The sequence below is a fragment of the Paracoccus mutanolyticus genome, from assembly GCF_003285265.1.
Classification (GTDB): Bacteria; Pseudomonadota; Alphaproteobacteria; order Rhodobacterales; family Rhodobacteraceae; genus Paracoccus; species Paracoccus yeei.
The window spans coordinates 2,018,233-2,130,146 of the sequence record NZ_CP030239.1; the positions used below are offsets into that span (position 1 = coordinate 2,018,233).

Here is a 111,914-nt window from a genome sequence, read left to right on the forward strand (position 1 = left end):
CGCGACGATGTGGTCGAAGCTGCGGAAGTCGTCGGGCCTGACCTGGCGCGCGCGCAGGCGCGAAATGTTGATGCCGTGGCGCGCCGCCACCGCTTGGGCGCGCCGGTCGGGTTCGGACCCGACATGCCAGTCGCCGGTCCCGGCCGAATCGATTCGCACCTCGATCCCGCGAAGCTCGGCGGCTTCGCGCATGACCCCTTCGGCAAGCGGAGAGCGGCAGATATTGCCCAGACAGACGAAGAGCACCGACGGACGGTCCATGATTAACCTCTTACCACGGGCAAGACCTGCCCCAACCGGCGCAAGCTAGCCCAGACCGCCCCCAAGGCAAAGAGAGGGCGACGTTCGACGCGGCGGCCGTTCCGGCCCCGAAGGCGGACTGCCGCCGACCGCGCGATCAGGCGTCTGGCGCCGGCGCGGCAAGCGGCTGTGCGCCATGCCTCGGGCCTGGGTTTGGCGCATGAAAATTAACATCATGTTACGATCTCGTGAAACATGATATTTGACGTAAGGGCCTGTTTGACGGATTTCTGACGCCAGTGATCCGGCGCGCGGGGGACCAGGCGGCGCCACATCAGGGAGGTTTCACATGAGCGCTTCGTCGATGGGCGAAACCAGGGACACAAGCCAGTCCAGCAAGGCCGCGGCCAGCGGCTGGATCGGATCGGCCCTGGAATATTACGACTTCTTCATCTACGCGACGGCCGCTTCGCTGGTCTTCCCGCAGATCTTCTTTCCGTCCGAAAACCCGCGCGTGGCGATCATCGCCTCGCTGGCCACCTATGGCGTGGGCTATGTCGCCCGCCCCATCGGCGCCTTCGTGCTGGGCCACTGGGGCGACACCCATGGCCGCAAGAACGTGCTGATCCTGTGCATGTTCCTGATGGGCATCTCGACCCTGCTGGTCGGCCTGCTGCCGACCTATCAGCAGGTGGGCATCCTGGCGCCGATCCTGCTGGTGATCCTGCGCCTGGTGCAGGGCTTTGCCGTCGCGGGCGAGATCTCGGGCGCAAGCTCGATGGTGCTGGAACACGCGCCCTTCGGCCGGCGGGGCTTTTTCGCCAGCTTCACGCTGCAGGGCGTGCAGGCCGGCCAGATCCTGGCCGCCGCCGTCTTCCTGCCGCTGGCCCATTTCATGCCCGACGACGCCTTCAACAGCTGGGGCTGGCGCATCCCGTTCCTGCTGAGCTTCGTCGTCATCATCGCCGGCTGGATCATCCGCCGCGAGGTCCAGGAGACGCCTGCCTTCCAGAAGGAAGAGGCAAGCCACACCAAGCCGAAATCCCCGGTGATCGAGGCGATCCAGACCGGCTGGCCCGACATGATCCGGGTGATCTGCATGGCGCTGATGAACACGATCCCGGTCGTCGCCACCGTCTTCGGCGCGGCCTATGCGGTGCAGGCGGCCTATGGCGTCGGCTTCCACAAGGACGTCTACCTGTGGATCCCGGTCATGGGCAACATCCTGGCCTGCCTGGTGATCCCGCTGGTCGGCAACCTGTCGGACAAGATCGGCCGCCGCCCGCCCATCATCGTCGGCGCGCTGGGCTCGGGCCTGCTGGCCTTCGGCTATCTCTATGCCATCTCGATCCATTCGGTGCCGCTGGCGATCCTGATGTCGCTGCTGATGTGGGGCGTCGTCTATCAGGGCTACAACGCGGTCTTCCCCAGCTTCTATCCCGAACTGTTCCCGACCCGGACCCGGGTGTCGTCGATGGCGATCTCGCAGAACATCGGCACCACGATCACGGCCCTGCTGCCGGCGCTGTTCGCGACCGTGGCGCCGCCCGGTTCGACCAACGTGTGGCTGGTGGTGGGCTCGATCGCCTTCGCCATCACCTGCATCGCGGCCGCCGCGGCCTTTTCGGCCCGGGAAACCTATCGGGTGCGGATGGAGGACCTGGGCAAGCCGAACGCGGTTCCCGTCCCCAAGGCGGAATACGACCGCCTGCGCGCCGAGGCCCTGGCCAACCGCTAAGGGCGCGGCCACCTACAAGACCAGGAAGGCCCCGGGATGCCGGGGCCTTTTCCTATTCCGCCGCGGGGCTGTCGCTCCAGCTTTCGCGCGCCACGGCGGCGGCCATCTCGCGGCGAAAGCGGTCGATGGCCAGTTCGGCATAGCTCGACAGCGGCCGGCCCTTGCGCGTCACCGCATAGGCGGTGATGCCGGCGCGCTCGGCCAAGGGGCGGCGCACGATGCCGGGCATATAGACCTCGGCCACGGAAAACTCGTCGATCAGCGACACGCCCAGGCCGTGGCGCACCAGGCTGACCAGGGTCTGGGCAAAGCGGCCGCGCATGGCGTATCGCGGCGCGATCCCCGCCTCGACGAAGGGGCGGGCGATGATCGCGCCGTAAGGGTCCTCGGGGTCGATGCCGATGAAATCCTCCTCGGCCAGATCCCGGACCGAGATCTCGGACCGCTCGGCCAGAGGGTGGCCTTCGGGCACGATGACGACCAGCCGTCCCGTCGCCAGGGGCTCGCTGCTGAGCGCGGGGTTGGCGACCGCCGAACTCATGATGACGAACTCGCCCCGGTCCAGCAGCAGGTAGTCGACGGTTTCCTCGATCTTGAGGATGTTGAGGTCGATATAAAGGTCGGGAAACCGCGCCCGCACGCCCCGGATCGCCCGCGCGGCGATGAACTGCGCGATCGAGGGCGCCGAGGCGAAGCTCGGCCGCACGTCCTGGCTCCTGGCGCAGCGACCGCACCGCGCCTTCGATTGTCCATCTGGCGATGCACCTGGTGGATCATCTCGAAGATCGACGCCGCCTCGGCCGCCGGCACGAACAGCCCGCCCCTGCGGTCGAACAGGCGGATGCCCAGCGATTCCTCGGAATATTTCACCAGCCGCGACACGCCGGGGGCCGAGACGTTCAACAGTTCCGCCGCCCCCTGGATGGTGCCCGCCATCATGACGGCGCGGATCACCTCGACCTGGCGGATGGTCAGCTGGCTCATGATTCCCTCCCCTGCCGTGGCAGGTTAACATGATGTTACGATCAGACGAATTTGGATATTTGACGGCAGGAAGCCGGCCTGCGATCCATGGGCCGAAGTCGCGCGGCAGGGGGCTCGCGCACCAAGCCTCAGGAGGGCACGGCATGATCCGCGGAACCACGAAACTGATCGCGCATCTGGGTTATCCCACGACGACCTTCAAGGCGCCGATGATCTATAACCCTTGGTTCGCGCATCGCGGCATCGACGCCGTGGTGGTGCCGATGGGCGTCCGCCCCGAGGATTACGCCGCCTTCCTGCCGCTGGTGTTCCGGCTGTCGAACATCCACGGCGCGCAGGGCACCATGCCGCCAGGTGGCGACCTGGCCCTGGCCGACCGGGTGTCGGTCACGGCGCGGATCGCGGGTTCGGCCAATGCGCTGCGGCTGGGCGACGATGGCTAGCTCGAGGCCGACATGTTCGACGGCGAAGGCTTTGTCGGCGGCGTGCTGGGCAAGGGCCAGCAGATCGCGGGCGCCTCGGTCCTGGTGGTCGGCGCGGGCGGCGTGGGGTCTGCCATCGCGGCCTCGCTGGCCAAGGCCGGGGCGGCCCGGCTGGCGCTTTACGACCCGAATGCCGCCGGTGCCGAGGCGCTGGCCGGGCGGCTGAGCGCCGCCTATCCCGAGCTGACGGTCCAGACCGGATCGAAGGACCCGGCCGGGTTCGACATCGTGGTCAACGCCTCGCCCCTGGGAATGAACGCGGACGACCCGCTGCCAATGGACGTGGACCGCATCGACCCCGCGACCTTCGTGGGCGAAGTGGTGATGAAATCCGAGATGACGCCCTTTCTGGCCGCCGCCGCCGCCAAGGGCTGCCGCTATCAGGTCGGGACCGACATGCTGTTCGAACAGATCCCGGCCTATCTGGACTTCTTCGGCTTCGGCAAGCCGCCGGTCCAGGAACTGCGCGACCACGCGACGATCCGCTACTGATCGCGGCGCTACGGGTCCCGGGCGGACGCCTCGGTTCCGGCCGTGGCCATCCGCAGCCGGCGCGACGGCGGCTCGGCCTCGGGGACGCCTTCCTGCGACAGCATGACGGCCACGGGCCGCAGCCAGGGGATGCGGGCGCAGACGATCATGACCGCGACCATGATCGGCACCGCCAGGAAGGTGCCGGCGATGCCCCAGACCGCGCCCCAGAAGGCCAGCGCCAGCACGATTCCAAAGGATGACAGCCGCAGCGTCTGGCCCAGCAGCATCGGGTCGAAGATGTTGCCGATGACGAAATGCACCACCGTCGTCAGGCTGCCCAGCGCCAGCGTGGTCGCCGGGTCGCCGGTCTGCGCCAGCACCATCGCCACGGTAACGACCGTCGCGATGATCGAGCCGAGCGTGGGGATGAAGTTCAGGATGAAGGTCAGCGTGGCGATGGCGCCCGCAAGCTCAAGCCCGGCGCCGCGAAAGATCAGCCAGATCAGCCCGGCGGTGACGGCGCTGATCCCGGTCTTGACCACCAGATAGCGGTTCACCCGCCGCATAATGGTGTGGACCGTGTCCAGCCAAAGCTGGGCGCGGGCCGGGTCGCCGGTCAGCCGCTCGACCTTGACAGGGAACCAGATCCGTTCGCTGAACATGAAGCCCACGAAGGTCAGGATCAGGACCGAGCCGGAAATCAGGTTCGACGCCTGCGACGCGGCCGAGCGGATCCAGCCCGCCACGTCGATGTTGCCCAGGAAGGTCGCGATGTTTTCCTGCGCCTTGGGGCCCCAGCGTTCGCTAAGCGTGGCCAGCACCCGTTGCGCGCGGTCGGTATAGGCGATCGAGGTCGTCACCACCTCGTTGACCTGGCCCACCACCGTGGTCGCGGCCCAAAGGACGCCCACGGTGATGGCGATCAGCGCCAGCGTCGTTGCCAGCCAGTTGGGCACCTTCAGCCGCGCAAAGGCCGATATCGCATCCGATGTCAGCGAAAAGATGATGATGGCAAAGGCCAGGCAGACCAGGATGAAGCGCGCCTGCACCAGCAGCGCCAGAATCAGCCCAAAGGCGATGACCCCCAGAAAGCCGGTCTGCAACCGTTCGCTCAGCTGCGAGTCGCGTGCCTTCAATCCTGTCCCTCACGATGCTGGCGGGACCGGGGCCGTCTGCCCCGGCGGTCCTTATGCCTCGGCCTCATCCTCGCCATTTTCGGCGATGCGGGCAACGGAAACCACCGTCTCGCCCTCTCCGGTATTGAAGACGCGCACGCCGCCGGCAGAGCGCGAACGGAAGCTGATCCCGTCGACAGGCACCCGGATCGACTGCCCGGTCGAGGTCGCCAGCATGATCTGGTCGTCGCCTTCGACCGGGAAGCTTGCGACCAGTTCACCGCCACGCATGGCCTTGTCCATCGCCATCACGCCCTGGCCGCCGCGCCCGCGCACCGGATAGTCGTGGCTGGAGCTGATCTTGCCCGAGCCCTTGGCGGTGATGGTCAGGATCAGGTCCTCGGCCGCCGACATCTCGGCATAGCGTTCCTGGGTCACGCTGCCCTCGGCCACGGCTTCCTCGTCCTCGTCCGCCTCGGCGCCGTCGTCCAGCGCACCGGCCACGGCGCGGCGCATCTTCAGATAGGCGGCGCGTTCCGCCGGGTCGGCCTCGAAATGTCGGATGACGGACATGCTGACCACGCGGTCGCCCTTGGCCAGCCGGATGCCCCGGACGCCGGTCGAATCGCGGCCCTTGAAGACCCGCACGTCGGTCGTCGGGAAGCGGATCGCGCGGCCCGCCGCCGTCACCAGCATCACGTCGTCGCCCGCCGTCGCCATGCGCACGCCGATCAGCTCGACCCCTTCGGGCAGCTTCATGGCGATCTTGCCGTTGCGCATGACATTGGCGAAGTCCGACAGCGCATTGCGCCGCACGTCGCCGTCCGAGGTGGCGAACACGACCTGATAGTCCTCCCAGTCCTTTTCGGGCGCATCGACCGGCATCAGTGCCGCGATGGAAACGCCCGGGTCGATCGGCAGGATGTTGACGATGGCCTTGCCCTTGGCGGTGCGCCCGCCCAGCGGCAGGCGCCAGGTCTTGAGCCGATAGACCATGCCGTCGGTGGTGAAGAACAGCAGTTCCGTATGCGTGTTGGCGACGAACAGCGTGGTCACCACGTCGTCTTCCTTGGTGGCCATGCCCGACAGGCCCTTGCCGCCGCGCCGCTGGCTGCGGAACTCGGCCAACGCGGTGCGCTTGATGTAGCCGCCCGAGGTGATGGTGACGACCATGTCCTCGCGCTCGATCAGGTCCTCGTCGTCCAGATCGCCCGCCCAGTCGGTGATCTCGGTCCGGCGCGGCACGGCGAACTGGCTGCGCACCTCGCGCAATTCGTCGCTGATGATCGCCATGATGCGGTCGCGCGACGCCAGGATCACCAGATAGTCGCGGATCGACTCGGCCAGGGATTTCAGCTCGTCCGTGACCTCCTGCACACCCAGTTGCGTCAGGCGCTGCAGGCGCAGTTCCAGGATGGCGCGGGCCTGGGTCTCGGACAGGTTGTAGGTGCCATCCTCGTTCACGGGGTGCAGCGGGTCGTCGATCAGCCGCAGGTATTCGACGATCTCATGCGCCGGCCAGCGCCGCTCCATCAGGCGTGCCCGCGCCTCGGCCGCGTCGGCCGAGGACCGGATGGTGGCCACCACCTCGTCGACGTTCGACACCGCGACCGCCAGGCCGCACAGCACATGCGCCCGTTCGCGGGCGCGGCGCAGCTCATAGGCGGTGCGCCGCGCCACGACCTCTTCGCGGAAGGCGATGAAATGGGTCAGGAAGTCGCGCAGCGCCAGCTGTTCCGGCCGGCCGCCGTTCAGCGCCAGCATGTTGCAGCCAAAGCTGGTCTGCATGGCAGTAAAGCGGAACAGCTGGTTCAGCACCACCTCGGCCGTGGCGTCGCGCTTGAGTTCGATGACGACCCGCACGCCAAAGGGGTGGGGTTAATTCACGATCTGATGTCCTATCCTGTTCAGAATCGGAAGTGCTATCATCTTCCCGCGCTTTCTGGTCTCGGAGGCGCTGTTGCGCAAATCATCTGGCGGCCGCAGCTCCCCTTTCGCCGGGTCTTGGCGCGGATGACGACCGACCCGCGCCCTTCCAGATAGGCCTTGCGCGCGCCCGAGCGGCCCAGGATGATGCCGCCGGTCGGAAAGTCCGGGCCCGGGATGATGTCCAGCAGGCGTTCGGTCGGCAGATCGGGGTTGGCGATCAGTTCCAGCGTGGCGTCGATCACCTCGCCCAGGTTGTGAGGCGGGATGTTCGTCGCCATGCCCACGGCGATGCCGCCCGCGCCGTTGACCAGCATGTTCGGAAAGCGCGCCGGCAGCACCGTCGGCTCGCGGTCCTTGCCGTCGTAGTTGTCCTGGAACTCGACCGTGTCCTTGTCGATGTCCATCAGCAGGTAGGCCGAGGGCTTGTCCATCCGCACCTCGGTATAGCGCATGGCCGCCGCGGAATCGCCGTCCATCGAGCCGAAGTTGCCCTGCCCGTCCAGCAGGGGCAGGGACATGGAAAAGTCCTGCGCCATCCGCACCAGCGCGTCATAGATCGCCGCGTCGCCGTGCGGGTGATACTTACCCATGACGTCGCCGACCGGGCGGGCCGACTTGCGATAGGGCTTGTCGTGGGTGTTGCCGGTTTCGTGCATGGCGAACAGGATGCGCCGGTGCACCGGCTTCAGCCCGTCGCGCAGGTCGGGAATGGCCCGGCTGACGATGACCGACATGGCGTAATCGAGATAGGACGAGCGCATTTCGCGCGCGATGTCGATGACCGGCCCGTCATGGGGCATGACGGCACGCTCGGGCGTCCCGTTCTCTGCGGAATCGTCGTCGTTTTCGGGGGTATCAGCCAAAGGATCGCCTCAACATCTTGTTGAAACGCGGTCTATCCCATACCAGCGGGCGGCGCAATCTTTCCGGGCCGGGAAAGCCCGTTCAGGCCAGCCCGCGCTGTCTGTCGCGCCCGCGCAGGCAGGCCAGCCACAGCGCGGCGAGCCCGGCCGAGCAGATCGCGTTCCAGCCCGCCATCGAAATGCCGAACAGGCTCCAGGCGACCTGGTCACAGCGCACGACGGGCGCGGCGTTGATCGCGGCCAGCAGGTCCTGCGTGGACATGGCGGCCAGGTTCGACACGCCCCCCGAACAGTGCTGCGGCCCGGCCCAAAGCTGCATCTCGACCCCGGCGTGATAGACGGCCAGACCGAAGGCCGCCAGCGCCGCGACCAGCCCCAGTGCCGCCAGCCAGCGCCGCCAGCCCAGCACCGCGACCAGCGCGCCGGCCACCGCGGCGGCCAGATGCGGCCAGCGCTGCAGGATGCACAGCTCGCAGGGCGCATAGCCCGCCGCCTGGAACCCCAGAGCCGCCGCCAGCAGCAGCGCCGAGCCGGCGCCCGCGGCCATTCCCATCTGTCTTGGTGTCATCGCAGCCCTCAATGCGGTTTCCAGCGGATCACCCGCCACAGATAGATCGCGACCACCGCCACGATCACCAGCTTGGACAGCGGATCGACGTAATCGGCGACCAGCGCATAGTTTTCGTGCAGCACCAGCCCCGCGACGGTCAGCACCCCCGTCCACAGCGCCGAGCCCAGGACGGTATAAAGCAGGAAGCGCCAGAACGGCATGTTCGACAGCCCCGCCGGGACCGAGATCAGCGTGCGGATCGCCGGGATCATGCGGCCGAAGAACACCGCCGCCGCGCCGTGGCGCTGGAACCAGTCCCGCGCATTGTCGATGTCCGAGGGCGCCAGCGTCAGCAGCCGGCCGTGGCGAGCGGCGAAACGCTTCAGCCGCGCCTCGCCGATGGCGCGGCCCAGATAGTACCAGGCCAGCGTTCCCAGGACCGAACCCAGCGTGCCGACCAGGATGGTCAGGGCCAAAGACAGGTCGCCCCGACCGGCCAGGAACCCGGCCAGCGGCATGATGACCTCGGAAGGGATCGGCGGAAAGATGTTCTCGGCCACCATCAGCAGGAAGACCCCCAGATAGCCCCAGCCCTCGATCGTCGAGACCACCCAGTCGAACATTGCTTCCCCTCGCTTGGCCGCAGGCGCTTGCTGGACGCCGGGGTCGGAACTGTCAAGGCCGCGAAACGGTTGCGGGATGGCGCAATCGCGTTATCACATCGTGACAGGCCGTTACGTGGGAGGGCGGATCATGGAATGGCGGGGCAGGCGGGGCAGCCGGAACGTCGAGGACCGGCGCGGCATGGGACGCGCGGGGGCCGCGGGCGGCGTCGGCATCGTGGGCATGCTGGCGATCCTGGCGGTGGGCTATTTCTTCGGCATCGACATCTCGCCCATGGTGGGCGGGCTGGACGACGGCGGCCAGCCTGGCCAGCCGCGCGAGCTGACCCCCGAGGAACAGGAGGTCGGCCAGTTCGTCAGCGTCGTGCTGGCCGATACCGAGGAGGTCTGGGCCAGCATCCTGCCGGCGCAGGCCGGCGTCGATTACGTCGCGCCGCAGCTGGTGATGTTCTCGGGGATCGACAGTTCGGCCTGCGGCACGGCGCAATCGGCGATGGGACCGTTCTATTGCCCGAACGACCGGACGGTCTATCTGGACACCGATTTCTTCCGGACGATGCAGACCCGGATGGACGCGGGCGGCGATTTCGCCTTTGCCTATGTCATCGCGCACGAGGTCGGCCACCATGTCCAGAACCAGCTGGGCATCCTGGGCCAGACCATGCAGGCCCGCCAGCAATCCAGCCAGGCGGACGCGAACCGCATCTCGGTCATGACCGAGTTGCAGGCCGACTGCTTCGCCGGCATCTGGGCGCGCCAGGCTAACGAGATGTTCGGCACCCTCCAGCCCGGTGACATCGAGGAGGCGATGAACGCCGCCGCCGCCGTGGGCGACGACCGGCTGATGGAAAAGGCGGGCCGCGCGCCCATGCGCGACAGCTTTACCCACGGCTCGTCGGCCGAGCGGCAGGAATGGTTCGACCGCGGCTTCAACTCGGGCGAACTGGCGCAGTGCAACACCTTCAAGGCGGCGGGGCTGTAGCGGCCCCCACATTACGCGCCATCGTCACGGCCGTTGCAGATGCATCCCGCGCGGCCGGTCCATGGTGGCCCAGTCGGGCCACAGGTCGAAATGCTGCATTCCCGCGATGGCGACGCAGGCCGCGACCACCGCAAGCACCAGCTTGACCCGTTTGGCGCTGGGCGGGTTCCGCGCCCAGCGGGAGGCCCGCAGCAGCCAGATGAGGTTGTTCATATGGTCCATACCCTATAGTGCTGCCCGAAACGGAAATCGCCCCGGGACCACGTCTTGCCTCAGCACAGCGACAGCCGCATCCTGCCCTATACCGCCGACCAGATGTATGCGCTGGTCGCCGACATCGAAAGATACCCCGAGTTCCTGCCCTGGAACAGCGCCGCCCGCATCCGCGCCCGCACCTCCGGGCCCGAGGGCAGCGAGGTGGTCGAGGCCGACCTGGTCATCAGCTTCAAGGTGTTTCGCGAACGCTTCGGGTCGCGCGTCACCCTGTGGCCGGACCGGAAGCGCATCGACACCGAATATCTGGACGGCCCGTTCCGCTATCTGAAAAGCGGCTGGAGCTTTGCCGACCTGCCTGCGCCGGAAACGGGCTGCAAGGTCGATTTCTTCGTCGACTTCGAGTTTCGCAACGCCATCCTCGGCAAGGTGATCGGCGTCGTCTTCGGCGAGGCGATGACGCGCATCGTCCGCGCCTTCGAGGACCGCGCCCGCGCGCTTTACGGCGCCGGCTGAGGGCAGGCTAGATGTGCCGGGCGGCCTGCCAGACCTCGTATTCCCGGGCCAGCGCCTTGCGGGCCAGGGCCTCGGTCTCGGGGGAAAGCTCGGTCGTTGCCGGGGGGGAGGCATTGGCGCGTTCCAGCGTGACGGGTGTGCCCAGCCGGTCCGACAGGAAGTCGAGCGCGAGGTCCATCGCCTCGTAGCGATAGACGTGGCGGACTGCGATCCGGTCATCGTGGTCGGTCAGGAAGGCCGACTGCCGGCCCAGACGCGCATAGGCCGGGCGGCGTCCTTCGGACAGGTAGTCGCGCACGAAGCGGTCGAAGCTGACTGTGGCGGTGCTGTTTTCATGCCCGATCAGGTCGTCGCGCAGGCGAAAGCGATACCAGCTGCGCAGCCAGTCCAGCGGTTCGCGCACCACGGCCATGCTTTCGAATTCCGGCCCCCGCAGGGGGGCGAGCAGCGGCTTGATCCGGTTCAGATACTGGCGGTGGGTCAGGTGCTTGATCTCGGGCCGGGCGCGAAAGGCGATCTCGGCCCGCGGCGCAAGCGCCTGTTCCAGCGCGGTCGTCCCGGTCTTGGGGATCGACAGCAGCACGAGCCGCGGTTGGATGAAGATCAGCATGATGCGCCCGGTGTCCGTGGTTCACCCGCGCGGCTTAGCGCGGGAGGGCGGCGCGCTTCAACCTGAAACGGCAACCGTCGCGGTGGTCGGCGGCATCGGCATGGGTATTGGGAAAACGGTGAAGACCGCAGACCGGGTGCAACTTTTCCCCGCCCTGCGCGTAGGGATGCGTCATCATGGAGGAAGCCATGATCGAGCTGTTCTTCGTCGCCTGCCTGATCGCCGAGCCGCGCGTCTGCCACGACCACAGCCTGCTTTTCGTCGAACAGAACGGGCTGTTCACCTGCATGTTGCAGGGCCAGAACGAACTGGCCCGCTGGGTGGCCGCGCATCCGCGCGAGCGCGTGCGGGAATGGAAATGCCGCTATGCGCGCGAGGGCGGTGAGGAGGCCTGACAGGGCGCCGCCCGTTCTGCGCCCATGGCGGGGGGCGGGCAGCCGGCGGGATGGCTGGTGCCCGCCGGCCCGGAGGGCTTAGCGCCGTCCCGCCTCCAGCGCGTCCTCGAAGGTGCGCAGGCCCGTCACCGGGGACTGGACCAGCACCGCCATGTTGCCGGGTTTGTGCTGGTTCTTGTACATCTTCATGTGCGCGGCGGGAATTTCGGCCCAGGGGAACACCTCGGACATGCAGGGATCGAGCCGGCGTTCCAGCATCAGCTTGTTCGCGGCGCTGGCCTGCTTCAGGTGGGCGAAGTGGCTGCCTTGCAGGCGCTTCTGGTGCATCCACATGTAGCGCACGTCGAAGGTGCAGTTGAACCCGGTGGTGCCGGCGCAGATCACCACCATGCCGCCCTTCTTGCAGACGAAGGTCGAAACCGGGAAGGTCGCCTCGCCCGGGTGTTCAAAGACGATGTCGACGTTGTTGCCCTTGCCGGTGATGTCCCAGATCGCCTTGCCGAAACGGCGCACCTCGTTGAACCAGTCCTTGTATTCGGGCGTGTTCACCTTGGGCAGCTGGCCCCAGCAGTTGAACTCCTTGCGGTTGATGACGCCTTTCGCGCCCAGGCCCATGACGAAGTCGCGCTTGTCCTCTTCGCTGATGACGCCGATGGCATTGCCGCCGGCGGCGTTCACCAGCTGGATCGCATAGGACCCGAGGCCCCCCGAGGCGCCCCAGACCAGCACGTTCATGCCCGGTTTCAGTTCGTGCGGCTCGTGCCCGAAGAGCATCCGGTAGGCGGTGGCCAGCGTCAGCGTATAGCAGGCCGATTCCTCCCAGGTCAGGTGGCGGGGACGGCGCATCAGCTGCTGGGCCTGGACGCGGGTGAACTGGGCGAAGCTGCCGTCCGGCGTCTCATAGCCCCAGATGCGCTGGCTGGGCGAATACATCGGGTCGCCGCCGTTGCATTCCTCGTCGTTGCCGTCGTCCTGGTTGCAATGGACGACGACCTCGTCCCCGACCTTCCAGTTCTTGACCTTGTCGCCCACCGCCCAGACGATCCCCGAGGCGTCCGAGCCCGCGATGTGATAGGGCGCGCCATGGCCGTCGAAGGGGCTGATCGGCACGCCGAGCCCGGCCCAGATGCCGTTGTAGTTGACGCCCGCCGCCATCACCAGGACCAGCACCTCGTTGCTGTCGATCGAGGGCGTTTCCACCACTTCGATCTGCATGGCCTTGTCGGGTTCGCCATGGCGTTCGCGCCGGATCGCCCAAGCGTACATCTGCTTGGGGACGTAGCCCAGGGGGGGCATCTCGCCGATCTCGTAGAGATCCTTTTGCGGCGCATCGTAGGGTGCAATGCTGGTCGGTGCGTCGAGGGCCATCCGCTTCTCCTGTCTTGCCGCGATGCAGAATCGGGCTTGCAATGAGGGTATGGTTAGCTGGTGCAGCGCAACATTGCAACAGTTTGACGACGATTGTGCGCAATAATATGACCCATCGGCGCTTTTGTAGCCGCGACGCAGAAACGTCGAGAGGCGGCGCGGGCAGGCGCGGCCGCCGTCCGGAGCGTCCTAGCCGTCCGCCCGGCGCAGGTGCCGCGTCAGGAAGCCCGCCAGATCGCCCAGCACCCGGTCGCCGCCAAAGGCGCCGGTGCCGGACCCTCGCCCTCCAGCAGGGCAAAGTCGATCTCGGCGTGCGGATCGACCTGGCGCCAGGCGTTGCGCAGATGCTCGGCCTGATGGACCGAGACGATCGAATCCCGCATCCCGTGCCGGATCATCAGCGGCGGCAGGCGCAGCCCGTCCGCCAGCGCGGCCAGGCGGCCGACCGGGCCCATCGCGGTCGCCTCCTGCCGGCGCTCGCCCACCGCATAGCCGACCAGCAGCGATTCCACGCTTTCGGGCGAATCGGCCGGGGCGCGCTGACCGGCCTGCCCAGCCGGGCCATGTCGGCGTCCATGCTGCCGAAGTCCATCGGTCCGTAGAAATCGACCACGGCGGCGGGGGCGTTCCCCTCTTGCACCATGCTCAGCGCGGCCGAGACCGCCAGGAAGGCGCCGGCCGAACGGCCGCCCAGCGCCAGCCGGTCCGGCACCAGCCCCAGTTCCCCCGCGCGCGATTGCAGGAAATGCGCCGCCGCCAGCACGTCCTCGTGCTGGGCGGGCCAGCGCGCCTGGTTCGACAGGCGGTAATTCATCCGCGCCACGGCGATGCCTGCCTGCAGCACCTGCCGGGGCACCGCCAACTGGCGCTTTCCCCGGAAAGCCGCCGCCATGACCAGCCGCACCGGGAACGGCCCCCGCCCGTCGGGCCGGTGGATGTCCAGCCGGTTGCGGGGCGAGGCCTGGGCATAGGCCAGATCCGCAAGGCCCGGGGCCTTCTGCGCCTGGCCCAGGGCCGGGGTGGCCAGGGCGCTTGTCAGCACCGCAAGCGCGCTGCGGCGGGTCATCATGCCGGTCTCCTGCCTGTCGTTCGTCGCTTGCGGCAAGGCTAGCATCAGGGCCCGCGCCGCAACAGCGCCGCAGCCGCACCATGCCGTGAAACCTTGGGCTTTTGCTTGATAAGGCTGGGAAACAAGGCCGGGGCGATTCGTGGCGTTCTGGCGACCCCGACGCGGGCCGGCGCCCGCGGCGACACGAACCGCGCGGGGGAATCGGTGCCCCGGCTCAGGACCGCAGCCGCAGATGCTCGGGGTCGTAGAGCGTGCCGCCACCTCGACCGGATAGCGGGCGACGCCCTGGGCGTCGATGTTGTCGGTCATGCAGCATGCGGCAGCTAGGCCGTCTGATGTTCACCCCATGCTGGGGCCATAGGCGATCCAGGTGGGCAGGCCGCCGGCTCCAGGCTGTCGATCAGCGTCTCGCCCGTTTCGGGTCGACGATCGTCAGGACGCCGACGGGATAGCGGGCGCGCCCCGGCCGTCGATGTTGACGGTCATGACCAGCGTGCACAGCTGGGCCGGCTGATGCGGGCGGGCCTTGTATTCCAGGTGCTTGGCCTTGCCGCGGAAATCGGCCTCCTTGACCTCGGGGCGCGCTAGGCCGGCTTCGTGCAGGTTGTATCCGGTGCTCAGCTCCGAATCCTGCACCCGCATCGACTTTTGCAGCCGCCGGCTCGCCGACATAGGAGATGCGGAAGGCGATGACATCCTTGCCGGCGATGCAGACAGGCCGGAAGGCGGCGAAGGGCAGGGCCCTGCCGTCCAGATCGGCGGGATTTCCACCAACTCCTGCAAGCGGGCGCGGGCGTTCGGGCCCCAGGTGGTACGGCCCGGCAATCTCGTAGATCGAGAAATGCGACAGGTTGACGATGCCGCAATCCTCGCTCAGCGCCAGATGCTCGGCGTTCGAGACGCGCCAGAAATGCCGCGCGTCCCATTAGCCGCGGCCATGGATGAAATCCTCGGTCAGCTGATGCGGATGGAAGCGGGCATAGTCGATCCGGTTCACATCCGATGCCCGGCCGTCGGTGATCCAGTCCGCCAGGATCTTGCCGAAGCACGGCGCGTCGCGCACCCGGATCGCCACCGCATACCACAGGCCCCGCACCTTCTGGCTTTCGCCGACCGAGGGCATGCCGCCGTCCGCCGTCACCTGCAACAGCCCGTTGAAGGAACGCGGCTCGTTATAGCCCAGTTCGGCCAGGATCGGTGTCAACTCCATCGCGCGCTCCAGGGGCGCCATGATCTGGTCCATCTCCAGGTCGCGCTGCGCCGGCGACAGGCGGGCCTGGGGCCTCTCCAGAAGGTCGCGGGGGTGGACCAGGCGCGGCGCGTGCTCCTCGTAATAGCCCCATTCGATCATGCCGCCCTCGGCGGTAGTCGGATCGCCCGTGTCGCGCATATAGGCCGAGTTGCCCTGGTCGCGCAGCAGGGGCCAGCCGATGTCCTTGCCGGTGCCGGCGAACTCGGTATGGGGGGCGAAAAAGACCAACGGGTGGTCGATGGGCATCACCGGCAGATCCTCGCCCGCCATCGCCGCCGTCTGGCCCCCCAGATGCCGGTGCAGACGATGACGATATCGGCGCGGATCGTGCCGCGCGGTGTGACGACGCCGCGGATGTGGCCATCCTTGATGATCAGCTCCAGCGCCGGGGTATTGGCGAAAGCGCGCAGCCGGCCGGTCTTTTCGGTGTTTTCCACCAGTAGCCCGGCCACGGTCTGCGACCGCGGCACCACCAGCCCCGCGTCGGGGTCCCACAGCCCGCCCTGGACCATGCTTTCCTCGATCAGCGGGAATTTCTCCTTGATCTCGGCCGGCGTCACCAGGTGCCAAAGGCCTTGCCCGAGGAGATGCGGCGCTTGATCTCCTCCATCCGGGCGTCGTCGCCCACGCGCGCGACTTCAAGCCCGCCGACGCGGGCGTAGTGGCCGAGTCTTTCGTAGAAGTCGATGGAATAAAGCGGTGATGGGCGACCGAGGCGCCAACGATGCCGCCCAGGCCGGCGATGACGATGTTTGCTTTTTCGGGAAACTGCGCATGGATGATCCTCGGGGAACGATGCCGGTCAGGCCAGGGCGCGGGCCGCCGTCTTGAAGCTCGCCGAGCGACATCGACCATACACCCGGCGACGGCGGCGCGCGGACCGACCGGGGGACCACGAAAGCTGCGTCAGCTGGATCTGCCACGACGCCTTTCGCCAGCGTTTCCCGGACCACAGGCTGCGTTCGGACCACCTCTTCGCCCTTGAGGGGCGGCGCGGGTCCTGCGCGGGCGGCAGCGGCGCGGCCGACATGGCGGCCGAGATCGTGCGCCGCCACATCAGCCATCACGCCGAACGCAAGGCCCGGACATCCTGCAGATCGACAAGGCGCGCCGCGCTTCGGGCACGCAGGTGCGCAAACCCCTGTCCATCGCCTGCGATGACCCCCGGCTGCAGGCGGCTCTGATCGCGATGGAGAACAGCAGCGACGGCAGCCTGCAGATGGCCGAACCGGCCCGCCGCGTCGGCCTGTCCCGGCGACAGCTGGAACGGCTGTTCGTGGCGCAGCTGCACGACACGCCGGCCGCCATCTACAAGCGGCTCAGGCTGGACCGCGCGCGCCAGCTGCTGGCGCTGTCGCGATCCCCGCTGACGGAAATCGCCTTTGATCTGGGCTTCGACAACGTCTCGCATTTTGCCCGTCTGTTCAAAAGGACCTACGGCGTACCGCCCGGCCAGTTCAGGTCCGAGGCGCAAGGCGCGCGTGCCGATCCGGGGCTGTCGTCCTGAAGGATCGGCTTGACGGTTCTGTTGGCGGCGCGGAACGGGGGCGTTTGCGCGCGGGCGCCGACGCCGCCGCGACACAAAATCCCGCCCGATGCGCCTTATCCGCTCAAAACTGCTGGAGGTGCCGCATCTTCGGAACCTAAATCCACCCGCGCGGTGGCATGACTTGCCGCATACCAGAATCACGACGACATCAGGAGACCCGATGACCGCCCACAAGATTGCGCTGATCCCTGGCGACGGTATCGGCGTCGATGTGACCGAGGCCACGATGCAGGTGCTGGCGGCCGCAGGCACCCGCTTCGGCTTCACGCTGGAGCCCACCCGCTTCGGCTGGTCCTGCGAGACCTATCTGGCGACCGGCCGGATGATGCCCGAGGACGGGATCGAGCAGTTGCGGCCCTTTGACGCGATCTTTCTGGGTGCGGTCGGCTGGCCGGCCACGGTGCCGGATTCGGTGTCGCTGCACGGTCTGCTGCTGCCGATCCGCAAGGCCTTCGACCAATATGCCAACATCCGCCCGCACCGGCTGCTGCCGGGGGTCGAGGGGCCGCTGAAGGCGGAAGGCTTCGACATCCTCTGCATCCGCGAGAACACCGAGGGCGAATATTCCGGCGCCGGCGGCCGCGTCCACCAGGGCCGCGACAACGAGGTCGCCGTGGAAACCGCGATCTTCACCCGCAAGGGGGTCGAGCGCATCCTGCGCTTCGGGTTCGAGCAGGCGCGGGCGCGCAGGAAGCACCTGACCTCGGTCACGAAATCGAATGCGCAGAAATATTCGATGGTGTTCTGGGACGAGGTGACGCGCGAACTGGCCGCCGAATATCCCGACGTGACCGTCAGCCCCATGCATATCGACGCGATGGCCGCCAAGATGGTGATGGCGCCGCAGGACCTGGACGTGATCGTCGCCTCGAACCTGTTCGGCGACATCCTGACCGACCTGGGCGCGGCGATCCAGGGGGCTTGGGCTTTGCGGCCTCGGCCAATATCTGTCCCGACCGCAGCGGTCCCTCGATGTTCGAGCCGGTGCACGGCTCGGCCCCGGACATCGCAGGCCAGAACATCGCCAACCCCATCGCCGCGATCTGGTCGGGCGCGATGATGCTGGAGCACCTGGGCGAGAAGGCCGCCGCCGAGGCGGTGCTGGCCGCCGTGCAATCCGCGACCGCCAGGGGCATCGGCATCCGCCCCGGCACGCACGGCACCGATCAAATCACGGCGGCAGTCCTGGCCGCGCTGGAGGAGCAAGCATGAACCAGATGAGCCCGAACGCACGCGACATCCGGGCCGCGCTGAAGGACCCGGACCTGTTCCGCGAAGCGGCGCTGATCGACGGCGAATGGCTGGCGCGGGCCGACATGGAGGTGCTCGACCCCGCCACCGGCGCCGTGCTGGGCCGGATGCCGGACTGCACCGCGGCCGAGACGCAGCGGCCATCGCCGCCGCCGAAACGGCGATGAAGGTCTGGAAGGCGCGCACCCATGCCGACCGCGCCGACCTGCTGATGGCCTGGCACCAGCAGATCCTGGACCATGCCGACGACCTGGCGCTGATCCTGACCCGCGAACAGGGCAAGCCCTTGGCCGAGGCGCGGGGAGAGATCGCGTATGGCGCCAGCTTCCTCGCTGGTTCGCCGAGGAAGCGCGGCGGATCAACGGCAAGATCATCCCCTCGCCCGTGCCGGGCAAGAAGATCTTTGCGATGAAGGAGCCGGTGGGCGTCTGCGCCATCGTCACGCCGTGGAACTTTCCCCTGCGATGATCACCCGCAAGGTCGCGCCGGCGCTGGCCGCGGGCTGCACGATGGTCATCAAGCCCTCGGACTTCACCCCCTATTCGGCGCTGGCGCTTGGCGAGCTGGCGGAACGCGCCGGCATCCCGGCGGGCGTCCTGAACATCGTGACCGGCCGGCCCGAGGCGATCGGCGGCGCGCTGACCGCAAGCCCCGTCGTGCGCAAGCTGTCCTTCACCGGCTCGACCCGCGTGGGCGCCCTGCTGGCCGAGCAATGCGCGCCGACGCTGAAGAAGATGTCGCTGGAACTGGGCGGCAACGCGCCCTTCATCGTCTTCGACGACGCCGATCTGGACGCCGCGGTCGAAGGCGCGATGGTCAGCAAGTTCCGCAATGGCGGGCAGACCTGCGTCTGCGCGAACCGCATCCTGGTGCAGTCGGGCATCCACGACGCCTTCGTCGCGGCGCTGGCCGCCCGCGTCGACGCGCTGAAGGTCGGCCCCGGCACCGAACCGGGGGTCCAGATCGGCCCGATGATCAACCCCGCCGCCATCGCCAAGATCGAGGCCCATATCGACGACGCGCTGTCGCAAGGGCGCAACCCGCGCCACCGCCAAGCGCGACCTAGGGGCAATTCGCCGACCGACGGTGCTGTGGGCGCGACCCCGCGATGCGGCTGGCCTCCGAGGAGACCTTCGGCCCGATCGCGACTGTATTACAACTCGTCCCGGAAGAATCGCGGCGGTCGCCAACGGCATCGGTTGCGGCTTGGCGGCCTATCTCGTATCGCGACTTGGCGTGCCTTCCGTTCGGCGAGGCGCTGGAGGCCGGGCTGGTCGGCCTGAACACCGGCGCGGTCTGCCACGCCGAGGCGCCCTTCGGCGGCGTCAAGGCCTCGGGCCTCGGCCGCGAGGGCGCGCAGGAGGGGATCGAGGAATACCTGGAAACCAAGGCGTTCCATTTCGGCGGGCTGTAAGCCATCCTGCCCCGCCACCTGCCGGGTTGCGGGGCCGGACCAAAGCCGGGTCGTTCCATGACCGAGATCCGGCCAACACGGCCATCGTCATCGCCCTCTACGAGGCCTTCGCCCGTGCCGATCTGGATGCCTTCGACAGCATCCTTGCGCCGGACTGAATCAATCCTCCCGCCGATCCCGGACGAGCGTCTTCAGAGCGATTGAGCCAAGGCCCTTGGCCCGGCGCCTTTTCCGCGCGGATCGACCGGCGGCGCGCAGGCGATTTTCGCGGCTGACCGAAGCCGAAAATCAGGACCACGACTGGATACAACAGCGGCTCGTCCCAGCATGGACAGAGCCCGCTTTTTCACAGGTATCGCGAAGCGGCCGGGGGATCGAAATTCCCGATGGTTTCGATGACCAATTGTCATTCGCCGGGGCCTTCCCGGAATGATAGGGCTTGCGCATCGCGTGGGACAGCGCGCCCGGAACGCTCCGGCGCAGCATCCTTCGAAAGATACGCAGCAGGTTGCACACCTTCGCCCTCACGTCCGCGATGAGGTTGCCCGGCAACGACGGCTGCTTCCAGCCATGGGCTGCATTCCTGTCAATCTCTGGGAGGAGATTCATGATTCTGACTGAAAGCCAGAACGGCGCGGATCCATCTGCATTGGATCTGGCGCCGCTGAAGAAGATCCATGTCATGGCCGCGGCCGCCATCATGGGCGGCGCGGTTCTGGACGGATATGTTCTGGGCATCATCGGCCCCTCGCTGACGCTTGCCAGCGCGGAATTGCATCTGTCGGGGCTGAACCAGGGGCTGATCGCCGCCAGCGCCCTGATCGGCGTCTTTATCGGCGGGATGATCTTCGGCAATCTCGCCGACCGCTATGGACGCCGCCCGGTCTTTGCCTGGAACCTGGCCGCATTCGTCATCCTGTCGGTGCTGCAGTATTTCGTGCAGGAGATGTGGCAGCTGGTGGCGCTGCGCCTGGCGCTGGGTCTGGCGATCGGTGTCGAATATGCCGTGGGCACGGCGGTGCTGGCGGAATTCTCGCGCCGGCGTGGGCGCGGTGTGCTGCTGGGCAGCTTCGCGCTGGCCTGGCAGGCCGGGTTCAGCGTCGCCTTTATCGTGGGGATTCTGTACGATGGCAGCGATTGGCGGATGCTTCTGGCCAGCAGCGCCATTCCGGCCGGCATCACCTTCCTGTTGCGGCTGGGCCTGCCCGAAAGCCCGATGTGGCTGAAGGCGCGCGGCCGCGAGGCCGAGGCCGAAGCGATCGTGCGCCGCCATTTCGGCCCCGGCCATACCATCCCGGCGCTGACGCTCGAACAATCCCATCCCTCGCCTGCGGAACTGTTCCGGCACAAGAACTGGCGCGCGCATCTTTATGCCGGCCTGTTCTGGTTCTGCCAGATCGGTCCGTTCTTTGCGATCTTCACCTTCGCCATGCCGGTTTTCCGGTCGCTGGGCATCGACAGCGGCGTGACCGTCGACATCCTCCTGAACGGCTTGCAGATAGTGGGCGCGGTATTCGGGCTTTGGCTGCTGCATTGGCTGACGCGCCGGCATTTCGTGATCTGGACCTTCGCCATCATGTTTGCCGTGCTGCTTTTGCTGGGCCTGCTGCCCGATGCGCCGACCTGGCTGATCGTGACGCTGTTTGCCGGCTACATGTTCATCGCCCCGGCCGCGAACAACATGCAGTTCGTCTATCCCTCCGAGATTTTCGAGACCCGCATTCGGTCCACCGGCGTCGGCTTTGCCGCGGCATTCTCGCGCATTTCGGCAGCGGCCGCGACCTATCTTCTGCCGGTGACGATGCAGGCCTATGGCGTTTCCGCCACGCTGCTTATCATGGCGGCCTTCCCGCTGCTGGGGCTGGTGGTGTCTCTGGTCTGGGCGCCGGAAACCAAGCGCGCGCAACTGCAATAAAAACCGGCCGCGCCGCGCCATCATGGCGCGGCCGAACCATCCTAATTGCCGATGTCCTGCTTCATTTCCAGAAGCACGGCATCGGCGAAATTGCGTTCCAGCCGCGAGGGCAGCGCCGCCCGACTGCGCAGCACATGCGAGACCGAGGGCATCGCCGGCAGGTCGGAATGCAGTTCGGTCAGCCCCTCCTCAAGGTTGCTGCGCCCCAGCAGGCCGATGCCGAAGCCGCTTTTGATGCCGGCGCGCACGCCCTCCTTGCCCGGACATTCCAGCACCACCCGCAACGTGCGCCCGACCGCCGACAGGTGCCGCATCGCCGCCAGCTTGTAGAAGGAATTGCTGTCGAAGGACACGAAGGGAATGATTTCTCCCAGCTGCGGCGGGTGATCGACGCTGCGCACCCAGATCAGGTCCTCGCGCCACAGCTCGATGTCGTCCGGCTCCATGTCCTCGGTGAAGGTCTGCAGGATCGCCATGTCGATCTCGCCCGTGCTCAGCCAGAAGTTCTGCATCAGGCTTTGCGCCACCCGCGCATACAGCGAGACGTTGGGATGCACGCGGCCGAACCGGCCCAGCACCTTGGCCAGTTCCGCGCTGGTGGCGTCCTCGGTCGCGCCCAGCCGGATCTGCCCGGTCAGGTCCGAAGACTGGAAATGCGCCGCCGCCTCGTCATGCAGCGAGATCAGGCGTTCGGCGTAATGCAAAAGCCCCTGGCCGTCCGAGGTCGGCACCATGCCGTGTTCGCCCTTCATCAGGATCGGCCGGCCGAGCCGGCTTTCCAGCCGGGTGATCGTGTGGCTGACCGCCGATTGCGTCAGGTTCAGCCGGTCGGCCGCGCGCGGTCACGCCGCCATGGTCCAGCACCGCCTTGAAGGCGCGCAGGGATTCGATGTCCAACCGCATCATTCGGCCTCCTGTGACAGGAATGCGTGGTCGCCGGGACGCTCGGCACCTTCGTCATGTCGGGACGGCCGCATATAACCCGCCTACGTTGCAAAGTGCCATGCCAAATTGTCATGCGCCCGATGAAATCATGTCAGTTCGGAGATCGGGCGATCCGGGCTAAACCGACGCTATCCAGTTGCCCTAGGGGGAGAGACACCATGGCCCTGACCGACCGCAAAATCCTGACCTTCGACGTTGTCGGCACGCTTGTCGACTTCGAAGCCGGCGTCATCAACTTTTTCCGCCCGATCTTTGACAAGGCCGGCGTCGAGATCGAGGACGCCAGGATCCTGACCGAATTCGCCGATGCCGAGGACGAACAGCACCACCTGACCCCCGGCATCCCCTTCACCTGGATGCTGCCCGAGGTCTATCGCACCATCGCCACCAAATACGGCCTGCCGATCGACGACGACCACCTGGACGGTCTGCGCCGCTCGATGACCGACTGGCCGGCCTTCCCGGATGCGGTCGAGGGCATGAAGGCGCTGCGCAAGCGCTTCCGTCTTGTCGCGCTGACCAATGCCGACAACTGGGCCTATGAGCAGTTCTCGGCCACGCTGGATCACCCCTTCGACGACAAGGTGACAGCCGAGGATGTCGAGGTCTGCAAGCCCGATCCGCAGGTGTTCTCCTATGTCCGCGGCCGCAACAGCCATCTGGGCTTCCGCCTCAAGGACTATCTGCACGTCGCGCAAAGCCAGTTCCACGACATCCGCGTGGCCAAGAAACTGGGCATCCAGGTCGCCTGGATCGAGCGGCGCAAGGGTCTGGAAGGCTATGGCGGCTCGCCCGCGGTCGCTGACGCGGCGGTGCCGGACTATCACTTCGCCTCGATCGCCGAACTGGTCGAAGCCGTCGAAGCCGGCAAGTAAGGGGCCCTCGCCATGTCGCAGATGATCGTGTTCGACCTGGAAAACCTCGGCACGCCCGAACTGTCGCAAGCCGCGCCCGACCGGCTGGTCGACGGCAATCCCCGCTACAAGACCTGGGAACAGGACGTGGTCGACGGCGGCCGCATCCGCAGCGGCGTCTGGGAAGCGAGCCCCGGCGCCACCCGCTCGATCAAGGGCGAGACCTGGGAGTTCTGCCACGTCCTGTCGGGCGTGGTCGAACTGACCGAGGACGGCGGCGAGACGCGGCGCCTGACGGCGGGCGACACCTTCATCATGCGCCCCGGCTTCGTCGGCACCTGGCGCACCATCGAGACGGTGCGCAAGCTGTGGGTCATCGTGTCCTAGGGCCTTGGGTCCGGCCCGGACAAGTCCAGCCGCGCGGGCAGGGGCATCTGCCCTTTGCCCGCGCAGGTCATTTCCACCCTAGAAACGGAAGACAGATCATGTCACCCACCCTGCCGATTGCCGATGTCCGCTCGTTCTGGCAGGCCACGGCCGTCAACCGGCCCCAAGCGCCCGAACTGCGCGGGTCCAAGCAGTATGATGTCGCCATCATCGGCGGCGGCTTCACGGGCCTCTCCACCGCCCGCTACCTGGCGAAACGCGGGCTGTCCTGCGCCATCCTGGAGGCCAATGCCATCGGCTGGGGATGCAGCGGCCGCAACGGCGGCGTGGTTTCCGCCAAATACCGCATCACCTATCCCGAGATCGCCCGCATCCACGGGCTGGAAGCCGCGCGCCGGATGCACACCCTGGGCCGCGAGACGGTCGAGCATCTGAACGAGCTGGTCGAGGATTACGGCATCGAGGCCGCCGATTACCGCCAGGGCGGCTGGCTTTTGTGCGCGCATACGCACAGCTACATGCGCAAGATCGAAAAAGAGATCGAGTGGATGCGCGTCAACCTGGGCGACACCACCAACCGCCTGGTCAGTGCCGAGGAGGTCCATGCCGAAACCAGCTCGCGCGATTTCGTGGGCGGGATGCTGACCTCGTTCGGGGGCACGCTGCACCCGCTGAACCTGGTCTTCGGCATGGCGAACGGGGTGATGCGGGACGGGGTCTCGATCTATCAGAACTCGCCGGTGCTCAAGACGCATCAGTCGGGCGGGCGCGTGATCCTGGAAACGCCGAACGGCACCGTCAGCGCCCGGCAGATGGTCATCGGGACGGACGGCTATAACGAACTGACCCCGGCGACCGGGGGGGTACGCAAGGCCATCGTGCCGTTCCGGTCGGCCATGATCGTCAGCGAGCCGCTGGAGCAGTCTGTGGCCGACAGCCTGTTCACCGAAGGCCGCAGCTATGCCGAGACGCGCCGCATGATGCGCTGGTTCCGCAAGGTCGACAACCGGCTGATGTATGGCGGCCGCGGCGCCTTCGGCAAGGAGGATTCGGAATCCGCCTTCGAGGCGCTGCGCCGCGCGATGTTCCGGCAGTTCCCGCAGCTTGAGGGCAAGCAGATCACGCATCGCTGGTCGGGGCTGGTGGCGCTGACGCTGGACAGCATCCCGCATCTGGGCCGGCTGGACGACAAGACGGTCTACGCCATGGGCTACAACGGCACCGGCGTCGCCATGTCCTCGGCCATCGGGAAATATGTGGCGGCGGTGGTTGTCGGGGAAAAGCCGGACCTGGGCCTGATTACCGCGACCCCGCTGAAGCAGGTGCCGATGTACGGGGTCCGCGAACCCGCCGTGCGCATGGTCGCCGGATGGTATCAGTTCCTGGACGCGATCGGCCGGTAAGCCGCGCCGCACAGCAGAAATCCGCACAGCAAAAAAGGGCGCCGCCGCAAGCGCCGCCTTTCTTGTTGCAGACGGAAGACACCGCCGGGGACGAACCCCCTGCGCTGCTTCACTCTGCGCCGTAGATTGCTTCGGCCGATCCGACCTGCACGTCGTCTTTGGCCAGCACGCAGGCGCGGCCGGGCGAGATCGCGTCTTCGGTGATCCCCAGGGCGGCGATGTCGGCGGGGATGCCGGCGCCCACCGCCAGCGCGGCCGCAAGCCGCGCCGCGGCGGCGCTGGCCATGACCCCGTTGCCGCCCTGGCCGGCCAGCCAGACGAAGCCCGCGTCCTGCGGATCGGGGCCGATCACCGGCTCGTGGTCGGGGGCGAAGGTGCGCAGGCCGCCCCATTTGTGCGAAAGGCGCGGCACGGTCATGGTGGTGAAGGTCTCGATCCGGTCGATGGCGATGGCGACCTCCATCTCGTCGGCCTGTGCGTCGCAGGGCTCGGACCGGGCCATGTCCACGGGCGAGACCATGACCTTGCCCGCCTCGGGCTTGAAATAGAAGGTCTCGGCCACGTCGAAGGTCATCGGCCAATGGTGCAGGTTGCTGCCCGCCGGCGCGTCGAAGGTGACGGCGGTGCGGCGGAACGGCACCACGTTGCGATAGCCCAGGCCCGCCATCTCGGCCACCTGCTGCACCCAGCCGCCGGCGGCGTTCACCACCACGCCGCCCTGGAAGGCGCCGGCGGTCGTCTCGACCTGCCAGCCCCCCGCGTCGCGGCGGATCGCGGTCACCCGCGCGCCGGTCACGACCGCGCCGCCCGCCGCGCGGATGCCGCGCTGATAGCCCATCATCAGCTCGTTCGTGTCCACGTCCTTGCAGTCGGGCTCGTACATGGCGGTGGCGTATTTCTCGGTCCGCAGCACCTCGCACCAGCGCAGCGCCTCGTCGGCCGCGACCAGCTCGACCCTGGCGCCGCGCGCGATCAGGTCGTCGTATTGCGCCTGAAGCTGCTCCGTCTCATGCGCCTGGGCCAGGAACAGCGCGCCCCGGTCGGTGACCAGCGGCGGCGCGGTGGCAAAGCCTTCGGGCGGGTTTTCCAGAAAGCCGCGGGTGGCGCTGACCAGGCGGCTCCACAGCCGGGGGCCGTAGTTCTCGGACATGACGGCGGCGGAACGGCCGGTCGAGTGATAGCCGAGCGCGCTTTCCTGCTCCAGCACGATCACTGCTGCCATGCGGCAGCAGCTCATAGGCCACCGAAGCGCCGGCGATCCCGCCGCCGATCACGATGAAATCCGCAGTATTGGGCATGTCGTTCCCCTGTCCGTTGCCAGCCTGGTTTACGCCGAAGGCGGCGGGTTTTTGTAGCAAACATTCCCGCACTTGCGACGCATGCTGTCGCGCGCGGGGATCAGGTCGACGGAATCTGTCGCAGGACTGGCCTAGTCTGGACGGACAAGGGAAAACGGCCTGGGAGATCACGCATGAAGGCCTGGTTCATCGACTGCACCCCGGAACTGGCCGCGCTGTTCGACGCGGGCGCGGCCCCTGTCCCGCCGGGCGTGCGCATCCATCGCGGCGACCCGGACGCGGCCGCGATCCTGGCCATGGCGCAGGACGCCCAGGTGCTGATGGTCGAACATACGGTGATCCCGGATGCGGTCTTTGCCCGGGCGCCGGGCCTGCGGGCCATCGTCTTCATGGGCACCGGGGCCGGGACCTATGTCGATGCCGCGCTGGCCGCCCGGCACGGGGTCGCGGTGCTGACCACGCCGGGCTACGGCTCGGTCGCGGTGGCGGAACATGCCTTCGCCCTGATGATGGCGGGCGCGCGCCGCATCGCGCGGATGGACCGCGAGATCCGCGCCGGCCTCTGGCAGCCGCGCGGCGGGCTGCAGCTGGCGGGACGCAAGGTGGCGGTGCTGGGTCTGGGCGGCATCGGGCGGGCCTTCGCCGAACGCTGCGCCGCCTTCGGCATGACGGTCGCGGGCTGGAACCGCAGCGCGCTGGACCATCCGCATTATTGCCCGGATCCCGAGGAGGCGCTGCGCGGCGCCGATGTCGTGTCCCTGCACCTGACCCTGAACCAGGCGACGCGCGGCTTTCTGGACGCGGCCCGGCTGGCCCTGCCTGCGCCAGGCTTTCTGCTGGTCAACACCGCCCGGTCGCAGCTGATCGACCCCGCCGCGCTGACCGCCGCCCTGGACAGCGGCCAGGTCGGCCATCTGGCGACCGACGTGTTCGACGCCGAGCCGGTGGCCCCGGACGACCCGCTGCTGGCCCGCGACGACGTGACCCTGACCGCCCATGCCGCCTACATGACCCGCGACGCCTATCTGGAACTCTGGAAACGCAGCTGCGCTCAGGTCCAGGCGGCGCGGGACGGTTCAGCGCAGGGCAGGGCGGCGCCCGCCTGTTCCGGCGAGTCGGTCCCGCAGGACGCAAGTCCACGGCTGCCCTGACATTTCCTGCCGCATTGCGGGCGTAATTGTCATGCGATGTCGGGACTTGGGGCGATTAAGGGAAAAATATCCCCGGCGTCCCGCTATTTCTCGTGACATCCGCAGCGCAAGAAGGGACATCCGATGCTCGCCAATTCGCTCCAGGCCCTCGACAAGGCCCATCTGATCCACCCCGTCGTTTCGCTGCGAGAGCACGAGCGGAAAGGCGTCACCGTCCTTCAATCCGCGAAGGGCTGCTACCTGACCGACAGCGAGGGGCGGCAACTGCTTGACGGGTTCGCCGGGCTGTGGTGCGTCAATGCGGGCTACGGCCATGCCAGCATCGTCAATGCGGCCGCCGAACAGATGATGCGCCTGCCCTATGCCACGGGCTATTTCCATTTCGGCAGCGAACCGGCGATCCGGCTGGCCGCCGAACTGGCCGAACTGGCGCCAGAAGGAGTGGACCATGTGTTCTTCACGCTGGGCGGCTCGGACGCGGTCGATTCGGTGATCCGGCTGGTGCGCTATTTCTGGAACGCGCGCGGCCGCCAGACGAAGAAGCATCATCTCGCGCTGGCGCGGCTATCACGGCTCGGGCTGATCACGGGCTCGCTGACCGCGCTGCCGCTGTTCCACACGGGCTTCGACGTGCCCGGCCCCTGGCAGCACCATATCCCGTCCCCCAACCCCTATCGCCACCCGGCCGGCCCCGATGGCGATGCGATCATCCGGGCCTGCGTGCAGTCGCTTCGGGACAAGGTCGCCCGACGGGCGCAGACACCGTCGCCGCCTTCATCGGCGAGCCGGTGCAGGGCTCGGGGGGCGGATCGTGCCGCCCGCCGGCTTCGCCCGCGCCATGCAGGAGGCCTGCCGCGAACTGGACATCCTGTTCATCGTCGACGAGGTCATCACCGGCTTTGGCCGCACCGGCCCGATGCTGGCCTGCGAACACGAGGGGCTGACCCCGGATTTCATCACCATCGCCAAGGGCCTGACCTCGGGCTATGCGCCGATGGGCGCGGTGCTGATGGCGGATCGCGTCTATCAGGTCATCGCCGACGCGGCGCCCGAGGGCACGGCGCTTGGCCACGGGCTGACCTATTCCGGCCACCCGGTCAGCGCCGCCGTCGCGCTCGAGGTGCTGAAGCTCTATCGCGGCGGCATGATCGACAACGCCCACCGCGCCGGGGCCTATTTCGGCCAGCGGCTGCGCGAATTCCGGGATCACCCGCTGGTCGGGGATGTCCGCAGCCAGGGCCTGCTGGGCGCGATCGAACTGGTCAGCGACAAGGCGACCAAGGCGAAATTCCCTGCCGAGGCCCGCATCGGCCCCCGCCTGGCCGAGGCCGGCTATCGCCACGGCATCATCTTCCGCGCCTTCAACGACGGCACCCTGGGCTTTGCCCCGCCGATCTGCATCTCGCAGGACGAGATCGACCTGCTGATCGCCCGTGTCGGCGCCACCCTTGCCGAAGTCACCAACCTGTAAGGAAACCTCATGAAACTGACCGATTTCAAGGCCCTGACCTTCGACGTCTACGGCACGCTGATCGACTGGGAAAGCGGCATGGTCGAGGCGCTGCAGGGCCTGCCGCCCGCGTCGACCGCGCCCTTCGCGCGACGAGATCCTGGAGGCGCATGCCCGCCACGAATCCAGCCAGCAGGCCTACACGCCCGCCAAGAAATACAGCGAGCTTCTGCAGATCGTCTACAAGCGCCTGGCCGAGGAATGGGGTGTTCCCTTCACCCGCGAGGAATGCGTCGAATACGGCGAGTCGGTCAAGAAATGGCCGGCCTTCCCCGACAGCGAAGGCGCGCTGCAATACCTGAAAAAGCACTACAAGCTGATCGTGCTGACCAACACCGACAACGACAGCTTCGCCGCCTCGAACAGGAAGCTCGGCGTCGATTTCGACGGCAGCTATACGGCCGAGGACGTGGGCAGCTACAAGCCCGCCCCGCGCAACTTCGACTATATGCTGGAAAAGCTGAAGACAATCGGCATCGACAAGTCGGAGGTCCTTCACACCGCCGAGAGCATGTTCCATGATCACGGCCCGGCGAATCGGCTGGGGCTGGCGAATTGCTGGATCTATCGCCGCTACGACCAGGAAGGCTTCGGCGCGACGATGAACCCAGGCGACATGCCCCGCTACGATTTCCGGTTCAACTCGATGGCCGATCTGGTGAAGGCGCATCAGGCAGAGCTGCGCGCTTGAAGGGGCGTTCGCGCAAGAGGACACATATCGGTGGCGGAAAATCCAAGACTCGACCGGATCGACATCAACATTCTTGCGCAGCTCCAGGCCGACAGCGGCATGACCAACGTCAGGCTGGCCGAAGCGGTCGGCCTGTCGCCATCCCCCTGCCTGCAACGGGTGAAGCGGCTCGAGAAGGCCGGCTTCATCGAATGCTATCGCGCGCGGATCAACATCGGCAAGCTGACGGAAAGCGTGATGATCTTTACCGAGGTCACGCTGTCCGATCACCGCAAGGACGACTTCCAGAAGTTCGAGCGGGAAATCCGCAAGATCGACAATCTGCAGGAAATGCACCTCATTTCCGGCGGGTACGATTATCTGCTCAAGTTCACGGTGCGCAACATGCTGCACTATCAGGAGATCATTTCCGACGTTCTTGAAAAGAACATCGGCGTCTCGAAATACTTCAGCTATATCGTCATCCAGACCCTGCTGGACCGCGGATATGTCCCGATCAAGGCATTGACGCGCAAGGATATCTGATGTGACTTCGGGCCTGGAAACGGAACAGGGGCGCAGGGCGCCCGGACGGAGGACGACAGTGTTGAAACCGGAAATTGCGTATGATGACTTTTCCAAGGTCGAGATGCGCGTGGGAAAGATCGTCGAGGTCCAGCCCTTCCCCCGTGCCCGCAATCCCTCCTACAAGGTCAGGGTCGATTTCGGGGATGGCGGGGAACGCTGGTCAAGCGCGCAGATCACGAATTATTCCGAAGCCGAGCTTCTGGGCCGGCTGGTCGTCTGCGTGGTCAACATGCCGCCAAGAAACATCGCCGGCTTCAAGTCGGAAATCCTGGTCATGGGCGCCCCCGATGCGCAGGGCCGGACCATGCTGTTGCAGCCCGACGCGGGCGCGGTCGTGGGCTCGGAAATATTCTAGCCCGGAGCGGCAGGCCGACTGGCATCGAAGGTCCATGACATCCCGTCATGGAAGCGATGAAAACATGTCGGTTTGATCGGTCCGAAATAGGCCTATGCTTTCTCCGACCCTTGCCGGATCCCTGGGCGACCAGCCGCGGGGACAGGTTCAAGCATTGGAAAACCCGCACGCATGGCCGCGACGCCGAAACTCGACAGGATCGACATCAACATTCTGGCGCAGCTGCAACGGAATGGCCGGCTGACGAACCTTCGCCTTGCGGAGGCGGTCGGCCTTTCCCCCAGCCCCTGCCTGTCCCGCGTCAAGCGGCTGGAAAAGGCGGGTTACATCGCCGGCTATAACGCCCGGCTCCAGCTTTCCAGGCTGGTCGAACACATCACCGTCTTTACCGAAGTCACCCTGCTCGACCACCGGCGCGAGGATTTCCTGAAATTCGAATCCAGCATCCGCCGATGCAGCGCGCTGAAGGAATGTCACCTGGTCAGCGGCGGCTATGATTACCTTCTGAAATTCGTGGTGCGCAATATCGACCGCTATCAGGCGATGATGGAGGCCATGCTCGAGAGCGATATCGGCGTCGAGAAATACTTCAGCTATGTGGTCCTGAAAACGGTGATCGACCTGGAATCGGTGCCGCTCGCATCGCTGATCGAGGATGGCTGACCCAAGGCGAAGGCGCTGCGAACCCTTCCCCCAGCGGCGGCCCTTCGCGGTCGTGGCAAGACACGTCGAGGAAACCAGATCGTGCAACCCATTGAACAGGTGCTGGCCCAGCTCCCGGCCGAGATCGTCACCCGCGATCCCGACATCATCGCCGGCTATGCCACCGATTTCCGCCGCCAGCATACCGGACGGACGCCCGCGCTGCTGCGCCCCCGCGACACGGCCGAGGTCCAGCGCATCGTCCGCGCCTGCGCGGCTGCGGGCGTGGCCCTGGTCCCGCAGGGCGGCAACACCGGCTATTGCGCGGCGGCCACCCCCTCGGACAGCGGCCAGGACCTGCTCGTCAGCCTCGAGCGGATGAACCGCCTGCGCGACCTGGATCCGGGCAACCTGTCGCTGACCGCCGAGGCCGGCATGATCCTGGCCGAGATCCAGCACGCCGCGGACGACGCCGGGCTGCTGATGCCGCTGGGGCTCGGCTCGCAGCAATCCTGCCGCATCGGCGGCAATCTCTCGACCAATGCGGGCGGGCTGTCGGTGCTGCGATACGGCATGGCGCGCGACCTGGTGCTGGGGCTCGAGGTGGTCCTGCCCGACGGCAGCCTGTTCACGACCTGTTCGCCCCTGCGCAAGAACAACGCGGGCTATGACCTGAAGCAGCTGTTCATGGGGTCCGAGGGCACGCTGGGCATCATCACCGCGGCGTCGCTGCAACTGTGCCCGCAAGCCGCGCCAGACGGTGACGGCCTTCCTGGCCATCCAGGACATCGCCAGCCTGGCGACCATCCTGGGCATGGCGCAGGAACAGACGGGCGAGATGGTGACCTCGTTCGAATATCTCTCGGACAGATCCCTGCAACTGCTGCTCTCGGCCCGGCCGGAACTGCGCCACCCGCTGTCGGCGCCAGGCCCGCATTACGTCCTGCTCGAGGCGGCGACCGCCTCTCCGGTCCTGAATCTCGAAGATACGGCAAGCGCACTCCTTGAACAACTGTTCGAGGAAGGGCTGGTCAGCGACGGCGCCATCGCCGCCAGCGGCCAGCAGCGCGCCGCGTTCTGGACCCTGCGCGAAAGCATCCCCGAGGCCGAGGTGCATCACGGCGGCTCGGTCAAGCACGATGTCGCCGTGCGAAGCTCGCGCCTGGCCGAATTCATCCAGGCGGCCTCGGCCATCGTCGCGCGCGAGGCGCCGGACGCGATTCTCTCGGTCTATGGCCATGTCGGCGACGGCAATGTCCACTTCAACATCCTCGCGCCGGCAGGGTCGGACCAGCCTGGCTTCAAGCGGTCCCTCGAGGCAAGCGTCTCGCCGCTGATCTACGACCTGGCCGCGCTGATGGAGGGCACGTTCAGCGCCGAATACGGCATCGGCCAGGTCAAGCGCGACCTGCTGGCCCGCCATGCCCCTGCCGGCAAGCTCGCCCTGATGCGCGCGCTGAAGCAGGCCCTGGACCCCAGGGACCTGATGAACCCGGGCAAGGTCATTCCCCACGGATGACGCGGGCCCCCGGAGGGAGAGCGGCGCCGACAGCCAGGGCGCCCCCTTCGCCTCCGCCGCATGAGCAGCGCGTCCTGCAAGAGCCGAGGTCACCGCCCATTTTCTGCGTTGCGGCGAATTGACGCCGCAGCAATGTTACGCTACCCATTCCTCTGTGGTAATAAAGTTGCGAGGCAATGTCGTGGCGCAGAAGGACAAACCCTGGCTGTTCCGCACCTATGCGGGGCACTCGACGGCCGAGAAATCGAACGCGCTCTACCGCACCAACCTGGCCAAGGGGCAGACGGGCCTGTCGGTGGCCTTCGACCTGCCGACCCAGACCGGCTATGACAGCGACCACGTCCTGGCGCGGGGCGAGGTCGGCAAGGTCGGCGTGCCGGTCTGCCACCTGGGCGACATGCGGGCGCTGTTCGATCAGATCCCGCTTGAGCAGATGAACACCTCGATGACGATCAACGCCACCGCGCCCTGGCTCCTGTCGCTTTACATCGCGGTGGCCGAAGAGCAGGGCGCCGATGTGACCAAGCTGCAGGGCACGGTGCAGAACGACATCATCAAGGAATACCTGTCGCGCGGCACCTATATCTGCCCGCCGAAGCCCTCGCTGAAGATGATTACCGACGTCGCGGCCTATACGGCACGGAACCTGCCCAAATGGAACCCGATGAACGTCTGCTCCTATCACCTGCAGGAAGCCGGCGCGACGCCGGAACAGGAACTGGCCTATGCGCTGGCGACCGGCATCGCCGTGCTGGACGATCTGAAAACCAAGGTCGAACCCGCCGATTTTCCCGCCATGGTCGGCCGCATCAGCTTCTTCGTGAACGCCGGCATCCGCTTCGTGACCGAACTGTGCAAGATGCGCGCCTTTACCGAGCCTGGGACGCCATCGCCGCGACCGAAGTCTATGCCATCGAGGATGATAATCCCTATGCCAAGCGGCTGTTCGGTGAACCGCTGCCTGACCGAGCAGCAGCCGGAAAACAACGTCTATCGCATCCTCTTGGAAATGCTGGCCGTGGTGCTGTCCAAGAACGCCCGTGCCCGCGCCGTGCAGCTGCCGGCCTGGAACGAGGCGCTGGGCCTGCCGCGGCCCTGGGACCAGCAATGGTCGCTGCGGATGCAGCAGATCGTCGCCTATGAGACCGACCTGCTGGAATACGGCGATCTCTTCGACGGCAACCCGGCCATCGCCGCCAAGGTCGAGGAGCTGAAGGAGGGTGCGCGGTCAGAGCTGGCGACGCTGGACCAGATGGGCGGCGCCATCGCCGCCATCGAATACATGAAGTCGCGGCTGGTCGAATCGAACGCCGCGCGGCTGAACCGGATCGAGGCGAACGAGACGGTGGTCGTGGGCGTCAACCGCTGGCAGCAGGGCGAGCCCTCGCCGCTGACCGCGGGCGACGGCGGCATCATGGTCGTCGATCCGGCGGTGGAACAGGACCAGATCGCCCGGCTGCAGGCCTGGCGGCAAGCCCGCGACGAGACGGCCGCCCGTGCCGCCCTCGCCGCGCTGCGCGATGCCGCGCAGAAGGGCCAGAACGTGATGCCCTTTTCCATCGCCGCCGCCAAGGCTGGGGCCACGACCGGCGAATGGGCCCAGGTCATGCGCGAGGTCCACGGCGAATACCGCGGGCCCACGGGCGTGTCGCAATCGCCCTCGAACCGCACCGAGGGGCTCGAGCCGATCCGCGAGGCGGTGGATGCGGTCAGCCACCGCCTGGGCCGGCGGCTCAAGTTCCTGGTCGGCAAGCCGGGCCTCGACGGCCATTCGAACGGCGCCGAGCAGATCGCCTTCCGCGCCCGCGATTGCGGCATGGACATCACCTATGAAGGCATCCGCCTGACGCCCGAGCAGATCGTCGCCCGCGCGGCCGAGGAGGACGCCCATATCGTCGGCCTCTCCATTCTCTCGGGCAGCCACCTGCCGCTGATCGAGGATCTGATGGAGCGGATGCGCGCGGCGGGGCTGGCGCAGGTGCCGGTGGTCGTCGGCGGCATCATCCCCGACGACGACGCTGCCCGGCTGCGCGCCATGGGCGTGGCCCGCGTTTATACCCCCAAGGACTTCGAACTGAACCGCATCATGATGGACATCGTGGCCCTGGTCGCGCCCAAGGAGGCCGCCGCCTGAGCCCGTGGCGGGCGCCGCATGGGTATTTGGGCAACAAGGAAGACCCTGGCGTTTCCTTGTTGCTGAAATACCCGGTCGCGACCGCTGGCCAGGCGGGACGTCGGGGCGGGGCGCGTCCGGTTGACTCGTGCCCCCATCTGGACTATGCATCCCCGGATTCCCGGAAGGTCTGCCCTTCCGGTCCCTGGCTCGGCCGGGGATCGCCCCCCGTCAGCGCGTTGCGCCCACGGGGGCGTCTCTTCTTATCGCGTCCCGCTTCCGGGGCAAACGGCAAACCACTGGAGGGCCGCCGATGTTTGAAAACCTGTCCGACCGCCTTGGAGGCGTCTTCGACCGGCTGACCAAGCAGGGCGCGCTGTCCGAGGACGACGTCGCCGCCGCCATGCGCGAGGTGCGCGTGGCCCTGCTGGAGGCCGACGTGTCCCTGCCCGTGGCGCGCAGCTTCGTGAAGTCGGTCACCGCCAAGGCCACCGGCGCGGCCGTCACGAAATCGGTGACGCCGGGCCAGCAGGTCGTCAAGATCGTCCATGACGAGCTGATCAAGGTCCTGCAGGGCGAGGGCGCGCCCGACGCGCTGCGCATCGACAGCCCGCCGGCGCCGATCCTGATGGTCGGGCTGCAGGGCTCGGGCAAGACCACCACCACGGCAAAGCTCGCCAAGCGCCTGAAGGACCGCGAGAAGAAGCGCGTGCTGATGGCGTCCCTGGACACCAACCGCCCGGCCGCGATGGAGCAGCTGGCGATCCTGGGCAGCCAGATCGGCGTCGACACCCTGCCGATCGTGCCGGGCGAGAATGCGGTCCAGATCGCGAAACGCGCCAAGCAGCAGGCGTCCCTGGGCGGCTATGACGTCTACATGCTCGACACCGCCGGGCGGCTGCACATCGACGAAGTCCTGATGGACGAGGTCCAGGCGGTCCGCGACGTGGCCAGCCCGCGCGAGACGCTGCTGGTCGTCGACGGTCTGACCGGCCAGGACGCGGTCAATGTCGCCAGCGAATTCGACGCCAAGGTCGGCGTCACAGGCGTCGTGCTGACGCGGATGGACGGCGACGGGCGCGGGGGCGCGGCGCTCTCGATGCGGGCCGTCACCGGCAAGCCGATCCGCTTTGTCGGCCTGGGCGAAAAGATGGACGCCCTCGAGGTCTTCGATGCGCAGCGCATCGCTGGCCGCATCCTCGGCATGGGCGACATCGTCGCCCTGGTCGAGAAGGCGCAGGAGGTGCTGGAGGTCGAGCAGGCCGAGCGCATGATGAAGCGCTTCCAGAAGGGTCTGTTCAACATGAACGACCTGAAGAACCAGCTTGAGCAGATGATCAAGATGGGCGGCATGCAGTCGATCATGGGCATGATGCCCGGCATGGGCAAGATGGCCAAGCAGGCCGAATCGGCCGGGCTCGACGACAAGGCGCTGAAGCGCCAGATCGCGCTGATCAACTCGATGACGAAAAAGGAACGCGCCAACCCGGACATGCTGCAGGCCAGCCGCAAGAAGCGGATCGCCGCCGGCGCCGGCATGGACGTGGCCGAGCTGAACAAGCTTCTGAAGATGCAGAAGCAGATGGCCGACACGATGAAGAAGCTGGGCAAGATGGGCAAGGGCGGCATGCTGAAGCAGGCCATGTCGTCACGCCGAATGTTGGAGACGCGCAAGCAGCAGCGTCGATGCCTGCGGGGTTGTGTTGCGTAAATCGGGATAGGATTCATCTTTTGAGTCCGACGTGGTAGCTGGGCGGCATGAGCAGACCGACGGGCTTTCCGGGCTGTTCGGGAAGAAATAGGTGATCACGCTTTCCGACACGCCTGTGCTGACGACCGAGCGTCTGGTCCTGCGCGCGCCGCAGGCCGGCGACTGGCCGGTCTGGCGTGACTTTGCCGCATCCGAACGCTCGGTCTGGGTCGGCGGGCCGCTCTTGGCGCCGGGCCTGGCCTGGCGCGCCTTCGGCCATATCATCGGCCATTGGGTGCTGCGCGGCTATGGGCTGTTCACCGTGACCGACCGCGCGAGCGGTGCCGCGCTGGGCGGGATCGGGCCCTGGTTTCCCGACGGCTGGCCCGAGCCCGAGATCGGCTGGACGCTGTGGGACGCCGCCGCCGAGGGCAGGGGCATCGCGCATGAGGCGGCGCTGGCCGCCCGCGACTTCGCGGCGCGCCAGCTCGGCTGGACCACCGCCGTCAGCTATATCCTGCCCGCCAACGACCGCTCGGCCGCGCTGGCCCGCCGGCTGGGGGCCGAGCGCGATGCCGCCGCCGCGCATCCCGGTGCCAAGCCCTGCGACGTCTGGCGCCACCCGGCGGAGGCCTTCGCATGAGCGACGCGCGCTGCATGGCCGGTGTACGCCCGGTGTACGGGCGGTGCACAGCCGCTTTCTTGAAAATCAATTGCTTGGAGTTTTCCGCGTGAAGGATGACGCCGCCCGCGCCGCGCAGCTTCTGAAAGAGCACCGCGCCAGCATCGACCGTCTGGACGCGATCCTGGTCTATACGCTGGCCGAGCGCTTCAAGCACACCCAGAACGTCGGCCGCCTCAAGGCCGAACACGACCTTCCTCCGTCCGATCCCGCCCGCGAGGCGAGCCAGATCGAGCGGCTGGAACGCCTCGCGCGCGAGGCCGATCTCGACCCGGAATTCGCGCGCAAATTCCTGAATTTCGTGATTGCCGAAGTGATCCGGCATCACGAGACCTTCCAAGCCTGACAGCCGGGCCAAGCCCGGCTAACACCGCCATTTCAAAGGAGAAAACCCAATGGCAATGAAAATCCGTCTGGCCCGCGGCGGCAGCAAGAAGCGCCCGCATTACGCCATCGTCGCGACCGATTCGCGCATGCCGCGCGACGGCCGCTTCCTGGAAAAGCTGGGCACCTACAACCCGCTGCTGGCCAAGGATTCCGAAGACCGCATCAAGATGGACGTGGAACGCGTCCAGTACTGGCTGGGCCAGGGCGCGCAGCCCACGGACCGCGTCGCCCGCTTCCTGGAAGCCGCTGGCGTAAAAGAGAAAACCGAGCGCAAGAACCTCAAGAAAGGCGAGCCGGGCAAGGCCGCCAAGGAACGTGCCGAAAAGCGCGCCGCGCGTGAGGCCGCCGGCACCGAGGCCGTGTCGGAATAATCCATGCCCGAGCGGATCTGTGTCGGCGCGATCGCGGGCGCCTTTGGCGTCCGGGGCGAGGTGCGGCTGAAAAGCTTTACCTCGCAACCCAATGATATTGCTGCCTATGGTCCGCTCTGGTCCGAGGACGGGTCGCGTTCGTTCACCGTGCGGCTGACGCGGCCGGTGACGGGCGGGCTGGGCGCCCGGCTGTCGGGCGTCGACACGCGCGAGGCGGCCGACGCGCTCAAGGGCTTGACCCTGTGGGCGGATCGCGACCGGCTGCCGTCGCTGCCGGATGATGAGTTCTATCATACGGATCTGATTGGCCTTTCCGTCTATGACACCGGCGGCGCGCCGATCGGCAAGGTCCATGCGATCTATGACCACGGGGCCGGCGACATCCTGGAAATCCTGGGTCCCGGCCGCCGGCAGCCGCTGCTGCTGCCCTTTACCCGGGCCTTCGTGCCGACGGTGGACCTGTCCGCCGGACGCATCGTCGCCGACCCGCCCGAGGAGGAAGGCGATGCGTAATGCCCTGTTCGCGCTTGGCTTTCTGCTGATGCTGGCCGGTCCCCTGTTGCAGGGACTGGCCGGCAGCGACAATCCGAACGCCTATGTCTTTGCCCCGGTCATGTTGGCAGGGCTGATCCCGCTGCTGGCCGGCCGCAACCTGTCGCCCGAACCCCGGCTGATGGTCGGGGCGCTGCTGGTCTGCGGCGCGCTTTGCCTGGGTGCGTGGTACCTGGGCGGGCTGCTGCCGCCGCGTCCGCTACACGCGGCGCTGCCGGTGGGCTGCGCGATCCTGGGGGCGCTGGTCTCGACCGGCGCGAACCTGCTGGGGCGCCGGGCATGACCGATCAGCCGAACGCCGGCGGCGGCAAGTCGCATGGCCGGCTGTCGATCCGCGCCAGTCTGCAACCGCGCGACCTGATGGCCGAGCCGCAGGTGCGCGGCGCCTGGACGGCCCAGGTCATCACCTTGTTTCCCGAGGCTTTTCCGGGCGCCCTGGGCCTGTCGCTGACCGGCCGGGCGCTGGCCGAGGGGCTGTGGAACCTGCGCACCACCGACCTGCGCCCCTTCGGCATCGGCAGGCACCGCAACGTCGACGACACCCCCGCCGGCGGCGGCGCGGGCATGGTGATCCGCCCCGACGTGATGGACGCCGCCCTGCGCGAGGCGGGGCCCGGCCTGCCGGTGATCTACCTGCGCCGCGCGGCAAGCCCTTGACCCAGGCGCGCGCCCGCGCCCTGGCGAACGGCCCGGGCATGACGCTGATCTGCGGCCGGTTCGAGGGTGTGGACCAGCGCGTGCTGGACGCCCATGCGGTCGAGGAGATCAGCATCGGCGATTATGTCCTGACCGGGGGCGAACTCGCCGCTCAGGTCTTGATCGACGCGACGGTTCGCCTTATACCGCGCGTGCTGGGGAATCAGGAATCGCTGGCCGAGGAATCCTTTTCCGACGGCCTGCTTGAACATCCCCAGTATACGAAGCCCGCCCTTTGGGAAGGCCGCGCGATCCCGGAAGTGCTTCTCTCGGGCAATCACGCGGCTATTGCCACATGGCGGCGCGACATGGCCGAAAGGCTGACCAAGGAACGCCGCCCCGACCTGTGGCGGGCATACGGGGAAACCCGCATGGACCCGGCAAAGGACCGACAGCTCTCGGGCGCATCAGACCAATCGCGGGACTACCGCGAGCAACCGAAGGAACCAAAGCGATGAACCTGATCGCCCAACTGGAAGCCGAGCAGATCGCCTCGCTCGGCAAGGAAATCCCGGATTTCAAGGCCGGCGACACCGTGCGCGTCGGCTATAAAGTGACCGAAGGCACCCGCACCCGCGTGCAGAACTACGAAGGCGTGGTCATCTCGCGCAAGGGCGGCGGCATCGGCGCCTCGTTCACCGTGCGCAAGATCTCGTTCGGCGAGGGTGTCGAGCGCGTCTTCCCGCTGTACTCGACCAACATCGACTCGATCACCGTGGTGCGCCGCGGCCGTGTCCGCCGCGCCAAGCTGTACTACCTGCGCGACCGCCGCGGCAAATCGGCCCGTATCGCCGAAGTCACCAACTACAAGCCCAAAGCCGAAGCCAAGGCCTGAGGAGACGCGCCATGAAAGCAGATACCCATCCCGACTATCACTTCATTACCGTGAAGATGACCGACGGCACGACCTATCAGGTGCGTTCGACCTGGGGCAAGGAAGGCGACACCATGACGCTGGACATCGACCCGACCGTGCACCCCGCCTGGACCGGCGGCTCGGCCAAGCTGATGGACACCGGCGGCCGCGTGTCGAAGTTCAAGAACAAATACGCGGGCCTGGGCTTCTAAGCACCGCCCCCGCGAAAATGCGAACGCCGCCCCGATCCGGGCGGCGTTTTTCGTTGGCGGCTCCGCAGGGTGGGCGCTGCGGGCGGGGCAGGGGTGCAGGCCCCCGGCTGGCCTAGGATCAGACCATGCCGACGAACAGAAGGGGCGTCCAGACCGGAAGCTCGGGCGCTTCACTGGCCAGGGGCCTGCCGGTCAGGTGGCCCCGACCGGTGTCGATCACGACGCGACCGTCGCGATAGCTGCGCAGGACCGGCCCCTGGGCGCTGCGGTGGGCCGACAGCGCGATGGTGGCATAGACGGGCGCGGCGGGCTGGCTGCGGGGGATCAGGGGAAAGCGGATCACTGGATGGCTCCGTTGCGGTCCATGCGTTCGATGAAGATGTCCCACACCCCCGGGTCGCGGTTGCGCATCAATTCGTGGGACGCGGTGACGGGCTCGGCGGTCATCACCACCAGCGGAATGCCCGAGATGGTATGGGGCCTGCCCGTGCGTCGGTCGATCAGCGCCACGCTGTAGCGCGGCGAAAAGGGCGTCGTGGCCCGGATGGCGCGGTCGGCCAAGGCCGACAGATGGTTCAGCATGGACATCCTTGGCTCCTTTCCAGCGATGACCGTGGGACGGTCCTGACAGCTATATAACGACATGGTCGATCGTCTTTTTCAAGAGAAAAATCTATTGCGATTGTCGTGATATAATCACTTTGAAAATCATTAGCTTGAAATCAGAAGGCCGCTTGCTGGCGGGAAGCGCGCGGGTCATGCAGCGGCGAATCCCGCGCTTTCCAAGCGCGGTGCCCGGCCCTATGGTCCTGCCCGGGCAAACCGCAGGACACGGGGGGATTCATGGCGCATATCATCGTCGTCGGGAACGAAAAGGGCGGCTCGGGCAAGTCCACCACCTCGATGCATGTGGCGACGGCGCTGGCGCGGATGGGGCATCGGGTGGGTGCCTTGGACCTGGACGTGCGCCAGCGCAGCTTTGCCCGCTATCTGGAAAACCGCCTGCATTTCCTGAAGGACGCGGGGCTGGACCTGCCGACGCCGCGGCTGGGCGCGCTGGAGCCCGAGGGCCCGGACCCGCTGTCCCACGCCGTCGCCGCGCTTGAGCCCGATTGCGATTTCATCCTGCTGGACTGCCCCGGTTCGCACACGCGGCTTAGCCAGATGGCGCACAGCCTGGCCGATACGCTGATCACGCCGATGAACGACAGCTTCATCGACTTCGACCTGCTGGCGCGCATGTCGCCCGAAGGCAAGGTGCTGGGCCCCTCGATCTATGCCGAGATGGTCTGGGGCGCGCGGCAGCTGCGCGGACAGGCCGGGGCGGGGCCGATCGACTGGCTGGTGCTGAGGAACCGGCTGGGCACCCAGGCATGCACCGCGCAAGGTCGGCGGCGCGCTGGAGACGCTGTCGAAACGCTCGGCTTTCGTGTGGCGCCGGGCTTTTCGGAGCGGGTGATCTTTCGCGAACTGTTCCCGCGCGGCCTGACCCTGCTGGACCTGCGCGACATCGGGACCGAGCAGCTTTCCATGTCCAATATCGCCGCCCGGCAGGAATTGCGCGAACTGATCGCGGAATTGCGTTTGCCGGGGGTCAGCGTGGCCTTCTAGCCGGGATTGTTGCTGCCGCCCTGCCAGCCTATCTAAGGGCAGTCGCAGAAGGGGAGAGCGGGATGGCCGGGTTCGGCAGGATTGGAATGCTGCTGGCCCTGATGCTGGCCGCCCCGCCGGGTCCGGTTCGGGCGCAAGAGGCCGATGCCGCCGTCCTGCGGCAGGAGGCGCCGGTCGTCTCCCTCGCCCCGGTCGCGCGAAGCACCATCGAGGCCCGGGTGCCGGTCACGGGCTCGCTTGTCGCGCGCGACCCGGTGCAGGTCCATGCCAATGTCGCGGGCTACGAGATCCGGGAACTGCGGGCCGAGGTCGGGGACCGCGTCAAGGCGGGCGATGTGCTGGCGCGTCTGGACGATGCGGCGCTGAGCGCGCAGCTTGCCCAGGCCGATGCCGAACATGCCCGCGCCACCGCGGCCGAGCGCCGGCCGAAAGCCAGATCGCCAGCGCCGAGGCGGCGCTGACCGAAGCCGCCGCCATCCTGCAGCGCACCCGCAGCCTGCGCGAAAGCGGCAGCGCCAGCCAGGCGGTGCTGGACCAGGCCATTGCGACCGAAGCCTCGGCCGCCGCGGCGCTGGCCTCGGCCCGCGAAGGGCTGGGGGTGGCGCGCGCCGCCGTGGCCCAGGCCAGGGCGGCCCAAAGGATCGCGGCGTTGAACCTGGGCCACGCCCGGATCACCGCCCCGGTGGATGGCATCGTCGTCGCCCGCAATGCCGAGATCGGCGCGCTGTCCGGCTCGGCTGGCGAACCCATGTTCCAGCTGGTCGCGCGAGGCGAGATCGAGCTGGCGGCCGATGTGATCGAAACCGCGCTGGGGCAGGTCAAGCCCGGCGATCCGGCCGAGATCCGGGTCTCGGGCCTGGGCGATGTCGCGGGCCGGGTGCGGCTGGTGCCGGCGCGGGTCGATCCCGCGACGCGGCTGGGGCAGGCGCGCATTGCGCTCGACCCTGCGCCGGGCCTGCGGCCGGGCCTGTTCGCCAGCGGCTGGATCGTCACCGACCGGCGCGAGGCGCTGACCGTGCCGCTGTCGGCGGTGCTCGCCGACGAGCGGGGCGAGCGGGTGCAGGTCGTGCGGAACGGCGTCGTGGAAACCCGCCCGGTCCGCGCGGGCCTTGTCTGGCAGGACCGGCGCGAGATCCTGGAGGGGCTGGAGGCGGGCGAGCAGGTCATCGCCCGCGCCGGCGCGTTCTTTCGCACGGGCGATCCGGTCCGCGCGGCGCCGGGGTCGCAGCCATGAACTTTTCCGCCCTGTCGATCCGCCACCCGGTGCCGCCCATCGCGATCTTTCTGGTGCTGCTGCTGGTGGGGCTTTACAGCTTCAACAGGCTGGCGGTCACGGCGATGCCGAACATCGACCTGCCGCTGGTGCAGGTCACGGTCAGCCAGCCCGGTGCGGCGCCTTCGGAGCTGGTGCGGCAGGTCATCCAGCCGATCGAGGATTCGCTGGCCTCGATCACCGGGGTGCGGCACATCACCTCGGCCGCGACCGACAGCGCGGCGCATCTCTATGTCGAGTTCGAGCTTGAGACGAACACCGACCGCGCGGTGAACGACGTCAAGGACGCGGTGGCCAATGTCCGCGCCGACCTGCCCGAATCCATCGTGGAGCCGCTGGTCAAGCGCATTGACGTCAGCGGCATGGCGATCCTGACCTATGCCGTCAGCAACCCCGGCCAGTCGATGGAGCAGCTGTCGCAATTCGTCGACGACGTGGTGGCGCGCGACCTGACCACCGTACCGGGGGTCGCCAGCATCACCCGGATCGGCGGCGCCGACCGGCAGGTCAATGTCGAACTGGACCCCGGCCGGGTGCAGGCCATGGGGCTGACCGCGGCCGAGGTCTCGGACCAGTTGCGAGCCAAGAACATCGACATGGGCGGCGGGCGCGGCGACCTGGCCGGCACCGAATACTCCATCCGCGCGCTTGGCGGGGCAGAGGACGTGGCGCGGCTTGCCGCCACGCCCATCCTGATCGGCGGCGGCCGCACGGTGCGGCTGGACCAGCTGGGCCAGGTCAGCGAAGGCCCCAGCGAAGAGCGCAGCTTTGCCCTGCTGGACGGGCGTCCGGTCGTGGCCTTCGGCGTCTATCGCGGCACGGGCGAATCCGACCTGGTGACCGTCACAGTCAACATGTCTTCCTATGGCGTCGCGACGCCACATCCCGGCACCCGGGCAAAAGACGCGCATTGCTATGACACGGCAGCGGCCAACACTGTCTGCGGCGAGTTGCGCCGCTATGTCGATCATGGCGGGCGCCGGCCGTGACGCGGATCGATGTTCCGCGGAACTGGCGCGCGACCGTCATCGCGGCGGTGGCGCTGCCCCTGTCGATCATCCCGACCTTCTTTGTCATGCCTGGCTGGGCTTCACGCTGAACGGCATCAGCCTGCTGGCGATCACCCTGGTCACCGGCATCCTGGTCGACGACGCCATCGTCGAGATCGGAACATCGTGCGCCACATCACCATGGGCACACCCCCCTACGAGGCCAGCATGGAGGCCGCGAACGAGATCGGCCTGACCGTCATCGCGATCAGCTTTTCCATCGTCGCGGTCTTTGCGCCGGTCAGCTTCATGGGCGGGATCCCGGGGCAGTATTTCAAGCAGTTCGGGTTGACGGTCGCGGTGTCGGTCCTGTTCTCGCTGCTGGTGGCGCGGCTGGTCACGCCGATGATGGCGGCCTATCTGCTGCGCCGCACCGGCCATCACGCGGCGGAGGAGCGCGACGGCCTGCTTCTGCGCGCCCTGATGCGGGTGCTGGACTGGACCCTGGCGCATCGCGGGGTGACGCTGGTCCTGGGCCTGGGGGTCTTTGCCGGCTCGATCTGGTCGGCGACCCTGCTGCCGACCGAATTCATCCCGGCCCAGGACGTGGGCCGCAGCCAGATCACGGTGGAGACGCCGCCCGGTTCCACCATCGCCGAGACCGAGGATGCCGCGCGCCGCGTCTCGGCGCGGATCGCCCAGGAGCCCGAGGTGCGGGCGGTCTTCGTGAACGGCGGCGACGGCGACGTGACCGACGCCAAGATCATGGTGAACTATGGCCCCAAGGACAGCCGCGAACGCTCGAGCTTCCAGATCGAGGATGCGCTGAAGCACGACCTGGCCGAGATGCCCGACCTGCGGATCAACTTCCAGAACGAGGCCGGGGCGAGCGACCTGGAAATCTCGGTCCTGGGCGAGACCGAGGCGGCGGCGACGGAGGCCGCCGAGCGGCTGATGGCCGCGATGAAGACCCTGCCGAGCCTGGAGGGGGTCACATCCTCGGCCGCGCTGCAGCGCCCCGAGATCCGCATCCATCCGCGCGACGGCGTGGCGGCGGAACTGGGCGTGACGGCCAGCGCGCTTGCGACCACGCTGCGCGTGGCGACCCTGGGCGATACGGAATCGAACCTGGCCAAGTTCAATACGGGCACCGAGCAGATCCCCATCATGGTCCGCCTGAACCATGCGGCGCGGCGCGACCTGATGAGCCTGCGCGACCTGCGGGTGCCCAGCTCCGCCGGGCCGGTCCCGCTGGAGGCGGTGGCCGACGTGTCCCTGTCGGCCGGGGCCACCCAGATCGAACGCTATGACCGGCGTTACCAGACCAAGGTGTCGGCGAACCTGGTGGACGGCGCCCTGCTGGGGCCGGTGAACGCCCAGGTGGCCGAGTTGCAGAAGACGGTGAACCTGCCGCCCGGCACCCGCATCCAGCCCTCGGGCGACGCCGAGATCATGGCCGAGGTGTTCGAGGCCTTTGCCGTCGCCATGATATCGGGGGTGATGCTGACCTATGTGGTGCTGGTGCTGCTGTTCCACAGCTTTGTCGTTCCGGTCTCGATCCTGATGTCGCTGCCGCTGGCGATCGGGGGGGCGATCCTGGCGCTGTTTCTGACCGGCAATTCGATCAGCATGGCGGTGGTGATCGGGTTCCTGATGCTGATGGGAATCGTGACTAAGAACGCGATCATGCTGGTCGAATTCGCACTGAGCGGCATCGACCGGGGCGTCGAGAAGCGCGCCGCGATCCTGGACGCGGTCCACAAGCGGGCGCGTCCCATCGTCATGACGACCATCGCCATGACGGCGGGCATGGTGCCCTCGGCGCTGGGGCGGGGCGAGGGGGCCGAGTTCAGCGCCCCCATGGCCATCGCGGTGATCGGGGGGCTTTTGCTGTCGACGCTGCTGTCGCTGCTATTCGTGCCCTCGCTGTTCTCGCTGATCCATGGGGGACAGGTGCGGGCCGGGCGCTGGCTGGCGCGCCGCATCGGCCTGAACGCCGCGTCCGACCCGGCGGAATAGCGGAACCCGCGCGCGGGGCGGAACATTGGTAGGCCATCCCTATCACCTGAACGGAGATGCCCCATGGCAGATGTTCTTATCATGGCGTCGGACGGGTTCGAGCAGTCGGAACTGTTCGTGCCCCTGGAAAAGCTGCGCGAGGCCGGCCACCGCGTCGATATCGCCGCGCCCGAGGCGGGACCGATCAAGGCCTGGGACAAGAAGGACTGGGGCAAGACGGTCGAGGCCGGGCTTGCCATCGCGGACGCGCGCGCGGGGGATTACGACGTGCTGGTCCTGCCGGGCGGCGTCATCAACCCCGATACGCTGCGCCAGGACGACAAGGCCATCGCGCTGATCCGCGACTTTGCCGCGGCCGGCAAGCCCGTGGCCGCAATCTGCCACGCCCCCTGGCTGCTGGCCGAGGCCGGGCTTGCCAAGGGCCGACGGTTGACCAGCTATGGCTCGATCCGCACCGACATGAAGAACGCCGGCGCCGAGGTGGTCGACGAGAAGGTCGTGGTGGACGGCGGCATCATCACCAGCCGCAACCCGGACGACCTGGACGCCTTTGTCGGCGCCATCGAGGAGGCCCTGGGCTGAATTGCGTCCCGCGGCCCCGGGGGACTTCGCGTCCCCCGGACCCCCTGCGGGGTATTTCGACAACAAGGAAACCAAAAAGGGGCGCCGCGGCGCCCCTTTCGATTGGTCCGGGTTTCCGCCCGTTCAGGCCAGCATGCCCATCGGGTTTTCCAGGTGGTTCACGATGGCTTGCAGGAGTTGCGCCCCGAGCGCGCCGTCGATCACGCGGTGATCGACCGAAAGCGTCATCGACATGACGTTGCGGATCACCACCTCGCCATTCTCGACCACCGGCGTCTGGATGCCGGCGCCGACGGCAAGGATCGCGCCATGCGGCGGGTTGATCACCGCGTCGAAATTCTCGATCCCGAACATGCCGAGGTTCGAGATCGCGAAGCTGCCGCCCTGGTATTCGTGGGGGGCGAGCTTTTTCGTCTTGGCGCGGTTGGCCAGGTCCTTCATCTCGGTCGAGAGGGCGGACAGCGTCTTTTGCTGCGCGTCCTTGAGGACCGGGGTGAAGAGGCCGCCTTCGATCGCGACGGCCACGGCCACGTCAGAGGGCTTCAGCTTCAGGATGCGGTCGCCGGCCCAGACGGCATTGGCATCGGGCACCTCTTGCAAGGCGAGCGCGCAGGCCTTGATGATGAAGTCGTTGACCGACAGCTTCACGCCGCGCGATTCCAGCTGCTTGTTCAGCATGGCGCGGAACTTCATCAGCTCGTCGAGCTTGGCGGACCGGCGCAGGTAGAAATGCGGGATGGTCTGCTTGGCTTCCGACAGGCGCGCGGCGATGGTGCGGCGCATGCCGTCGAGCGCAACCTCGGTCGTTTCGCGGTCGGCATACATCTTGAGGATGGTTTCTGCCGAAGGACCCGCCGGGGCCGCTGCCGCTGCCGCCGGGGCGGGCTTCGCGGCTTCGGGCGTAGCCGCGGCCGTGGCGGGTTTCGCCGCGCCGGGCTGGGCGCCTTCGACATCGGCCTTGACGATGCGGCCATGCGGGCCCGAGCCCGTCACCGCCGCAAGGTCGATGCCCTTTTCGGCCGCGATCCGGCGCGCCAGGGGCGAGGCGAAGACGCGCCCGCCATCGGCCTTTTTCGGAGCGGCCTGGGACGGGGCGGCGGCGGGCGCCGCAGCAGCGGCGGATTCAGCCTTGGGCGCCTCGGCCTTGGCCTCGGGCTTGGCGGAAGGGCTGCTGCCGATGTCGTCGGCCGACTCGCCTTCGTCCAAAAGGACCGCGATGGGGGTGTTCACCTTGACCCCGGCCGAGCCTTCGGTGACCAGCAGCTTGCCGATCCTGCCCTCGTCGACGGCCTCGAACTCCATCGTGGCCTTGTCGGTTTCGATCTCGGCCAGGATGTCGCCGGACTTGACCTCGTCCCCTTCCTTGACCAGCCATTTGGCCAGCGTGCCCTCCTCCATCGTGGGGGACAGGGCGGGCATCAGGATTTCTGTCGGCATCTTGATAACCCCTTACTTGTAGGTGACTTTTTTGACCGCCTGCACCACCTCGTCGGCGGTGACCAGCGCAAGCTTTTCCAGGTTCGCGGCATAGGGCATGGGCACGTCCTTGCCGGTGCAGTTGATGACCGGCGCGTCGAGATAATCGAAGGCGTTTTCCATGATATAGGCCGACAGGTGGTTGCCGATGGCGCCCACCGGGAAGCCTTCCTCGACCGTGACGCAGCGGTTGGTCTTCTTGACCGATTCAAGGATGGTGCCATAGTCCAGCGGGCGCAGGGTCCGCAGGTCGATCACCTCGGCCTCGATCCCTTCCTCGGCCAGCTTGTCGGCGGCTTCCAGCGCATGGGCCATGCCGATGCCGAAGCTGACGATGGTCACGTCCTTGCCGGTCCGCGCGATGCGCGCCTTGCCGAAGGGGATGGTGAAGTCCGGCAGGTCCGGCACCTCGAACGAGCGGCCGTAGAGGATCTCGTTTTCCAGGAAGATCACCGGGTTCGGGTCGCGGATCGCCTGTTTCAGCAGGCCTTTGGCATCGGCCGCCGAATAGGGCATCACCACCTTGAGGCCGGGGATCTGGGCATACCAGGCGGCGTAATCCTGGCTGTGCTGGGCGCCCACGCGGGCGGCGGCGCCGTTCGGGCCGCGGAACACGATGGGACAGCCCATCTGGCCGCCGGACATGTACAGCGTCTTGGCGGCCGAGTTGATGATGTGGTCGATGGCCTGCATCGCGAAGTTGAAGGTCATGAACTCGACGATGGGGCGCAGCCCGGCCAGCGCGGCGCCGGTGCCGATGCCGGCAAAGCCGATCTCGCTGATCGGGGTGTCGACGACCCGGCGCGGGCCGAACTTGTCCAGCAGGCCCTGGCTGATCTTGTAGGCGCCCTGGTATTCGCCGACCTCCTCGCCCATCAGGAACACGGTGTCGTCGCGTTCCATTTCCTCGGCCATGGCCTCGCGCAGCGCCTCGCGCACGGTCATGGATTTCATCTTGGTGCCTTCGGGCCAGTCGGGGCTGTGGTCGGGCTCGGGCGTCTTGACGGTTTCGACGGCGGATTGGGCGGGGGCTTCGGATTTCGCCTCGGCGGGGACGGCTTCGGCTTTCGGCGCCTCGGCCTTCACGTCGTCGGCGGATTCGCCTTCCTCGACCAGGACGGCGATGGGGGTGTTCACCTTGACCCCCTGGCTGCCTTCGCCGATCAGGATCTTGCCCAGGATGCCTTCATCCACGGCCTCGAATTCCATCGTGGCCTTGTCGGTCTCGATCTCGGCGATGATGTCGCCGGCCTTGACCGCGTCGCCTTCCTTTTTCAGCCATTTCGCCAGCGTGCCTTCCTCCATGGTCGGCGACAGGGCGGGCATCAGGATTTCGGTTGCCATTGTTGTTCCCCTCCCTCAGGCGTTCTCGGTGGCCGAGCCTTGCGGCAGGTCTTCGGCATAGATGTCGGTCCACAGCTGATCCAGCGCGGGTTCCGGGCTTTCCTTGGCGAACTCGGCGGATTCGTTGACGATATCCTTGATTTCCTTGTCGATCGCCTTCAGGTCGTCCTCGGAGGCGTGGCTGCCGGTCAGCAGCAGGTCGCGCACGTGTTCGATGGCGTCGCGTTCGTCGCGCATCTTCTGGACTTCCTCGCGGGTGCGGTATTTCGCCGGGTCCGACATCGAATGCCCGCGATAGCGATAGGTCATCACTTCCAGGATATAGGGGCCCTTGCCCGCGCGGCAGTGGGCCACGGCCTTTTCGCCGGCGGCCTTGACGGCCAGCACGTCCATGCCGTCCACCCGTTCGCCCGCGATGCCGAAGGCTTCGCCCCGGCCGTAAAGCGTCGTCGACTTGGTCGAGCGCGACATCGAGGTGCCCATGGCGTACTGGTTGTTCTCGATCACGAAAACCACCGGCAGGGACCACAGCTCGGCCATGTTGTAGGTCTCATAGACCTGGCCCTGGTTGGCCGCGCCGTCGCCGAAATAGGTGAAGGTGACGTTGTCATTGCCAAGGTACTTGTCGGCGAAGGCCAGGCCCGCGCCCAGCGGCACCTGCGCCGCGACGATGCCGTGACCGCCGTAGAAATGCTTTTCGCGGCTGAACATGTGCATGCTGCCGCCCTTGCCCTTGGAATATCCGCCCTCGCGGCCGGTCAGTTCGCCATGACGCCCTTGGCGTCCATGCCGCAGGCCAGCATGTGGCCTTCGCGATAGCTGTGATGGCTTGTCGCCGTCCTTGGCGCAGGCCTCCAGGCCCACGACCACGGCCTCCTGGCCGATGTACAGGTGGCAGAAGCCGCCGATCAGACCCATGCCGTAAAGCTGGCCGGCCTTTTCCTCGAATCGACGGATCAGAAGCATGTCGCGGTAGTATTTCAAAAGCTCGTCGCGCGAGACGTTGGACGTGCTTTCCTTGGCTGCTGGCTTTCTGACCATGCGGGCCCCCTCCTTGGCACAGGAATAGTTCAGCGTTAAACTACTTCTAGGACGGAGTTCGCGGAAATGTAAACCTGCGATCTGCGGGCGCGCGGAAATTGGGCAGGGCGCCGCCCGGGGCCCCTAGCGGACGATGATTTCGTCGGGCCGGATATAGCCCAGCACGTCGCGGGCGCGTTCGTCCAGCAGGTCCAGGTCCAGGTATTCGTCCGACAGCCGGCGCGTCAGGTTGCGCATGCGGTCCACCTCGGCCTGCAACTTGTCGCGTTGGGCGACCAGTTCGCGGGTGTCGGCGCGCAGCTGTTCGCGCCGCAGCACCCCCGAGGGCCCCTGCACGGCCGCAAAGGCGAAATAGGCGCCCAGCAGCGCCATGATGACGAAAAACACCAGGGCGCTGATGGAAAGGCGTTCGGACATGGGGCGGCTCGCTTGGTTTCGGGCGATCATGCCACAGCCGCCGGGCCGGGAAAATCCCCGACGGCAGCGATTGACAGCGGCGCGCGTCCGGCCTTCCATGCGCCAGAACCACCGGGGAGCACCGCGGAAATGTTGGCCTTTTTGCGCCTGATCGGCATGGTGCTGGTCATCGAGCTGATCTTCTATGCGCTGCTGACGGCCTATCTGCGCAGCACGCGGCGCGAGGCGCTGGAAGACGAATGGGACCGCCGCCACCCGGATCGCGCGGGCGATTCCCCGGAACGGCGCGAATTCGTGCGGCGTTCCATGATCGGCTTTCGCCGAACGCTGCGCGCCCGGCTTGCGCTTCTGGTGCTGGTGTTGCCGGTGGTCGCGATTGCGGCGATCATCGTCCTTGTGAACTACAACTGAGGGGGCGCCGATGCGCTGGTTCCTGACCGTCCTGGGGGTGCTGTTCGGCATCGCCGTATTCCTGTTTCTGGATTATGCCCTGCCGTCGCGGCAGACGGTGCGCATCACCAACACCTACAACCGGCTGACCGACATCGGCGCGAACCGCATCTTCTATGCCTCGCCCGACACCGGCACCGTGCAGAACGCCCAAGGCCAGCGCGACGTGCGCTTCATCGACACGGTGCGCCCCAGCGGACGGCCCTATGTCTATCGCAACGAGGACACTGGCTGGATCTGGCCGCCCTATTTCAAATACGACAGTTCGAACCTGCATGCGCGGGCGACGGACCTGCGATCGACCTCGGCCGATCCGCAATGGGTCAGCGTCACCTCGTACGGCTGGCGGGTGTCGTGGCTGTCGATCTATCCCAATGCGATCTCGATCCGGCCGGTCGCGGGGCCCGACGTGCGGCCCTTCAACTGGCCCGCGGTGCTGATCCTGCTGGTGCTGGGGGCGCTGCTGGCGCTGATCTGGCGGATGTGGAACCAGTTCCGCGAACGCAGCATCGATCCGGCGCTGGCCTCGGCCGACGCGGCGGGGGACAGGGCGCGGGGGCGGCTGTCGCGCTGGTGGAACAGGCGCTAGGCATGGCCGAAGGACGCAACCCCGGCACCCCGTTCCGCCCCGAGGCCTTTGCCCGGATCGCCGTCAACACCCCGGCGGCCGAGCGTCGTGCCGCGACCCTGACCGCGCGGCGCAGTCTCAAGGGCGACTGGCAGGCGGCCTGGCTGTTGAATGCGGTGCGCTGCATCGACCTGACGACGCTGTCGGGCGACGACACCCCCGACCGCGTGGCGCGGCTTTGCGCCAAGGCGCGCCAGCCCGTCGACGCGGGGCAGCTTCAGGCGCTTGGCGTCGCCAGCCTGACGACCGGCGCGGTCTGCGTCTATCCCACCATGGTCGCGGCGGCAAAGCGCGCGCTGCAGGGCTCGGCCATCCCGGTGGCGTCGGTCGCGACCGGCTTTCCGGCCGGGCTGATGCCTCTGGACCTGCGCCTGGCCGAGATCCGCTATGCGCTGGACATGGGCGCCGACGAAATCGACATCGTCATTTCGCGCGGCCTTGCCCTGCGCGGCGAATGGTCGGCGCTTTACGACGAGCTTTGCGCCATGCGCGAAGCCTGCGGGCCCGCGCTGATGAAGGCGATCCTGGCGACCGGGGAACTCAAGTCCCTGACCACGGTGGCCCGCGCCAGCCATGTCGCCATGCAGGCGGGCGCCGATTTCATCAAGACCTCGACCGGCAAGGAGCCCGTGAACGCCACGCTGCCGGTCAGCCTGGTCATGCTGCGCGCGATCGCGACTATCGCGACGCGACCGGCGTTGCCGTGGGTTCAAGCCCGCCGGCGGGTTGCGGACGGCCAGGGACGCGCTGAACTGGCAGGTGCTGATGGCCGAGGAACTGGGCCGCGACTGGTTGCGTCCCGGTCTGTTCCGCATCGGCGCATCCTCGCTTCTGGCCGATATCGAGCGCCAGATTTCCCATCACGTCACCGGGCGCTATGCCGCGTCCCATCGCCTGGCCGCAGGATAAGATGCCGAAAGTCTCTGACATCATGGAAAGCATGGAATACGGCCCCGCCCCCGAGGATGCCTCGGCCGTCCGCGACTGGCTGCGCGAGCGCGGCACCTTTGGCCATTTCATCGCCGGCCGCTTCACCCTCCCGGGCGAGACCTTCGTCACAAGCGATCCCGCGACGGGAGAAGAACTGGCCCGCGTCACGCAGGGAACGGGCCGCGACGTCGCCAAGGCCGTGCGCGCCGCGCGCCGGGCGCAGCGGGGCTGGGGAGCCATGCCGGGCCATGACCGGGCGCGGTTCCTGTATGCCATCGCCCGCACCATCCAGAAGCGCGAGCGGTTTCTGGCGGTGCTGGAAACGCTGGACAACGGCAAGCCGATCCGGGAAAGCCGCGACATCGACCTGCCCTTGGTCGTGCGCCATTTTTATCATCACGCCGGCTGGGCCGAGATCGCCGAGACCGAGTTTCCCGGCCACCGCGCGCTCGGCGTCTGCGGCCAGATCATCCCGTGGAACTTTCCGCTGCTGATGCTTGCCTGGAAGGTCGCGCCCGCGCTGGCCGCCGGCAATACCGTGGTCTTGAAGCCCGCCGAATATACGCCCCTGACCGCGCTGGCCTTTGCCGAGATTTGCGCCCATGTCGGCCTGCCCGCCGGCGTCGTGAACATCGTCACCGGCGACGGCGGCACCGGCCAGGCGCTGGTCGGCGCGGCGGTGGACAAGATCGCCTTCACCGGCTCGACCGAGGTCGGCCGCGCCATCGCCGCAGACGTCGCCGGCTCGGGCAAGCGGCTGACGCTGGAACTGGGCGGCAAATCGCCCTTCGTGGTGCTGGAGGACGCCGACCTGGATGCGGCGGTCGAGGGCGTCGTGGACGGGGTCTGGTTCAACCAGGGCCAGGTCTGCTGCGCCGGTTCGCGCATCCTGGTCGCCGAAAGCGTGGCCGAACGGTTCGAGGCGCTGCTTCGCGCCCGCATGGACAGGCTGCGGGTCGGCCCGCCGCTGGACAAGTCCACCGATGTCGGTGCCATCGTCCATCCGGTGCAGCGGGACCGCATCCTTGCCATCCTGGCCCGCGCCCGGGCCGAGGGCGCGGAACTGGTCGGCGGCGCGGCGGGGCAGGGCTGCGTCATCGCGCCGGGCTATCTGCGCAACATCGCCCCCGCCAATCCCGGCATGGTCGAGGAAATCTTTGGCCCCATCGCTACGCTTTCGACCTTTCGCACGCCGGACGAGGCGGTCGATCTGGCCAACAACACGCGTTATGGCCTGGCCGCCTCGGTCTGGTCGGAAAGCGCGACGGTCGCGACCGACATCGCCGCGCGGATCAAGGCCGGCGTGGTCTGGGTGAACTGCGCCAACGTCTTTGACGCCGCCGCGCCCTTTGGCGGCATCCGCGACAGCGGCTATGGCCGCGAAGGCGGACGCGAAGGGCTGCTGGACTATCTGGCCGCCCCTCCGGTTCGCCCCGCCCGGGAACCCGCGCCCGCCCCGGTGTCGGCCCTGCCCGATGGGCTGGCGCATGACGAAAGGGGCATCGACCGCACCGTGAAGCTGTATATCGGCGGCGCGCAACAGCGACCCGACGGCGGCGCGAGCTATCTGGCGCAGGACGAGCTGGTCCCGCTGGGCGGGCGCAAGGACATCCGCAACGCCGTCGAGGCGGCGCAGGGCGCATTGGGCAAATGGCAGGGCCTGGGCGGGCACGGCCGGGCGCAGGTGCTGTATTTCCTGGCCGAGAACCTGGCCCTGCGGCGGTCCGAATTCGCGGGCTTCGCCACGCTCGAGGAAACCGAAGCCGCGATCCGGCGCTGCTTTTTCTATGCCGGGTTCGCCGACAAGTTCGACGGCGCTACGGTTTCGGCCAGGCCCGGCCATCTGTGCCACGTCCAGCACGATCCGCATGGCGTGATGGGCGTGATCGCGCCCAATGCCGCGCCGCTGGCGGGCTTTCTGTCGCTGGTCCTGCCTGCCATCGCGATGGGCAATGCGGTGGTTGCCGTGCCCTCGCAGGACCGGCCGATGGCGGCGCTGACGCTGGCGCAGGTGCTGGCCTGTTCGGACGTGCCGGGGGGTGTCGTCAACATCGTCACCGGCCCGCGCGAGGATCTGTCCCGGACGCTGGCCGGCCATGACGGTGTCGGCGCGATCTGGCATGTGGGGCAGGGCGAGGGGCTGGCCGCGACCGAGCGCGCCGCCGCGCAAACCCTGATCCCCGTCTGGGCGCCCGAGCCGCGCGACTGGGCCGCGCCCGAGGCGCAGGGCCGCGAATTCCTGCGCCGCGCCACCCGAAGCAGGACCATCTGGCTGCCCCATGGCGCGCTTCCCGCGGGCACCGGCAGCGCCGCCTATTAGGCCGAGCGCAGCCAGCGCAGCCCGGCCTCGGTCGAGGTCAGGGGCGTGTATTCGGCGCCGATCCAGCCGTCGTAACCGGCCTCGTCCAGCGCCCGATAGAATCGGGCAAAGTCGATGTCGCCGGTGCGCGGCTCGTGCCGGCCGGGAAAGCCCGCGACCTGCACATGGCGCGTGATCGGCGCCAGCCGGCGCCAAAGGTCCAGCACATCGCCATGGATCATCTGGGCCTGATAGGCGTCGAATTGCAGCCCGAGGTTCGGCGCGCCGACCTCGGCGATGATCTCGGCGGCAAGGTCGAAGTCGTTCAGGAAATAGCCGGGCATGTCCTGGGTGTTGGTCGGCTCGATCGTCAGGCTGGCGCGGGGGGCGCGGCGGGCGGCCCATTTCAGGTTCTCGATCATGGTGCGGCGCGCCTGCGGGCCCTCGGCGCGTCCGGCCATGATGTGGACGTGCTGCACGTCCAGCGCCTGGGCATAGCGGATCGCGCGGTCGAAGTCGCTGCGAAAGCGCGCCTCGTTGCCCGGCTCGGCCGCAAAGCCGCGCGGGCCCCCCGCCCAGTTCGGCGGCGGCGAGTTCAGCAGCACGAACTCCAGCCCCGTGGCTTCGGCGCACCGCACCAGTTCCTTGACGGCCAGGTCATAGGGAAACAGGATCTCGACCCCCTGGAACCCGGCGCGGCGGGCAGCGGCGAAACGCTGCTGCATCGGCAGTTCGGTGAACAGATAGGTCAGGTTTGCGGCAAAATGCGCCATGTCAGGGCTCCAGCGGAAAGGTTTCCCCACCCGAGTGCAGAATCATGCGCCCATGGGAATCGGGCGCGGCCACATCGGCCAGTCGATAAAATGTCTTTCGATCAATCAGCGCCCACAGCCCGCGCCGGACGTGGACATAGGGACGCGGCTCTTCGGGGGTGCCACGCATCTGGATGGCGTTGTCGGGACCCGCGGTCACCTGGTCGCCCACATTGGTGGTGAATGTGATCGTCGGGCCGATCTCGGCATCCACCGCGACGAAGGGCGCGTCCACCACGCGGATGCGCACCTTTTCGACGGGCGTCACCAGGAAATACTCGTCCCCCTCGCGTTTCAGGATCGAGGCGAACAGCCGCACCATCGCCGGCCGCCCGATGGGGCTGCCCTGATAGAACCAGGTCCCGTCGGCGCGGATCTCCATGTCCAGATCCCCGCAGAACGGCGGGTTCCACAGGTGCACCGGCGGCGGGCCCTTTTTCGAGGCACGGCCGGCCGCCGCGGCGATCCCTGCCGCATCGCTCACAGGATTGTCAGTCTTGCGAACCATTATCAGTGGAGCCCCGTTGCCGCCCATCCTATGCTGTCCTAGATCAGAAAAGAGGCGTTGTCATGGCCGAGGATGATAAACTCGTCGTTGAAATCCAGTCGCTGACCAACCGGCTTGGCGATGCAAGGGCCAGCGTCGAGCGGCGCTTCGTCGGGCAGCATGCCGTCGTCGAACAGGTTCTGTCGGCGATCCTGTCGGGGGGGCACGCGCTGCTGGTGGGCCAGCCGGGCCTGGGCAAGACCATGCTGGTCGATACGCTTTCGACGGTACTGGGGCTCGACAGCGCGCGGGTGCAGTTCACCCCCGACCTGATGCCGGCCGACATCCTGGGGTCCGAGGTGCTGGACGTGCGCCCCGACGGCAGCCGCGCCTTTCGCTTCATCCAGGGGCCGGTCTTTACCCAGCTTCTGATGGCCGACGAGATCAACCGCGCCAGCCCCCGCACCCAGTCTGCGCTGCTGCAGGCGATGCAGGAGGCCGAGGTAACGATCGGGGGCGAGCATCGCCCGCTCGGCCGCCCGTTCCATGTGCTGGCGACCCAGAACCCCATCGAGCAGGAAGGCACCTATCCCCTGCCCGAGGCGCAGCTTGACCGCTTCCTGCTGCAGATCGACGTGGATTATCCCGACCGCGACACGGAACGCGCGATCCTGCTGGCGACCACCGGGACGGAACAGGGCGCGGCCCATGCCGTCTTCGACGCGGCGGGGCTGATCCAGGCGCAGGCGCTGATCCGGCGGATGCCGGTGGGCGAATCGGTCCTGAACGCCATCCTCGATCTGGTGCGCGCCGCGCGCCCCGGCGCGCCCGAGGCCCCCGCATGGGTTGCCGAGACGCTGGTCTGGGGGCCGGGTCCGCGGGCCGCGCAGGCACTGACGCTAGTCGCCCGCGCGCACGCCGCGCTGAACGGCCGCTTTGCCCCGACGCTCGACGATGTCGAGGCGATGGCCGCCCCGGTCCTGCGCCACCGCATGGCGCTGAGCTTTGCCGCCCGCGCCCGGGGCGAGACGGTCGAGGGCGTCATCGCCCGGCTGCTGGGCGACCGGATGCAGGCCGCAGCGTGAGCCCCTCGGCCGATCAGCTGCGCGCGGGGGCGGAGGCCGCCTCGGCCGCCCTGCCGGCGCTGATGCTGTCGGCCGAACGGCTGGCGGCCAGCCTGACCGCGGGCGCGCATGGCCAGCGCCGCGCCGGCGCGGGCGAGGATTTCTGGCAGTACCGGCCCGCGACCCAGGGCGACACCGCGCGCAGCATCGACTGGCGCCGCTCGGCGCGCTCGGACGGCCAGTTCGTCCGCGACCGCGAGGCGCAGGCGGCGCAATCGGCGGTGCTGTGGGTTTCGGCCGCTGCCGGCATGGATTTCTCGGGCGGCGCCGACCGGCCGGCCAAGCGCGACCGCGCCGCCCTGCTGGCGCTTGCCTTGGCCTTGGGGCTGCTGGCGGGGGGCGAGCGCGTGGCCCTGGCCGGCCAGCCGCCGCGCCCGGGCCGGATGCAGGCCGACCGGATCGCCGAGGCGCTGGTCGCCCGCGCGCCCCTGCCCGCGGACGAGGACACGCCCCCGGCCGAGGCGCTGCGCCCCGGCCAGCGCTCGGCTGATCGACGATCTCGGGCAACCCGACGCAGGGCCTGCCGATCTCGACCGGGCCGCCGGTCTTGGCGTCCGGGGCGCGCTGCTGCAGGTGCTGGACCCCGACGAGGAGGCCTTTCCCTATGGCGGGGCGGTGCTGTTCCGCTCGGCCTCGGGGGCGCTCAGGCACGACACCCGCGACGCGGGCGGCCTGCGCGCCGCCTATCTGGCCCGGCTGGCCGAGCGGCGCGCCGCGCTGACCCGCGCCGCCGGGACCGCCGGCTGGCATTTCGGCACCCATGACACCGCCGCGCCGCCCGCGCAGGCGCTTCTGTGGCTCTGGTCGGTGCTGGAGGGCTGATGCTGGTCCTGGGTCCTCTTGGCTTCGCAACGCCCTGGCTGCTGGCGGCGCTGGCCGCGCTGCCGGTGCTGTGGCTGATCCTGCGCGCGATGCCGCCCTCGCCCCGGCTGGTGCGCTTTCCCGGCACGCGGCTGCTGCTGGGCCTGCGCGATGCCCGCCCGGTGGCACGGCATACCCCCTGGTGGCTGCTCTTGATCCGCATGCTGGCGATCGCGGCGCTGATCCTGGGCTTTGCCGGCCCGGTCTGGAAACCGGCGCCCGATCCGGCGGGGCAGGGCCCTTTGCTGATCGTCCTGGACGCGGGCTGGGCCGCCGCGCCCGACTGGCCGCAGCGCCAGGCACGCGCCTTGCAGGCGGTGGACCGGGCCGCGCGCGACGGCCAGCCGGCCGCGCTGCTGGTCGCGGATGGCCGGGCCAGCGCCACGCTGCCGTTCCTGCCGGCATCCGAGCTGGCCGCGCACCTGCGCGCCGTCCAGCCCGCCCCATGGGAGACGCGCTATCCCTCGGACCTTGACGCGCTGCTGTCGCAGGCGCCGTCGGGCCTGTCGGTGCTGTGGCTGTCGGACGGTCTGGACCATCCCGGCCGCGCCGCCCTGCTGTCGGCCCTGGCGGCGCGGGGCGCGGTCACCGTAGCCCCGCCCGACGGCCCCCGCCTGTCCCTGCAATCGGTGCCGGGGGACCGGCCCGCGCTGCGGCTGCGCACGACCGGAACCGCGGCCCCCGATGTCATCGCCTATGGCGTCGACCCGCAGGGGGCGCCGCGTGAGTTGGCGCGGCTGAAGCCGCTGGCCGCCCCGGTCGCGGCGGCGGCGGGGGAGCGGCTGGTGCCCATCGACCTGCCCTCCGAACTGCGCAACCGCATCACCCGCTTTCAGATCGACGCGGCCCGGCACCGGGGCGGTGGTGCACCTGCATTCGACCCATGCGACGGCGCTGTCCGCTGGTCGGCGACGGCGCCGCGCGCGAGGGCCAGCAGTTGCTGTCGCCCATGCATTACCTGCGCCGGGCTCTGGCCCCCTCGACCGACCTGCTCGAAGGGGGCGCGGCGGATGTGCTGCAGGCCGCGCCCGACGTGATCGTGCTGGCCGACCAGATCGGCCTGCCCGAGGCCGAGGCCCTGCAGGGCTGGGTGGACCAGGGCGGGCTGCTGATCCGCTTTGCCGGACCGCGCATGGCCGCGTCCGACCGGCTGGCCGAGGAGCCGCTGCTGCCCGTCCGGCTGCGGGCGGGCGGGCGCGACATCGGCGGCGCGCTGAGCTGGGGCGATCCGCGCGGCCTTGCCCCCTTCGCCCCCGAAGGGCCGTTCGCGGGTCTTGCGATTCCGGCCGACGCGCTGGTCCGCGCGCAGCTTCTGCCCGAACCCTCGCCCGACCTGGCCCCGCGCACGCTGGCCGCGCTGACCGACGGCACGCCCCTGGTCACGCGCGCCCCCCTGGGCGACGGGCAGGTGGTGCTGTTTCACACCACGGCCAACGCGGAATGGTCGAACCTCGCCCTGTCGGGCCTGTTCGTCGAGATGCTGCAGCGCCTGGTCCAAAGCGCCCGCGCCGGGTCGGGGGCGGCTGCCGCGCCCGATCCCTCGGCGGACACCTATTGGACGCCGGTGCAGGTGCTGGATGGCTTCGGCCAGGTGCGGGACCCGCAGGATCCGGTCCCGGTGGCGGGCGCCGATTTCGCGCGCGGCCCGGCGCCCGGCGCGCCCGCCGGCCTGTACCGGGCGGGCGAACGGGTGGCCGCACTGAACGCGGGCGGGCCGCTGGTCGCAGCCCAGGGCCCGGCCGACTGGCCCGGCGCCACGGTCGAGGCGCAGGCCCAGGCCCCCGGCGTCGATCTGCGCGGCTGGCTGATCGCGCTGGCGATGCTGCTGCTGGCTCTGGATGCGCTGGGCAGCGCCTGGCTTGCGCGGGGCCGCGGCCCAGGAAAGGCTGTGACATGAAACGCCTGATCCCGATCCTTGTGGCCTTGCTGGCCTGGTCCTGGCCCGCCCTTGCGCAGGACGACCCGGACCCGCGCCGATCCGCGCCGCGGACGAGGTCGCGCTGGCCTATGTCGTGACGGGCGATGCCGATGTGGACCGTGCCTCCGACGCCGGGCTGCGCGGCGTCTCGCAGGTGCTGACCCAGCGCACCACGGTCGAACCGGGCGAGCCCATCGGCATCGACCTGGACCGCGACGACCTGTCGCTGCTGACCTTCCTGTATTGGCCGGTGACGGACAGCCAGCCCTCGCCCACGCCGCAGGCCTATGTGCGGTTGAACCATTTTCTGAAATCGGGCGGCGTGATCCTGTTCGACACCCGCGACGGGGATATCGCCGGCCTGGGCGGGCCCGACGGTTCGGCCGCGCTGCAGCGGCTGGCGGCGCCCCTGGACATCCCGCCGCTGGCGCCGATCCCGGCCGACCATGTGCTGACCCGCAGCTTCTATCTGCTGCAGGACTTCCCGGGCCGCTACAGCGGGCGCGACGTCTGGGCCGAGGCCCCACCCCCCGGCGCCGAGGCGGCCGAGGGCGTGCCGTTCCGCAACCTCAACGACGGAGTCTCTCCGGTCATCATCGGCGGCAATGCCTGGGCCGAGGCCTGGGCCGTCGACCAGAACGGCCTGCCCCTGTTCAGCATGGGCTCGGGGTTCGAGGGCGAGGAGAACCGCGAGATGGCAAACCGCTTCGGCGTCAACCTGATCATGTATGTGCTGACCGGGAACTACAAATCCGACCAGGTGCATGTGCCAGCCCTGCTTGACCGGCTGCGCGCCGAGGAAGTGACCCAATGACGGGCCTGAGCTTTGACCCGCTGCTGCCCTGGGCGCTGGTTGCGTCGGTGGCTGCGCTGGGACTGCTGGTGGCGCTGTGGTCGCTGTGGCGCGGCTTGCGCGGCTGGTTCTGGCGCGGGCTCGCGGGGCTGGCTGCGGCGCTTGCGCTGGCCGGGCCCGCGCTGGAATCGGGGGTGCGCCAGGCGCTTTCGGACATCGTCATCCTGCTGGACGACCGCAGCGCCAGCCAGTCGCTGCCGGGCCGGGCCGAGCAGTCCGACCAGGCGGTGCAGGCGCTTTCGCGCCAGATCGAGGCCCTGCCGAACACCGAGATCCGCCGCGTCACCCTGGGCGACGACGATGACGGCACCCTGTTGGGCGCGGCGCTGGCCAAGGCCTTGGCGGCCGAACCCCAGACCCGCGTGGCGGGCGTCGTCGCGGTGACGGACGGGCTGGCCCATGACGCGGCGCAGATACCCGGCGCGGCGCCCGCGCCGGTCCATGTCCTGCTGACCGGCCAGCCCGCCGACTGGGACCGCCGCCTGGTGATCGAGGAAGCCCCGGCCTTTGGCCTGATCGGCCAGCCCGTCACCATCCGCCTGCGCGTCGAGGACCAGGGCGCCGTCCCGCCCGAGGTCGCCGCCAGCCCCGCCCGTCTGCGCATCCAGCTGGACGGCGCGGACAGCCGCAGCCTGGAGCTGCCGCCCGGCGTGACGCTGGACCTGCCGGTGGTGCCCGAGCACGCGGGGCAGAACGTCGTCTCGATCGGCTTCGACGCGCCCGGGGGCGCCGTGCCGGAACTGACCGACCGCAACAATGCCGCCGCCGTCCAGATCCAGGGGGTGCACGACCGGCTGCGCGTGCTGCTGGTCTCGGGCGAGCCGCACGCGGGCGAACGGACCTGGCGCAACCTGCTGAAGTCGGACGCGAACGTGGATCTGATCCACTTCACCATCCTGCGGCCGCCGGACAAGATGGACGGCGTGCCGGTCGACGAGCTGTCGCTGATCGCCTTCCCCACGCAGGAACTGTTCATGGAGCGGATCCGCGATTTCGACCTGATCATCTTCGACCGGGACCGGGTGCGGGGCATCCTGACGCCGCAATATTACGACAACATCCGCCGCTATGTCGAAGAGGGCGGCGCCATCCTGGTCTCGGCCGGGCCCGAGATGTCCTCGGTCGAAAGCCTGAACCTGTCGCCGATGGGGGCGATCATCCCGGGCCGGCCGACCGGGCGGGTCTATGATCAGCCGTTCCTGCCGCAACTGACCGACGAAGGCCGGCGCCATCCGGTCACGGCGGGCCTGACCGGCGCGCCGGCCGAGGGCAGCGACAGCCATTGGGGCCGCTGGCTGCGCATGTCCCAGGTGATCCCCGACCCGCGCGCCCAGGTGGTGATGACCGGGGCCGAGGACCAGCCGCTGCTGATCCTGAACCGGGTGGGCAAGGGCCGGGTGGCGCTGCTGACTTCGGACCAGGTCTGGCTGTGGGGGCGCGGCTTCGAAGGGGGCGGGCCGCAGCTGGAACTGCTGCGCCGCATCGCCCATTGGTCGATGAAGGAACCCGAGCTTGAGGAAGAGGCGCTGCTGGCCGATGTCTCGGCCGGCCTTGGCGTGACGATCACCCGCCGCACCATGGCCGAGGCGGTCGGGCCGGTCCGCATCACCCATCCCGACGGCCGGACCGAGGAGATCGCCCTGGCCCAGACCGGCCCCGGCCGTTTCGCCGCGCGCTGGACCGCGCCCGGCCCCGGGCTTTACCGCCTGGCCGAGGGCGAGATCACCCGCATCCTGGCGCTTGGTCCCGCCGCGCCCCGCGAGTTCGAGGAAACCGTCGCTTCGGACCGGGTGGTGGCGCCCCTGGTCCAGGCGACGCAGGGCGCCGTCCTGCGCCTGTCGGATGGGATTCCGACCCTGCGCACCGTCCGCGAGGGGCGGTCCGCGCATGGCCAGGGCGTGGGCGGCGACTGGATCGGCATCACGCCGCGTGGCGCCGCCTCGGTGTCGGGGGTGACGCATCGGCCCCTGCTGCCCGGCTGGGCCTGGCTTTGCATCGTGGCGGGGCTGGCGCTGGTCGGTTGGCTGGCCGAGGGGCGGGCGGACAGGGGCCGGGCGGCAGGCAAATTGCCAAGCCCGCGCCCCGTTGCTAGGCAAATGGAAACCATTTCACGAGGGACCGCATGGCCGCCGCCCAGAACGACGCCGAGACCGCCTACATCCCGCCGACCGAAGTCGATCTGGCCGCGATCAAGCGGATCCTGCCGCATCGCTATCCCTTCCTGCTGGTGGATCGGGTCCGCGACATCGTGCCCATGAAAAGCTGCGTGGGCGTCAAGAACGTCACCTCGAACGAGCCGCATTTCGAGGGGCATTTCCCGCAGGAACCCGTCATGCCCGGCGTGCTGATCATCGAGGCCATGGCCCAGGCCGCCGCCGTCCTGGTCGGCGTCAGCCTGGATCTGGCCGGCAAGGGCATGGGCACCTATTTCATGTCCATCGACAAGTGCCGCTTCCGCCAGAAGGTCGTGCCCGGCGACGTGCTGGAACTGCACATGACCACGCTGCGCGGCGGCGGCAAGATCTGGAAGTTCGAGGGGCGCGCCATGGTCAATGGCCAGCTTGCCGCCGAGGCCGAGGTCATGGCCATGCTGAACCGTGGCGACAATGGCTGACCCCCGGGTCCACCCCTCGGCCGTGGTCGACCCCGCCGCCGTGATCGGCGAGGATTGCGAGATCGGCCCGTTCTGCGTCGTCGGTCCCGAGGTGAAGCTCGGCCGCGGCGTGGTGTTGAAATCGCACGTCGTGATCGCCGGCGACACCAGCATCGGCGACGAGACGGTGGTGTTTCCCTTTGCCTCGGTCGGCGAGGTGCCGCAGGACCTGAAGTTCCGCGGTGAAAAGGTCCGGCTGGAGATCGGCGCCCGCAACCGCATCCGCGAATATGTCACCATGAACCCCGGAACCGAGGGCGGCGGCGGCGTCACCCGGATCGGGAATGACGGCCTTTTCATGGCAGGTAGCCATGTGGCCCATGACTGCCAGATCGGCGACCGCGTGATCCTGGTCAACAACGCCTCGGTCGCCGGGCATTGCCACCTCGAGGATGACGTGATCGTGGGCGGGCTTTCGGGCGTGCACCAATGGGTGCGCATCGGGCGCGGCGCGATGATCGGCGCGGTCTGCATGGTGACGGCGGACGTGATTCCCTTTGGCCTGGTGCAGGGCCCGCGCGGCCACCTGGACGGGCTGAACCTGGTGGGCCTCAAGCGCCGCGGCGCCTCGCGCGAGGAAATCCACGCGCTGCGCGACATGCTGGGCAAGCTGGGCTCTGGCAGCTTCCGCGACACGGCCCGCCACATGGCCGAGGGGCCGAACGGGCCGATGGTGCAGGAGGTGCTGGACTTCATCCTCGGTCCCTCGGACCGCAGCTTCCTGGCGCCCCATCCATGAGAGCCCGTCCATGAGCCGCACCGCCCTGATCGCGGGCGAGGGCAGCCTTGCCCCCGCCATCGCCGCTGCGCTGGACCGGCCGCTGGTCTATGCGCTGGACCACCTCCACCCCCAGGTCGAAGCCAAGCCGTTCCGGCTGGAGCGGCTGGTGCCCTTTCTGGACGAACTGGCCGAACAGGGCGTGACCCGGGCGGTCTTTGCCGGGGCCATCCGCCGCCCCAGGATCGAGCCCGACCTGTTCGACCCGCGCACCTGGCCATCGTCCCCGCATCCTGATGGGCATGCGTCGGGCGACGATGCCGCCCTGCGCGCGGTGCTTGATGTCTTCGAAGAGGCCGGGATCGCCATCGCCTCGGTCGACCAGATCCTGCCTGGGCTGGTTCCCGGTGCCGGCGTTCTGGCAGGCGAACCGACGCCCCGCGACCAGAAGGATGCCGCCCGCGCCGCCGAGATCGTCCAGGGCCTTGGCTCGCTTGACATCGGGCAGGGCGCGGTGGTGGCGCAAGGCTTGTGCCTGGCGGTCGAGGCGCTGCCGGGCACCCAGGCGATGCTGGACTTCGTGAGGCTCCACGCCGGTCTCAAGCCCGATCCGAAGGGACCGCGCGGGGTGCTCTACAAGGCGCCGAAGCCCGGTCAGGACCGCCGCATCGACTTGCCGACCATCGGTCCCGACACCGTGCGCCAAGCCGCCGAGGCGGGCCTGGGCGGCATCGCCTGGCAGGCCGGCAGCGTCATCCTGCTGGATCGGGAAGACGCCATCGCCCGCGCTGAACAGGCGGGCCTGTTCCTGTGGTCGCGGCCGTGAGCGGGTATTTGGAAAACAGTGAAAACCCTATGGTCTCACCGTTTTTCAAATACCCATCTCCGGGCCGCGCGTCCGGAGCCATGTCATGAAGTTCTTCCTGATCGCGGGCGAGCCTTCGGGCGACAATCTGGGCGGTCCCTTGATGGCGGGGCTGAAAAGCCTTGATCCAATGGCAGAGTTTCTGGGCGTGGGCGGCCCGGCGATGGCGGCCCAGGGGCTCGCCAGCCTGTTCCCGATGGAGGAACTGTCGGTCATGGGCATCGTCGAGGTGCTGCCGAAATACCGCCAGCTCAAGGCCCGCATCCGGCAGACCGCGCGGGCCGTGGCCGATGCACGGCCCGACGCGCTGATCACCATCGACAGCCCCGATTTCTGCCTGCGGGTCGTCGCCGAGGCGCGGGCCCTGTGCCCGGATCTGCGCACGATCCATTACGTCGCGCCCTCGGTCTGGGCCTGGCGGGCCGGGCGGGCGAAGAAGATGGCCCGCGTCATCGACCATGTGCTGGCCATCCTGCCCTTCGAGCCACCTTACATGCAGGCGGCTGGGATGAGCTGCGATTTCGTCGGTCATCCCATCGCGGTCGAACCCGTGGCCGGCCCCGCCGAGGCGGCGGCCTTTCGCGACGCCCATGGCATCGCCCCCGATGCGCCCTTGCTGCTGTGCCTGCCCGGGTCGCGCCGGGGCGAGGTGGGCCGGCTGGGCCCCCGGTTCGACGAGGCGCTGATTCGACTGCGCGACCGCGTGCCCGAGGTGCGGGTCGTTCTGCCGACCGTCAGGGGCGTTTCGCAACTGGTGCGGGACATGGCCCGGCGCTGGCCCTCGGCCCCCGTGGTGGTCGAGGGCGCGGCGCGGCGCGCGGCCTTTGCCGCGGCCGACCTGGCGCTGGCGGCCTCGGGCACGGTCAGCCTGGATCTTGCGGCGAACGACGTGCCGATGGTGATCGGCTATGACGTGGCGCCGCTGAGCCGCCTGCTGATCGGGCTGTTGCTGAAGACCGATCCGGTGACGCTGGTGAACCTGGTCAGCAAACCCGCGCCGTGCCGGAGTATCTGGGCCGCCGCTGCCAGCCCGGCCTGCTGTCGCAGGCGCTGTTCGACCTGCTTGAAAACACCGACGCCCGCGCCGCGCAGCGAGCGCATCCTGCTGACACGCGGAGAGCAGGGCCTGAACAGAAACTAAGGACGGAACGCGCCGCGCGATCGGCGTGAGCGAATTCAAGTGGCTCGCGCGAACGATTCGGCCGGAAGGCGGTTAGCGGCTAAACTACTTCTCGCGCGCTGTCGTATTGGGATGGCTCCGTGGCTCTTCGTCACAGACGGCATTCATTTCCGCAAAGGTGGACATGTCGGCCAGCCAGATCTGGGTCGACAGGATGCGCGTCTTGTCCGAACCGCATTCGGCCAGCAGCCGGTCGACTTCGGCTAGGGCGCCGCGGGTCTGTTCCGTCACCGAGGCGCCCGGATTGGCGATCTGGCCGGCCAGATAGATGGTGCCGTTGTGGATGACGGCCTCGCTCATGCGGGGGCCGGTGCCGATGCGTTCGATCTGGGACATGGGAATCCTTTCGGGGTTTGGCCGGCGGATGCCGGGGCAGGGCCGTCATGCCAAAGCCGGCCGCCGCGTTCAATGGCCTGCCCGACATGCGAAACGCCCGGCGACAGGTCGCCGGGCGCAGTCGCATTCCGATGGGGGACATCGTAGATCAGAAAATACCCGTCAGATAAAACAGAATGATGACGACGATCGGCACGCCGAGCAGCCAGGCAACGATGCCTTTCATGGGTTCGCCCTTTCCTGATCCATGTGTTGTCGGCCAAACGCCCGGCAGCAGGGCGAAGTTCCTGACGGACGGTGCGCATTAATCCTTAACGCTGGAACTTTATATAATATTTCATTTAATTCAAAATCTTAAATAGTTTTCCTCGGCTGGGGCCGGTGCCATAACGGCTGCATTCAGGAGGTGATTAAGATGATCTTTCGTTTTTCGGTCGTGATGGCGGCCCTTTCATTGGCTGGCTGCGCCACCATTACCCGCGGCACGAATGACGTGCTCGTGGTGGAATCCACGCCCCAGGCGGCTCAGGTCAAGCTGAGCAACGGGCAAAGCTGCGACGGCACGCCCTGCAGCTTCAAGCTGCCGCGAAAGTCCGAGCTGAATCTCGTGGTCAGCAAGGAAGGTTGCAAGCCTGTCAATGTGCATGTGACGAACCGCGTGTCGGGCGGCGGCGGGGCAGCGATGGCGGGCAACGTCCTAGTCGGCGGCATCATCGGCGCCGGGGTGGATGCCGGTACGGGCGCCATGCTGGAGCTGGTCCCCAATCCGGTAAAAGTCCAGTTGGAGTGCCGACGCTAGCTGTTCAGTCCCGGCATTGGTCCCCTGTGTGTAAGTAGGGTCGAGCCGTCTCATACAGCGTATCTTCTTGAGATGTGACAAGAAAAAATGGTGCTGTGAGAGAGGATTGAACTCTCGACCTCACCCTTACCAAGGGTGTGCTCTACCACTGAGCTACCACAGCATCGTGCCGGGGGCTTTAGACCGAGCGCGCCGGCCACGCAAGGGGGCTGGCGCAAAAAATTGCCTTTTGCATGCCCGACCCCGCGGCGGCATGGACGCGAAACCCGATGACGGCCAAGATCGCTTGGGCATTCATCCTGATCAGCGGATCCCCGCGAGCCGGATGCATCGAACGATCGCGAAGCGCGCCTCAAGGCGGCTCTGCGCGCGAATCTGGCGCGGCGCAAGGCGCAGGGCCGTGCCCGCGCGGCCGGCGGGGATCCATCAGAGGATGAGCAGCAGCATGGGCCAAAGACGCCGCATCAGGGCGCGCCCGGGAACGAGGACTAGATGGATCAGATCATCGTAAGGGGGAACGGGCCGCTCAAGGGCGAGATCCCGATCGCCGGAGCCAAGAACGCCTGCCTGACCCTGATGCCGGCGACGCTGCTGACCGACCAGCCGCTGACGCTGACCAACGCGCCGCGGCTCTCGGACATCCGTACCATGACGGCGCTGCTGCAATCGCTCGGGGCCGAGGTGGCCAGCCTGCAGGACGGGCGGTGCCTGGCGCTGTCCAGCCCGATTCTGGACATGAACCGCCGTTAGGACAGCGTGCGCAAGATGCGCGCCATCGATCCTGGTGCTGGGGCCGATGCTGGCGCGCGACGGCCATGCGGTGGTCTCGCTGCCGGGGGGCTGCGCCATCGGCGCGCGCCCTGTGGACCTGCACCTGAAGGCGCTCGAGGCGATGGGGGCCGAGCTCGACCTGCGCGAGGGCTACGTCCACGCCAAGGCGCCGGCCGGGGGGCTGAAGGGCGCCCTGATCGACTTTCCCATCGTCTCGGTCGGGGCCACGGAAAACGCGCTGATGGCGGCGACGCTGGCGCGCGGCACGACCGTGATCAACAATGCCGCGCGCGAACCCGAGATCGTGGATCTCGCGCAATGCCTGCGCCGCATGGGCGCGCAGATCGAGGGCGAGGGCACCGCGACCATCACCGTCGAGGGCGTCCGCAGCCTGGGCGGTGCCACCCATCCGGTCGTCACCGACCGGATCGAGCTTGGAACCTACATGCTGGCCCCCGCCATCTGCGGTGGCGAGGTCGAGTGCCTGGGCGGCCGCATCGACCTGGTTGCCGCCTTCTGCGAAAAGCTGGACGCCGCCGGCATCGACGTGACCGAAACCGAACGCGGGCTCAAGGTCTCGCGCAAGAACGGCCGGGTGCGGGCGGTGGACGTGGTGACGGAGCCCTTCCCGGGTTTCCCGACCGATTTGCAGGCGCAGATGATGGCGCTGCTTTGCACCGCCGAAGGCACCTCGGTGCTGGAGGAGAGGATCTTCGAGAACCGCTTCATGCACGCGCCCGAACTGACCCGCATGGGCGCCAGGATCGAGGTCCATGGCGGCCATGCCACCGTCACGGGCGTTGCCAACCTGCGCGGCGCGCCTGTGATGGCGACCGACCTGCGCGCCTCGGTCAGCCTGATCCTGGCGGGGCTGGCCGCCGAGGGCGAAACCATCGTCAGCCGGGTCTATCACCTGGATCGCGGCTACGAAAAGGTCGTGCGCAAGCTGCGCGGCGTCGGTGCCCAGATCGAACGCATCAAGGAGAGCGAGCCCCATGAATGATGCCCGTTTCGCGGATGCAGACCCTGCGCCGCTTGCCCTCGTCGCCCAGGATGTCGAGGATCTGACCGTCATCTCGGCCCTGGTCCAGGACGCCGTCCTGCCGGTGACCGAGATCACCTATGACATGCGCCACCGCCAGCTGGCGCTGCTGCTGAACCGCTTCCGTTGGGAGGATGCCGAAAGCGCCCGGCGCGAGGAACGGCCCTATGAACGGGTGCGCGCCGTTCTGCTCGTCTCGGACGTGCAGAAGGTGCAAAGCGACGGAATAGACCGGGCCGACAACGATCTGGTGCTCGAGCTTCTCGCCCTGCGCTGGGAGGCGGGCGAAGACGGGACGGGACGGCTGCTGCTGGATTTCGCGGGCGACGGCACGGTGGCCGTGGATGCGGAATGCCTGAACGTGGAACTCCGCGACGTGACCCGGCCCTATATCGCCCCCTCGCGCCGCGCGCCCGAACACCCCGAACGCTGATCCTCTCATGCGGCCGCCGTGCTGGCGGCACTGTCGCATGGGTATTTGAAAAACGGTGAAAGCCGGGTGGGGCCTCTCCTGCTTTCACCGTTTCCCAAATACCCAAAGCCGGCAGGGCGGGCCGGGAGCGACCGCTTGCCTGCCGTCCCGCATCGCCGCTTGAGCCCCCTGCGTGCAGCCGCTAACAAGGTTGCGACATTGTGAGCGTGACCATGCCGATCCATCTTTCGACCGCCCAGCCCGATTTCGAGCAGCGCTTCGCCGATCTTTTATCGATGAAGCGCGAGGATGCGGCGGATGTGAACGAGGCGGTGGCCGCGATCATCGCCGATGTCCGGGCACGGGGGGATGCCGCCCTGGTCGAGTTGACGGGGCGTTTCGACCGGCTGGACTTGACGGCGGCGGGCCTGGCCTTCACCGCCGGGGAAATCGCGGACCAGACGGCCCGTGTCATCGGCCAGGACCGCGCGGCGCTGGTCACGGCGAGCCAGCCGCATCCGTGCCTATCACGCCCGCCAGATGCCCGAGGACATGCTCTGGACCGACCCCGAAGGCGCGAGCCTGGGGTGGCGCTGGACGCCGGTTTCGGCGGCGGGGCTTTACGTTCCGGGGGGGCAGGCGAGCTATCCATCCTCGGTCCTGATGAACGCGATTCCGGCGCGGGTGGCCGGGGTCGAGCGGCTGGTGATCTGCGTTCCGACGCCCGATGGCGCGGTCAATCCGCTGGTGCTGCTGGCCGCCGAACTGGCGGGCGTCGATGAGATCTATCGCATCGGCGGCGCGCAGGCCATTGCGGCCTTGGCCTATGGCACCGAAACGATCCGGCCCGTGGACAAGATCACCGGGCCTGGCAACGCCTATGTCGCCGCGGCCAAGCGCCAGGTCTTTGGCCGCGTGGGCATCGACATGATCGCCGGTCCCTCCGAGGTGCTGATCATCGCGGCCGGCGCGCAGGACCCCGAATGGCTGGCGCTCGACCTGCTGGCCCAGGCCGAGCATGACGCCGATGCGCAGTCGATCCTGATCACCCCCGACAAGGCTCTGGCCCAGGCCGTGGTGGCCGAGGTCGAGCGGCTGCTGCCCAGCCTGCCGCGTGCGGCCGTGGCGGGGGCCAGCTGGCGCGACTATGGCACGGTCATCCTGACCCGCGACCTGGACGAGGCGGCGGCGCTGTCGGACCGGCTTGCGCCCGAGCACCTGGAGCTTTGCGTGGACGATCCCGATGCGCTGGCCCGCAAGACGCGGCACGCGGGGGCGATCTTTCTGGGCGGTTGGACGCCCGAGGCTGTGGGCGATTACGTCAGCGGCCCGAACCACGTCCTGCCGACGGCGCGCTCGGCGCGGTTTTCCTCGGGCCTGTCGGTGATGGATTTTCTCAAGCGCACGACGCTGGCGAAGCTTTCGCCGGCGGCGCTGGGGACCATCGGGCCGGCAGCGGTGCGGCTGGCCGCCTCCGAGGGGCTTTCGGCCCATGGCCTGTCCGTCTCGGCCCGGCTCAGGACGCTGAACGGAGACGAGCGATGACCCAGGCGACCGACCGGCTGTGCCGGATCGACATCGACGACAGCGCCATGCCGCCACCCACGCCCGAGATGGAGCAGGACCGCCGCGTCGCCGTCTTCGACCTGCTCGAGGACAACAGCTTTCGCCTGCCGGGCCGCGAGGGCCAGCCTGTGCCGCCCGGGCCCTATGCCCTGTCGCTGGCCATGCGCGACAAGCGGCTGGTGTTTTCCATCGCCACCGAAGGCAATGAGGCGGTGGCGGAATTCCATCTGTCGATGGGTCCCTTTCGGCAAACGGTCAAGGACTATTTCCAGATCTGCGCCAGCTACTTCGATGCCGTGAAGCGCCTGCCGCCCGCCCAGATCGAAGCGATCGACATGGCCCGGCGCGGCATCCACAACGAAGGCGCCCGCACCCTGCAAGAGCGGCTCGAGGGCAAGGCCGCCATAGACATCGACACCGCCCGCCGCCTGTTCACCCTGATCTGTGCCCTGATCCCGGAGTGATTCGTGGCCGGACCGATTCCCCCTTCGGTGCTGTTCTGCTGCGATCACAACGCCATCCGCTCGCCCATGGCCGAAGGGATGATGAAGAAGTTCTACGGCCGCGCCGCCTATGTGCAATCGGCCGGCGTCAGGAACGACATGGAGGTGGACGGCTTCGCCATCGCCGTCTGCAAGGAGATCGGGGTCGAGATCTCGACCCACCGCTCGCGCTCCTTCGAAGAGATGAAGGAATGGGGGGACGACCTGGGCAGCTTCGATCTGGTGGTGGCCCTGTCCCCGGCCAGCCAGCGCCAGGCGCTTGAACTGACGCGGGTTTCGCATCTGGACGTGGAATACTGGCCGATCATGGACCCGACCGGTCTGGCCGAGGGGCGCGAGGCGCGGCTGGCGCTTTACCGCCAGATCCGCGACCAGATCCGCGACCGGCTGATCGACCGTTTCGGCCCGCCGACCGAGGCCGGGTCGGAAAAACCCCCCGTGCTAACGAAATCTTAGGGGATGGGCGGGTAAGGCTTGGGAAATCCAAGCGGAGTTTGCCCATGTCTGATTTCCTGAACCTGGCCCGGGGACTTGATCGCGCGATGCAGTCCCTGCGGACGCACCGGGCCGTCCTGGCGCTGGATTCGGTCGGCCGGATCGTGGCGATCAACGAATTCTATCGGCGCCTGACCGGATTTTCCCGCGACGCGCTGATCGGGCGCCCGGTCTGGGTGCTGCTGGACTTGGGCGAACGCTGCGCCGGCCGGCTCGGCGCGCTTCTGGACCTGGCCGACGGCGGCGAGGCGCATATTCCGGAACTGGCGCACATGACGCGCTCGGGGCGGCGGTATCGGGTGGATGCCAAGGTCTTCGCGGTCTGCGATCCGCAAGGGGCAAGGACGCTCAGCATGGTCTTTGCCCGGCCCGAGGACAGCGGCGGCCTGATCGACATGCGCCATGTCTTCGGCGGCTCGGTGCTGCCCGAGCCAACGGCCATGCCCGCGCCCGAGGAGGCGATCTTTCGGCCCCGCCTGGTGCGACGGGACCATTAGGCCGGCGGCGGCCCGTTCCCGCCGGAACCGACCGAGATACCCGGCGGAGTGGGGTCCCGGGGGTCAGACCACGACCGCCGCGCCTTCGGTTGCCGGGCCGACATGGGCACGGAAGGCGCGGAACAACTCCCGTCCCATGCCTTCGGACGAGGGCGCTGGGTCATGGGACGCCGGCGTGCGATCCGCGAAATCCGCAGCCAGGCATTCCAGCGTGCCCGCCACCGCATCCAGCCGCACCAGGTCGCCGTCGCGCAGCCGCGCCAAAGGTCCCCCATCCGCCGCCTCGGGCGAGATGTGGACGCCGCCGGCACCTTGCCCGAGGCGCCCGACATGCGCCCGTCCGTCACCAGCGCCACCCGCAGCCCGCGATCCTGCAGGACCGACAGGGTGGGGGTCAGCGAATGCAACTCGGGCATGCCGTTGGCGCGCGGGCCCTGGAAGCGGACGACGACCACCGTGTCGCCGGTGAACTCGCCCCGCTTGAAGGCGGCCTTGACCTCTTCCTGGTCGGCGAAGACGCGGGCCGGCGCCTCGATCACATGGCGTTCGGGCGCGACGGCCGAGACCTTGATGACGCCGCGACCCAGGTTTCCGGCCAGCTGCTTCAGGCCGCCGATCGGGGCAAAGGGGTTGGCCACGGGGCGCAGGATCTTGTCGTTCAGCGTCTCGCGTGCGCCATCGACCCAGCGGATGCCGCCTTCGGCCAGTTGCGGCTCGCGCGCATAGGCGTCCAGCCCGGCCCCCGCGATGGTCTTGACGTCGGGATGCAGCAAGCCGGCCTGCAGCAACTGCCCGATCATGAAACCCAGGCCCCCGGCTGCGTGGAAATGGTTCACGTCCGCCAGCCCGTTGGGATAGACCCGCGCCATCAGCGGCACCGCCTCGGACAGGTCGTGGAAATCCTCGAGGTCCAGGATCACCCCCGCCGCCCGCGCCATCGCCGGCAGGTGCAGCACCAGATTCGTGGACCCGCCCGTCGCCATCAGCCCGACGATGCCGTTGACGAAGGCGCGCTCGTCCAGCACCTCGCCCGCCGGCAGGTAGTCGTTGCCCAGCCGGGTGATCGCGGCCGCGCGTTCGACCGCGGCCACGGTCAAGGCGTCGCGCAGGGGCGTGTTCGGGTTCACGAAGCTCGAGCCCGGCAGGTGCAGGCCCATGAACTCCATCAGCATCTGGTTGGTGTTCGCCGTGCCGTAGAAGGTGCAGGTGCCCGGCGCGTGATAGCTGGCCATCTCGGCCGCCATCAGCGCGTCGCGCCCGACCTCGCCCGTGGCGAACAGGTTGCGGATGCGCGACTTTTCGTCATTGGGCAGGCCCGAGGGCATGGGGCCAGCCGGCACGAACACCGCCGGGATATGGCCGAAGGTCGCGGCGGCGATGATCAGCCCCGGCACGATCTTGTCGCAGACGCCCAGATACAGCGCCGCGTCGAAGGTGTCATGCGACAGCGCGACGCCGGACGCGAGCGCAATCACGTCGCGCGAAAACAGCGACAGCTCCATTCCCGCGCGACCCTGCGTCACGCCATCGCACATCGCCGGCACGCCCCCCGCGACCTGCGCCGTGGCCCCCGCCGCATGGGCCGCCTGCCGGATCAGGTCCGGGTAACGCTCATAGGGCTGATGCGCCGACAGCATGTCGTTGTAGGCGGTGACGATGCCGATGTTGGGCTTGCGCGTGGTCGCCATCACCTCCTTGTCGGGCATCGCGGCATAGGCATGGGCCTGGTTGCCGCAGGACAGGTGGGCGCGGCGCGGCCCGTCCTCGGCGGCGCGGGCGATCTTTTTCAGATAGGCGGCGCGGCTGGCGTCCGAGCGGGCGCGGATGCGGTCGGTAACGCGGTCGATGGTGGCGTGCAGGGTCATGGCTGGCTCCCTTTCTGGTCCCGATATAGTCCGTTAGCGTTAACGGCGCAACCGGCCCGCTCTTGCCCCGCAGCCTCAGGCATGGCAATCCTGCCCGCGTTTTGCATGAGGCCCGCATGTCCGCCGATCTGCCCGTCATCCGTTTGCGTCCCAAGTCCAAACCCCAGGCGATCCGTCACGGTTTCCCCTGGGTCTTTGCCGACGAGGCGGTGGTGGACCGCCGCACCCGCGCGATTTCGCCCGGCAGCTTTGCGCTGCTCGAAGATGCCGAGCGCCGGCCGATGGGCGTCGTCACGGTCAACCCGAATTCCAAGATCATCGCGCGGATGATGGACCCCGACCCGGCGGCGGTGATCGACCGCGACTGGATCGCCGCCCGGCTGGCCCGCGCGCTGGCCCTGCGCGAGCGGCTGTTCGACGCGCCCTTCTATCGCCTGATCCATGCCGAGGCCGACGGCCTGCCCGGCACCGTCATCGACCGTTTCGGCGATGCCGCCGTGATCCAGCCGAACGCCGCCTGGGCCGAGCGCATGGTCCCCGAGATCGCCGAGGCGCTGCGCGCCGTCGCTGGCGTCTCGACCGTCATCCTGAACGGGCAGGGCCGGGCACGGGGTCTTGAGGGGCTGGACGAGCGGATGGAGGTGCTGTCCGGCGGCGTCGAGGGCCCGGTCCCGGTGCCGATGAACGGCGCCACCTATCTGGCCGATCTGCTGGGCGGGCAGAAAACCGGCCTGTTCTATGACCAGCGCCCGAACCATGCCTTTGCCCAGCGGCTGGCGCGGGGCGCGCGGGTGCTGGACGTGTTCTCGCATGTCGGCGGCTTCGGCCTGGCCGCGCTGGCGGGCGGGGCGGCGCAGGCCACCTGCGTGGACGGCTCGGCCCCGGCGCTGGCCCTGGCGCAGGGCGGGGCGCGCGCGATGGGGGCCGAGGATCGGCTCGCGACGCGCCAGGGTGACGCCTTTGCCCAGATGGAGGCGCTGGCCGACGAGGGCGCGCAGTTCGACCTGGTGATCTGCGATCCGCCCGCCTTTGCCCCCGCCAAGCCCGCACTCGAGGCGGGCTTGCGCGCCTATGAACGGGTCGCCCGGCTGGCCGCGCCCCTGGTCGCGCCCGGCGGCTATCTGGTCCTGTGTTCGTGCAGCCACGCCGCCGACCTGACCGCATTCCGCAATGCCAGCGCGCGCGGTATCGGCCGGGGCGGGCGGCGGATGCAGCTTTTGCACACCGGCCAGGCCGGCCCCGACCATCCGACCCTGCCGCAACTGGCGGAAACCGGCTATCTCAAGGCCCTGTTCTTTCGGCTGGACGGATGAGGGCGGTGCTGGACGCCTGCGTCCTTTACCCCACCATCCTGCGCGAGATCCTGGGCGATTGCGCCGCCGCCGGACTGTTCCGGCCCGTCTGGTCGCAGCGTATCCTGGACGAATGGCGCCTGGCCGCCGACCGCAACGGCCTGCCGGCGGGGCCGGAAATCGCGCTGCTGTGCGACCGCTTTCCCGATGCCATGACCACGCCCGCCGGCGGCGCGGACGGCATGGACCTGCCCGACCCGGCCGACCGCCATGTGCTTGAAACCGCGCTGGCCGCCGGGGCGGACCGGATCGTCACCGCGAATCTGCGCGACTTTCCGCGCCCGCGCTGGCGCCTCTGGGCCTGCACGCCGACCCACCCCGACGAGATTCCGCGCGACCTGTTCCTGCGGCATCCCGGCCCCGTTCTGGCCGCCGTCGAGGCAACCGAGGCACGCGCCCGTCATGCGGGTGCCGCAATTGCGCGCAAGGAATTGATGCGCCGCGCCCGCCTGCCCAGGCTGGCCAAGGCCATCGCGCGTTCGGACTTGGAGAAAGGCCAGGGTTGATGTTATCGCTAACAGAGGCTAACCCCACGTGGGCCGACCCCCAACCTGTCGGCGAGGAGGGCTTGATGGTATCGCGCATCATACCTGTCGAGGATTTCGACCTGGTGATCTTTGGCGCCACGGGCGACCTGGCCCGGCGCAAGATCCTGCCGGGGCTTTACCGGCGCTATGTCGCGGGCCAGATCCCGGGCTCGGCCCGGATCATCGGCGCGGCCCGCACCCGCCAGGACGACGCCGCCTTTCGCGCCGAGGCGCGGACCGCGATCGCCGAATTCGCCGGCGTGGGCGAGGATCTGTCCCAGCTTGACGATTTCCTTAACCACCTGGGCTATGTGCCCATCGATGCCCGCGGCACCGACGGGTGGGAGGATCTGCGGTCCCGCATCCGGCCGGGCGTGGTCCATGCGTTCTATTTCTCGGTCGCGCCGGCGCTGTTCGGCGACATCGCCCAGCGGCTGGCCGATCACGGCATCGCCGATGCCGACAGCCGCATCGTGGTCGAAAAGCCATTCGGCCGCGACCTTGCCACCGCGCGCGAACTGAATGCGGTGCTGGCGCGGCATTTCGGCGAAAGCCAGATCTATCGCATCGACCATTACCTGGGCAAGGAAACCGTCCAGAACCTGATGGCCGTGCGTTTCGCCAACATGCTGTTCGAGCCGCTGTGGAACGCGCAATACGTCGATCACGTCCAGATCACCGTGGCCGAGACGGTGGGCGTGGGCGGGCGCGGCGAATATTACGACCATTCGGGCGCGATCCGGGACATGGTGCAGAACCACATCATGCAGCTTTTGTGCCTGATCGCGATGGAGCCGCCCTATCATTTCGACCCGGACGCGGTGCGCGACGAAAAGCTCAAGGTGATCCGCGCGCTGGAACCCCTGCACCCGGCCGAGATCGTGCGCGGCCAGTATCAGGCCGATGGCGACGAACCGGGTTATCTGCAGGACGTCGGCAACCCCGACTCGCGCACCGAAAGCTATGTCGCGCTCAAGGCGCATATCGCGAACTGGCGCTGGTCGGGCACGCCCTTCTACCTGCGCACCGGCAAGAAGCTGCGGGCGCGGACCAGCGAGATCGTCGTGACCTTCAAGGCCCCGCCGCATTCCATCTTCGACGAGGTGGACGGCCCGCGCTCGAACCAGCTCGTCATCAAGCTGCAACCGAACGAAGGCATGGACCTGACGGTGATGATCAAGGAACCGGGCCCCGGCGGCATGCGGCTGGTTCAGGTGCCCCTGGACATGAGCTTTGCCGACGCGCTGGGCGCGAACGGCAAGGACATGCCCGACGCCTATGAACGGCTGATCATGGACGTGATCCGGGGCAACCAGACGCTCTTCATGCGCGGCGACGAGGTCGAGGCGGCCTGGGCCTGGACCGATCCCATCATTTCGGAATGGGAGGCTGGATCGAAACGCCCCGAGCCCTATGATGCGGGTTCAAGCGGTCCCGAGGAAGCCCTGCGGCTTCTGCACCGCGACAACCGCCGCTGGAGGGAGATCAGGCCATGACCCTGGAATTCGTCGAATACCCCGACCGCGAGATGCTGGCCCTGTCGCTGGCCAACAAGATCGCGGGCCAACTGGCCCAGCACCTGCGCGTGAACGACCGCGCCAGCCTCTGCGTGCCCGGCGGCACCACGCCCGCCCCGGTCTATGACACGCTGGCAGGGACCGGGCTGCTGGACTGGTCGCGGGTGACGGTGTTCCTGAACGACGAACGCTGGGTCGATGGCAGCCACAACCGCTCGAACGGGCGGCTCCTGCGGCGTCACCTGATGACCGGCAAGGCGGCGGATGCGCGCTATATCGACCTCTACAGCGGCGACGCCGAACCCGAGGCGGCGGCCGAGCGGCTGGATGCGCTGATCGCGCCGGAACTGCCGATCACGGTCCTGCTGCTGGGCATGGGCACGGACATGCACACGGCAAGCCTGTTTCCCGGCGCGCCCGAAACCGCGCTGGCGCTGGCCCCGGACGCGCCGCGGGTGATGGCCGTCCGCTCGGTTCGGGACGAGCCGCGCATCACCCTGACCCCGGCCGCCCTGCAAAAGGCCATCAACACCCATCTGATGATCACCGGCCCCGAAAAGCGCGCCGCGCTGGAACGCGCGCAGGGGCTCGACCCCCGGGACGCGCCGATCCGGGCCTTCCTGGGCGATATCACCGTGCATTGGGCTGAATGATGACAAGCGACATCTGGAACCGACTGAAGGACCATCGCCGGGCTCAGGCCGACCTGCGCATCTCGGCCCTGTTCGCCGCCGACCCCGACCGGGCGACGCGCTTTTCGACGGAAGCTGACGGCCTAACGCTCGACTGGTCCAAGACCCTGATCGACGAGACCGCGCGCGACTTGCTCCTGGAACTGGCCCAGCAGGTGCCCGCCCGCCGCGACGCCATGTTCCGGGGCGAGCGCATCAACCAGACCGAGGACCGCGCCGTCCTGCACACGGCGCTGCGCAACCTGCAGGGCTCGGTCGTGGTGGACGGGCGCGACGTGATGCCCGACGTGCGCGAGACGCATGAGCGGATGCGCGCTTCGCCGCCCGCGTGCGCGACGGGCGCTTTTCGGGGCAGGGCGGGCGGTTCACCGACGTGGTCAACATCGGCATCGGCGGATCGGACCTCGGGCCGGCGATGGCGACGCGCGCGCTCGCGCCCTGGCACGACGGGCCGCGCGTGCATTTCGTGTCGAACGTGGACGGCGCCGACATCGCCGACACGCTGAAGGGGCTTGATCCCGAAACCACGCTGGTGATCGTCGCCTCCAAGACCTTCACCACCATCGAGACGATGACCAATGCCGAAACCGCGCGGGCCTGGATGGGGAAATCCGTCACCACGCCGGCCGCGCAATTCGCCGCCCTGTCCTCGGCCCAGGGCCGCATTGCGCAAGGCCCTGGAGGGAGAGGTCCGCTTCGACGCCTTCACGCGCGGGCGCTATTCGAGTGGGGGCCGATCGGCCTGTCGCTGATGATCGCCATCGGCCCGGACGATTTCGACCGCTTCCTGGCCGGCGGCCTGGCGATGGACAACCATTTCTGCCAGGCGCCGCCCGAGGCGAACCTGCCGGTGATCCTGGCCCTGGTCGGGATCTGGCACCACCAGGTCTGCGGCTACGGCACCCGTGCGGTCCTGCCCTATGACAACCGCCTGGCGCGGCTGCCGGCCTATCTGCAGCAGCTGGAAATGGAATCGAACGGCAAGGGCGTCGCCATGGACGGCAGCGCCCTGACCGTCCCCTCGGGCCCCGTGGTCTGGGGCGAGCCGGGCACCAACGGTCAGCACGCCTTCTACCAGCTGATCCACCAGGGCACGGCGGTCGTGCCCTGCGAATTCATGGTCGCCGCGCGCGGCCATGAACCTGATCTCGACCACCACCACCTGCTGCTGGTGGCGAACTGCCTGGCGCAGTCCGAGGCGCTGATGCAGGGCCGTCCGCTGGAAAAGGCGCTGGACCTGATGCGCGCCAAGGGCCTCGAGGGCGACGAACTCGAGCGTCAGGCCCGCCACCGGGTGTTCCCCGGCAACCGCCCCTCGACCACCCTCGTCTATCCCGACCTGTCGCCCTACACGCTGGGCCAGATCGTCGCGCTCTACGAACATCGCGTGTTCGTCGAGGGCGCGATCCTGGGGATCAACAGCTTCGACCAATGGGGCGTCGAACTGGGCAAGGAACTCGCGCTTCAGGTCGCCCCCCTGCTCGACGGCGAGGCCGCCCCGGGCCACGATCCCTCGACTGAACGCCTGGCCCGGCTGATCCGCGAGTTGCGCGACTGATCCCGTCCCTTGGCCGCGCCCCGAGGGTGGCGCGGCCGCGATTTGGGTATTTGAACAACAAGGAAGACCTGCCCGTGGCGCGCGGGCTTTCCCCGTTCCGGCGTCAAGGGCGGCGGGAAACGTCCTGCCCCGTTTCCTTGTTGTTCAAATATCCATTCCTGCCCTTGCCGCCCGTCCGAAGGGCGAAAGTTTTTCTTTGTCGTTGCAAGGGGCTGCTTCCTGTCCCACCCTCCGCCGCAGCAACTGGAGGAGTTCGCGATGAGCAATGAATGGGGCTTTGACACGACGGCAATCCATGCCGGCGCGGCGCCCGATCCCGCGACCGGGGCGCGGCAGGTGCCGATCTATCAGACCACGGCCTATGTCTTCAAGGATGCGGCCCATGCCGCACGACTGTTTGCCCTGCAGGAGGTCGGCTACATCTATTCGCGGCTGACCAATCCCACGGTGGCCGCGCTGCAGTCGCGCATCGCCGCGATGGAGGGGGGCGCGGGCGCCATCTGCTGTTCCTCGGGCCATGCCGCACAGATCCTGGCGCTGTTCCCGCTGATGGGGCCGGGGCGCAACATCGTCGCCTCGACCCGGCTTTACGGCGGCACCGTCACCCAGTTCGCCCAGACCATCCGCCGCTTCGGCTGGAGCGCGCTCTTTGTCGATTTCGACGATCTCGACGCGCTGCGCGCCGCCGTGGACGGGGACACCCGCGCGATCTTTTGCGAATCGATCAGCAATCCGGGCGGCTATGTCACCGACATCCCGGCGGTGGCGCGGCTTGCGGAGGATCTCGGCCTGCCGCTGATCGTGGACAACACCCTGGCCACGCCCTGGCTTTGCAGGCCGATCGAGATGGGCGCCACCCTGGTCGTGCACAGCCTGACCAAGTACATGACCGGCAACGGCACGGTGACCGGCGGCGTGGTGGTCGACAGCGGGCGCTTCGACTGGTCGGCCAGCGACCGCTTCCCCAGCCTCTCGCAGCCCGAGCCCGCCTATCACGGGCTGACGTTCCATCAGGCCTTCGGCACCCTCGCCTTCACCTTTCACGGCATCGCCATCGGGCTGCGCGACCTCGGCATGACGCTGAACCCGCAGGCCGCCCATTACACGCTGATGGGGATCGAGACGCTGGGCTTGCGCATGGCCCGCCACGTCGAGAACGCCCGCGCGGTCGCCGAATGGCTGGAGCGCGACCCGCGCGTCGCCTCGGTCAGCTATGCGGGGCTGGAGTCCTCGCCCTGGCACGCCACCGCGCAGCGGGTCTGCCCGAAAGGGGCGGGGGCGCTCTTCACCTTTCGCATCAAGGGTGGATACGACGCGGCGGTCCGGTTGGTCGATGCCCTGAAGCTGTTCAGCCATGTGGCGAACCTGGGGGATGCGCGCTCGCTGGTGATCCATTCCGCCTCGACCACGCACAGCCAGCTGACGGACGACCAGAAGACCGCGGCCGGGGCAGGGCCCGACGTGGTGCGCCTGTCGGTCGGGATCGAGGACGCCGCCGACCTGATCGCCGATCTGGACCAGGCGCTGGCCGCCGCGACCGGCTGAGGGCCGCGGCGGCGCGGGCGGTCAGTTCGCCGGGGCCTCGGGCGCCTCGCCGTCGGCGGCAGGCGCATCGGGGGCAGGCGCGTCGCCGGGCAGCAGGTCATAGACCGCGCTGACCTGGGCGGTCACCGACAGCTCGCCCGCCTCGATGGGGGTGGCGTCCGCGGCCTTGGCCTCGGCCCGCATCAGCATCGGCCGCGGCCCCTCGGCGACCGGCGCATCCGACAGCGCGCGCAGCGCGCCGAGCCGCATCCCGGCCGCCTCGGCCATCTGCCGGCGCGGCGGCGGGCCTCGGCGATGGCGCGGGCACGGGCCTCGTCGCGGGCGGCCTCCATGTCCTCGCGGGCAAAGCCGATGCCGTTGATCTCGTTTGCGCCGGTCTCGACCAGCTTGTCCAGCACCGGGCCCAGCCGGGCCAGGTCGCGGACCCGGACCGTGACCATGTTCTGCGCGGTATAGCCCGACAGCTTCGGCGGCTGGCCCTCGGCAAAGACCATGCGCGGCGACAGGTTCAGCCCCGAGGTCTGGATGTCGCGCGCCTCGATCCCCTCGGCCTTCAGCGCGTCGATGACGGCCTGCTGGCGGGTGGCGTTCTGGGCCATCGCCTCCTGCGCGGTGGCGGCCTCGGTGCTGACGCCCAGCGAGATCGTGGCCATGTCGGGCTGGGTGGCGGACTGGCCCTCTCCGGTGACGCTCAGGCGGGCGGCGTGGGGCTTGGGATGGCCCGGCATGGCGTGATGGGCGCCCGGCGCGGGCGGCGCCCGGCGCGGGCATCTGCGCCAGGGCGGGCCCCGAGGCCAGCGCAAGAAGCGAGGCGGCGGCGATCAGGGGGCGGATAGCAGGCATGTCTGTCCCTCCTTGGGTGCGGCGGGCAAAGCCGCGTCGCACCTTGTTGCAGTAAGGCCGATATAACGTCGATTTTGCGCTCCTGCTCCCTCACATTCCGGTGTTTGGCTTTTCACGCGGCGCGTTCTGCGATAGTCCGGAAGCATCATTGGGAATGTGCGCCACGGCGCCCGGAACTGTAAGGCAAAGCCTGCTGATGTCGCTTGATTCCGCTACCGAATATGCCCTCTCCTTCAGCGGGGATGCGGTCCACCTGCAGCATCGCGAACGCATGCCTGCGGTTGCGGGCCACCGGCGGCCGTGGCGTCACCTGGGTTCGGTCGAATTCGACGACCCGCAGTTTCGCGACAGCCTGACGCAGCTGCGCCGGATGGCCAGCGGGCAGGATGGCGATGCCGCCCTGCCGGTGACGCTGGTCATTCCCGACGACCAGATCCTGTACACCGGCCTGACGGTGGGCCCGGCGGCCGACCGGGAAAGCGCGGTCGGCCGGGCGCTGGACGGGCTGACCCCCTATCCCATCGCCGATCTCGCCTTCGACTGGGACGGCGACGGGGAGGCGGTGCAGGTGGCCGCCGTGGCGCGCCAGACCCTGCGCGAGGCGCGCGATTTCGCCGCGCAATACGGATTCGAGGGCACGGCCTATTGCGCGGACCCGCAGGACGGCGGCTTCCCGGGCGAACCGGTCTTCGTGCTGGACCCGCCCGAGGCCCGCCGTCCGGCCTTTGCCGCGCCCAGGGCCGGGGACGAACCGCCCGAGGCACCGGCCGTGGAAACCTCCGACGCGGAAACCCCCGTCGCCGAGACACGCGAAGACGAGACCCCCAAAGGCGAAACCCCCGACACCGACGCGCTCGACGACGAAACGCCCACCATCGCCGCATCGGGTCGAGGGCTTTCCGCCGCGCAGCTGGAACTGCCCGCCGAGATGCCGGCCGAGGAGCCCGAGCCCGAGCCCACGTCCGAACCCGAACCCCAGCCCGAGGACGTTCCCGAGCCGAAGCCCGAGCCCGAGGACGCGCCCAGGCCCGAGCCCCAGCCCGTCGAGGCGCCGGCGACCGATACCCCCGGAAAGCCCGCCGAACCGGCCGAGGCTCCGGCCGAATCCGACCCGGTTCCCGTGGCCGATCCGCCCGCGCCCGAACAGGCCGAGGCGCCCGCATCCCAATCCGCGCGGGTGCTGCCCGTGGTGCGCCACGCGCCGCGCAGCGCGACCGCCGCCGCCCCGGCGGCCCCCCGGCCCGAGCCGACCGAGCCGCGCGCCCGCGCCGTCCATGACCGCGCCGCCTCGGCGCGTCAGGTGCGGCTGGGAAGCCCGGTGGCCGGCCGCGAGCAGCCCCCGGCCGGCCCCCGGCCCGCACCCCAGGCCGCGCTCGTCCAGACCCCGCGCCCCGATCCCGTCGCCGCCGCCGCGCCCCGCCCCGAGGCCGGCCGCCGCGGCAGTCTGGCCGGGCTTGTGGCGATGCTGGCCGCGCTGGTCCTGGGCCTGCTGCTGATCTGGAGCTTTGCCGTCCCCGGCGACGGCCCCGCCCAGGTGGTGGCCAGCGAGGAGGAGCCCGCGCCCTCGGAAACCCCGGCGACGATTCCGGCGACGCCCGCGCCGGCGCCGGCGCCGGCCGCCGATCCGGCGCCCGCTGCGACGACCCCGGCGCCCGCCCAACCCGCGCCCGCCCCATCCGCTCCGGCCGAGGCGGCGGCCGAGGATGAGCCCGAGGACGCCGGCGCCCCCGCCCAGCTGCGCGCCGATCCGGCGGCCGAGATGGCGGCGCAGGAACCCGCCCCGGTCTCGGCGCTGACGCAGGATGAACAGCGCCGCGTGCTGATCGCCGCCGCAGCCGTCGCGGCGGCCGTGGTCCCGCCCGAAAGCCCGCGTGTCCAGCCCGCCCAACCCGCGTCCCAGCCTGCCGCCCAGCCGGCCCAGGCGGCGGCCGGCGCGGCGCTGGCCGAGACCGCACCGACCCCCGAGCGTCCCCGCGCGGCACCCGCCGCCACCGCGACCCCGGCCCGGCCCGCGCCGCAACCGGCGGCGCAGCCCGCCCCATCGCGGGCGTCTGCGCCAGCCCCGGCGACGGCTGCGAACCCGGTTGCGACCCCCGCTGCCACTCCGGCCGCGCGTCCGGCGCAGCCCGGCCTCGGCGCGCTGACCAGTTCGGCCCGGCCGCAGCTGTCCCCGCGCCGCAGCACGCCGCGCGCGACGACACCCCGCGTCGATACTCCGCCCGCCGTGCCGGCCAATCCCGTGCCCTTCGCGCAACGCGACCAGGCCGCGCGCCCGACCGCCAGCGCCCGGCCGCCCAGCCGTCCGCAACGGGCCGCGCCCGCCGCGACCCAGGCCGCCGCCCCGGCCCCCGTGCCGGCTTCGGCGATCCGGGCGAACCGCCCGCCGCCGCGGCCCGAAGGCTCGGCCCCCGACCTGATCCTGGACGAAGCCGCCGGGCTCGACCCGGCCGATCTGGACCAGATGGACGCGCTGGCCCGCGACATGCGCCGGCAGGGGCTGATCCCCGTGCCGCAGCGCGCCGCGCGCGACGCCCATCCCCCCGCCGGGTCCCGCCTGGCCGAGGCGCGGCCCCTGCGCAAGCCCGCCGGCCGGGGCGGGCGCAGCGTCAGCGACGCGGTCGCCCTCGGGGTCGATGCGGCGCTGCGCTCGGCCACGACGCAGCCGCCGCCAGACCGGCCCGACACAGCGAAGACGGCCACGACGCCCGCCCGGACCTCGGGCGGGCTTTTGCATGGCTCGCTGCGCCCGGTGGCAAGGCCCGGCCGGGACGGCGCCGCCCGCTCGGCCGGGCAGGCCGCCGAGAAGCCAGCCGGCAAGCCCAGCGAAAGCGCCATCGAAAGCGCCATTGCCGCCGCCGTCGATGCCTCGCCGGCGACCCCGGGCGGCGTCGGCCTGGCGGCGCTGGCCTCCTCGCCGCTGCCGCCGCGCCGCGCGACGCCGCTGGCCCCGTCGGCCGCTGCTGCTGCCGCCGCCGCGCCGGAAGCCGCGGCGCCCGCCGCCGCCGCCGCTGCGGCCGCGACGCCTGTGGCACCGCCCCGGCCGCCGCCGCCGCGCCGGGGCCGACGGAATCCGAAATCGCCGCCCGCCGCGCGCTCGACGAACAGCTTCAGGCCCAGGCCGAGGCGCGCATCCGCGCCCGCGCCGCCGCCGACGCCGCCGCCGAGGCCCAGGCCCGCGCCCAGGCCGAGGCCCGCGCCCGCGCCCAGGCCGAGGCCGAGGAGCGCGCCGCCCGCGCCCGCCGCCAGGACTTCAAGCCGCCCGAGATCGACAACGAACCCGAGATCGCCGCCAACATGGCGCGCGGCGGCACCACCGCGGCCAGCGTCGCCCGCGCCGCCACCCAGTCGCGCGGCATCGACATGGGCCGCACCACGATCATCGGCATCATCGGCGCGGGCCAGGCCAGCCGCGCGCTGATCCGGCTGCGCAACGGCAAGGTCGTCACCGTCCGGCTGGGCGACCGCATCGACGGCGGCACGATCAATTCGATCGGCAATGGCCGGCTGACCTATGTGAAATCGGGCCAGACCCGCGAATTGCGCATGCTGGACGGGAGATAGATGGAATCCTTCCTGCTGCTCGCCACGGTCTATCTGATGACCATGGTCGTCGCCGTGCCGCTGTCCGCGCGGCTGGGGCTTGGGTCGGTTCTGGGCTATCTCATCTCGGGCATCCTGATCGGCCCGGTCCTGGGCCTGGCGGGCTCCGAGGGCGAGATGGCCGACCTGCAGATTCGGCGAATTCAGGCGCGGTGATGATGCTGTTCCTGATCGGGCTCGAGTTGAGCGGCGCGCGCTCTGGCAGATGCGCCAGCGGCTGGTCGGGCTGGCGGGAATGCAGATCCTGGGCACCGTCGCCCTGCTGGCGCTGGTGGCGCTGGCGCTGCGGCAAAGCTGGCAGGTGGCGCTGACGCTCGGCATGATCCTGTCGCTCAGCTCGACCGCCATCGTGCTCCAGACCCTGTCCGAGAAATCGCTGATGCAGACGGCCGGCGGGCGCAGCGCCTTCGCCGTGCTGCTGACCCAGGACATCGCCGTGATCCCGATGATCGCGCTGATGCCGCTGCTGGCGCCCCGCGCCATGGCCCTGGCCGAGGAGGACCACGGCGGCGCCGCCTTCATGCACAGCCTGCCGGGCTGGGCGGCGGCGCTGGTGACGCTGGGGGCGGTGGCGGGCGTCATCCTGATCGGCCAGTACCTGATCCGCCCGGCCTTCCGCTATGTCTATTCCGCGCGGCTGAACGAACTCGACACCGCGCTTGCGCTCCTGATCGTGGTGGGCATCGCCTCGCTGATGGAGATCGTGGGCCTCTCTCCCGCGCTCGGCACCTTCCTCGCCGGGGTGATGCTCGCGGGCTCCGAGTTCCGCCACGAACTCGAAGGCCAGATCGCCCCGTTCAAGGGGCTGCTCCTGGGCCTGTTCTTCATCACCGTGGGCGCGGGCATGGACTTCGGCCTGCTGTTCCAGATGCCGGCCCTGGTGCTGGGCGTCACCGTTGTCGTCATCGCGATCAAGGCGCTGGTCCTGCACGGGGTTGCCCGCGTCACCGGGCTCAAGGGCCGCGACCGCACGCTTTTCACCCTGTCCTTGGCGCAGGCGGGCGAATTCGGCTTCGTCCTCATCTCCTATGCCGTGTCGCTGGCGGTGCTGCCCCGGCCCCTGGCGCAGGGGATGCTGCTGGTCATCGCGCTCTCGATGCTGGCGACGCCCCTTCTGTTCATCCTGTCGGACTTCATCTCGCGCCGCCTGGCCGAGGAACGCGCCGACCTGCCCCCGGACGACATCCCCGAACAGCAGCCCGTCATCATCGCGGGCGTCGGCCGCTTCGGCCAGGTGGTGAACCGCCTCGTCACCATGTCGGGCTTCCGCACCACCGTGCTCGACCACGACCTCGAGGTCATCCAGCTCATGCGCCGCTTCGGCTTCAAGGGCTATTTCGGCGACCCGACCCGCTCCGAGATCCTGACCGCCGCCGGCCTCAACAAGGCCCGCATCCTGGGCGCGGCGCTGGACGATCGCAGGCCAACCTGCGCCTGATCCGCTATGCCAAGGAAAAGCGCCCCGACATCGTGGTGATCGCCCGCGCCCGCGACCGGGTGAACGTGTTCCAGCTTTACGACGCCAAGGCCGACCATATCGTGCGCGAAACCTTCGACAGCTCGCTGCGCGCCGGCCGCTATGTTCTGGAACACGTGGGCCTGTCGGAATACGAGGCATCCGAGCTGGAGCGCATCTTCTATCGCATGGACCGCGCCAGCCTGCGCGAACTGGCCGAGGTCTGGAAGCCGGGCGTGCCGCTGCAGGACAATCCCGACTACATCCGTCTCAGCCGCGAAATGAACCGCCAGCTGGAACAGGCGCTGGCCCAGCGCTTCGCCCAGGGGCCCGCCGCCGGCCCGGTCACGACGGACACCGACGACGAGGCCCCCGAACACGGCCTGCCGCCGGTCGCGCCCCGGCCCCCGGCCCGCGCCGCCGGCCGCTAGGACGCTTGCCCCGCGCGCGCCAAGAGCCTAGAACGACCCGCGAAATGCCAGGGGAAACGCCATGCTCGACCATCTGACCTATACCGCGCCGGAACCCAAGGTGATCGCCGGGGCCAAGGGCGACTGGGAACTGGTGATCGGGCTCGAGGTCCACGCCCAGGTCGCCTCGAACGCCAAGCTCTTTTCCGGCGCCTCGACCGGCTTCGGGGCGGAACCGAACAGCCACGTGGCCTTCGTCGATGCCGCCATGCCCGGCATGCTGCCCGTCATCAACGAATTCTGCGTGGCCCAGGCGGTCAAGACCGGGCTCGGCCTCAAGGCCGCGATCAACCTGCGCTCGGCCTTCGACCGCAAGAACTATTTCTATCCCGACCTGCCGCAGGGCTACCAGATCAGCCAGCTTTATCACCCCATCGTGGGCGAGGGCGAGGTGATCGTGGACATGGGCCCCGGCGTCGCCCGCCGCGTGCGCATCGAACGCATCCACCTGGAACAGGACGCGGGCAAGTCGATCCACGACATGGACCCGAACATGTCCTTCGTCGACCTGAACCGCACCGGCGTCGCGCTGATGGAGATCGTCTCGCGCCCCGACATCCGCGGCCCCGAGGAGGCGGCGGCCTATGTCGCGAAACTGCGCCAGATCATGCGCTATCTGGGCACCTGCGACGGCAACATGCAGAACGGCAACCTGCGCGCCGACGTGAACGTCTCGGTCTGCAAGCCGGGCGATTACGAACGCTATCAGGAAACCCAGGACTTCAGCCACCTGGGCACCCGCTGCGAGATCAAGAACATGAACTCGCTGCGCTTCATCCAGGCCGCCATCGAATACGAGGCGCGCCGCCAGATCGCCATTCTGGAAGACGGCGGCACGGTGGTGCAGGAAACCCGCCTCTACGATCCCGACAAGGGCGAGACGCGCTCGATGCGGTCCAAGGAGGAAGCCCACGACTACCGTTATTTCCCCGACCCCGACCTGCTGCCGCTCGACATCGAACAGGCCTGGGTGGACGGCATCAAGGCCGCCATGCCCGAACTGCCGGATGAAAAGAAGGCCCGTTTCGTGCGTGATCTGGGCCTGTCGGAATACGACGCGGGCGTGCTGACCGCCGAGGTCGAGAAGCGCCGACTATTTCGAGGCAGTCGCGCAGGGCCGCGACGGCAAGATGGCCGCGAACTGGGTCATCAACGAACTGTTCGGCCGCCTGAACAAGGAGGGCCTCAGCGTCGAGACCTCGCCCGTTTCCGCCGCCCAGCTTGGCGGCGTGATCGACCTGATCGGCTCGGGCGCGATTTCCGGCAAGATCGCCAAGGAACTGTTCGAGATCCTCTGGACCGAGGGCGGCGACCCCGCCGCCATCGTCGAGGAACGCGGCATGAAACAGGTCACCGACCTGGGCGCCATCGAAAAGGCGGTGGACGACATCATCGCCGCGAACCCCGCGCAGGTGGAAAAGGCGCGTGCCAACCCCAAGCTTGCGGGCTGGTTCGTGGGCCAGGTCCTGAAGGCCACCGGCGGCAAGGCCAATCCGGCGGCGGTGCAGGAAATGGTGGCGAAAAAGCTGGGCGCGTAACGGCGTGCCAACGGGGGGCATCATCGCCAGCCACCCCCGCCTTGAACGGGCCAGCCGCTGTCAGACCGGCTGTTTCGGGGTCGGGGTGCCCAAGGCGACCCGACCCTGGCCGCCCGGCCCTGCGCCTGCCGGGAACCGGGGCCGGGCGGCGGCGCTTCCCCCCGCGATACCGCAGCACTACAAGGATCGCCCATGACACGCTGGCGCTGGCTCATGTCGCAACTCCTGCGCAAGCTCTGGCTGCGCGCGACCTGCTTTGCGCTTCTGGGCGTGTTCTCGGCGGTGGTGGCGATCTGGGCGCAGCACCTGATCCCCTGGCAGGTTGCGGACTGGATCGGCTCGGACGCGGTGGACAGCCTTCTGAACATCATCGCCAGCTCGATGCTGGCGGTGACCACCTTCTCGCTCTCGGTAATGAACTCGGCCTATTCGGCGGCCACCACCAACGTCACTCCCCGCGCCACCCGCCTGCTGGTCGAGGACCGGCTGGCGCAGAACGTGCTGTCGACCTTCATCGGATCGTTCCTGTTCAGCATCGTCGGCATCATCGTGCTGCGCACCGGCGCCTATGGTCCGGGCGGCCGGGCGGTGCTGTTCCTGGTCACCATCGCCGTGGTGGCGGTCATCGTCATCATGCTGCTGCGCTGGATCGAACACCTGACCCGGCTGGGCCGCGTCGGCGAAACCACCCAGCGCGTCGAACAGGCGACGCACCGGGCCCTGCGCGACCGGCTGGACGATCCCTGGCTGGGCGGCGTGGCCCTGACGCCCGAACGGGCGACGGTGCCCGGCGACGCCATGACGGTGCTGGCCGGCCAGATCGGCTATCTGCAGCACATCGACATGTTCGCCCTGTCGGATTGCGCCGACAAGGCGGGGTGCGACATCCACCTGCTGCACAACCCCGGCGCCTTTCTTTACCCCGACAGCGTGCTGGCCTGGGCGCGCTGGCCACAGGGCGATGCGCAGACCTGCCAGGACTTCCGCCAGGGCGTGCGCGCGGCCTTCACCCTGGGCGACACCCGCCTTTTCGACCAGGACCCGCGCTTCGGCCTCGCCGTCCTCAGCGAGATCGGCTCGCGCGCGCTCTCGCCGCGACCAATGACCCCGGCATCGCCTCGACGCTGAGCGGCCGCGGACAAGGCCTATGATGCCGCTGGCTTCGTGGCCGATCTGCGCGGGGCCTGCGTCCGAGCCCGCACACCCCCGCGTGCACGTGCCGCCCCTGACCGATGCCGATCTTTTCGAGGACGCCTTCATGCTGATGGCCCGCGACGGCGCCGGCCTGATCGAGGTGCAGCTGCGCCTGCAGAAAAGCCTGGCCGCCCTGGCGCGGCTCGGACCGGACTCGTTCCGCGCCGCCGCGCGCGACCAGGCCGCCCTGGCGCTCGCCCGCGCCGAATCCGGGCTGACCCAGCCCCAGGACCTCGCCCGCCTGCGGGCCGAGATCGCCGCCAGCGCGGGTCCGGCGTGATCCGTCCGGCCGCGCTTTCGGTGTACGCCCTGTGTACGCGCAGTGTACGCCCGGAACAGCGAAAACCCCGGCAAATGCAGGGGTTCGGCGCCCCGCCGCCCGGCCCGGTGCAGCGCGCAACGCCCGCAGCCGTTGCGAAGCGCCCGGCTTGCGCCTAACCTGACGCCAAAGGAAAGGCCACGGTCATGAGCAGCTACGAATACATCGCCATTCCCGCCCCCGCGCGCGGGGAAAAGACCAGGGGCGCCAAGACCGGCATCGACCGTTTCGCCGCCACCCTCACCGACACGCTGAACCGCATGGCCGGCGACGGCTGGGACTATGTCCGCGCCGAAACCCTGCCGGCCGAGGAACGCTCGGGCCTGACCAGCCGCACGACGGTCTATCACAACCTGCTGATTTTCCGGCGTTCCCTGGCTGCCGCGCAGCCCATGCCGGACCCCGTCCGCGCCGCCCCCGAACCCGCGCCCGCACCCGTGCCGGAACCTGCGCCCGCGCCCGAACCCGCCGAAACAACCCCGCCGGTCCGCGCGCCTTTCAGCCAGCCCATGCGCGCCATGCCGAAACAGCAGCAGCAGGCCCGCCCAGCCGAGCCGCCCCTGACCGCGCCCGCGCCGACCACGCCGCCCGGCCCGCGCCTCGGCCCGGCAAACCGCTGATCCTTCACCGTTTTTCAAATACCCCAGGGCGCGGGGCAGCGCCCCGCAAGACGCCTACCAATGTGGTGGGCGCTGGTCGGCCAGCGGGATCGTGCCGCCCTCGGCCTCGCGCTCGGCCTCCCGCTCCATCAGCAGGCCGACGCGCCGCGACAGCCGGAGGATCTCGCGCTCCTGCCGGGCCACGACCTCGGACAGATCCTCGACCACCCGGCCCAGATGCGCCACGGCCTCCTCCAGCCGCAGGATTCGCTCGTCCTTGTCCATCCAGCCTCCATCCGCTAGACCCGCGCCTGGAAAAGCCCGAGGCAAACCATGGCGAAAGATCAAAAGAAACAGCCCCGTCCCAAGGCCGAAACGCCCAAGGGGTTCCGTGACTATTTCGGCGCGGACGTCACCGAACGCAAGCAGATGCTGGACCGCATCGCCGAGATCTATCATCGCCACGGCTTCGATCCCCTGGAAACCAGCGCGGTGGAAACCGTCGAGGCGCTCGGGAAATTCCTGCCTGACGTGGACCGCCCGAACGCCGGCGTCTTCGCCTGGCAGGAAGCCGACGTTCCGGGCGGTGGCGCCGGCGACTGGCTGGCGCTGCGCTATGACCTGACCGCGCCGCTCGCGCGCGTCGCGGCGCAGTTCCGAAACGATCTGCCCAGCCCCTATCGCCGCTATGCCATGGGCCCGGTCTGGCGCAACGAAAAGCCGGGACCGGGCCGGTTCCGCCAGTTCTATCAATGCGATGCCGACACCGTGGGCTCCGCCTCGGTCGCCGCGGATGCCGAGATCTGCGCCATGCTGGCGGCGGCGCTGGAACATGCCGGAATCGCCCGCGGCGACTACCTGATCCGCATCAACAACCGCAAGGTCCTGAACGGCATCCTGGAATCCATGGGCGTGGATCAGGGCAAGCCCGCCGACGACGTGCTGCGCACCATCGACAAGTTCGACAAGGTCGGCGAGGAGGGCGTGCGCCAGCTGCTGACCTCGGGCCGCAAGGACGACAGCGGTGCCTTTATCGAGGGCGTGGGGCTCAGCCCCGAACAGGCCGGGCCGGTCATCGCCTTCCTGACCTCAAAAGGGGCCAATAACGCGGAAACGCTGGGCAATCTGCACGCCGCCGTCGGCGCCTCGGCCGTGGGGGCCGAAGGCGTCGAGGAACTGGCCCAGATCGCCGACATGCTTGCAGCGATGGGCGTGGCCGAGGATCGGGCGATCATCGACCCCTCGATCGTGCGCGGCCTTGGCTATTATACCGGCCCGGTGTTCGAGGCCGAATTGACCTTTGAAATCCTGGACGAAAAAGGCCGCAAGCGCCAGTTCGGTTCGGTCGCCGGCGGCGGGCGTTACGATGGGCTCGTGGAACGCTTCACCGGGCAAAAGGTGCCCGCGACCGGGGTTTCCATCGGCGTCGACCGTCTGCTGGCCGCCCTGCGCGCCAAGGGGCTGATGGGCGGGACCGAGCCGGGCCCGGTCGTCGTCACCGTCATGGACCGCGACCGCATGGCCGATTATCAGGCCATGGCGGCGGAATTGCGCGCCGCCGGCATCCGGGCCGAGGTCTATCTGGGCAACCCCAAGAACTTCGGCAACCAGCTGAAATATGCCGACAAGCGTGGTTCAGAAATCGCTGTTATTCAAGGTGCGGACGAAGCTGAGCGCGGCGTGCTCCAGGTAAAGGATCTGATCCTGGGGCAGCATTGCAATGGCGATCATCCACGACGAATGGAAATCCCAGCCCGTTCAGACGAGGTGGCGCGACGCGGGCTGGCGCCAAGAGCGAGCCATGCTGGGATGACCAAGCGCGCCAAACAGGCCATCGGCCAGCAGATCCTGGCGGCCTTCCGCGGCGCCGGCGCCGTCGAGGTCGCGCCCGACATCCTGCTGCGCGGCCGAAACGCTGCTGGACCTTTACGGCGAGGATATCCGCGCCCGCGCCTATGTCACGCAGGACCCGATCCGGGGCGAGATGATGCTGCGGCCCGACTTCACCGTGCCGGTGGTGCAGATGCACATGCGGAACGGCGCCGAGCCGGCGCGCTATTGCTACCTGGGCGAGGTGTTCCGCAAGCAGGACCACGGCGACACCCGGCCCGAACATCCGCGCGACAACGAATACCTTCAGGCGGGGTTCGAGCTGTTCGCCCGCGACCCGGATGCCGACGCCGAGGTCTTCGCGCTGTTCCATTCCATCCTCAAGCCGTTGGATTTGCAGGCGACCATGGGGGACATGGACCTGCTGATGGATGCGGTCCGCGCGCTGCCCCTGTCGGGCGCGCGCCGTGCGGCGCTGCTGCATCACATCTGGCGGCCGAAGCGCTTTGCCAAGGCGCTGGCCCGGTTCGCAGCGCCCAGCGCGTCGCGCGGTTCGAGGCATCGGCCGCGCCCTGGAACGGCCTGCGCTCGCGCGAGGAAATGCAGGCCCGCATCGTCGGCTTCAGGCCGACGCCGCCGAGACGCCGCTGCCGGCCATCTGGGCCGAACGGTTGCAGCGCCTGCACCGTCGACGCCCCGGCGCCGCAGGCGCTGGCCGACTTGCGCGCGCTGGCGACGGAAATCCCCGACATCGCCGAGGCGGTGGACCGGCTGGCGCGCAACCTGGCGCTGCTGTCCGCGCGCGGCATCGACGTGGGCGCCATCCGCTTTGACGCCAGCCACGGCCGGCACACGATGGAATATTACGACGGCATGACCTTCAGCTTCGTGGCGCCGGGCCGTGCCGACTGGCCGCCGGTCGCCTCGGGCGGGCGCTATGACGCGCTGGCCGCCGTGCTGGGGCAGGCGCAGGGCCGCTCGATCCCTGCGGTGGGGGGCATCATCCGCCCCGGTCTGGTCCATGAACTCGGGGGCCTTTCATGATCCGGCTGGGGGTGCCGTCCAAGGGGCGGCTGATGGAGCAGACCTTCGACTGGTTCGCCGAACGCGGCGTGCAGTTGTCGCGCGCCGGGTCGGACCGCGAATATGCCGGCCGCGTCGAGGGGGCCGAGAATGTTGCGCTGGTGCTGTTGTCGGCGGGCGAGATCCCGCGCGAACTCAGCGCCGGGCGCATCCACCTGGGCGTCACCGGCACCGACCTGATCCGCGAGAAACTGGCCGGCTGGCGCAGCCATGTCGAGGAACTGGCGCCGATGGGCTTCGGCCATGCCGACCTGATCCTGGCCGTGCCGGCCTGCTGGGCCGACTGCGAGACGCTGGACGATTTCGCCACCATCGCCCGCGATTTCCGCGCCGAACATGGCTTTCGCCTGCGCATCGCCACCAAGTATCACCGGCTGGTGCGGGCCTGGCTTTCCGCTGAGGAGGTCGCCGATTACCAGCTGGTCGACAGCCAGGGCGCGACCGAAGGCACGGTCGCGAACCTGACCGCCGAGGCCATCGCCGACATCACCTCGTCGGGGGAAACGCTGCGCGCCAACCACCTCAAGATCATCGGGGGCGAGCCGATCCTGCGCAGCCAGGCGACGCTGCTGCGCTCGCTCGCGGCGGGGGACGAGGCCGAGGTGCGCGCCTTTGCGCTGCGGCTGGGGCTATAGGCCCTCAGCCGCCAGATGGCGCAGCCGGTCCAGCGCGCCTTGCAGGATATAGCCCGCCGCGACCTGGTCGATGACCTCGGCCCGGCGCTTGCGCCAGGTGTCGCCCTCGAGCAGGGCGCGTTCGGCGGCGACGGTGGACAGGCGTTCGTCCCAGAAGCCGATGGGCAGGGGCGTCAGTCGCTCCAGGTTGCGGGCAAAGGCGCGGGTCGATTGCGCGCGCGGCCCCTCGGACCCGTCCATGTTGCGCGGCAGGCCCAGGACGATGCCGACCAGCGCGCGATCCGCCACGATCTTCAGCAGGGCCTGGGCGTCCAGCGTGAACTTTTCGCGCCGGATCACCAGCAGCGGCGAGGCGACGCTGCGCAGCCCGTCGCTGACCGCGACGCCGATGGTCTTGGTCCCCAGGTCCAGCCCGGCGATGGCGCCGGCGCGGGGCAGGGCGGCGGCGAAATCCTCGATGGCGGCGCAGATCATTCCAGCCCCGCCTTTCCAGCCGCCTCGGCGATGACGGCCAGCGCCTCGGGCGTGGCGGCAAAGCGGGCGCGGGCCTCGGCCAGGATGTCGCGGGCGTGGTCCTGGCGTCCGATCACGACCAGCGCGCCGATCAGCCGCGCCCATTCGTCGGGCGTGCCGCCCTGGGTCGCAAGCCGGGTCTCCAGCCCCTCGACCATGCCTTCGACCATGCGGCGGCGGTCCTCGGGCGTCATGGCCTCGGCCGCCGCCATGGCCTCGGCATCGGGGCCGGGCAGGGCGGTGCCGGAAGATTCGGGCGGGGTATAGCCGGGCTGGCCCGCGAACCAGAAGATCCTGGATCGAGGTGCGGATCGGCGCGAGCCAGGGCGCATCCGCCGGCCCCTCGGCCAGAAGCGCGGCCCAGACCGGGAAGGCGCGGTCGGGCCGGCCGTTCTGGATCTGCAAAAGACCGGCCATGAAGCGGGCCTGCGGATCGCGCGGGTCCAGTTGCAGGGCGCGGGCCATCTGGGCCTCGGCCTCGGGGGTGATCAGCCCGCCCGCCGCCTCGGCCATCAGCGCGGCCAGGCGGGCGTGGTCGGCGGCGGTGGCGTCCGTGCCGCGCAGCGCCACCAGATCCTCTTGCGCCTTGCGCGCGGCGGCCAGGTTGCCCAGCCGCTCCTCGTGCAGGGACAGCAGTTCCAGGCCCCGGGGATCGTTCGGGTTCGCGGCGACGGCGGCGCGCAGCTCTTCGATCAGGCGCAGGTATTCGGCATCGGGCTGCGGGCGCTGGACCTTGGGTGCGGCGGCCTCGGCCTGCGCCTGCGTGGGCCGGGCGTCGTAGCGGGCCTGCGCCGCGGCGATGCGCGTGGCGATGGGCTCGTCGGGCCGCTGCGGCGCGCCGAGATCGCGGTAAAGCAGGAAGGCCCCGCCCAGCAACGCCAGCAGCACCGCGACGGCCAGCGGCCCGCCCGGGGCGCGGGCGCGCTCGGCCTGACGCTCCAGCGCGCGGTCGGCGGCCAGGACCTTGCGCCCGATCTCGGTGCGCAGCCGCTCGGCCTCGGCGGGCTCGATCAGCCGGCGCTCCAGGTCGCGCCCGACCTCGCGCAGCTGGTCGCGATAGACCCGCAGGTCATAGGCGGCGGCGGGCGCCTCGGTGCCGCTGCCCCGGCGCATCAGGGGCGCGGCGACCGCAATCGCCACCACCGCCGTCAGCGCGGCGCAGATGATCCAGAACATCGCATCCCCTTCGTTGCGGTTCCCGCTTCATAGCCGGTTTGCGCGGCGCGAAAAAGCCACAGACCTGCGACAAGGCGCGCGGGGACGCCGTGCGGAACATCTGCGCCGTCCCTGACGCATTCCGACAATTTTCCCGTCGCAACGCGGCTTGCCCGAAAGGCCCCGAGAATCCACTGTGCCCTCGACGAGTCGCGAGAGGTCCCCATGTCCGCATCCCCCACCAGAGGCACCGGCAAGTATTCGGTCTTTGCCATCGCGCGCGAGGCGATGCGCCTGCACACAGGCTGGAAGCGCGCCTGGGCCAGCCCCGAGCCCAAGAAGAAATACAAGGTCGTCATCGTCGGCGCCGGCGGGCATGGCCTGGCGACGGCCTATTACCTGGGCAAGAACCACGGCATCACCGATGTCGCGATCATCGAAAAGGGCTGGCTGGGCGGCGGCAACACCGGGCGGAACACGACCATCATCCGCTCGAACTACCTGCAGGACGCCTCGGCCGCGATCTTCGACAAGTCGCTGAAGCTGTACGAGGATCTGTCCCAGGACCTGAACTACAACATCATGTTCAGCCCGCGCGGCCTTCTGATGCTGGCGCAGACCGAACACGAGGTGCGCGGCTACAAGCGCACCGTCTATGCCAACCAGTTGCAGAACGTCGCGACCGAATGGGTCACGCCCGAGCGCATCAAGGACATGCTGCCCATCATCAACATCGACGGGCCGCGCTATCCGGTGCTGGGCGGGCTTTACCAGGCCCGCGGCGGCACCGCGCGCCACGACGCCGTGGCCTGGGGCTATGCCCGGGCCTGCAGCGCGATGGGCATGGACATCATCCAGACCTGCGAGGTCAAGGGCGTCGAGACCGCGAACGGCCAGGTCCGCGCGGTCAACACCACCAAGGGCCGCATCGAATGCGACAAGCTGGCCATGATCGTGGCGGGCAACTCCTCGGTCCTGGCCGAGATGGCGGGCTTTCGCCTGCCGATCGAGTCGGTCGCCCTGCAGGCCCTGGTCAGCGAACCGATCAAGCCCTGCTGCGACCTGGTCATCATGGCCAACACCGTCCACGGCTATCTGTCGCAATCCGACAAGGGCGAGATGGTGATCGGCGGGGGCACCGACGGGTTCAACAACTATTCGCAGCGCGGGTCCTGGCACCATGTCGAGGAAACCGTGCGCGCCCTGGTCGAAACCTTCCCGATGCTGTCGCGGCTGAAGATGCTGCGGCAATGGGGCGGGATCGTGGACATGACCGGCGACCGCTCGCCCATCCTGTCGACGACGCCGGTGGGCAACATCTTCGTCAACTGCGGCTGGGGCACCGGCGGGTTCAAGGCGATTCCCGGCTCGGGCTGGGCCATGGCGGAACTGGTCGCGAACGGAACGCCCGGGCCGCTCGCGGCCGAATTCGGGCTGAACCGCTTCCGCGAAGGCCGCTTCATCGACGAAAGCGTCGCGGCGGGGGTCGCGCACTGATGCAACCGGCGCGCGTCCCGTCCACCCGGCCCACGACGGGCAGGCCGTTTCCCGCCCAATTCGTGGCGGGGTGGAAAAACGTGCAATATCAATGGAACTATTCGGCGTTTCATGCTTTCCTAGGTCACGTCCCCATGACCAAGGAGTTCACTTCATGGCCGAACAGAACAAGAGCAACATGTGGCTCATCATCGGCGCCATCATCGTGGTGCTTGCCGTTATCTGGTGGTACATGTCTGCCGGCACCTCGCCCGACACGACGCCGCCTGCCGACACGGCAACGACCACCGCGCCGGCCACGACGGCTCCTGCCGGCGGCGATGCCGTCAGCGTCGAGCCCGCTGCTCCTGCAACGCCCGCGCCGACCGAACCCGCTCCGGCCACTCCGGGCGGCACTGCGCCGGCCAGCAACTAAGGGGTTCCTGCCGGCCCCCCTGGGCGCCCGCGAACCTGCTGCAACCATCCGGGGCCGGTGGGCTTTCAGCCCTTCGGCCCCCCTGCCCGTCCTTCGCGCCACCCGTGCCGCACAGGCGGCGCCCATGGCCCGCGATGCCCGTCTTGAAGGCGCCATGCTCCGTGACCTGGACGCGCTGTCCGGCCTGACCGAACGTCCGATGTTCGGGGGCCTGTGCTTTCTTCTGAACCGCCACATGCTTTGCGCGATCCGGCAGGAGGGCGCGATGGTTCGTGTCGGCCCCGCCCGACAGGCGCAGGTGCTGGCCACGACCGATGTCGCCCCGATCATCCACCGGGGCCGGCCCTCTGCAGGCTGGGTGTGGCTGGCGGGCGATTCCCTTTCCGATGACAAGACCCGCGCCCGGCTGGCTGCCCGGGCGCCTGAGACCGTGCGCGCGCTGCCGCCGAAGGAGTGATGGATGCTGACCCTGACCTGTCCCTATTGTGGCATCCGTGCCGAAGAGACCGAACTGGCCCCGGGGGGCGAGGCGCATCTGAAACGCTTCGGCCCGGGGGCCTCGGACGAGGATTTCGAAGGCTATCTGTTCGCCCGCAAGAACCCGCGCGGCGTGCATTTCGAACGCTGGCGTCATGCCTATGGCTGCGGCAAGTGGTTCCTGGCCGCGCGCGACACCGTCACGCTTGAGGTTTACGGCACCTACAAGGCGCAGACCCCGTTCCCGACGCCCGAGATCGTCGCCGCCATCCAGGCCCGTCACCCGGATTGGACACCCGATTTCGACGCCTCCGCCCGTCGCCCCCCCCACCCCTGAAGGCCTGATCCAATGACCACCGAGAACGGACCCTTCCGCCTGCCGCGCGGCGGCCGCCTGATCGATCGCGCCTATCAACTGCCGTTCCGTTTCGACGGCCGCCATCTGCGCGGGCTGGCGGGCGACACGCTGGCCTCGGCGCTGCTGGCGAACGGCCAGCTGATGATGGGCCGCAGCTTCAAGTATCACCGGCCGCGCGGCCCCGTCGCCAGCGGCGCCGAGGAACCGAACGCGCTGCTGGGCCTTGGCCAGGGCGGCCGGTTCGAGCCGAACCAGCGCGCCACGACGACGCCCCTGGTCGGCGGCATGGTCACGACCAGCCAGAACTGCTGGCCCAGCCTGAACGTCGATATCGGCGCGGTGAACAACTGGCTGTACCGCTTCCTGCCGGCGGGCTTCTACTACAAGACCTTCATCCATCCCCGCGCGGCCTGGAAGCACCTGTTCGAGCCGATCATCCGCCGCTCGGCGGGTCTCGGCAAGGCCCCGACCGAGGCCGACCCGGACAGCTATGAACAGGCTTATGCCCATGCCGACCTGGTGGTGGTGGGAGGCGGCATCGCCGGCCTGACCGCCGCGCTCGAGGCCGGTCGCGCGGGCAAGACGGTGATCGTGCTGGAACAGATGCCGGTGTTCGGGGGCCGCACGCCCACGGACCACGAAGGCGGGCAGGGGCGCATCGACGCGGTCCTGGCCGAACTGCGGACGCTGCCCAATGTCACGCTGCGCCGCTCGACGATGGCGACCGGGCTTTACGACCACGGCTATCTGCTGGCGCGCGAGGCGGTGGCCGACCACGACCCGAACGCCGGCCTGCCCCGCCAGCGCCTGTGGCGCATCCGCGCGGGCCATGTGATCGTGGCCTCGGGCGCGCTGGAACGGCCGCTCAGCTTTGCCGGCAACGACGTGCCGGGCGTGATGCTGGCCTCGGCCGTGCGCGACTTCATCAAGGATTACGGCGTGGCGCCGGGCCGGCGCATCGTCGTGGTCACGAACAACGACGACGCCTATCGCACCGCGCTGGCGGCGCTGGACGCCGGGCTTGAGGTCCTGTCGTGATCGACGCCCGCCCGCAGGCTAATGGCGCGCTGCCCGAGGCCCTGCGCGCCCGTGGCGTGCGCATCCTGACCGGCAGCGCCGTTGCCGGCATCAAGGGCGGCCAGGCGGTCGAGGCGGTCAAGCTCTGCGCCCATTCGGGCAGCGGCGAGGTCACCGAGACCATCGAGGCCGATTGCGTCGCCATGTCCGGCGGCTGGTCCCCGGTGGTCCATTTCTGGAGCCATTGCGGCGGCAAGCTCTCCTGGTCCGAGGATCAGGCGATGTTCTACCCCGACACCGCCCGCCCGCCGACCGGGGCGGACGGCCAGGCGATGGCGACCCCCGTGGGCGCCGCCGCGGGCGATCTGCTGGTCGCAGAGGCCACCGGCGCCGAGGCCGAGCAGCCCCTGCTGCCGGTCTGGGTCATGCCGCAGAACGCGACCCGCAAGATGAAGTTCAAGATGTGGCTGGACTTCCAGAACGACGTGACGGTCTCGGACGTCAAGCTGGCCTATGTGGAAAACATGCGCGTCGAGCACCTGAAGCGCTGGACCACGCTGGGCATGGCGACCGACCAGGGCAAGGTCAGCAACGTCAACGGCGCTGGCCGTGCTGGCGAACGCGCTGGCCAGTCGATCCCGCAGACCGGCACCACGACCTTCCGCCCGCCCTATACGCCGCTGACGCTGGGCACCATCGCGGCCGAGGCGCGGCGCGATCTGTTCCAGCCGCTGCGCAAGACCGCGATCCATGGCTGGCACGAGGCGCATGGCGCCTTCTTCGAGCCCGTGGGCCACTGGCGCCGGCCCTATTGCTATCCGAAGGCGGGCGAAAGCCATCACGACGCGGTGGCGCGGGAAATCCGGGCGGTGCGGGCCTCGGTCGGCACGCTCGACGCCTCGACCCTGGGCAAGATCATCGTCAAGGGCCCGGACGCCGGCAAGTTCCTCGACATGATGTATACCGGCATGATGTCGACCCTGCCCATCGGCAAGTGCCGCTATGGCCTGATCTGCAACGAGAACGGCTTCCTGAACGACGACGGCGTGGCCGCGCGCCTGTCCGAGGACACCTGGCTCGTGCACACCACGACCGGCGGCGCCGACCGCATGCACGCCCATATGGAAGACTGGCTGCAATGCGAATGGTGGGACTGGAAGGTCTATACCGCCAACGTGACCGAGCAATGGTCGCAGGTCGCCGTGGTCGGTCCCAAGGCTCGCACCCTGCTGGAGCGCCTGGGCGGGACCATCGACCTGTCGGCCGAGGCGCTGCCCTTCATGGGCTGGGCCGAGGGCGAGATCGCCGGGATCCCCGCGCGGATCTATCGCATCAGCTTCTCGGGCGAGTTGTCCTTCGAGGTGGCGGTGCCGGCCAAGCGCGGCCTGGAGCTTTGGGAAAAGCTGCACGAGGCCGGGCGCGACCTGAACGTGACCCCCTACGGCACCGAGGCGATGCATGTCATGCGCGCCGAAAAGGGCTTCATCATGATCGGCGACGAAACCGACGGCACGGTGATCCCGCAGGATCTGGGCATGTCCTGGGCGATATCCAAGAAAAAGCCCGACTATATCGGCAAGCGCGCGCAGGAGCGGTCCTTCATGGCCAATCCCGACCGCTGGAAGCTGGTCGGCCTGGAAAGCGTCGATGGCCGGGTGCTGCCTGACGGCGTCTATGCCGTGGCCCCGGGCGTCAACGCCAATGGCCAGCGCAACACGCAGGGCCGCGTGACCTCGACCTACCTGTCGCCCACGCTGAACAAGCCCATCGCCATGGGTCTGGTGCTGCACGGCCCCGACCGCATGGGCGAGGTGCTGGAGTTCCCGGTGCAGGGCGCGGAAACCTACAAGGCGCGGATCGTCGATCCGGTGTTCTATGACAAGGAAGGGAGCCGGGCGAATGGCTGAGGCGCTGGCACGAATCACCGAACTGACCGACCTGGGCATGATCCAGATCCGCGCCGATCTGGACCGGGCCGGGGACGCCATCGCCGGCGCGGCCGGGCTTGCGGTCCCGGCCCAGACCTCGGCCACGGCGGACGGCAGCCGCACCCTGCTGTGGATGTCGCCGGACGAACTGCTGCTGGTCCTGCCCCGGGCCGAAACGGCCGGGGCGCTGACCGCGCTGACCGACGCGCTGGCGACCGAACATTCGCTGGTCCTCGACGTCAGCGACATGCGCGCGGCCTTTGCCGTCGAGGGACCGAAGGCCGAACAGGTGCTGATGAAGCTTTGCCCCGCGGACATCGCGTCGATGCCTGACGATGGCGTGCGCCGCACCCGCGCGGCCCAGGTCGCCTGCGGGCTGTGGCGCACGGGCCAGGGCTATGTGCTGATCGGCTTCCGCTCGGTCGGGGATTACATCGGCGGGCTGCTCAGGAATGCGGCGCGGCCAGGGACGCATCTGGACCCGCGCTGACCTGCGCTTCGTGTCTTGTCGCGGCGCGCGGCGCGGCTATGGATAGGGCGACCCTTGCCAGAAGTTCCGCCATGCGCCGTCTGTTGCCCTGCCTGCCCCTTCTTCTGTCCCTCGCGGCCTGCGTTTCCTCCGCTCCGCCGCCGCAGCCTGCGCCGCCGCCCCTGGCGCCGGGCGCGCTGCGGGTGATGATGTGCGAGATCCGGGACGAAAGCGGCACCGGCTGGGTGCCGGGCTTTCTGATGCGACGCGCCATCCCCGGTGCTGGGAACGCGATGAGATCGTCTTCGACCCGATCCATTACCTTCCGCTGATCGAGCAGAAGATCAATGCGCTCGACCAGGCAGCACCGTTGCAGGGCTGGGACCTACCAGAGGAGTTCGCCACGTTGCGCCGGCCGATATGCCGCGCGGCTGGACTATCGGCTGACCGTGTCGAAGTCGGACGGAGCGGCGCAGGTCACGGCCGTCGCCGAAGGCTATGACAACATCATGCACGGCCAGGGCCGCTGCCTTTCGCCCGCCGAGGGCTGACCCCGGAACCCCGGGGGACCGGAACCCCGCCCCGCGCCCCGCGTTGGTGCGCCGGCGGCAGGACTTGCATCCGGGCTTTCCCCGGCGCATGTTCCATGTCAGAAACCGTTTCCGAAACCGTTGGAAAGGAAATCGAAAATGGCCTTCACGCTTCCCGATCTTCCCTATGCCCATGACGCGCTGGCCGCGGGCGGCATGTCGAAAGAGACGCTGGAATACCACCACGACAAGCACCACAAGGCCTATGTCGACAAGCTGAACGAGCTGGTCGCCGGCACCGAATGGGAAGGCAAAAGCCTTGAGGACATCGTCACCGGCACCTACCAGTCGGGCGCCGTGGCGCAGAACGGCATCTTCAACAACGCCAGCCAGCACTGGAACCATACCCAGTTCTGGGAAATGATGGCCCCGAACCCCGGCGCCATCCCGGGCGAACTGGAAAAGGCGATCACCGAATCCTTCGGCTCGGTCGAGGACTTCAAGAAGAAGTTCTCGGAAGCCGGCGTCGGCCAGTTCGGCTCGGGCTGGGCTTGGCTCGTCAAGGACAAGGACGGCAGCCTGAAGATCGCCAAGACCGAGAACGGCGTGAACCCGCTCTGCTTCGGCCAGACCGCGCTGCTGGGCTGCGACGTGTGGGAACACAGCTACTACATCGACTTCCGCAACGCGCGGCCGAAATATCTGGAAAACTTCCTGAACAATCTGGTGAACTGGGAAAACGTGGCCTCGCGCCTCTGACCCGCTTGCCGACCGAAAGGGAAAGGCCCGCCCCCGCAGGCGGGCCTTTTGCCATTCTTTCGTGTCCAAATATCCCGGGGGGAGCGTCCGGCCGGCCCCGTTCAGGGGCAGGCCGGACGCGGGGGGCAGCGCCCCCCGCGCCGCGCTTGCCAATCCCGGGGAACCGGCGCATGAGAGGCGCCGCGAAAGGATCGGCAGATGAGCGAACGGACCAAGGGCTTCTGGGCAATGATCGGCGTCTGCGTGGTCTGGGGCCTTTCGCCGATCTTCTATCACGCGCTGGCGGGCGTCCCGGTGATCGAGGTGCTGATCCACCGCACCCTGTGGTCGCTGCTGCTGTTCGTCCTGATCCTGGCCTGGCAAGGCCGGCTTGCCGAGTTCCGGCGCGCGATGAGCGGGCGTTACCTGGGCCAGCTGGGCTTCGCGGCGGCGATGATCTCGGTCAACTGGGGGCTGTTCATCTGGGCGGTGCAGTCGGGCCATGTCATGCAAAGCTCGCTGGGCTACTACATCTTTCCGCTGGTCGCAGTGCTGATGGGCATGGTCTTTTTCGGCGAAAGGCTCAGCCCGCTGCAGGCGGCCGCGGTGATCCTGGCGGCGCTTGCCGTGCTCCTGCTGACCTGGGGCCTGGGCGTCGCGCCCTGGATCAGCCTGGCCCTGGCGGTCAGCTTCGGCTTTTACGGCATGGCCAAGAAGGCGCTGCCGATGGGTCCGGTCCTGTCGGTCGCCTGCGAGGTGGCGATCCTGACGCCCTTTGCGTTGGCTTGGCTGGCGCTGCAGGGCGCGGGCTGGCTGCCCGGCGGACTTGCCGAGCCCATGGCCTTCGGGACCGACCTGCGGGCCAGCCTGCTGCTTGCGGCCTCGGGCGTGGTCACGGCGCTGCCGCTTATCCTGTTCAGCTACGCCTCGCGCCGGCTCGAGATGGCGACGCAAGGGCTGATGCTTTACCTGAACCCGACGCTGCAGTTCTTCTGCGCCGTCGCCATCTTCGGCGAGGCGGTGACGGGCTGGCACCTGACCGCATTCGCCATGATCTGGACCGCGCTTGCGCTTTATTCCGCCGCCTCGCTGTGGCAGGCGCGGACGGCGCGCCGGCAGGCGTGATCGGGCGGGGGCCTTCGGCGCCATTGGCAAACCGGCGCAAGCCCGTATAGAACAACGCCGAACGACACGGGCGCGACCACGACGGGGACAAGATGGCCAACCAGAACGACAGCTTCATCGACGAGGTGACGGACGATCTGCGCCGCGACCGGCTGTTCCGCGCCTTTCGCCGCTTTGGCTGGATTGCCATCGTGCTGATCCTGGCGCTGGTGGGCGGTGCGGTCTGGCGCGAATACGCCGCCAGCCAGCGCGAGGCGCAGGCCCGCGCCTGGGGCGACGCCGTCCTGGCCGCGCAGGCCGAGGCCGACAAGGCTGCTGCGCTGTCGGCGGTCGACGCCCAGGGCTCTGCCGGGCGCAAGCTTCTGTCCGAGATGCTGGCCGCCGGCGCCGAGGTCGAGGCCGGCCTGTCCCAGAAGGCGGCCGAGCGGCTGCTGGCCGCGGCCGATGGCGTCAAGGACGATCCGGTGCTGCACGATCTGGCCCAGCTCAAGGCGGTGATGGCGGCGGGGCCCGCGATGGACCCGGCCCGGCGCGACGCGCTGCTGTCGGAACTGTCCAAGCCCGGAGCGCCCTTCGAGCTGCTGGCACTGGAACAGAAGGCGGTCGCGCTGATCGGCGCCGGCCGCACCGAGGACGCGGTGGTGCTGATCCGCCAGATCCAGCAGCGGGACGGGCTTTCGGAACCCTTGCGCCGCCGCCTTGCCGAGATGATGATCGCGCTTGGCGCCGCGCCCGAGCAGCCCGCCGGACCGGGGCCCCAGACCATGACCGTGGCCCCTGCCGGCTGATCGCCGCGCCATGATACCAGAACCAAGGCCGGGGACGGCCGTGCCCGTCCCGCCCGCCAACTTGAGGAGACAGCGATGACACGGTTGCCCCTGATCGCCGCTTTGGCGGGCCTGACCGCCCTGGCTGCCTGCCAGCAAAAGGATTACATCCTGCCCGGCGAAAGGCTGGACCCGCGCACCGTGCTTTCCCCAGAAAGCGGGCTGACGCAGGGGCGTGTCGCGCCGACCACCGCCGCCCTGTCGCTGCCGCCGGTGCGCGGCAACGCCGACTGGCCGCAGCGCGCGGGCGGTCCGGCGCATGTCTCGGGCAACATGGCGCTGGGGGCGGGGACCAGCCGGATCTGGTCTGCCAACATTGGCGCTGCCTCGGACCGGCGCCACCGCGTCACCGCCGACCCGATCGTGGCGGCGGGGCTGGTCTTCGCGCTGGACAGCCAGTCCACCGTCACCGCCACCACCCCCGGCGGCGGCCGCGTCTGGAGCGTGGACCTGCGCCCGGCCGGCGAAAACGACCGCAGCGTGTCGGGCGGCGGCCTGGCCTTCGAGGACAACCGCGTCTTTGCCACCACCGGCTATGGCGAGCTTGTGGCGCTGGATGCCCGCACCGGCGGCGTCGCCTGGCGCCAGCGCGTCGGCGCCCCGATCGGCGGCGCCCCCACGGTCGCCAATGGCGTGGTCTATGTCATGGGCCGCGACGCCCAGGGCTGGGCCGTGCGCGCCAATGACGGCAAGGTGCTGTGGCAGGTGTCCGGCAACGACGGCATGGCCGGCGTGATGGGCGTGTCCTCCCCCGCCGTTGCCGGCTCGACCGTGGTCTTTCCCTATTCCACGGGCGAGCTGATGGGGGTCGAGCGCGACGGTGGCGGCCCGCTCTGGTCGGCCAATGTCGCGGGCACGCGGCTGGGCCGGGCCATCGGGCTGTTCCGCGACATGACGGGCGACCCGGTGATCCTGGGCGATACGGTCTATGCCGGCACCAGTTCGGGCCGGGTCGGGGCCTATGACCTGGCGACCGGCGCCATGAAATGGGAGGCGCCCGAGGGCGCGTCCAGCCCGCCCCTGGTCGCCGGCAACGCGGTCTTCCTGGTCAACGACCAGGCGCAGCTGATCCGGCTGGATGCCGCGAACGGCGGCCGGGTCTGGGCGCAGAAGCTGCCCTATTTCACCAGACAGGTCGTGCGCAAGCAGGACAAGGTCTGGAACCACTACGGCCCGGTGCTGGCGGGGAACAAGCTTTACCTTGCCGGCTCGGACGGCTATCTGCGCGTCTTCGACCCCGCTTCGGGCGCCCTGATCGGCACGGCCGAGATCCCGGGCGGCGCCGCCGCGGCCCCGGCCGTCGCGGGCCAGACCCTTTATGTCGTCACCCATGACGGCCAGTTGATCGCATACAGATGAGCTTTACCCTCGCCATCGTCGGGCGGCCGAACGTCGGCAAGTCCACCCTGTTCAACCGCCTGGTCGGCAAGCGCCTGGCCCTGGTCGACGACCAGCCCGGCGTGACCCGCGACTTGCGCGAAGGGCAGGGGCGCCTGGGCGACCTGCGCTTTATCGTGGTCGATTCGGCCGGCCTTGAAATGGCGGACGACGACAGCCTGCAAGGCCGCATGCGCCGCCTGACCGAACGCGCGGTGGACGAGGCGGACGTCTGCCTGTTCGTGATCGACGCCCGCGCGGGCGTGACCGCGGCCGACGAATACTTCGCCGACATCCTGCGCAAGCGCGCCAGGCACGTCATCCTGGCCGCCAACAAGGCCGAGGGCCGCGCCGGCGAATCCAGCGCGCTGGAGGCCTATGCCCTGGGCCTGGGCGAGCCTCTGCGCAGCAGCGCCGAGCCGGCGAGGGGTGGACGATCTTTATCGCGCGCTGGTTCCGCTGGCCGAAGAATTCGAGGCCGCGAATGCCAGCAGGCCCCCGAAACCGATGTCGACGTGGCCGAGGATGACGACGAAAGCTGGCGTCCCAGCGCGGCGAAGCCCCTGCAGATCGCCGTCATCGGCCGCCCCAACGCGGGCAAGTCCACGCTGATCAACAAGATCCTGGGCGAGGATCGCCTGCTGACCGGCCCCGAGGCCGGGATCACCCGCGATTCGATCAGCGTCGCCACCGATTTCATGGGTACGCCGGTACGCATCTTCGACACCGCCGGGATGCGGAAGAAGGCCCGGATCAGCGACAAGGTGGAAAAGCTCTCGGTCGCCGACGGACTGCGCGCGGTGCGTTTCGCCGAAGTGGTCGTCGTGCTGCTGGATGTGGGCATCCCGTTCGAGCAGCAGGACCTGCGCATCGCCGATTTCGCCGAAAGCGAAGGCCGCGCCGTGGTCATCGCCGCGAACAAATGGGACCTCGAGGACGACAAACCGCACAAGCTGAACGAATTGCGCGAGGCGTTCGAGCGCCTGCTGCCGCAGCTCAAGGGCGCGCCGCTGGTCACGGTGTCCGCGCGCACCGGCAAGGGGCTGGACCGGCTGCACAACGCCATCCTGAAGGCGCACGAGGTCTGGAACCGCCGTGTGCCGACCGCGCGGCTGAACCAGTGGCTGGGCGCCATGACCGAGGCGCATCCGCCGCCCGCGCCCGGCGGGCGCCGCATCCGGCTGCGCTACATGACGCAAGTCAGGACCCGGCCGCCGGCCTTCGTGGTCATGGCGACGCATGTGGACAAGCTGCCCGACAGCTATCAGCGCTATCTGGTGAACGGGCTGCGCGCCGATTTCGACATGCCCGGTACGCCGATCCGGCTGACCTTCCGCGACCAGGGGACCAAGAACCCCTACAAGGACAAGGCCGACAAGATCAACCAGTCCGGCGCACTGTCCAAGCACAGGCACCGGCAAAAGCCCAAGGCCTAGGTCGCCGCCTGCACCAAGCCAAAGACGATGACCGCGATGGCCAGGACCGCCAGCGTCGCCAGCGCCGCATTGACGGTCACGGTGCTGGCGGCCAGCGCGACCAGCCCCCAAAGCACCGCCAGGCTGAAGCCGATGGTGCGCCCCATCCGCAACTGCACGCTCAGCGCCGCAAGCGCGGCCAGCGCCAGGCCCACGGTGGCGGCCAGGGTCAGGGGCGCGCCCAGCTTGCGTTGCAGCAGGGCGATGAACAGGGCGAATGTCACCATCGTGGCCCAGCCCGCCACAAAGCCCAGGGGGTTGCTTTGTTGCCGCAGCTTGCCCTGGCGGGTGCCGCGCAGGGCGGCCGCCAGGAACCGCCAGGCTGAGCGCTCGACCCGGAAGGCCGCCAGCGGGGACTTGGGAAACAGCCAGGGCCAGACTGCGCCGGCCACCAGCCCGATGATCGCCGGGGCATGTTCGGCCAAGCTGTCGTCGCGCCGGTGCAGTTCCAGGATCTGACGCGGCGGCGGCGGGCCCGAGGCGCCCGCCCGTAGCCTGCGGCCCAGCCGGTCGCGCAGCGCGGCCTCGGCCGTGCGCAGGCGCTGGGTTTCCTGCAACCGATAGGCCGCGTGATAAAGCAGCGCAGCAATGGCCAGCGCCATCAGCGACCCCATCGCCAGATTCGGGGGCCGCAGGAACAGGCCGACGATATCGACCCCGGGCAGGGGGCCGCCCGAAAGCGGATCAAGGGAAGCGGACCCCCGTGGCGGCGAGCGGGGGATCATCGCATAGGCCAGCAGGCTGGCCACGAATGCCAGCGTCGCTACAATCAGAAGATGGCCGCCAGCTCGTCTCATGCCATCGGAACGCCCGGCAGCCACGCCGGTTTCGCCCCATCGCGGAGCGGCTGACGATTAATCTGCCGGGCCTCAGGCCAGGGTGCCGTCCGCCGCCAGCCGGGTCTTGCCGCCCAGATAGGGATGCAGCGCCTCGGGCAGTTCGACCGAGCCGTCGGCCTGCTGGCCGTTCTCCAGCACCGCGATCAGCGTGCGCCCGACGGCCAGCCCCGAACCGTTCAGCGTATGCACGAACTCGGGCTTGCCGCCGCCGTCCGGGCGATAGCGGGCGTTCATGCGCCGCGCCTGGAAATCGCCGCAATAGCTGACGCTGGAAATCTCGCGGTAACGGTCCTGGCCGGGCAGCCAGACTTCCAGGTCATGGGTGATGCGGGCGCCAAAGCCCATGTCGCCGCCGCAGAGCACGATGGTGCGATAGGGCAGGCCCAGCCGTTCCAGCACGGTTTCGGCGCACGGGTCATGCGGGCATGTCCGCCATGGCCTTTTCCAGGATGCCGGCCGCGATCTCGACCTTCTCGCGCAGCTCGGGATAGGGCAGCATCCGCGGCAGTGTCGCGGCCCGGCTGCCTGCCTCGGACCGGAAGCATTGGCTGTGGGCGACCATGCGGCGCGGCAGGCTGGCGTGATCGACCAGATCGCCATGCACGGTGTTGGTCAGCGTCACCTCGGAGGTCGGGATCAGCCACCAGCCTTCGCGGGTCTGATAGCTGTCCTCGCCGAACTTGGGCAACTGGCCGGTGCCGACCATCATGTCCGACAGCACCAGGACCGGGGTCCAGGTTTCCTCGAGCCCGTGTTCGGCGGTATGCAGGTCCAGCATGAACTGCGCCAGGGCGCGCTGGATGCGCGCGACGCCCCCCTTCAGCACGACGAAGCGCGCGCCCGACAGCTTGGCGGCGGTCTCGAAATCCATGCCGGGCTTGACGCCTTCGATCTGGTAATGCTCGCGCGGGGTGAAATCGAAGGTGCGGGGCTGTCCCCAGCGGTTGATCTCGACATTGTCATTTTCGTCCTGCCCGGGGGGGACGCTTTCGACCGGCAGGTTCGGGATGCCCATCAGCATCTCGCGCAGCTGCCCGTCCAGGGCGGCAGCCTCGGCCTGCATGCGGGCGATCTCGTCCTTCTTGGCGGACACCAGCGCGCGCAGCCGCTCGAACTCGGCCTCGTCGCCGCGGCCCTTCGCGGCCCCCGCTTCCTTGCTGGCCTTGTTCTGCTCGGCCTGGGCGGCC

The 111,914-nt window shown here is 68.8% G+C and carries 100 protein-coding genes, 1 tRNA gene and 25 pseudogenes (2 of these 126 only partly in view); 90 read left to right on the forward strand and 36 right to left on the reverse strand.

Features of this window, described 5'->3' with window-relative positions:
• A protein-coding gene (locus tag DPM13_RS10935) for a low molecular weight protein-tyrosine-phosphatase (protein WP_112888013.1) crosses the window boundary here: on the reverse strand, positions 1-261 show its 5' portion. The gene continues 222 nt to the left of window position 1, outside the view; the window shows 261 of its 483 coding nt (coding positions 1-261); its start codon is at positions 259-261; its stop codon lies beyond the left edge, outside the window.
• Between the two features lie 328 nt (positions 262-589).
• Between DPM13_RS10935 and DPM13_RS10940 the strand changes: the two genes are divergently transcribed.
• A complete protein-coding gene (locus tag DPM13_RS10940; protein WP_198406690.1) occupies positions 590-1,978 on the forward strand; it encodes an MFS transporter in 1,389 nt (462 codons plus the stop codon).
• A 52-nt stretch (positions 1,979-2,030) separates the two neighbouring features.
• On the opposite strand, the gene DPM13_RS10945 is transcribed toward DPM13_RS10940, so the two are convergent.
• Both DPM13_RS10945 and DPM13_RS26035 read right to left on the reverse strand, forming a co-directional pair.
• The gene (locus DPM13_RS10945; protein WP_223251956.1) at positions 2,031-2,684 is read right to left on the reverse strand and encodes a LysR substrate-binding domain-containing protein; all 654 of its coding nucleotides are present in this window, start codon (positions 2,682-2,684) and stop codon (positions 2,031-2,033) included.
• Positions 2,685-2,845: 161 nt separating this feature from the next.
• Positions 2,846-2,962: pseudogene (locus DPM13_RS26035) on the reverse strand (LysR family transcriptional regulator); the annotation flags it as partial.
• Between the two features lie 143 nt (positions 2,963-3,105).
• On the opposite strand from DPM13_RS26035, the gene DPM13_RS23135 reads away from it, so the two are divergent.
• Positions 3,106-3,405 carry a hypothetical protein gene (locus DPM13_RS23135; RefSeq protein ID WP_223251957.1) on the forward strand — a complete coding sequence of 100 codons (300 nt, stop codon included), beginning with the start codon at positions 3,106-3,108 and terminating at the stop codon, positions 3,403-3,405.
• 12 nt (positions 3,406-3,417) lie between these two features.
• On the forward strand, positions 3,418-3,936 hold the full coding sequence (locus DPM13_RS23140; protein WP_223251958.1) for a shikimate dehydrogenase family protein: 519 nt from the start codon (positions 3,418-3,420) through the stop codon (positions 3,934-3,936).
• An 8-nt stretch (positions 3,937-3,944) separates the two neighbouring features.
• On the opposite strand, the gene DPM13_RS10955 is transcribed toward DPM13_RS23140, so the two are convergent.
• From DPM13_RS10955 to DPM13_RS10970, 5 genes and pseudogenes are all read right to left on the reverse strand, one after another.
• On the reverse strand, positions 3,945-5,054 hold the full coding sequence (locus DPM13_RS10955) for an AI-2E family transporter (RefSeq protein ID WP_112888014.1): 1,110 nt from the start codon (positions 5,052-5,054) through the stop codon (positions 3,945-3,947).
• Between the two features lie 51 nt (positions 5,055-5,105).
• Positions 5,106-6,902: pseudogene (locus DPM13_RS10960) on the reverse strand (DNA gyrase C-terminal beta-propeller domain-containing protein); the annotation flags it as partial.
• A gap of 116 nt (positions 6,903-7,018) precedes the next feature.
• Positions 7,019-7,825, reverse strand: a pseudogene (locus DPM13_RS26990) (DNA gyrase subunit A); the annotation flags it as partial.
• Positions 7,826-7,907: 82 nt separating this feature from the next.
• Positions 7,908-8,393, reverse strand: coding sequence for a disulfide bond formation protein B (locus DPM13_RS10965; RefSeq protein ID WP_080621715.1), 486 nt, complete (start codon positions 8,391-8,393; stop codon positions 7,908-7,910).
• Between the two features lie 8 nt (positions 8,394-8,401).
• Entirely contained in the window at positions 8,402-8,998 is a 597-nt protein-coding gene (locus DPM13_RS10970) for a DedA family protein (RefSeq protein ID WP_028719903.1), read from the reverse strand.
• A 130-nt stretch (positions 8,999-9,128) separates the two neighbouring features.
• Between DPM13_RS10970 and ypfJ the strand changes: the two genes are divergently transcribed.
• Complete coding sequence (ypfJ, locus tag DPM13_RS10975; RefSeq protein ID WP_112888015.1) at positions 9,129-9,980, forward strand: KPN_02809 family neutral zinc metallopeptidase; 852 nt, start codon at positions 9,129-9,131, stop codon at positions 9,978-9,980.
• 24 nt (positions 9,981-10,004) lie between these two features.
• Here ypfJ and DPM13_RS10980 read toward each other — a convergent pair whose 3' ends face one another.
• Positions 10,005-10,193 (reverse strand): hypothetical protein, encoded by a 189-nt coding sequence (locus DPM13_RS10980; RefSeq protein ID WP_112888758.1) that lies wholly within the window; start codon positions 10,191-10,193, stop codon positions 10,005-10,007.
• A gap of 54 nt (positions 10,194-10,247) precedes the next feature.
• On the opposite strand from DPM13_RS10980, the gene DPM13_RS10985 reads away from it, so the two are divergent.
• A complete protein-coding gene (locus DPM13_RS10985; protein WP_112888016.1) occupies positions 10,248-10,709 on the forward strand; it encodes a type II toxin-antitoxin system RatA family toxin in 462 nt (153 codons plus the stop codon).
• 7 nt (positions 10,710-10,716) lie between these two features.
• Here the strand turns inward: DPM13_RS10985 and DPM13_RS10990 are convergent, their stop codons facing one another.
• Entirely contained in the window at positions 10,717-11,319 is a 603-nt protein-coding gene (locus DPM13_RS10990) for a sulfotransferase family protein (RefSeq protein ID WP_112888017.1), read from the reverse strand.
• A gap of 188 nt (positions 11,320-11,507) precedes the next feature.
• Between DPM13_RS10990 and DPM13_RS10995 the strand changes: the two genes are divergently transcribed.
• Positions 11,508-11,714: a hypothetical protein gene (locus tag DPM13_RS10995; protein WP_080621717.1), complete on the forward strand. Its 207-nt coding sequence runs from the start codon at positions 11,508-11,510 to the stop codon at positions 11,712-11,714.
• A gap of 78 nt (positions 11,715-11,792) precedes the next feature.
• On the opposite strand, the gene ccrA is transcribed toward DPM13_RS10995, so the two are convergent.
• From ccrA to DPM13_RS23155, 6 genes are all read right to left on the reverse strand, one after another.
• Entirely contained in the window at positions 11,793-13,082 is a 1,290-nt protein-coding gene (ccrA, locus tag DPM13_RS11000) for a crotonyl-CoA carboxylase/reductase (RefSeq protein ID WP_028719897.1), read from the reverse strand.
• Between the two features lie 218 nt (positions 13,083-13,300).
• Positions 13,301-13,537 carry a hypothetical protein gene (locus tag DPM13_RS11005; RefSeq protein ID WP_112888018.1) on the reverse strand — a complete coding sequence of 79 codons (237 nt, stop codon included), beginning with the start codon at positions 13,535-13,537 and terminating at the stop codon, positions 13,301-13,303.
• Positions 13,480-14,151 (reverse strand): alpha/beta hydrolase, encoded by a 672-nt coding sequence (locus tag DPM13_RS11010; RefSeq protein WP_189654639.1) that lies wholly within the window; start codon positions 14,149-14,151, stop codon positions 13,480-13,482. The genes DPM13_RS11005 and DPM13_RS11010 overlap by 58 nt, the downstream gene beginning before the upstream one ends.
• A gap of 432 nt (positions 14,152-14,583) precedes the next feature.
• Complete coding sequence (locus tag DPM13_RS23145; RefSeq protein WP_223251959.1) at positions 14,584-14,787, reverse strand: hypothetical protein; 204 nt, start codon at positions 14,785-14,787, stop codon at positions 14,584-14,586.
• Positions 14,788-15,076: 289 nt separating this feature from the next.
• Positions 15,077-15,673 (reverse strand): FAD-binding oxidoreductase/lyase, encoded by a 597-nt coding sequence (locus DPM13_RS23150; RefSeq protein ID WP_223251960.1) that lies wholly within the window; start codon positions 15,671-15,673, stop codon positions 15,077-15,079.
• Positions 15,649-15,963, reverse strand: coding sequence for an FAD-dependent oxidoreductase (locus DPM13_RS23155; protein ID WP_223251961.1), 315 nt, complete (start codon positions 15,961-15,963; stop codon positions 15,649-15,651). The genes DPM13_RS23150 and DPM13_RS23155 overlap by 25 nt, the downstream gene beginning before the upstream one ends.
• 569 nt (positions 15,964-16,532) lie before the next feature.
• Between DPM13_RS23155 and DPM13_RS11025 the strand changes: the two genes are divergently transcribed.
• The 5 genes and pseudogenes from DPM13_RS11025 to DPM13_RS11040 all read left to right on the forward strand — a co-directional run bounded on the left by DPM13_RS11025 (position 16,533) and on the right by DPM13_RS11040 (position 21,532).
• Positions 16,533-16,910 carry a helix-turn-helix domain-containing protein gene (locus DPM13_RS11025; RefSeq protein WP_112888020.1) on the forward strand — a complete coding sequence of 126 codons (378 nt, stop codon included), beginning with the start codon at positions 16,533-16,535 and terminating at the stop codon, positions 16,908-16,910.
• A 202-nt stretch (positions 16,911-17,112) separates the two neighbouring features.
• A pseudogene (locus tag DPM13_RS11030) lies at positions 17,113-18,164 on the forward strand (tartrate dehydrogenase).
• Positions 18,165-18,169: 5 nt separating this feature from the next.
• Positions 18,170-19,617, forward strand: a pseudogene (locus DPM13_RS26995) (NAD-dependent succinate-semialdehyde dehydrogenase).
• A 26-nt stretch (positions 19,618-19,643) separates the two neighbouring features.
• Positions 19,644-19,775 carry a nuclear transport factor 2-like protein gene (locus DPM13_RS25115; RefSeq protein ID WP_262983112.1) on the forward strand — a complete coding sequence of 44 codons (132 nt, stop codon included), beginning with the start codon at positions 19,644-19,646 and terminating at the stop codon, positions 19,773-19,775.
• 449 nt (positions 19,776-20,224) lie between these two features.
• Positions 20,225-21,532: an MFS transporter gene (locus tag DPM13_RS11040; protein ID WP_028719892.1), complete on the forward strand. Its 1,308-nt coding sequence runs from the start codon at positions 20,225-20,227 to the stop codon at positions 21,530-21,532.
• A gap of 41 nt (positions 21,533-21,573) precedes the next feature.
• Here the strand turns inward: DPM13_RS11040 and DPM13_RS11045 are convergent, their stop codons facing one another.
• The gene (locus DPM13_RS11045; protein ID WP_262983113.1) at positions 21,574-22,284 is read right to left on the reverse strand and encodes a LysR substrate-binding domain-containing protein; all 711 of its coding nucleotides are present in this window, start codon (positions 22,282-22,284) and stop codon (positions 21,574-21,576) included.
• Between the two features lie 18 nt (positions 22,285-22,302).
• Positions 22,303-22,356, reverse strand: a pseudogene (locus DPM13_RS27000) (hypothetical protein); the annotation flags it as partial.
• 279 nt (positions 22,357-22,635) lie between these two features.
• Here DPM13_RS27000 and DPM13_RS11050 point away from each other — a divergent pair.
• From DPM13_RS11050 to DPM13_RS11060, 3 genes are all read left to right on the forward strand, one after another.
• Entirely contained in the window at positions 22,636-23,352 is a 717-nt protein-coding gene (locus DPM13_RS11050) for an HAD-IA family hydrolase (RefSeq protein ID WP_028719890.1), read from the forward strand.
• A gap of 12 nt (positions 23,353-23,364) precedes the next feature.
• Complete coding sequence (locus tag DPM13_RS11055) at positions 23,365-23,718, forward strand: cupin domain-containing protein (RefSeq protein WP_112888021.1); 354 nt, start codon at positions 23,365-23,367, stop codon at positions 23,716-23,718.
• A gap of 98 nt (positions 23,719-23,816) precedes the next feature.
• Positions 23,817-25,121, forward strand: coding sequence for an NAD(P)/FAD-dependent oxidoreductase (locus DPM13_RS11060; protein WP_112888022.1), 1,305 nt, complete (start codon positions 23,817-23,819; stop codon positions 25,119-25,121).
• A gap of 109 nt (positions 25,122-25,230) precedes the next feature.
• Here the strand turns inward: DPM13_RS11060 and DPM13_RS11065 are convergent, their stop codons facing one another.
• The gene (locus tag DPM13_RS11065) at positions 25,231-26,343 is read right to left on the reverse strand and encodes an NAD(P)/FAD-dependent oxidoreductase (protein ID WP_112888023.1); all 1,113 of its coding nucleotides are present in this window, start codon (positions 26,341-26,343) and stop codon (positions 25,231-25,233) included.
• 249 nt (positions 26,344-26,592) lie between these two features.
• On the opposite strand from DPM13_RS11065, the gene DPM13_RS11070 reads away from it, so the two are divergent.
• The 19 genes and pseudogenes from DPM13_RS11070 to rpmE all read left to right on the forward strand — a co-directional run bounded on the left by DPM13_RS11070 (position 26,593) and on the right by rpmE (position 40,413).
• Positions 26,593-27,570 carry a 2-hydroxyacid dehydrogenase gene (locus DPM13_RS11070; RefSeq protein ID WP_112888024.1) on the forward strand — a complete coding sequence of 326 codons (978 nt, stop codon included), beginning with the start codon at positions 26,593-26,595 and terminating at the stop codon, positions 27,568-27,570.
• 123 nt (positions 27,571-27,693) lie between these two features.
• Positions 27,694-28,200: pseudogene (locus DPM13_RS23160) on the forward strand (aminotransferase class III-fold pyridoxal phosphate-dependent enzyme); the annotation flags it as partial.
• A gap of 181 nt (positions 28,201-28,381) precedes the next feature.
• Positions 28,382-29,041, forward strand: a complete 660-nt coding sequence (locus DPM13_RS23165; protein WP_262983114.1) for an aminotransferase class III-fold pyridoxal phosphate-dependent enzyme — start codon at positions 28,382-28,384, stop codon at positions 29,039-29,041.
• Positions 29,042-29,180: 139 nt separating this feature from the next.
• On the forward strand, positions 29,181-29,771 hold the full coding sequence (locus tag DPM13_RS11080; RefSeq protein WP_223252580.1) for a haloacid dehalogenase type II: 591 nt from the start codon (positions 29,181-29,183) through the stop codon (positions 29,769-29,771).
• A gap of 30 nt (positions 29,772-29,801) precedes the next feature.
• Positions 29,802-30,296 (forward strand): winged helix-turn-helix transcriptional regulator, encoded by a 495-nt coding sequence (locus DPM13_RS11085; protein WP_112888025.1) that lies wholly within the window; start codon positions 29,802-29,804, stop codon positions 30,294-30,296.
• A 58-nt stretch (positions 30,297-30,354) separates the two neighbouring features.
• A complete protein-coding gene (locus DPM13_RS11090; protein ID WP_112888026.1) occupies positions 30,355-30,693 on the forward strand; it encodes a tRNA-binding protein in 339 nt (112 codons plus the stop codon).
• Between the two features lie 171 nt (positions 30,694-30,864).
• Positions 30,865-31,356: an Lrp/AsnC family transcriptional regulator gene (locus DPM13_RS11095; RefSeq protein ID WP_112888027.1), complete on the forward strand. Its 492-nt coding sequence runs from the start codon at positions 30,865-30,867 to the stop codon at positions 31,354-31,356.
• A 99-nt stretch (positions 31,357-31,455) separates the two neighbouring features.
• A pseudogene (locus tag DPM13_RS23170) lies at positions 31,456-31,911 on the forward strand (FAD-binding oxidoreductase); the annotation flags it as partial.
• A 184-nt stretch (positions 31,912-32,095) separates the two neighbouring features.
• Entirely contained in the window at positions 32,096-32,854 is a 759-nt protein-coding gene (locus tag DPM13_RS23175; RefSeq protein ID WP_223251963.1) for an FAD-binding oxidoreductase, read from the forward strand.
• A gap of 181 nt (positions 32,855-33,035) precedes the next feature.
• Complete coding sequence (locus tag DPM13_RS11105; protein WP_112888028.1) at positions 33,036-34,988, forward strand: protein meaA; 1,953 nt, start codon at positions 33,036-33,038, stop codon at positions 34,986-34,988.
• A gap of 292 nt (positions 34,989-35,280) precedes the next feature.
• A pseudogene (gene ffh, locus DPM13_RS11110) lies at positions 35,281-36,612 on the forward strand (signal recognition particle protein); the annotation flags it as partial.
• 157 nt (positions 36,613-36,769) lie between these two features.
• Positions 36,770-37,300: a GNAT family N-acetyltransferase gene (locus DPM13_RS11115; protein WP_112888029.1), complete on the forward strand. Its 531-nt coding sequence runs from the start codon at positions 36,770-36,772 to the stop codon at positions 37,298-37,300.
• An 88-nt stretch (positions 37,301-37,388) separates the two neighbouring features.
• Complete coding sequence (locus DPM13_RS11120) at positions 37,389-37,685, forward strand: chorismate mutase (RefSeq protein ID WP_028719877.1); 297 nt, start codon at positions 37,389-37,391, stop codon at positions 37,683-37,685.
• Between the two features lie 49 nt (positions 37,686-37,734).
• The gene (gene rpsP / locus DPM13_RS11125) at positions 37,735-38,097 is read left to right on the forward strand and encodes a 30S ribosomal protein S16 (RefSeq protein ID WP_112888030.1); all 363 of its coding nucleotides are present in this window, start codon (positions 37,735-37,737) and stop codon (positions 38,095-38,097) included.
• Between the two features lie 3 nt (positions 38,098-38,100).
• Positions 38,101-38,610, forward strand: coding sequence for a ribosome maturation factor RimM (gene rimM, locus DPM13_RS11130; protein WP_112888031.1), 510 nt, complete (start codon positions 38,101-38,103; stop codon positions 38,608-38,610).
• Positions 38,603-38,932, forward strand: coding sequence for a hypothetical protein (locus DPM13_RS11135; protein WP_099648745.1), 330 nt, complete (start codon positions 38,603-38,605; stop codon positions 38,930-38,932). The genes rimM and DPM13_RS11135 overlap by 8 nt, the downstream gene beginning before the upstream one ends.
• A pseudogene (gene trmD / locus DPM13_RS11140) lies at positions 38,929-39,803 on the forward strand (tRNA (guanosine(37)-N1)-methyltransferase TrmD). Before DPM13_RS11135 ends, trmD begins: the two are co-directional and overlap by 4 nt.
• Positions 39,800-40,180, forward strand: coding sequence for a 50S ribosomal protein L19 (gene rplS / locus DPM13_RS11145; RefSeq protein ID WP_028719872.1), 381 nt, complete (start codon positions 39,800-39,802; stop codon positions 40,178-40,180). Before trmD ends, rplS begins: the two are co-directional and overlap by 4 nt.
• An 11-nt stretch (positions 40,181-40,191) precedes the next feature.
• The gene (gene rpmE / locus DPM13_RS11150) at positions 40,192-40,413 is read left to right on the forward strand and encodes a 50S ribosomal protein L31 (RefSeq protein WP_028719871.1); all 222 of its coding nucleotides are present in this window, start codon (positions 40,192-40,194) and stop codon (positions 40,411-40,413) included.
• A 118-nt stretch (positions 40,414-40,531) separates the two neighbouring features.
• Here rpmE and DPM13_RS11155 read toward each other — a convergent pair whose 3' ends face one another.
• Both DPM13_RS11155 and DPM13_RS11160 read right to left on the reverse strand, forming a co-directional pair.
• Positions 40,532-40,756 carry a hypothetical protein gene (locus DPM13_RS11155; RefSeq protein ID WP_223251964.1) on the reverse strand — a complete coding sequence of 75 codons (225 nt, stop codon included), beginning with the start codon at positions 40,754-40,756 and terminating at the stop codon, positions 40,532-40,534.
• Complete coding sequence (locus DPM13_RS11160) at positions 40,753-41,001, reverse strand: hypothetical protein (protein WP_080621739.1); 249 nt, start codon at positions 40,999-41,001, stop codon at positions 40,753-40,755. Before DPM13_RS11160 ends, DPM13_RS11155 begins: the two co-directional genes overlap by 4 nt.
• Before the next feature lie 255 nt (positions 41,002-41,256).
• Between DPM13_RS11160 and DPM13_RS11165 the strand changes: the two genes are divergently transcribed.
• The 5 genes and pseudogenes from DPM13_RS11165 (at position 41,257) to DPM13_RS11185 (ending at position 46,887) form a co-directional block, all read left to right on the forward strand.
• Complete coding sequence (locus DPM13_RS11165) at positions 41,257-42,024, forward strand: division plane positioning ATPase MipZ (RefSeq protein WP_112888032.1); 768 nt, start codon at positions 41,257-41,259, stop codon at positions 42,022-42,024.
• A gap of 86 nt (positions 42,025-42,110) precedes the next feature.
• Entirely contained in the window at positions 42,111-42,485 is a 375-nt protein-coding gene (locus DPM13_RS23180) for an efflux RND transporter periplasmic adaptor subunit (RefSeq protein WP_223251965.1), read from the forward strand.
• Positions 42,486-42,502: 17 nt separating this feature from the next.
• A complete protein-coding gene (locus tag DPM13_RS11170) occupies positions 42,503-43,258 on the forward strand; it encodes an efflux RND transporter periplasmic adaptor subunit (protein WP_262983345.1) in 756 nt (251 codons plus the stop codon).
• A pseudogene (locus DPM13_RS27005) lies at positions 43,255-46,305 on the forward strand (efflux RND transporter permease subunit). The gene DPM13_RS11170 and the pseudogene DPM13_RS27005 overlap by 4 nt, the downstream one beginning before the upstream one ends.
• A 63-nt stretch (positions 46,306-46,368) precedes the next feature.
• The gene (locus tag DPM13_RS11185; protein ID WP_028719866.1) at positions 46,369-46,887 is read left to right on the forward strand and encodes a type 1 glutamine amidotransferase domain-containing protein; all 519 of its coding nucleotides are present in this window, start codon (positions 46,369-46,371) and stop codon (positions 46,885-46,887) included.
• A 123-nt stretch (positions 46,888-47,010) separates the two neighbouring features.
• Here DPM13_RS11185 and DPM13_RS11190 read toward each other — a convergent pair whose 3' ends face one another.
• The 4 genes from DPM13_RS11190 to DPM13_RS11205 all read right to left on the reverse strand — a co-directional run bounded on the left by DPM13_RS11190 (position 47,011) and on the right by DPM13_RS11205 (position 51,165).
• A complete protein-coding gene (locus tag DPM13_RS11190; RefSeq protein ID WP_112888033.1) occupies positions 47,011-48,324 on the reverse strand; it encodes a pyruvate dehydrogenase complex dihydrolipoamide acetyltransferase in 1,314 nt (437 codons plus the stop codon).
• A 12-nt stretch (positions 48,325-48,336) separates the two neighbouring features.
• A complete protein-coding gene (locus tag DPM13_RS11195; protein ID WP_112888034.1) occupies positions 48,337-49,707 on the reverse strand; it encodes a pyruvate dehydrogenase complex E1 component subunit beta in 1,371 nt (456 codons plus the stop codon).
• Positions 49,708-49,722: 15 nt separating this feature from the next.
• A complete protein-coding gene (gene pdhA, locus DPM13_RS11200) occupies positions 49,723-50,748 on the reverse strand; it encodes a pyruvate dehydrogenase (acetyl-transferring) E1 component subunit alpha (protein ID WP_112888035.1) in 1,026 nt (341 codons plus the stop codon).
• A 123-nt stretch (positions 50,749-50,871) separates the two neighbouring features.
• On the reverse strand, positions 50,872-51,165 hold the full coding sequence (locus DPM13_RS11205) for an FtsB family cell division protein (RefSeq protein WP_028719862.1): 294 nt from the start codon (positions 51,163-51,165) through the stop codon (positions 50,872-50,874).
• Positions 51,166-51,294: 129 nt separating this feature from the next.
• On the opposite strand from DPM13_RS11205, the gene DPM13_RS11210 reads away from it, so the two are divergent.
• From DPM13_RS11210 to DPM13_RS11225, 4 genes and pseudogenes are all read left to right on the forward strand, one after another.
• The gene (locus tag DPM13_RS11210; protein ID WP_080621747.1) at positions 51,295-51,576 is read left to right on the forward strand and encodes a hypothetical protein; all 282 of its coding nucleotides are present in this window, start codon (positions 51,295-51,297) and stop codon (positions 51,574-51,576) included.
• A gap of 10 nt (positions 51,577-51,586) precedes the next feature.
• A complete protein-coding gene (locus DPM13_RS11215; protein WP_028719860.1) occupies positions 51,587-52,204 on the forward strand; it encodes a DUF1523 family protein in 618 nt (205 codons plus the stop codon).
• 2 nt (positions 52,205-52,206) lie between these two features.
• Positions 52,207-53,152 (forward strand): annotated as a pseudogene (gene deoC, locus DPM13_RS11220) (deoxyribose-phosphate aldolase).
• Position 53,153: 1 nt separating this feature from the next.
• Positions 53,154-55,493: an aldehyde dehydrogenase family protein gene (locus tag DPM13_RS11225; protein WP_112888759.1), complete on the forward strand. Its 2,340-nt coding sequence runs from the start codon at positions 53,154-53,156 to the stop codon at positions 55,491-55,493.
• On the opposite strand, the gene DPM13_RS11230 is transcribed toward DPM13_RS11225, so the two are convergent.
• Both DPM13_RS11230 and DPM13_RS11235 read right to left on the reverse strand, forming a co-directional pair.
• The gene (locus DPM13_RS11230) at positions 55,490-56,245 is read right to left on the reverse strand and encodes a hydroxypyruvate isomerase family protein (RefSeq protein ID WP_028719857.1); all 756 of its coding nucleotides are present in this window, start codon (positions 56,243-56,245) and stop codon (positions 55,490-55,492) included. The two genes, DPM13_RS11225 and DPM13_RS11230, sit on opposite strands and share 4 nt — an antisense overlap.
• 1 nt (position 56,246) lies before the next feature.
• Positions 56,247-56,792 carry a DUF1285 domain-containing protein gene (locus tag DPM13_RS11235; RefSeq protein ID WP_112888036.1) on the reverse strand — a complete coding sequence of 182 codons (546 nt, stop codon included), beginning with the start codon at positions 56,790-56,792 and terminating at the stop codon, positions 56,247-56,249.
• A gap of 62 nt (positions 56,793-56,854) precedes the next feature.
• Between DPM13_RS11235 and DPM13_RS11240 the strand changes: the two genes are divergently transcribed.
• From DPM13_RS11240 to lpxB, 11 genes and pseudogenes are all read left to right on the forward strand, one after another.
• A complete protein-coding gene (locus DPM13_RS11240; protein WP_080621750.1) occupies positions 56,855-57,856 on the forward strand; it encodes an AAA family ATPase in 1,002 nt (333 codons plus the stop codon).
• A pseudogene (locus DPM13_RS11245) lies at positions 57,853-58,717 on the forward strand (DUF58 domain-containing protein). Before DPM13_RS11240 ends, DPM13_RS11245 begins: the two are co-directional and overlap by 4 nt.
• Positions 58,690-59,793: a BatA domain-containing protein gene (locus DPM13_RS27010; RefSeq protein WP_189654640.1), complete on the forward strand. Its 1,104-nt coding sequence runs from the start codon at positions 58,690-58,692 to the stop codon at positions 59,791-59,793. Before DPM13_RS11245 ends, DPM13_RS27010 begins: the two are co-directional and overlap by 28 nt.
• A complete protein-coding gene (locus DPM13_RS27015; RefSeq protein WP_189654641.1) occupies positions 59,694-60,653 on the forward strand; it encodes a type 1 glutamine amidotransferase family protein in 960 nt (319 codons plus the stop codon). The genes DPM13_RS27010 and DPM13_RS27015 overlap by 100 nt, the downstream gene beginning before the upstream one ends.
• Positions 60,650-60,772 (forward strand): hypothetical protein, encoded by a 123-nt coding sequence (locus tag DPM13_RS27020; protein ID WP_397244303.1) that lies wholly within the window; start codon positions 60,650-60,652, stop codon positions 60,770-60,772. The genes DPM13_RS27015 and DPM13_RS27020 overlap by 4 nt, the downstream gene beginning before the upstream one ends.
• On the forward strand, positions 60,769-61,488 hold the full coding sequence (locus tag DPM13_RS27025) for a DUF4159 domain-containing protein (RefSeq protein WP_397244306.1): 720 nt from the start codon (positions 60,769-60,771) through the stop codon (positions 61,486-61,488). Before DPM13_RS27020 ends, DPM13_RS27025 begins: the two co-directional genes overlap by 4 nt.
• On the forward strand, positions 61,485-63,785 hold the full coding sequence (locus DPM13_RS11265) for a hypothetical protein (RefSeq protein WP_223251968.1): 2,301 nt from the start codon (positions 61,485-61,487) through the stop codon (positions 63,783-63,785). Before DPM13_RS27025 ends, DPM13_RS11265 begins: the two co-directional genes overlap by 4 nt.
• Positions 63,728-64,141, forward strand: coding sequence for a 3-hydroxyacyl-ACP dehydratase FabZ (gene fabZ, locus DPM13_RS11270; protein WP_262983346.1), 414 nt, complete (start codon positions 63,728-63,730; stop codon positions 64,139-64,141). Before DPM13_RS11265 ends, fabZ begins: the two co-directional genes overlap by 58 nt.
• The gene (lpxA, locus tag DPM13_RS11275) at positions 64,134-64,919 is read left to right on the forward strand and encodes an acyl-ACP--UDP-N-acetylglucosamine O-acyltransferase (RefSeq protein ID WP_080621753.1); all 786 of its coding nucleotides are present in this window, start codon (positions 64,134-64,136) and stop codon (positions 64,917-64,919) included. The genes fabZ and lpxA overlap by 8 nt, the downstream gene beginning before the upstream one ends.
• Positions 64,920-64,929: 10 nt before the next feature.
• Positions 64,930-65,724 carry an LpxI family protein gene (locus DPM13_RS11280; protein WP_112888040.1) on the forward strand — a complete coding sequence of 265 codons (795 nt, stop codon included), beginning with the start codon at positions 64,930-64,932 and terminating at the stop codon, positions 65,722-65,724.
• Positions 65,725-65,809: 85 nt separating this feature from the next.
• Positions 65,810-66,933, forward strand: a pseudogene (gene lpxB, locus DPM13_RS11285) (lipid-A-disaccharide synthase).
• A gap of 55 nt (positions 66,934-66,988) precedes the next feature.
• Here lpxB and DPM13_RS11290 read toward each other — a convergent pair.
• On the reverse strand, positions 66,989-67,279 hold the full coding sequence (locus tag DPM13_RS11290) for a RidA family protein (RefSeq protein ID WP_112888041.1): 291 nt from the start codon (positions 67,277-67,279) through the stop codon (positions 66,989-66,991).
• A gap of 415 nt (positions 67,280-67,694) precedes the next feature.
• Here DPM13_RS11290 and DPM13_RS11295 point away from each other — a divergent pair, with 415 nt between their 5' ends.
• Positions 67,695-68,078: a putative periplasmic lipoprotein gene (locus tag DPM13_RS11295; protein WP_080621755.1), complete on the forward strand. Its 384-nt coding sequence runs from the start codon at positions 67,695-67,697 to the stop codon at positions 68,076-68,078.
• Between the two features lie 88 nt (positions 68,079-68,166).
• On the opposite strand, the gene DPM13_RS11300 is transcribed toward DPM13_RS11295, so the two are convergent.
• A tRNA-Thr gene (locus DPM13_RS11300) sits at positions 68,167-68,241 on the reverse strand.
• A gap of 329 nt (positions 68,242-68,570) precedes the next feature.
• Between DPM13_RS11300 and murA the strand changes: the two are divergent.
• The 6 genes and pseudogenes from murA (at position 68,571) to DPM13_RS11330 (ending at position 73,364) form a co-directional block, all read left to right on the forward strand.
• Positions 68,571-69,852, forward strand: a pseudogene (gene murA, locus DPM13_RS11305) (UDP-N-acetylglucosamine 1-carboxyvinyltransferase).
• Entirely contained in the window at positions 69,845-70,324 is a 480-nt protein-coding gene (locus tag DPM13_RS11310) for a DUF2948 family protein (RefSeq protein WP_028720558.1), read from the forward strand. The pseudogene murA and the gene DPM13_RS11310 overlap by 8 nt, the downstream one beginning before the upstream one ends.
• A gap of 212 nt (positions 70,325-70,536) precedes the next feature.
• Positions 70,537-71,848 (forward strand): annotated as a pseudogene (hisD, locus tag DPM13_RS11315) (histidinol dehydrogenase).
• The gene (locus DPM13_RS11320) at positions 71,845-72,333 is read left to right on the forward strand and encodes a UPF0262 family protein (RefSeq protein ID WP_028720560.1); all 489 of its coding nucleotides are present in this window, start codon (positions 71,845-71,847) and stop codon (positions 72,331-72,333) included. The pseudogene hisD and the gene DPM13_RS11320 overlap by 4 nt, the downstream one beginning before the upstream one ends.
• A gap of 66 nt (positions 72,334-72,399) precedes the next feature.
• The gene (locus tag DPM13_RS11325; protein WP_232525914.1) at positions 72,400-72,828 is read left to right on the forward strand and encodes an arsenate-mycothiol transferase ArsC; all 429 of its coding nucleotides are present in this window, start codon (positions 72,400-72,402) and stop codon (positions 72,826-72,828) included.
• Positions 72,829-72,872: 44 nt separating this feature from the next.
• Entirely contained in the window at positions 72,873-73,364 is a 492-nt protein-coding gene (locus DPM13_RS11330; protein ID WP_112888042.1) for a PAS domain-containing protein, read from the forward strand.
• A gap of 63 nt (positions 73,365-73,427) precedes the next feature.
• Here DPM13_RS11330 and edd read toward each other — a convergent pair.
• Positions 73,428-75,229 (reverse strand): annotated as a pseudogene (gene edd, locus DPM13_RS11335) (phosphogluconate dehydratase).
• Positions 75,230-75,345: 116 nt separating this feature from the next.
• Between edd and DPM13_RS11340 the strand changes: the two are divergent.
• The 6 genes and pseudogenes from DPM13_RS11340 (at position 75,346) to DPM13_RS11365 (ending at position 82,420) form a co-directional block, all read left to right on the forward strand.
• Positions 75,346-76,542 (forward strand): RSP_2647 family RNA methyltransferase, encoded by a 1,197-nt coding sequence (locus DPM13_RS11340; protein WP_112888043.1) that lies wholly within the window; start codon positions 75,346-75,348, stop codon positions 76,540-76,542.
• Positions 76,539-77,087, forward strand: coding sequence for an RSP_2648 family PIN domain-containing protein (locus tag DPM13_RS11345; protein ID WP_112888044.1), 549 nt, complete (start codon positions 76,539-76,541; stop codon positions 77,085-77,087). Before DPM13_RS11340 ends, DPM13_RS11345 begins: the two co-directional genes overlap by 4 nt.
• 65 nt (positions 77,088-77,152) lie before the next feature.
• The gene (gene zwf, locus DPM13_RS11350) at positions 77,153-78,604 is read left to right on the forward strand and encodes a glucose-6-phosphate dehydrogenase (protein WP_112888045.1); all 1,452 of its coding nucleotides are present in this window, start codon (positions 77,153-77,155) and stop codon (positions 78,602-78,604) included.
• Entirely contained in the window at positions 78,601-79,278 is a 678-nt protein-coding gene (pgl, locus tag DPM13_RS11355; protein WP_036762908.1) for a 6-phosphogluconolactonase, read from the forward strand. The genes zwf and pgl overlap by 4 nt, the downstream gene beginning before the upstream one ends.
• Positions 79,278-80,875, forward strand: a pseudogene (gene pgi, locus DPM13_RS11360) (glucose-6-phosphate isomerase). The gene pgl and the pseudogene pgi overlap by 1 nt, the downstream one beginning before the upstream one ends.
• A 258-nt stretch (positions 80,876-81,133) precedes the next feature.
• The gene (locus tag DPM13_RS11365) at positions 81,134-82,420 is read left to right on the forward strand and encodes an O-acetylhomoserine aminocarboxypropyltransferase/cysteine synthase family protein (RefSeq protein ID WP_112888046.1); all 1,287 of its coding nucleotides are present in this window, start codon (positions 81,134-81,136) and stop codon (positions 82,418-82,420) included.
• 21 nt (positions 82,421-82,441) lie between these two features.
• Here DPM13_RS11365 and DPM13_RS11370 read toward each other — a convergent pair.
• Positions 82,442-83,148 (reverse strand): annotated as a pseudogene (locus DPM13_RS11370) (SIMPL domain-containing protein).
• A 311-nt stretch (positions 83,149-83,459) separates the two neighbouring features.
• Between DPM13_RS11370 and DPM13_RS11375 the strand changes: the two are divergent.
• The 7 genes and pseudogenes from DPM13_RS11375 to DPM13_RS11400 all read left to right on the forward strand — a co-directional run bounded on the left by DPM13_RS11375 (position 83,460) and on the right by DPM13_RS11400 (position 92,460).
• The gene (locus DPM13_RS11375; protein ID WP_112888047.1) at positions 83,460-86,681 is read left to right on the forward strand and encodes a hypothetical protein; all 3,222 of its coding nucleotides are present in this window, start codon (positions 83,460-83,462) and stop codon (positions 86,679-86,681) included.
• Positions 86,624-86,824, forward strand: a complete 201-nt coding sequence (locus tag DPM13_RS11380) for a hypothetical protein (RefSeq protein ID WP_112888048.1) — start codon at positions 86,624-86,626, stop codon at positions 86,822-86,824. Before DPM13_RS11375 ends, DPM13_RS11380 begins: the two co-directional genes overlap by 58 nt.
• Positions 86,825-88,750 (forward strand): annotated as a pseudogene (locus DPM13_RS11385) (cation:proton antiporter domain-containing protein).
• Positions 88,751-88,811: 61 nt separating this feature from the next.
• Positions 88,812-90,327: pseudogene (gatB, locus tag DPM13_RS11390) on the forward strand (Asp-tRNA(Asn)/Glu-tRNA(Gln) amidotransferase subunit GatB).
• A gap of 192 nt (positions 90,328-90,519) precedes the next feature.
• Positions 90,520-91,455: a DUF2254 domain-containing protein gene (locus DPM13_RS11395; protein WP_223251969.1), complete on the forward strand. Its 936-nt coding sequence runs from the start codon at positions 90,520-90,522 to the stop codon at positions 91,453-91,455.
• A gap of 22 nt (positions 91,456-91,477) precedes the next feature.
• Positions 91,478-91,801, forward strand: coding sequence for a DUF2254 domain-containing protein (locus DPM13_RS23195; RefSeq protein WP_223251970.1), 324 nt, complete (start codon positions 91,478-91,480; stop codon positions 91,799-91,801).
• A 185-nt stretch (positions 91,802-91,986) separates the two neighbouring features.
• Positions 91,987-92,460 (forward strand): DUF4177 domain-containing protein, encoded by a 474-nt coding sequence (locus DPM13_RS11400; protein WP_112888049.1) that lies wholly within the window; start codon positions 91,987-91,989, stop codon positions 92,458-92,460.
• 54 nt (positions 92,461-92,514) lie between these two features.
• Here the strand turns inward: DPM13_RS11400 and DPM13_RS11405 are convergent, their stop codons facing one another.
• The gene (locus DPM13_RS11405; RefSeq protein WP_028719964.1) at positions 92,515-92,724 is read right to left on the reverse strand and encodes a SlyX family protein; all 210 of its coding nucleotides are present in this window, start codon (positions 92,722-92,724) and stop codon (positions 92,515-92,517) included.
• A 48-nt stretch (positions 92,725-92,772) separates the two neighbouring features.
• Here DPM13_RS11405 and hisS point away from each other — a divergent pair.
• The 4 genes and pseudogenes from hisS to hisG all read left to right on the forward strand — a co-directional run bounded on the left by hisS (position 92,773) and on the right by hisG (position 95,987).
• Positions 92,773-94,252, forward strand: a pseudogene (gene hisS / locus DPM13_RS11410) (histidine--tRNA ligase).
• Between the two features lie 126 nt (positions 94,253-94,378).
• Entirely contained in the window at positions 94,379-95,146 is a 768-nt protein-coding gene (locus DPM13_RS11415; RefSeq protein WP_397246356.1) for an ATP phosphoribosyltransferase regulatory subunit, read from the forward strand.
• A complete protein-coding gene (locus DPM13_RS27030) occupies positions 95,032-95,313 on the forward strand; it encodes an ATP phosphoribosyltransferase regulatory subunit (RefSeq protein ID WP_397246359.1) in 282 nt (93 codons plus the stop codon). The genes DPM13_RS11415 and DPM13_RS27030 overlap by 115 nt, the downstream gene beginning before the upstream one ends.
• A complete protein-coding gene (gene hisG, locus DPM13_RS11420) occupies positions 95,310-95,987 on the forward strand; it encodes an ATP phosphoribosyltransferase (RefSeq protein WP_028719961.1) in 678 nt (225 codons plus the stop codon). The genes DPM13_RS27030 and hisG overlap by 4 nt, the downstream gene beginning before the upstream one ends.
• Here hisG and ruvX read toward each other — a convergent pair.
• Both ruvX and ccmI read right to left on the reverse strand, forming a co-directional pair.
• The gene (ruvX, locus tag DPM13_RS11425) at positions 95,982-96,461 is read right to left on the reverse strand and encodes a Holliday junction resolvase RuvX (RefSeq protein WP_112888050.1); all 480 of its coding nucleotides are present in this window, start codon (positions 96,459-96,461) and stop codon (positions 95,982-95,984) included. The two genes, hisG and ruvX, sit on opposite strands and share 6 nt — an antisense overlap.
• 927 nt (positions 96,462-97,388) lie before the next feature.
• Positions 97,389-97,676 (reverse strand): annotated as a pseudogene (gene ccmI, locus DPM13_RS23200) (c-type cytochrome biogenesis protein CcmI); the annotation flags it as partial.
• A 204-nt stretch (positions 97,677-97,880) separates the two neighbouring features.
• On the opposite strand from ccmI, the gene DPM13_RS11435 reads away from it, so the two are divergent.
• From DPM13_RS11435 to der, 13 genes and pseudogenes are all read left to right on the forward strand, one after another.
• Positions 97,881-99,152, forward strand: coding sequence for a sarcosine oxidase subunit beta family protein (locus tag DPM13_RS11435; protein ID WP_112888051.1), 1,272 nt, complete (start codon positions 97,881-97,883; stop codon positions 99,150-99,152).
• Positions 99,153-99,306: 154 nt separating this feature from the next.
• On the forward strand, positions 99,307-99,567 hold the full coding sequence (locus DPM13_RS11440; RefSeq protein ID WP_080621777.1) for a hypothetical protein: 261 nt from the start codon (positions 99,307-99,309) through the stop codon (positions 99,565-99,567).
• Between the two features lie 124 nt (positions 99,568-99,691).
• Positions 99,692-100,024: a TfoX/Sxy family protein gene (locus DPM13_RS20840; protein WP_189654642.1), complete on the forward strand. Its 333-nt coding sequence runs from the start codon at positions 99,692-99,694 to the stop codon at positions 100,022-100,024.
• A 3-nt stretch (positions 100,025-100,027) separates the two neighbouring features.
• Positions 100,028-100,381 carry a sarcosine oxidase subunit delta gene (locus tag DPM13_RS11450; RefSeq protein WP_112888053.1) on the forward strand — a complete coding sequence of 118 codons (354 nt, stop codon included), beginning with the start codon at positions 100,028-100,030 and terminating at the stop codon, positions 100,379-100,381.
• 12 nt (positions 100,382-100,393) lie between these two features.
• A pseudogene (locus DPM13_RS26055) lies at positions 100,394-103,326 on the forward strand (sarcosine oxidase subunit alpha family protein).
• Positions 103,319-103,837 (forward strand): sarcosine oxidase subunit gamma, encoded by a 519-nt coding sequence (locus tag DPM13_RS11460; RefSeq protein ID WP_028719954.1) that lies wholly within the window; start codon positions 103,319-103,321, stop codon positions 103,835-103,837. The pseudogene DPM13_RS26055 and the gene DPM13_RS11460 overlap by 8 nt, the downstream one beginning before the upstream one ends.
• A gap of 71 nt (positions 103,838-103,908) precedes the next feature.
• The gene (locus DPM13_RS20845; protein ID WP_189654936.1) at positions 103,909-104,148 is read left to right on the forward strand and encodes a hypothetical protein; all 240 of its coding nucleotides are present in this window, start codon (positions 103,909-103,911) and stop codon (positions 104,146-104,148) included.
• 15 nt (positions 104,149-104,163) lie between these two features.
• Positions 104,164-104,367 (forward strand): hypothetical protein, encoded by a 204-nt coding sequence (locus DPM13_RS20850; protein WP_189654937.1) that lies wholly within the window; start codon positions 104,164-104,166, stop codon positions 104,365-104,367.
• 138 nt (positions 104,368-104,505) lie between these two features.
• Positions 104,506-105,105: a superoxide dismutase gene (locus tag DPM13_RS11470; RefSeq protein ID WP_112888054.1), complete on the forward strand. Its 600-nt coding sequence runs from the start codon at positions 104,506-104,508 to the stop codon at positions 105,103-105,105.
• A gap of 198 nt (positions 105,106-105,303) precedes the next feature.
• Complete coding sequence (rarD, locus tag DPM13_RS11475) at positions 105,304-106,209, forward strand: EamA family transporter RarD (protein ID WP_112888055.1); 906 nt, start codon at positions 105,304-105,306, stop codon at positions 106,207-106,209.
• 92 nt (positions 106,210-106,301) lie between these two features.
• Positions 106,302-106,997, forward strand: a complete 696-nt coding sequence (locus DPM13_RS11480; protein ID WP_112888056.1) for a tetratricopeptide repeat protein — start codon at positions 106,302-106,304, stop codon at positions 106,995-106,997.
• A 75-nt stretch (positions 106,998-107,072) separates the two neighbouring features.
• Positions 107,073-108,395 carry a PQQ-binding-like beta-propeller repeat protein gene (locus DPM13_RS11485; RefSeq protein WP_112888057.1) on the forward strand — a complete coding sequence of 441 codons (1,323 nt, stop codon included), beginning with the start codon at positions 107,073-107,075 and terminating at the stop codon, positions 108,393-108,395.
• Entirely contained in the window at positions 108,392-109,849 is a 1,458-nt protein-coding gene (gene der, locus DPM13_RS11490; protein WP_223251972.1) for a ribosome biogenesis GTPase Der, read from the forward strand. The genes DPM13_RS11485 and der overlap by 4 nt, the downstream gene beginning before the upstream one ends.
• Here the strand turns inward: der and DPM13_RS11495 are convergent.
• Positions 109,846-110,637, reverse strand: coding sequence for a hypothetical protein (locus DPM13_RS11495; protein ID WP_223251973.1), 792 nt, complete (start codon positions 110,635-110,637; stop codon positions 109,846-109,848). The genes der and DPM13_RS11495 overlap by 4 nt on opposite strands.
• A 120-nt stretch (positions 110,638-110,757) precedes the next feature.
• Positions 110,758-111,914, reverse strand: a pseudogene (gene serS, locus DPM13_RS11500) (serine--tRNA ligase); it runs 134 nt beyond the window's last position.

Excerpts from the sequence above, each read along its gene's own strand:
- DPM13_RS10940 (WP_198406690.1), top strand. The coding sequence starts at position 590 with ATGAGCGCTTCGTCGATGGGCGAAACCAGGGACACAAGCCAGTCCAGC.
- DPM13_RS23135 (WP_223251957.1), top strand. The coding sequence starts at position 3,106 with ATGATCCGCGGAACCACGAAACTGATCGCGCATCTGGGTTATCCCACG.
- DPM13_RS23140 (WP_223251958.1), top strand. The coding sequence starts at position 3,418 with ATGTTCGACGGCGAAGGCTTTGTCGGCGGCGTGCTGGGCAAGGGCCAG.
- DPM13_RS10965 (WP_080621715.1), bottom strand. The coding sequence starts at position 8,393 with ATGACACCAAGACAGATGGGAATGGCCGCGGGCGCCGGCTCGGCGCTG.
- DPM13_RS10970 (WP_028719903.1), bottom strand. The coding sequence starts at position 8,998 with ATGTTCGACTGGGTGGTCTCGACGATCGAGGGCTGGGGCTATCTGGGG.
- ypfJ (WP_112888015.1), top strand. The coding sequence starts at position 9,129 with ATGGAATGGCGGGGCAGGCGGGGCAGCCGGAACGTCGAGGACCGGCGC.
- DPM13_RS10980 (WP_112888758.1), bottom strand. The coding sequence starts at position 10,193 with ATGAACAACCTCATCTGGCTGCTGCGGGCCTCCCGCTGGGCGCGGAAC.
- DPM13_RS10990 (WP_112888017.1), bottom strand. The coding sequence starts at position 11,319 with ATGCTGATCTTCATCCAACCGCGGCTCGTGCTGCTGTCGATCCCCAAG.
- DPM13_RS10995 (WP_080621717.1), top strand. The coding sequence starts at position 11,508 with ATGATCGAGCTGTTCTTCGTCGCCTGCCTGATCGCCGAGCCGCGCGTC.
- ccrA (WP_028719897.1), bottom strand. The coding sequence starts at position 13,082 with ATGGCCCTCGACGCACCGACCAGCATTGCACCCTACGATGCGCCGCAA.
- DPM13_RS11005 (WP_112888018.1), bottom strand. The coding sequence starts at position 13,537 with ATGGGCCCGGTCGGCCGCCTGGCCGCGCTGGCGGACGGGCTGCGCCTG.
- DPM13_RS11010 (WP_189654639.1), bottom strand. The coding sequence starts at position 14,151 with ATGATGACCCGCCGCAGCGCGCTTGCGGTGCTGACAAGCGCCCTGGCC.
- DPM13_RS23150 (WP_223251960.1), bottom strand. The coding sequence starts at position 15,673 with ATGGCGGGCGAGGATCTGCCGGTGATGCCCATCGACCACCCGTTGGTC.
- DPM13_RS11040 (WP_028719892.1), top strand. The coding sequence starts at position 20,225 with ATGATTCTGACTGAAAGCCAGAACGGCGCGGATCCATCTGCATTGGAT.
- DPM13_RS11045 (WP_262983113.1), bottom strand. The coding sequence starts at position 22,284 with ATGAAGGGCGAACACGGCATGGTGCCGACCTCGGACGGCCAGGGGCTT.
- DPM13_RS11050 (WP_028719890.1), top strand. The coding sequence starts at position 22,636 with ATGGCCCTGACCGACCGCAAAATCCTGACCTTCGACGTTGTCGGCACG.
- DPM13_RS11055 (WP_112888021.1), top strand. The coding sequence starts at position 23,365 with ATGTCGCAGATGATCGTGTTCGACCTGGAAAACCTCGGCACGCCCGAA.
- DPM13_RS11060 (WP_112888022.1), top strand. The coding sequence starts at position 23,817 with ATGTCACCCACCCTGCCGATTGCCGATGTCCGCTCGTTCTGGCAGGCC.
- DPM13_RS11065 (WP_112888023.1), bottom strand. The coding sequence starts at position 26,343 with ATGGCAGCAGTGATCGTGCTGGAGCAGGAAAGCGCGCTCGGCTATCAC.
- DPM13_RS11070 (WP_112888024.1), top strand. The coding sequence starts at position 26,593 with ATGAAGGCCTGGTTCATCGACTGCACCCCGGAACTGGCCGCGCTGTTC.
- DPM13_RS11095 (WP_112888027.1), top strand. The coding sequence starts at position 30,865 with ATGGCCGCGACGCCGAAACTCGACAGGATCGACATCAACATTCTGGCG.
- rpsP (WP_112888030.1), top strand. The coding sequence starts at position 37,735 with ATGGCAATGAAAATCCGTCTGGCCCGCGGCGGCAGCAAGAAGCGCCCG.
- rimM (WP_112888031.1), top strand. The coding sequence starts at position 38,101 with ATGCCCGAGCGGATCTGTGTCGGCGCGATCGCGGGCGCCTTTGGCGTC.
- DPM13_RS11135 (WP_099648745.1), top strand. The coding sequence starts at position 38,603 with ATGCGTAATGCCCTGTTCGCGCTTGGCTTTCTGCTGATGCTGGCCGGT.
- rplS (WP_028719872.1), top strand. The coding sequence starts at position 39,800 with ATGAACCTGATCGCCCAACTGGAAGCCGAGCAGATCGCCTCGCTCGGC.
- rpmE (WP_028719871.1), top strand. The coding sequence starts at position 40,192 with ATGAAAGCAGATACCCATCCCGACTATCACTTCATTACCGTGAAGATG.
- DPM13_RS11160 (WP_080621739.1), bottom strand. The coding sequence starts at position 41,001 with ATGTCCATGCTGAACCATCTGTCGGCCTTGGCCGACCGCGCCATCCGG.
- DPM13_RS11165 (WP_112888032.1), top strand. The coding sequence starts at position 41,257 with ATGGCGCATATCATCGTCGTCGGGAACGAAAAGGGCGGCTCGGGCAAG.
- DPM13_RS23180 (WP_223251965.1), top strand. The coding sequence starts at position 42,111 with ATGCTGCTGGCCCTGATGCTGGCCGCCCCGCCGGGTCCGGTTCGGGCG.
- DPM13_RS11185 (WP_028719866.1), top strand. The coding sequence starts at position 46,369 with ATGGCAGATGTTCTTATCATGGCGTCGGACGGGTTCGAGCAGTCGGAA.
- DPM13_RS11190 (WP_112888033.1), bottom strand. The coding sequence starts at position 48,324 with ATGCCGACAGAAATCCTGATGCCCGCCCTGTCCCCCACGATGGAGGAG.
- DPM13_RS11195 (WP_112888034.1), bottom strand. The coding sequence starts at position 49,707 with ATGGCAACCGAAATCCTGATGCCCGCCCTGTCGCCGACCATGGAGGAA.
- pdhA (WP_112888035.1), bottom strand. The coding sequence starts at position 50,748 with ATGGTCAGAAAGCCAGCAGCCAAGGAAAGCACGTCCAACGTCTCGCGC.
- DPM13_RS11205 (WP_028719862.1), bottom strand. The coding sequence starts at position 51,165 with ATGTCCGAACGCCTTTCCATCAGCGCCCTGGTGTTTTTCGTCATCATG.
- DPM13_RS11210 (WP_080621747.1), top strand. The coding sequence starts at position 51,295 with ATGTTGGCCTTTTTGCGCCTGATCGGCATGGTGCTGGTCATCGAGCTG.
- DPM13_RS11215 (WP_028719860.1), top strand. The coding sequence starts at position 51,587 with ATGCGCTGGTTCCTGACCGTCCTGGGGGTGCTGTTCGGCATCGCCGTA.
- DPM13_RS11225 (WP_112888759.1), top strand. The coding sequence starts at position 53,154 with ATGCCGAAAGTCTCTGACATCATGGAAAGCATGGAATACGGCCCCGCC.
- DPM13_RS11230 (WP_028719857.1), bottom strand. The coding sequence starts at position 56,245 with ATGGCGCATTTTGCCGCAAACCTGACCTATCTGTTCACCGAACTGCCG.
- DPM13_RS11235 (WP_112888036.1), bottom strand. The coding sequence starts at position 56,792 with ATGGTTCGCAAGACTGACAATCCTGTGAGCGATGCGGCAGGGATCGCC.
- DPM13_RS11240 (WP_080621750.1), top strand. The coding sequence starts at position 56,855 with ATGGCCGAGGATGATAAACTCGTCGTTGAAATCCAGTCGCTGACCAAC.
- DPM13_RS27020 (WP_397244303.1), top strand. The coding sequence starts at position 60,650 with ATGAAACGCCTGATCCCGATCCTTGTGGCCTTGCTGGCCTGGTCCTGG.
- DPM13_RS11265 (WP_223251968.1), top strand. The coding sequence starts at position 61,485 with ATGACGGGCCTGAGCTTTGACCCGCTGCTGCCCTGGGCGCTGGTTGCG.
- lpxA (WP_080621753.1), top strand. The coding sequence starts at position 64,134 with ATGGCTGACCCCCGGGTCCACCCCTCGGCCGTGGTCGACCCCGCCGCC.
- DPM13_RS11280 (WP_112888040.1), top strand. The coding sequence starts at position 64,930 with ATGAGCCGCACCGCCCTGATCGCGGGCGAGGGCAGCCTTGCCCCCGCC.
- DPM13_RS11290 (WP_112888041.1), bottom strand. The coding sequence starts at position 67,279 with ATGTCCCAGATCGAACGCATCGGCACCGGCCCCCGCATGAGCGAGGCC.
- DPM13_RS11295 (WP_080621755.1), top strand. The coding sequence starts at position 67,695 with ATGATCTTTCGTTTTTCGGTCGTGATGGCGGCCCTTTCATTGGCTGGC.
- DPM13_RS11310 (WP_028720558.1), top strand. The coding sequence starts at position 69,845 with ATGAATGATGCCCGTTTCGCGGATGCAGACCCTGCGCCGCTTGCCCTC.
- DPM13_RS11320 (WP_028720560.1), top strand. The coding sequence starts at position 71,845 with ATGACCCAGGCGACCGACCGGCTGTGCCGGATCGACATCGACGACAGC.
- DPM13_RS11325 (WP_232525914.1), top strand. The coding sequence starts at position 72,400 with ATGGCCGAAGGGATGATGAAGAAGTTCTACGGCCGCGCCGCCTATGTG.
- DPM13_RS11330 (WP_112888042.1), top strand. The coding sequence starts at position 72,873 with ATGTCTGATTTCCTGAACCTGGCCCGGGGACTTGATCGCGCGATGCAG.
- DPM13_RS11340 (WP_112888043.1), top strand. The coding sequence starts at position 75,346 with ATGTCCGCCGATCTGCCCGTCATCCGTTTGCGTCCCAAGTCCAAACCC.
- DPM13_RS11345 (WP_112888044.1), top strand. The coding sequence starts at position 76,539 with ATGAGGGCGGTGCTGGACGCCTGCGTCCTTTACCCCACCATCCTGCGC.
- zwf (WP_112888045.1), top strand. The coding sequence starts at position 77,153 with ATGGTATCGCGCATCATACCTGTCGAGGATTTCGACCTGGTGATCTTT.
- pgl (WP_036762908.1), top strand. The coding sequence starts at position 78,601 with ATGACCCTGGAATTCGTCGAATACCCCGACCGCGAGATGCTGGCCCTG.
- DPM13_RS11365 (WP_112888046.1), top strand. The coding sequence starts at position 81,134 with ATGAGCAATGAATGGGGCTTTGACACGACGGCAATCCATGCCGGCGCG.
- DPM13_RS11375 (WP_112888047.1), top strand. The coding sequence starts at position 83,460 with ATGTCGCTTGATTCCGCTACCGAATATGCCCTCTCCTTCAGCGGGGAT.
- DPM13_RS11380 (WP_112888048.1), top strand. The coding sequence starts at position 86,624 with ATGGGCCGCACCACGATCATCGGCATCATCGGCGCGGGCCAGGCCAGC.
- DPM13_RS11395 (WP_223251969.1), top strand. The coding sequence starts at position 90,520 with ATGACACGCTGGCGCTGGCTCATGTCGCAACTCCTGCGCAAGCTCTGG.
- DPM13_RS23195 (WP_223251970.1), top strand. The coding sequence starts at position 91,478 with ATGCCGCTGGCTTCGTGGCCGATCTGCGCGGGGCCTGCGTCCGAGCCC.
- DPM13_RS11400 (WP_112888049.1), top strand. The coding sequence starts at position 91,987 with ATGAGCAGCTACGAATACATCGCCATTCCCGCCCCCGCGCGCGGGGAA.
- DPM13_RS11405 (WP_028719964.1), bottom strand. The coding sequence starts at position 92,724 with ATGGACAAGGACGAGCGAATCCTGCGGCTGGAGGAGGCCGTGGCGCAT.
- hisG (WP_028719961.1), top strand. The coding sequence starts at position 95,310 with ATGATCCGGCTGGGGGTGCCGTCCAAGGGGCGGCTGATGGAGCAGACC.
- ruvX (WP_112888050.1), bottom strand. The coding sequence starts at position 96,461 with ATGATCTGCGCCGCCATCGAGGATTTCGCCGCCGCCCTGCCCCGCGCC.
- DPM13_RS11435 (WP_112888051.1), top strand. The coding sequence starts at position 97,881 with ATGTCCGCATCCCCCACCAGAGGCACCGGCAAGTATTCGGTCTTTGCC.
- DPM13_RS11440 (WP_080621777.1), top strand. The coding sequence starts at position 99,307 with ATGGCCGAACAGAACAAGAGCAACATGTGGCTCATCATCGGCGCCATC.
- DPM13_RS20840 (WP_189654642.1), top strand. The coding sequence starts at position 99,692 with ATGGCCCGCGATGCCCGTCTTGAAGGCGCCATGCTCCGTGACCTGGAC.
- DPM13_RS11450 (WP_112888053.1), top strand. The coding sequence starts at position 100,028 with ATGCTGACCCTGACCTGTCCCTATTGTGGCATCCGTGCCGAAGAGACC.
- DPM13_RS11460 (WP_028719954.1), top strand. The coding sequence starts at position 103,319 with ATGGCTGAGGCGCTGGCACGAATCACCGAACTGACCGACCTGGGCATG.
- DPM13_RS20845 (WP_189654936.1), top strand. The coding sequence starts at position 103,909 with ATGCGCCGTCTGTTGCCCTGCCTGCCCCTTCTTCTGTCCCTCGCGGCC.
- DPM13_RS20850 (WP_189654937.1), top strand. The coding sequence starts at position 104,164 with ATGCGCTCGACCAGGCAGCACCGTTGCAGGGCTGGGACCTACCAGAGG.
- DPM13_RS11470 (WP_112888054.1), top strand. The coding sequence starts at position 104,506 with ATGGCCTTCACGCTTCCCGATCTTCCCTATGCCCATGACGCGCTGGCC.
- rarD (WP_112888055.1), top strand. The coding sequence starts at position 105,304 with ATGAGCGAACGGACCAAGGGCTTCTGGGCAATGATCGGCGTCTGCGTG.
- DPM13_RS11480 (WP_112888056.1), top strand. The coding sequence starts at position 106,302 with ATGGCCAACCAGAACGACAGCTTCATCGACGAGGTGACGGACGATCTG.
- DPM13_RS11485 (WP_112888057.1), top strand. The coding sequence starts at position 107,073 with ATGACACGGTTGCCCCTGATCGCCGCTTTGGCGGGCCTGACCGCCCTG.
- der (WP_223251972.1), top strand. The coding sequence starts at position 108,392 with ATGAGCTTTACCCTCGCCATCGTCGGGCGGCCGAACGTCGGCAAGTCC.